The following is a 115,343-nucleotide window of genomic DNA, read 5'->3' as shown; positions in this document are numbered from 1 at the left end:
GCAACCACCTCGTTCACGTTCATATTTGATTGTGTGCCAGAACCCGTTTGCCAGATCACCAGCGGGAACTCGCCCTCCAGTTTACCTTCCAGTATCTCATCGCACACTTGTGCTATCAGGTCGCGTTTTTCGGCAGGCAGTACGCCCAGGTCGGTATTGGTATAGGCGGCCGCTTTTTTAAGATAAGCGAATGCCTCTATAATTTCCTTTGGCATTGATGCCTCGGGGCCAATTTTAAAGTTGTTGCGTGAGCGCTCTGTTTGCGCGCCCCAGTATTTATCGGCCGGTACTTGCACCGCGCCCATGGTATCATGTTCGGTTCTGAAACTCATATTGATAGTATGTTTTTGCAGGGGCAAATTTAGGGTTTTATGTGGGTTTAAGCCAGTAGCAATAAAATTAATACAAAGCAAAAATGCCATATACTAAGGCAACGCCGCCTGATACTGTTTGATGATTGTGTAGCATGTGTAAAGAGTGCAGTTTTATATCAGCAAACAAATATTAACTTAACACCAAAATCATGAAACGGCTATTCGCTAAACCCATATTGATCATTTTATGCCTTGTGGCATTTTGCAGCAATGCATTTGCGCAAAAGCTACCAACGTACGAGGAATATATGAGGGGCAAAGTGCTTGTAGGCAATACCTATATTGATACAAACAATGCTACTCCACAACAAATGGCTCGTTACAGGAAACAGGTACGCCTTAATAAATTATCTGCAGAGCATTATTATTTTAACTGGCTGGGCAAACAAAACATAGGTGTGCGTTTTGAACAAGGCGGCAAAAGCAAAATTTACGAGGGATTAGAGCAGCATAACAACGGGCAAGAGTTTACCAGTATTTTGATTGATGGTACAACATCCGTAGAGATCATTGCACAAAATATCGATTCGGAACAAAATGCAGGTAATTACCTGTACCGGGTTATCAAAAACAACAGCCAGGAAATTATTGGATGGAGGCCGCCCGCGTCTATTAAAACCTCTGCTGATGGGAGTATTAAATACGCATATTTAGGTAAATTCAATTATTCACCAGGTGAGTTTTTGAAGGTTGAAATGTACAATATTAAAAACTTTAGCGAGCAGGATGCAATACTTATCGACTGGAGACCTGTAGAGCCTGCAAAAGTGTATGGTTATATACAGTATCTCAGCAAAAGCTCTAGAATCCCTGATAATGGATTTTATTCGAAAGGCTTAACCGATTTACAACAAACTAACGAGAAATATTTTAAATATGTAAATGGTAAAGGCATAGTATCCGAAAGACCTTTACAAGTAAAAGACTTTATTGAGACGGTCTCAAAAGATGATATTAAGTTCCGTACAGATGATTCTGTCCAGAACATAAGGTTTGATATTACCAATGGCGAACGTTTATACAACTACAAGGTTAGCCTTAAAAGAGAAATAAAGGGGCATACTGATAGCCTGAATCTTGGCGAAAACAACTCGCGGTTTAACCTTTACAAAGAGTTTTGGAAAAGCCCGGGCAAATACCAAATTACGTTTACGCCTAAAATATACCGCCCTGGTGGCGAACCCATTACCTTATTGCGCAGTTTGGCCACAAATGTTAAATTTACGGTACTGCCCGCATTAAATAAACAACGTACCATTTCGGTAAAAACCTTGGGCTATATTGTTATTATTCTGTTAACTACCGGTGGTTTTATGTTTGCCATGTATCGCGACAGCCAAAAACGAAAGCTTAAACGCGAAGCGCAGAACAGGCAGATAGCTACGCTGCAACTGCAATCGGTAAGGGCGCAGCTAAACCCTCATTTTATATTTAATGCCCTGGCGGGGATCCAAAACCTGATGAACAAAAACGAGGTAGAGAATGCCAATAAATACCTCAGTAGATTTGCCCGCCTTACCCGCAATATATTAGATGACGGTAACAAAGAGCTTACTACCATTGAACAGGAGATAAGCCTGCTGAACGATTATTTGCAGATGGAGCAAATGCGCTTTGGCTTTGAGTTTGATATTGAAATAAACGAGCAGGAGATAGACCAGCAGATTGAAATACCGGCCATGTTGCTACAACCATTTGCCGAAAACGCGGTTAAGCATGGTGTATCGGCTTTAAAAGAAAAGGGCAACATCAGTATCATTATTACAAAAACAGGCAGTACATTAGTACTTGCCGTAAAAGACAACGGTAAAGGTTTTGCCGCTACCAACGGCACAGGCATGGGGCTTAAGCTTTGTGAAGACCGCATTGCCCTGCTAAACCAGGTTTACAAAAATACCAATATATTGCTGCATACGGCATCAAACAGCAACGGGACATTAATAACCATTGAGCTGCAAAACTGGCTATGATAAAAACGCTTATAATTGACGACGAAACATCAAACCGGGAAAACCTACAGCAGCTATTGCAGGTTTATGCGCCCGATGTACAAATTTGCGCCTTAAGCGAAAACGTTGATGATGCTCTGCGGGCGATAATATTGCACCGGCCTCAATTGGTGTTTCTGGATATACAACTGCATGGAAGATCGGGGTTCGACCTGTTGAAACAGCTTGGCGATATCGATTTCGAGATCATTTTTGTTACCGCGTACGACCAATACGGCATCCAGGCCATCAAATTTGCCGCGTTGGATTATCTGCTGAAACCCATAGATATTGATGAGCTGAAGCATGCGGTAGATAAAGCCCGCAAAGCAATCCAGCAAAAACAAAAAAATGAACGGTTAAACCATCTGCTTGATTATTTGAAGGATGATAAAAAAAACCCGTCACGTATAGCCCTTCCCATGTTCAGCGAAACACGTTATGTGAACATCCCCGATATTGTACGTTGTGAGGCTGACAATACATACACCAAATTTGTAATTATCGGCGGCGAACACATCCTGGTATCAAAAACATTGAAAGAGTATGCCGATATGCTAACCGGCCAAGGGTTTATCCGTGCGCATCAATCGCACCTGGTAAATATGAGTTATATAAAAAGCTGGCTGCGCGAAGATGGTGGCAGTTTATTATTAACAGATAATACAAAGATCCCGGTATCAAAGCTCAACCGCGAGAAGGTAAAAGCTGCCTTGTCTGGCGTGGTTTAACGAATAGTTGTGGTTTTTACCCATGCCTCATAAGCACTCATTTTATCCTTATTCTCTACAACCCATTTAGCATTTTCAGGCACATCACTTTGGCTGATTACTCTCACAAACGTTTCAAAATTGTCATTCTGCGAAAGTTTGTTAAAATAAGCGGCGTATTTGTACTTATCGCCAAAGGCAGCAAAAAGCTCCTTTAATTGCGCGGTAAGCAAGGCTGTTGGCGATTCATACTTGCGTGTCATGAAACCGGCCAGCACCTTGTTGATGATCTTATTTTGTGTAAACGCTTCAGCTTTGGTGGCAGATGTAGGCTGATAGCCCTCTTCGGTTTGCAGGCTGCCTCTTTGCAGAATATTTTGCAGGTTACCAAAGGCTTCGGCGCTGCGCTTGCTGTTGGGCTCTAATTGTAAAAAGCGGCAAAAACCCAGTATGGCTTCGGCGCGTTTATTTTCATGAAAGGTTGTTAGTGCAAACATCCGTACACTGCCCGCATCTGCCGAATCGCGCTTAACAGCATCTGCAAAGCTTTGTTCGGCATCGGTATATAGCTTGCTGCGGTATTGCACAATGCCTAAATTGTAATAAATGCGCTGGTTGGTGCTATCGGCTTTAATGCCATTCTTATATGCGTCAATTGCTTTAGACAGCTGTTTAGCATTGCCATAAATACTCCCCATTAAACTGTAGGATGCAGCGGTTAGCGGAGTGTTCTTATTGGCGCCTACAACCTTATCCAGATAGGGTAACCCCTCCGGGCCTTTGCCGCTTGCAAACAGCGCAAAAGCTAACTGGTAATTTGCCTGTGGGTTTTCGGGCTCAATTAGTAAAGCGCTTTTGTATTTTTCAATAGCTTGGGGGTATTGTTTTTGGCTGCTTAGTTGCCGGCCATCTTTTATCAGGGCAGCTACATCTTGTGCCGATGAATATTGAAGGCTTAAAAGGGTAAATACAATTATCAGCAGTAAATTTCGCATACCTAAAATTAGCCTGTTTTTAACATTGTTGAAACATTAATTGAATTTTAATCTTTTACCTCCTATATAATTTCTAATTTTCGCCTTCGTTTAAGTGAAAGAACTTTTATTTATGAGACAAGTGTGCACAACTGTCATTTCCCTTCTGTTTTCCCTTCTCGCGTTTACTTCCTGCTCGTCTCCCGGCCACAACAAAAAGGGTGAAGCTGATAACGGCAAACCATTTAATACCGCCGAAATACTTAAATATGACCCCAGTAAGGGCGATAAGAAAATTGAGGAGTTTATGCAGCACCTGCATAAGGTGAGCGGTTTTAACGGCAATGTACTGGTAGCTAAAAAGGGCAAAATAATTTATGAGGGGTCTTTCGGCTGGGCTAACCACCTAACCCGCGACAGCCTCACCCTGGCTTCGCAATTTGAGCTGGCATCGGTTACCAAAACCATGACGGGTACGGCCATTATGCAGTTGTGGGAGAAGGGCAAGATCAAGCTTGACCAGGATGTAAAAGATTTCTTTCCGGATTTTCCATACGATGGCGTAACCATTCGCCTGCTGCTTACACACCGCAGCGGGATGATGAACTATGTTTACTTTGTTGATAACATTTACCGCACCCAACACCTTAACCAAAAGAAAGGCCTTACCAATAAAGAGGCAATGGACCTGATTGCTAAATACAAGCCTGCCCGTTTTAACAAACCAAATGCAAGCTTTTTATATAACAACAGCAACTTTATGGTGCTTGGCGCCATCATAGAAAAAGTAACCGGCATGAGCTATGCCGATTACATGAAAGAGAATATTTTTAAACCCGCCGGCATGACACACACTGCCGTGTACTCGAAAGCGGTTTATGATAAAATACCTGTTGATGTTGTAGGGCACGACCGCAACAGCTGGAAGTATTCGGTAGCGCAAAACTTTTTAGATGGCCCCGTTGGCGATAAGGGCATTTACAGCACCGTTGCCGACTTGTACGTTTTTGACCAGGCCCTTAAAGCCGGTAAACTAATAAAACCCGCCACGCAAGACTCGGCTTATACCGCACGCAACCCCATGATACGCGGGCACTTTAGCTATGGCTATGGCTGGCGCATATTTGAAAGCCCCGGCCAAAAGGTTATTTACCATACAGGCTGGTGGCACGGCTTTCGCCATATATTTTTACGAGATATGAAAAACGATGTTACCATTGTTTTGTTAGGTAATATGGTTAACGGCAGCTTGCTGCACCTGGATGACCTGTTTAAAATGACAGGTATGCCGGTAGTGCGTAAAGGAGCCTATACCGGTAACGGCGATACAGCGGAGGATTAATTTGGGGTGAGTGGTTTATTAAGTTGATTGGTGAATGGTTCCCCCTTCAACCACTTAACTACTCACTTAATCAACCAATAACTTAAACATTATGTTCGATAAATTAATGGAAGCCCAGCAAAAGGCTGGCGAAGTAAAAAAACGTTTGGATGCTATAACCGTTACCGGCACTGCTGAAGGCGGCAAAATAAGCGTAAAGGCTAATGGTAATAAAGTGGTACAATCGGTTAATATTGATGCCGACTTTTTTAAGGATGCCGATAAAGAGGAGCTGGAAGAACTATTGGTTGTTGCCATAAACAAAGCCATAGAACAAGCCGAAAACCTTAGCCAGAGCGAGATGGCTGCCATGACCAGCGCTATGCTTGGCGGAATGGGCGGCTTAGGCAACCTGTTTAACAAATAATCGGTAATACATCTAAAAACACAACTATGAAATTGACATATTATGGCCAATCTACCGTTGAACTGGTAGCCGATGGCAAAACTTTGTTATTTGACCCTTTTATTACGCCAAACGAGCTGGCTAAACATATTGATGTAAACAGCCTTAAGCCCGATTATATTTTGGTATCGCACGGGCACGGCGACCACGTTGCCGATTTGGTGAGTATAGCTAAAAACAGCGGCGCAAAAGTTATTTGTATAGCTGAAATTGCCGGCTGGCTGGGTAAGCAGGGGGTTGATAATGTGCACGGGATGAACATTGGCGGCGGCTTTAATTTTGATTTTGGCCGGGTTAAAATGGTAACCGCCATACACTCCAGCACATTGCCTGATGGAAGTAACGGCGGTAACCCTGCAGGTTTCCTCATTTATTCGGAAGGGAAGGTGATTTACTTTGCCGGCGACACCGCGCTAACTTATGATATGAAGTTGCTGGCAGATGAGAACCTCGCGTGGGCAATTTTCCCAATAGGCGATAACTACACCATGGGTGCCGACGATGCCATAAAAGCCGCGGCTTTTGTAAACTGTAAAAATATTATCGGTGTGCATTACGATTCGTTTCCGGTAATAAAGATAGACAAAGAAGAAGTGGCCGCTAAGTTTGTAAAAGCAGGGCTAAACCTACAGTTACCTGCCATAGGCGAAAGTGTAGAACTGTAAAATTGGATAACCACAAAAAAGCCTCCTGACTTATCGGGAGGCTTTTTGTTTTTTGGAAGAATTACATCTTCATTGCGGTGTCTTTTTTCATTGCGGTGTCCTTCATCATCTTCTTGTGCTTCATCTTCTTTTTCATCTGTTTCTTTTTCGTTTTAGATGTGTCCTGTTGTGTTTGCACCGGCATTGCAGCAAATGCATTTACACTACCGAAAGAGATGGCGGCAACCGCGATCATACAGATAGTCTTTTTCATAACACGTTAATTTAAGTTTTATAATTTATATATAAAACAAATTAACTATTGATTGTTCTGCTATCTTTAAAATTAAATTATGGTGCCGCTTGGTATTACCGCACGTTTCTTTACTATCACAATTCCGTCGGTAACGGTATGCGTCGGGAAATCGCCGTCAGGCAGAGGATCACCACAGTTTATCTTTACATCATCGCCTATATAAGTGTTTTTATCGATGATGGCATTTTTGATAGTACACCTGTCGCCAATGCCCATAATAGGCAGGTTGTTTTCTTTAGCAAAAGCAATTTCTTCCAGCGTTTGATAATTATCGCTCCCCATTACATAGCAACTTTCAATCTCGCTTGAAACACCAATCCGTGTGCGGATGCCTATAATGGAGTGGATAATATGCGCCGCGTTAATAATGCAACCATCAGCAATGATAGACCTATCTATCAGTGTGCCTGATATTTTGGTAGGCGGCAACATGCGTGCACGCGTATAAATCTGGTTTTTATTGAAAAGGTTAAATTTAGGAATGTCATCCGTAAGGCCAAGGTTGGCTTCAAAGAAAGATGGGATAGTTCCGATATCTGTCCAATACCCTTCGTATTGGTAGCTCATTACTTTATGCCCTTCAATTGATTGAGGGATAATTTCTTTGCCAAAATCAGGGTGATCATTACCTTCCAGCAATTCGTATAATAAGTCGCGGTTAAACAGGTAAATACCCATCGATGCCAGGTAAATGCGGCCCTGTTCTTTCATCTCATCGCTAACTTCAGAAGCCCAGCTCTCAAAATTGGCTTTGGGTTTTTCTATAAACGATGTAATCATGCTGTTCTCATCCGTTTTTAAGATGCCAAAGCCAGGTACGTCCTGGGCATTTACAGGGATGGTAGCGATTGATATTTCGGCACCTTTGTCAATATGTTGCTGTATCATTTCAGCAAAATCCATCTGGTAAAGCTGGTCGCCCGATAGTATAAGCACATAATCAAAATCGTGCGTGGCTAAATGGTGCAGGCTTTGCCTTACTGCATCGGCTGTACCCTGGAACCAGCCGCCGCTGGTAGGGGTTTGCTCGGCAGCCAAAATATCAACAAAAGCCGTGCTGAACGTACTAAAGTGATAAGTATTTTTGATGTGCTTGTTTAATGATGCCGAGTTAAACTGCGTTAATACAAATATGCGGCTGATATTTGAGTGCAGGCAGTTTGAGATGGGGATATCCACCAAACGGTATTTACCCGCAATAGGCACTGCCGGTTTTGAACGGGTTTGTGTTAATGGTGCCAAACGGCTGCCCTGGCCGCCTCCAAGTACAATACTGATTACTTTCGATGTCATATCTTAGGAATTAAACTTTCATACAGGTTCATATATTCTTTTGCCGAGCGGTCCCACGAAAAATCGAGGGCCATCATGCGTTTACGCAAGGTTTGCATTTTGCGGGTGTCTTTATATAATATAACCGCGCGGGTCACCGATACGCAAATATCATCTGCGGCAACATGCTCAAACCGTATACCGTAACCGCCTTCATCGCCAAAATCAATCACGGTATCTTTTAAACCGCCGGTGCTGCGCACTATTGGCATAGTGCCGTAGCGCATAGCGTACATCTGGTTAAGGCCGCAAGGCTCCACCCGCGATGGCATCAGCAGGAAATCGGCACCGGCGTATATCAGGTGTGCCAATGATTCATCATACCCTATAAATACATTGCAGTTTTGCGGGTACAATTGCTTGAGCAGGTTAAGCGACATTTCTGTAGCATTATCGCCTGCGCCCAGTACCAGGAAGTTTACCTTGTCGCCATGTTCTTTAATGCTCCGCTCTATAGCGGCAGGCAACTGGTCCGATCCTTTTTCGGTAACCAAACGGCCTATAAAGGCTATGAGTGGTTTATCCGGCGAAAGGTTGAAGCGTTCGCACAGTATCTCTTTATTTTTTTGCTTGCCTTTGGCTACCGTAGCGGCGGTGAAATGCGCGGGCAGCATAGGGTCGGTTTCGGGGTTCCATACATCGGTATCAATACCGTTAATGATGCCTATGCCCTTATCACGCTCTACATAAAACAGGTATTCCAGCCCGTTAGAGCTAATGCTCAATTCGTGCAAATAACTTGGCGAAACTGTAGTGAACCGCCAGCAGCATTTTACTGCCGATGCCAGCGGGTTAATACCGCCGTTCCAATCAAGCAGGCCGGTTTTATAAAAGTCAATCTCGGGCAGGTAATGCAAGTTATCCCAGCCAAATGCGCCGTGATATTGCCCATTGTGTATTGTAAATATAGTTGGGATATGAGCCAGCCTTCGGTACAAATTTGAGTGGTACATCAGGAATGGCACCAGGCCCGAGTGGTGGTCGTGGCAATGTACCAGGTCGGGTGTTTGGCCGCTCCAGTTTATCCAGTCAAGAAAGCAGATCTGGAAAGCCAGAAACTGTTCTCTCTCGTCGGGATAACTGTAAACATTTTCCCTATCCAGCAGCCCCGGTATTTTTATCAGATAAAGCTCGAAACCCAGTTTATTGGTTTGTTCTTTTAGTATCTCAAAATATATCCTGCGTGTACCCAGTAGTGTAGTGCCCTGAAAAACAACATCAAATATATTTTCATGAACAAACTTGCGGTTGTAAAAAGGCATCACAACAGCGGCCTGCAACCCTGCCAGATTCTGATATTTGGGCAGCGCGCCAACCACATCAGCAAGGCCCCCAACTTTGGCAATGGGGTAGCATTCGGCACTCAGGTGAAAAATTCTCATTCGGGATTATATATTGGTTTAAGGTACTAAACATTTCCCCAAATGAACAAACACATAATTTGAAAAATGTGTTTAAAAAAGTGATATTATTTAATCAGAAATGGCGGTTAATTGCAATTTCGGCATAAATGAGAATTGGGGGGCGGGGTTATTTATAAATTTGTTAATAAGGTTTTGTAAGATGGCGAGAGACGCGAAGTATCGCGTCTCTACCGGATACGATCATGGAGAGATGCGGTACTCCGCGTCTTATAATAGATATACCGCCGACTTTTCACTTATAGATTGCTTGGTACTTTACATAATGGCATTGTATTAATGCGCTTCCAGCCAGTTCATGCCCGGGCTTTTACTCATACTGGCAGATTTAGTACAAGCTGTTATGTTTATCGCTCCAGGCGCTTTTGAATAAACCCGATCTTGTCTTTTTCAGTAGCGTTAATCTTTACATTTGGGGTTATCCCAATATTATCTATAGGGTATTGAGGCAGCCGTTTAGACCTTGCAATAGGAATAACAAGATTAAGGTCGGCACATGGAATATCAAAATACTGATAGCTGCCATAATCTAACATGCCTGCCGAATTTTCTCCGTAAACTTTTACTTTTTTGCTTTGCATCGCCATCAGTAAAAATGATTCGGTAGAGCTTGCGCTGTTTCTGTCTATTATTATAGCTACTTTTTTGGGGAATGTATAAACAGAGTCGAGTTTGATCTCGAACGATTCTTTACCGGATGGGTTTACAAATTGGTTAGGATGTAATTTCATCAGGCTAACCAGCTTCTTTAAAAAATCTTTAGCGGCCTCAGACATGTCGGGGTCTTTTAAGTTGCTTTCTAAAACGGTAATATTGTTTTTTGATGATCGGTATTCATCCGGTTTAATGTGCACCGGGTTAGCGTAGATATACGGCAGCAAAGAGTTGAATGCATAGTCGGTACCTCCGCCATTACCACGGATATCTATGATCCAGTTAGGCGCCGTTTTAAAGTTTTCATAATTGGCTTTAAAAAGGCTGTCAATTGTTTTTTTCTCACTCCATTCAAAAGAAGGTAGCCTGATCAGTATGGTGTTTGCATTAAGCTGCCTGATGCTTGTTTGGTTGTCCAACTTTTCGCTGGGCACGGGCGAAGCATCTTTAGCGGCGAAAAGCTTATTAAGCTGTTTCACCTGTTCCGGATATTTTTTGCGGTAACGCCAATCTAATTGTACCCGCAAATGATGGTCTTTAAAATAATTTACCCATGTTTTTAATATAACGTAACAAGAATCTGTGCCGGTTGCATTCGCTGCCCTTTGCCGCAGGCGTTCTGTGAAGGTATTAAACTCTTTAAGGTTTTTACTTTTTACTTTGTCGCTGTATCCCGAATAACTATCTGCTATATGGCTGGTTGTGTAATCAAAATTTACAAGGCAATCACAATTCTGGGCAAACGTACTTATAGGAAAGAAAGCAATAAAACAAAAAAGCAATTTTTTCATAAACCAGTTAAACTATTTGGAAGACGATAATCGGGGCCAAATAGTTACAAGGAATTAATATTCTTAATGCGCTTCCAGCCAGTTCAATCCTGTACCAATTTCAACCATAATCGGCACTTCGGTTTTGATGGCGGTTTTCATCTTGTCCAGTATAATGGGCTTTACAATTTCTATCTCGTGGTTAGGCACATCAAACACCAACTCATCATGTACCTGCATGGTCATGCGGGCATCCAGTTTCAGGGCTTTAAACTCCTTATGAATATTGATCATGGCTATCTTGATCATGTCCGCAGCCGAACCTTGTATCGGCGCGTTGATGGCATTTCGCTCGGCAAAGCCACGTACCGTTTGATTGGCGCTGTTGATATCGCGCAGGTAACGGCGGCGGCCCATCAGGGTGGTTACGTAACCGTTCTCGCGGGCAAAGTTCATGGTATCGGCCATGTATTGTTTGATGCCGGGGTACTGGGCAAAATAGTTTTCGATGATCTCGGCAGCCTCCTTACGCGGGATACCCAGGTTTTGTGATAGGCCAAATGCCGATTGCCCGTAGATGATACCAAAGTTTACCGCTTTGGCATTACGGCGCTGGGTGCTGTCTACATCTTCAATATTTACGCCGTACACTTTAGCGGCAGTAGCAGTATGGATATCAATATTATCAATAAAAGCCTGGCGCATATTTGGGTCTTTACTGATCTCGGCAATGATGCGCAGTTCTATCTGCGAATAATCGGCAGATACGATGCTGTGGTTCTCATCGCGCGGGATAAAGGCTTTCCTCACCTCGCGGCCACGCTCGGTACGGATAGGGATATTTTGCAGGTTAGGGTTGTTTGAGCTTAAACGCCCGGTTGCCGCCACCGCCTGGTTATAGCTGGTATGTACCCGGCCTGTTTTTGGGTTCACCATGGTTGGCAAGGCATCTACGTAGGTAGATTTCAGCTTTTGCAACTGCCGGAAATCCAATATGTCCCTTACAATATCGCTTTTGGCGGCAAGTGCTAAAAGCACATCCTCGCCGGTTTGGTATTGGCCGGTTTTGGTTTTTTTGGCCTTCGGGTCAAGCATTAGTTTCTCAAACAGCACCTCGCCCAGTTGCTTTGGCGATGCTACATTGAACCTTACACCGGCTTTTTCAAATACGGTTTTTTCCAGCGCGGCAATATCGGTTTCCAATAGTTTGGAAAAATCCTTTAATGTTTCGTGGTCAATCTTTACGCCTTCGTGCTCAATATCGGCCAGTACGTATATCAGCGGGTTCTCAATTTTATGCAGCAGGTCTTCGGCCTCTACTTCTTTTATCTTAGGCTCAAAAACGGTGCGTAGCTGCAGGGTAACATCGGCGTCTTCGGCGGCGTAGTCTTTTATTTTTTCAATTTCCACATCGCGCATGTTGCCCTGGTTTTTACCTTTGGGGCCAATCAGCTCGGTAATAGAAACGGGTTTGTATTGCAGATAGTTTTCTGCCAGGATATCCATGTTGTGGCGGGTATCCGGGTCTATCACGTAATGCGCCATCATGGTATCAAAAAGGTCGCCCTTCATTTCCACACCGTACCATTTCAGCATCAGTATATCAAACTTCAGGTTCTGCCCGGTTTTGCCAATGTTGCCATCCTCAAAAACAGGTTTAAATTCGGCGACTATCTTAATGATCTCAGCCTCCTCAACAGGTACGGGCACATACCATGCCTGGTTATGCTTCACCGCGAATGATAAACCCACCAGCTCGCATTGGTTGGCATCGGTGCCGGTGGTTTCGGTATCAAAGCAAAAATGCTTTTGCTGCTTTAGTATGTTAATAAGGTCGGCGCGTTTCTCAAAGGTATCGGCCAAAATATATTCGTGCTCAATGGTGTTGATGTTCTTGATTTCAACAGGGGTTGGCGCTTCGTAGATATCCTGCACATCAACCGATAGGGTGGTGCGGCCATCAGCAACAGGGTTGCCAAACAGGTCGGTTTGTACTGATACGGCACGGGTTTCGGTAATGCTGAAATCATCGCCAAACACACGGCGGCCAAGGGTTCGGAATTCCAGCTCGGCAAAAAGTGGCTCCAGTAAGTCTTTACTTGGCGCGCACATTTCCAGCCCCGCCTCATCCAGTTCAACTGGTGAGTTCAGGTTAATGGTAGCCAGTTTTTTCGACATCAGGCCCTGTTCGGCAAACTTCTCTACGTTCTCACGCAGCTTACCTTTCAATTCATGGCTGTGGGCTATAATTTCTTCAACCGATCCATATTGTTTGATGAGGGTTTTAGCCGTTTTTTCGCCAACGCCGGGGATGCCGGGGATACCATCTACCGCATCGCCCCAAAGGCCCAGGATATCTATCACCTGCTCCGGGCGTTCTATCTCCCATTTTTCCAGTACTTCCTTAACACCCAGTATCTCCATATCGTTACCCATGCGGGCCGGTTTGTAAATGCGGATATTCTCTGACACCAGCTGCGCAAAATCCTTATCAGGTGTCATGCAGTAAACCTGATAGCCTTTTTGCTCGGCTTTTTTGGCAAGGGTGCCTATAATATCATCGGCCTCATAACCATCGCTGGTTATGAGCGGGATGTTGAAACCTAAAACTACTTTAAATATATAGGGAAGAGCTTTACTTAAATCCTCGGGCATGGCCTCGCGGTGCGCTTTGTATTTTTCATATTCGGTATGGCGCTCGGTAGGGGCATCGGTATCAAAAACCACGGCCATGTGGGTGGGTTTCTCTTTACGCAGAACCTCCAGCAGGGTGTTGGTAAAACCCATAACCGCCGAAGTATTTAGTCCCCCCGAGGTAAAGCGCGGGTTTTTACTCAAAGCAAAATGCGCCCGGTATATCAGGGCCATACCATCCAATAGAAAAAGCTTCTTCATTTTTATTATTGATAGCACCGATGTTAGGATTACACCGATTATTCAAAAGTACAATTCACGATGTTAATATCGAACACAGAATTTCGAATATTGAATGATGAAATACTTTGGCGTTCCAAATTCAGCATTCGGGATTCGTTATGATATTACCTAAAGCTGCATTCCGGGATATGATCATTCACCATCCCGGTGGCTTGCATGTGGGCGTAGCAAATGGTGGTACCAAAGAATTTAAAACCGCGCTTTTTCATGTCCTTGCTTATCGCGTCAGATTCGGGTGTGCTAACGTGCGGGCCTGTGTAGGTAGTGATAGGTTTACCATCGGGCATAAAGCTATACAGGTAGTTATTGAACGAGCCAAACTCCTTTTGCACCTCTATAAACAGCTTTGCATTATTAATGGCTGCATCTATCTTTAAACGGTTGCGGATGATGCCCGCATCATTCATTAATCGTTCCTTATCCTTGTCATCAAACTTTGCCACCTTTTGCACATCAAACCCGGCAAAGGCTTTGCGGTAATTATCGCGCCTGCGTAAAATGGTTATCCAGCTTAAGCCAGCCTGGGCAGCTTCCAGGGTCAGGAACTCGAAAAGTACCTTATCATCATGCGTGGTTTTGCCCCATTCTTTATCGTGGTATTCCATGTAAAGCGGGTCTGTTCCGCACCAGCGGCATCTCTTTAAGTCTGGAGTCGAAAGTCTTGAGCCTGAAGTCATCGCTTATTTAAATTTATCGGGATTGTTAATCATGTATATCAAAAGATAACCCACTTCTTCACTTTGCTTATTAAGTTCATTATATTTCTCTTGAGATATATAATTGCACGCCAAAGAAGCGTCGAGCCATGCTTGAGTCTCGGCGTTTTCCATTTCAGAATCAGTAAGCTTACTGATAAAATGATTGGGATATTTCCGTTTTTTGTAAGCTTCAGCAATAGAAGCAAACACAGATCTCGAAGATCTTCGTATTTGGTCAATTAAACTATATGTTTCTTCTTTAGGAAAGTTTTTCGTCAACCAGAAAATTTCCATCGCAAGTGCAAACGACTTTTTATAAGCCATTAGATCTCTAAACGAACTCATTATAAATAGATTTAAGTTGGTTTAAAGATATAATTAATGCGGACTTTTTACTAAAGACTTCAGACTTTAGACTCAAGACTTAATTCATCCCAATACTCAACCGCCCGGCGGTAATGCGGGATAACGATAGAGCCGCCTACCAGGTTGGCTATCATAAATACCTCGTTCATTTCGTCGTGCTTTACGCCTGCTTCGTGGCATTTACCCAGGTGGTATTTAATGCAATCGTCGCAACGTAAAACCATAGATGCTACCAGGCCCAGCATTTCTTTTGTTTTCACGTCTAACGCGCCATCGGCATAGGTGGTGGTATCAAGCGCGAAGAAGCGCTTGATGTTGGTGTTGGCGGTTTCCATAATCCTCTCGTTCATTTTGGTACGATAGGCTTCAAAGTCGTTTATTAATTGTCCCATAGGGTGCTTATTTAGTAATTTGTTGAGTTAGTGAATTAGTGATTTGAAATCACCATCATATTATTTTTAAAGGTATAAATGTTTATTTTCATACAGCCCGATTTATCCTAAATTTACCGTATAATTAAAACCAATATGGAAAGTTTATCCCCCAACATTTTTGTAACCGACATAAAAGCTACCGTATCTTTTTACAGGCTACTGGGCTTTGAAATAACCATGAGCGTACCCGAAACCGGCGATGATTTGGTTTGGGTGATGATGGCCAACGGCAAGGTTACCGTTATGTTCCAGACGTTTGAGAGCCTGGCTAACGACCTGCCGCAGATAAACCGTACCTATGGCGGCTCGCTTCTGCTATATATCAACCTAACAAACATCCAAAGTTTTTTTGAGGGAATAAAAGATAAGGTTACCGTACTTAAAGGCCTTGAGAAAACGTTTTACGGCGCTACAGAATTTTCTATACTGGATAATAACAACTACGTTTTAACTTTTGCTGAGCACGAATAAGATTAGGTAGTTAGCAAACAGGCGGGGTAAATTCAATATTTCTGTTATTTTCGCGCTCCTAAACTTTATACATGAAATATATTTTTACCGCACTTGTCCTAATTGTAGTGTGCCCGTGCATCAGCAAAGCACAAAATAATTTTAAATCCGGCTACATTGTTAATTTTCAGGGTGACACCGTAAGGGGTGTGATTGACCATCACGAATGGTGGAATACCCCCCAAACCTTTTTATTTAAAAAAACGAATAACGATAAGCCCGAAACGTTAACAACCGGCGAAGCACGCGAAGTAGCCTTCAGTGAGTTTGAACATTATATAGCTTTTACGGCATCAATAAGCAAAGGCAAAATAGACCCACCAAACCTGCCATCGTCAATTGACAGCACATCAATTACTGCTGATGTTTTTTTGAAGCTAATTTACCGTGGCAAACAATCCTCGCTTCTGTCATATAAGGATGGGGTAAAAACACGGTTTTATACTTATGAGGAGGCCGATCATTCTATTACAGAATTGAATTATTATGTTTTTAGCGAAAACGGGCATGTAGTAAAAACTGTAAGATCATACCAACTGCAATTACTGGCGCTGGTAAATAAGTATAACGTTACAAATGATAAGCTTACCCGTAAAATAATGGCTGCCAGTTATAATGAGGGCGATTTGTTTAAAGTTTTGCAGTTGTTAAACAACGATGATACAAAAGTGAGCAACCGTAAAAGCCTTGTTGGACTGCGGTTATTTGCCGGTGGTGGCGGCCGGAATGCTACCCTTACTTTTAGATCATATGATGCTGTAGATGCAGGCGCCAGTGTTAAAAATTCCGGGGCGTTTTTTTCGGCCGGTGCCGACCTGCTATTTAATAAAAATACCAGAAGAGCATTTTTCAGGGGCGAATTCACCTACTTCAATAATACCTTTGTAAGGGATAATATCCCGTCGCAATTTAATAGCGGGCATTATAATAACAGCCTTAATGTAAAGCAAACTACTTTCGGGTTTTTACCACAGTTTATTTATAATTTTTACGAAACGGATGATGTTAAGTTTTTTGCAGGGTTAGGTTTAGGCATCAACTGGTCTACCTATAAACTTAATGTTTCAAAATCTGACGCGTTAGATATTGAATTTGACAAGAACTGGTTTTCACTTCCTATAAAAATGGGCGTATTGTTTAATAACCATTTCGAGGCGCATATAGGCTATACTACTTTGGGTACAGTACAAGGTATTGGCGCTATTAATCATTCGTCGTTTGAAGGTGGCATCAACTACCTGTTTTAATACGTAACTTGGTATATGATCTCTTTTAAACGAGCCGACCATTTTCATGTTTGCGTACCGCCCGAAAGGTTGGAGGAAGCAAAAGCGTTTTATACAAAAGTACTCGGACTGGAACTGATTGACCGGCCCAACCATCTTTTCTCATCTGCCGGGTACTGGCTAAACATTGGCGATGTGCAGTTGCATATTGGTGTTGAGCCGGCGTTGCCCCGAAGCATCCGCCATACCGCCATGGAGGTTGCCGATGTGGATGCCGCACGCAACCATTTGGAAGCTAACGGTGTGGAGATAGTGGAAGAACCGGTTATCCCCGGCCGCCGCCGCTTTGCCTTTATAGACCCTTTTGGTAACCGAATGGAGTTGCTGCAACTTGTATAAGGCGCTGCAAAATTGTTGGCTTGTTTCTGCGTTACCAATTATAGTTTTGGGATGTTTAGGATGTGCCTTTAAAGCTGCACCGGTTTATAGCGTTAGCCATTGTTTTAGGGATGATGGTTGCCGCGTCCACTCTTTTTAAGTATGATGGGCGTACCAAACCCTATTTTGCCGGCCCGGGGATATTTTGGCTAATAGTGCGTTAAAGCGCCAATTCTATAGCCGGGTCCCAAAAAATAGCTTTAAAGTTTTGCACCTGGTTGTCTATAACCTCAATGCCTTCGCTTTGCAGCATCTGCTCCATAGTATCACCCCCAAAATGGAATTTACCCGTTAGTAAGCCCTGTTTGTTTAATACACGGTGCGCAGGTACGGGTGGGTTTGCAGTGCCGCAAGCCATCATGGCGTAACCTACTATGCGCGATGATTGCTTAGAGCCCAGGTAAGCCGCTATAGCACCATAGGATGTTACCCTGCCCTTAGGGATCTGCCTGACCACATCATAAACATTGTCGAAAAAGGTATAGTCGGGCATGGCAGTGGTTAAAATGAGAACTTAAGGTAGTTGATGTTTTTATTATGCTGAAGGTATTTTTTCTCGTAATAGGTTTTGATGGATAATACCTCATTGGCATGTTCAGAATGATAAAGGTCTTCGGTCTTCACAAAAAGCTGCAGGTTAAGTTCGGCTATTTTTTCGGCGGTATAAGCGTGCAGGCCATCATTATCGGTTTTCAAGTTCATGTAGCCGCCAGGCTTCAATACAATGCGGTACATATCTAAAAAGCGTGGCGAGGTAAGGCGTTTCTTTTCGCGGCTTAGCTGCGGCTGCGGGTCGGGGAAGGTGATCCAGATCTCGTCTACTTCGCCGGGGGCAAAATAATCAACCAGGTTCTCTATCTGCATCCGCAAAAAGGCAACGTTGTTTACGCCTTCTTCCAGCGCGGTTTTTGCCCCGCGCCAAATGCGGTTACCCTTGTAATCAATCCCAATGAAATTTTTATCCGGGAACATCTGCGCAAGGTTAACGGTGTATTCGCCTTTACCGCAGGCCAGTTCCAGTACAACCGGGTTGTTGTTTTTGAAAAACCCGGAGGCCCAGTTGCCTTTAAATGGTTTACCGGCATCTAACTGTAAAACATTGCTGAATGTTTCTATCTCGGCGAAGCGCCTTATCTTATCTTTTCCCATAAAAATGCAAAAATAAGTATTTGTGGTGTTAACATGGATTTTTTTTAACCACGGAGGTCACGGAGGGAAAAGCACAGTGTGCACAGAGGTTTAGAATTTGATTATGATATGGGGTGGTATGTGCGATCCGATACCTATCGGATCCCTCCCCAACGAGAGGTTGCAGGGAGGGAATGGAAAATAAGTTTAATAAACACATCATAGCAAAATCTCTGCGCTTCTCCGTGAAAACCTCTGCTAACGCTGTGGTTAAACCCAAAACCTGCCTAAATTAAAAAAGGGATAAACCCTGTAGGTCTATCCCTTCTCCACTAAAACTGTGTTTCGCAACAGGGTTTTAAGATTTTTAATATGGCTGATATGCCGGTACGTCGTCTTTTTCAAGCACTATCCCGGTTTCTTTATCTTTTTTATCTTTCTTTTTAAAAAGGTTGTTAAATAAACCTTTTGCCTTGCCCCAAACACCACTAACATTGTCTTCGCTGATGTAATGCGATGCCTTTTGCGACAATATGCCCACCAGTGTTTTAACAATGAAGTTAGAATGCCTGAACAATGTTTTGTTTAAGGCCAGCGGCAACGCAAACCTTGATATAAGGCCTAACAGGTCCTGGTTAAAAAAGCCTGCACCTTTTATGCCATCAACCGTTGGCGATTTTGGGAACAGCGAAAGCACTGTTGTAAAAATAGCCGATGGCCCGCTAAACCTGGCTTTTAAGGCTATAGCCTGCTGGGCTTCTAAATTTTTCAGGCGGCCAATTTCGCCCTGCAGCTCCAATATATTTCTGATAGGTGTTCCCATACGTTATTTAAAAAATTTTCTGACCATTGCGTTTATAATTGGCCTTTCAAAACTGCGTTTGGCAAATGCTATTATCGTTGCAATAAGTGCATACAAAACGGTAACGCATGCAAACCCCTGCCAGTATGAGTGCAAAACATCGGCCATGAATAACGCCAGCGTGAAACTTGCGAATAAAAAGGTTAACACCAATACCACTATAATGGCCAAATCGGTTATAACATCGGCTATGATAGACGTACTGCGCTCAATAACTTCGTATTTCAAGAGTTTAAAGCGTGTTTCAGCATACTCTTTTAGCTGGTCAATAATCGGGCGTGTTGGTTCTTCTTTTTCGGGTTCCATATATTATAGTTTGTTGCGGGTTAATTGATATATACCTGCAACGGTAAATTATGCGTGTTCCAGGTCGTCCTGATATTCTTCTTCGGCGCCTCTAACTTTGGTTTTTATATTATCAACCACTTTGTCTTTTAAGCCAACAAGTTTATCAATTTCTGCAGCGGCTGTTTCTTTTATAGAATCGCCAAGGTTTATTAATGATTCTGAAAGCTTGTCGCGTGTTTCGGTGCCTTTGTCAGGTGCAAATAAGATTCCTAATGCCGCTCCTGCCGCTAATCCTGCCAGCAGCGCGACAACCACTTTTGTGTTATCGTTCATATTATATTAATTTATTAGTTGAATATTTGTTTTTATAATTATTAAATAAGTTTATTTCTTGAATGTTTATTGCATTTCGGGCCCGGTCCGTATGCGCTCCAGCCTGTCGGCGGCCATGCGGTTGGTTTCATATATTTCCAATAATAGCAAAAAATATGACAGCAACACAGGCCCAAAAACCAAGCCAAGAATACCAAACAGCGGTAAACCAATAAATACCCCTATAACGGTTATAATGGGGTGTGTATTGCCAATACGCCGGTTTATGATCATGCGCAACACATTATCAACATTGCCAATAAATAATATACCATATAATAATAATATTACCCCTTGTACCTTTTCGCCATTGGCATAAAGCATAATACTGGCGGGGATGCAGAGTGTTGGCGCGCCCACTACCGGCAAAAACGATATAAAAGCGCCTATAACCCCCCAAAAGATAGGGTCGGGGATGTGGAAGATCCAGAAACCGTTGGCCAGTAAGGCGCCTTGTACCAATGCTATTATACCCTGCCCCAATACGTTTGAGTAGGTAGAATTACGCAGCTCGGTAGCGAATTTTAAAGCATGTTGCTCGCGGAAGGGCGCATATTTAAGCAAACCTATTTCAAACTCGCGCATCTGCACAAACATAAAGTACAGCAAAAAATACATTACCAGCAGGGTAAGTATAATGTTGGCGGCGCTGCCTAAAATTGATGGAAAAAGATCGGCAGCGTAAGCCCCTAATTTTTGCAGGGTGCTTTCGGCAAAGTGTGGCTGATTAAGGTTGGCGCCGGTAAATGCGTCAATTTTTTGTGTCCATTTATCAATATTAAGTTCCTCGCGGTTAATGCCTGATATTTTGCCTATCACCATAATACTTAACGACAGGAACGGGATAACGATAACGACGAGCGAAATGAGAATTATGATCATCGCCGAAAGCGCCTTGTTAAACCTGCGCCGCTCTACCATATACAAATAAAACGGGCGGAAGATAGTGAATAGCACTATGGCGCCCAGTATAGAGCTGAAAAGCTCGCTTAAGGCATACAGTAAGAAACAGCCAAGCACAACTATGCTTACCAGTATAATATTATTGCGTTGCTTATAATTAAAAATGGACATTGGTTACCCCTTGAAGAGCTAAATTGTGATACTAATATATAACAAAAAAGCACCAATAAGTTTTGGCGCTTTTGTATAAAATTTATTTAAACCCATCCAGCAGCTCATCTATTTTTTTGGCCGATTGTGACAGGCTGTCAAAGTATAAATTCAAATCGCCTTTGGGGTCGTCAACCTCATACTTAAGGCCTTCTAAAGCCAGTTGTATGTTTGATAGCTGGTTGCGTATATCGTGCTTCAGTAAATCAAAAACCTTGCTATTTGCCGGGTTGGTTGCATCATGGTGCGCCATAATTATTTCAGGTTAATGGCTTTCATTTTATTGTAAAGCGTTTTACGGTCGATGTTGAGGATCTCGGCTGCCTTGGTTTTATTAAAGTTAACCTCGCGCAGCACCTTTAAAATAGTTTCGTGCTCGGCGCCAAGAGCGGCGTTCTTCAGATCGTGTTTTGGCTCTTTAGCATCATTTGCAACAGAAGTATTTGCCGGCTCAAATGGCGATGACACCTTAAAGTTAGAGATCTCAAGCGGAAGCGTTTTCATGCTTATTTCGTTACCCTCGCTAAGCAAAGTAGCGCGGCGTACCACGTTCTTAAGCTCGCGGATATTGCCCTGCCAGCGGTAGTTCATAAAGCACTCTACTACTTCGGGGGCAAAGCTGGTTACGTTACGGTCAAGCTCCTGATTGGCTATTTTCAGGAAATGTTCTGCCAGCATCATAATATCGTTACCGCGCTCGCGCAGGGGCGGCATGTAAATACTGAACTCGTTAAACCTGTGGTAAAGGTCCTCACGGAAACGGCCTTTTGAGATGCCGTCCTGTAAGTTCTCATTGGTGGCTATAATGATGCGCACATCCAGGTCAATCTCTTTGGTGCTGCCTATGCGTTTTACCTTGCGTTCCTGCACGGTGCGCAGCAGGGCGGCCTGTATCTCGTACGATAGGTTACCCACTTCATCCAAAAACAAAGTGCCGCCGTTAGCCATTTCAAAGTGGCCTATCTTGGTGTATAATGCCCCGGTGAATGATCCTTTTTCGTGGCCAAAAAATTCGCTCGCGGCAAGCTCTTTGGTAAGCGACCCGCAATCCATAGCCACAAATGGCTGGTTATGGCGCGGGCTGTTTAAGTGGATGCTTTTAGCTACCGACTCTTTGCCCGTACCGCTTTCGCCCAGTATAATAACACTGTAGTTGGTTGGTGCAACCAGCTCTATCTGTTTCAGTAATTCTTTTGATGCACGGCTGGTGCCTACCACAAACTCGCCCGATAGTATTTGCTTTTTACCTTCTTTGGGTGGTTTATCAAGCGTGGTATAATCGTTTGCGGCCATTTCCTGCAGGGCGTACTGGGTTTCAATAGCCTTGTTAATGGTGTTCAGGATCTCATCGGGATATAGGGGTTTGGTGATATAATCATAAGCCCCCATTTTAATAAGTTCAACAGCCATCTTAATATCCGAGTAGCCGGTTATAATAATAACGCCTGTTTTTGGATAAAGCGCTTTGATGTTTTTAAGCATCTCACGGCCATCGGTATCTTCCAGCCTAAAATCGCACAGTACCAGGTCGAAGTCGGTTTTTTTCAAAAAATCCATCCCTGTGCCACCATTTGCAGCCGTGCTTACCTCAAAACCATTGCGTACCAAAAATTTTGATAGCAACAATCCAACATTAACTTCATCATCTATGATGAGTATTTTTTTCATAGCAGCAATTACTGTTTACAGGTAAATATATTAAGCAGGTTAAGGTACAAATATTTGCTAATTTACCAGAATTATTATTAACTATGGGTAAAAATATGGCTTATAAACAAAAAAGGAGGCCATAAGCCTCCTCTTTTTAATGCTGTTTTTAATAGGCAAATGCCCTGGTTTTTAGAAACCGTAAGCAACGCGTAAACCTAAAAAGCTTACTTTGCTGTTATCAACACCAGTTGTGTATTTGGTAGTAGCTTCGTAACGTACACCGGCATCAATAAAGTTACCGCTTGCGCTAACCGGGAACTGAACACCAACTTGCGGAGCATAAACAAACGCGGTTGATTTATCATAACCGGTTTTGTCTTTGTTTAGCAAGAAAGCAGCACCTGCTTCGCCCTGTACATAAAAGTTTGGTATAACAAAGTATTTTAAACCTGCTTTTACCGGTAATAACTGTACGTTAGGTACATCAAGGCCGGCTACACCGCCTAAATCTTTTTTACCGAATACGTTGTTAAAACCTGCGTTAACAGTTACAAATAATTGTGATGCCACAGGGATATCTGCCTGTACCGAACCACCAAGGTTCCATTTGTATGCGTCTTTAAAGTTGCCTACAGGGATGCCTGCCTCAACGCCAATGCTGTAGCGTATACCGTCTTTAGTTGTAGTAGAAGTAGATGTTGTTGTTTGTGCTTTAGCTGCTACAGATAAGCCTGCAAATGCTAAAACCAATGTTGCGATTTTTAGTGAACTTTTCATGATATAATAATATTTAGATAACGTGCTTTTTTGTATTGCACGGCACAAAGTAAAGCACGAAAACCTATATCATTTTTCATCCAATTGTCACGATTATTCAATCGATTGATTGATAGCGAATTAAATTTGACCCATCGGTGCAAATAGTCAGGATAGTGTAAATTATATGTTAAAAAGTGCCCTGTAGTATGAAATTTGGATGAAAATTGAATTTGATGGTTTTTAACCACAGAGGCCACGGAGAGGAAAAATGCACAGAGGGAGCGAAGGTTTTTTGTTTTTTGGAGGCTTTGTGATGGGGAATATAGTTAAGCATTTTATTCGCCGCCTTGCTATCGTTTAGGCACAGTTAATTATAGATCCTTCGCTATCGCTCAGGGATGATAAAAAAGGGAATAAAAAAGGCGCAAAGTTTTACCTCTGCGCCCTCTGTGAAAATCTCTGCTAACGCCGTGGTTAAATACCTGATTATTTTACTCCCCCTTAAACTCCGCTTTCCTTTTCTCTAAAAAGGCCGATACCCCTTCCTTAAAATCTTTTGTGCCAAAGCAGCGGGCAAACTCCTCAATCTCGGTATCAAAGCCGTTAACCCCGTCGGCATGGGCATCATTTACCGCACGGATGGCCGCGGCAAGGGCCAGCGGGGCGCGGGTTAATATCTTGTTCATTATCTCTTCGGCTTTGGGCAGCAAATCATCCTGAAAAACCACATGGTTAACCAGCCCCAGTTGCAGCGCCTCGGCAGCGGTAACCATATCGGCCGTCATGATCATCTCAAGCGCCTTGCCCCGGCCAACCAGCTGTGTTAACCTTTGCGTGCCGCCGTAGCCCGGTATTAAACCCAAAGTAACCTCGGGCAGGCCCATTTTGGCGTTATCAGATGCTATGCGGATGTGGCAGGCCATGGCCAGCTCCAAACCGCCGCCCAGGGCAAAGCCGTTTACTGCCGCTATTACCGGCTTGTTGCCGCCGGCTATCACATCAAACACGCGCGATTGCCCGTCGTAGGCTATCCTGCGGCCGCTGTCAACATCCTTGCCTGCAAACTCGCTGATATCAGCCCCGGCCACAAAGGCCTTGGTGCCCGCGCCGGTAATAATAATACCCCCAACGTTGTTGTTGCTAAAAGCCTGTGTTAAGGCGGTGTGCAGCTCGGCCAGGGTAGCCTGGTTAAGGGCGTTAAGCTTGCTTTCGCGGTTTATAGTAATATAGTGTATGCGGCCCTTGGTTTGGGCCAGTATGTTCTCAAACTCCATAGTGCAGTAACGTTAAAAATTACGGTTTGCGTGTACCCAGTTGGTAATATAGGTAACAATATCGGCGGTGCTGGTACCGGGCGGGAAAAGCTCGCCAACGCCTATCTTCTTCAGCTCGGCCATATCATCGGCGGGGATAATACCGCCGCCGGTAAGCAGCACATCGTCCATCTTTTTCTCTTTTATCAGCGCCATTACCTTGGGGAAAACCGTCATGTGCGCGCCCGACAGGATGCTGATGCCAATAGCGTCCACATCCTCCTGCAGGGCGGTGTTCACCACCATTTCGGGCGTTTGGCGCAGGCCGGTGTAAATTACCTCCATACCCGCATCACGCAGGGTGGTGGCAATAATGCGTGCACCGCGGTCGTGCCCGTCAAGGCCTACTTTGGCAACTAAAACACGTATAGGGCGGTTAAATTGGTTCTCGCTCATATTTAGCAGATGGCATTAAAAGCTCATCAAAGTTAGTAGAAATTAGTTAATTGGAGAATGGTTGATTGAGTGATTAGTTGGGCTGGCGGCGAATACCAAATTCCCTCCCCCGGGAGGGGTGCGGTGGCCTGTGTAGTGGCAGGGAGGGGTTGTTAGTGAGGCATAGTTGCATAAACCCCTCCCTGCACCCTCCCGTGGGGAGGGAATAGCACCGGCCCGCGCCTTTAGTTCCCCTCTTGAGAGGGGTTAGGGGTGTGTTAGCCGATATCCGGTAAAGCAAAGGCAGTGGTGCTTATGCCCCGATAGCCCCGTTATCCGCTCATACGCCCGCAGGCCTTAAGCGCGAAGCCGGTATCCGCTGCTACCGGGTTTAGGGGTGTCCGTCCGTCCGCAGGTACGGACATGGTGGACGGGGGGCGGACGGTTTACAACCCGATTTACCCTAAAAAGGCGTTTTGGGGCGTTTTTTGGTCAATTTTGGTGGTTTTTGGCGTTTGCAAGCCGTTATAGGGCGTCCCACGGGCGGTTTAGGACGTTTTAGGGCCATTTGTTGATTTCGGCATCCTGTTTTTGGAATGAGGTATGAGGGGGGAATTTTGTTCGCCTTGCTTGTTTACCACAAGCGAGGGCGCTTGCTGTAGCGGGGGTAGAATAAGCTTTGGCAGCGTTGGCTAATTATGTACTATTGTCAATGTGCCAAACCAATAGATTAATCCTAAAACAGCAAAAACTCCTGTAATGAGCCCCCAAAGCTGCACGATGGGAAGACGCTTTAATAAAAGCCAAAGCTTTTCTAAAGTTATACCTGTTAGTTGGACTGTATTTTCTTCCAAATGCTTAATTTTATTTTTTGCAACATTTAATTCGATTTCAATTGTTTGATTTAAATTCTGCAAACTTTGAGTTTTGATTTGAAGTTGAGTATTTTCACTCTGAAATCGAGAAATGTCGACATTTAGCTGAAAAATCTCTTGTTGAAATTTGTTACCTTCATCAACTTCTGCGTCATCAACATGAGTTTTAATTATATCAATATACGATTGAATTAACTTCTGAGCAGTTATTTTGCGATAATTTATATATTCAGGGGAATTCGTTTTTGAAAAAGGCGACCTAAAAACGAAATTATCTATTTTATGGCCTTTATCTTCTGTATTGAAGATTTCATTTAAATGCTCGATCGTTTCAGCTTTCCAAGCGATTTGATTAAATTCATCACTAAACACTTTGTCTCGACATTCCTCTAAAATTTCTATCGCTTTTTTCTTCTGAACTTTAATTTCCATTTATAAAACTAATAATATTAACTTTATTAAAAAATCATGGCGAAGATAATACTGCTCACAAGCATTAAGAATAAAGTTGGATAACCCCGTTTATATCAATTTTGTACGATATTTTAGAGAAATTCACGAGCGACATGATGGATTAGAAAACGGTTATAGTATTTGACGATAAGTATCTTATAACTATAAAAGAAACGCCCCAAGAGGTAGCTAAAAAGCTTGGAACATCTATCCCCCCCGTCCGTCCGTCCACCCCTCCCCAACCTTTCGGACACTCCCGGACACTTTTTTAAAATATTCTTTATTATATACAGATATTTCTTTATATTTGTATCGGACATAATCCTCCCGGGCAGTTAGCCCGTCCGCAACTGTCCGCAGCCATTGGCTCTCACGGACGGACGGACACCCAACCAAACATCGTACTATAGCGCAGCTGCCTTTAACGGGGCACTGTTGAAAGCCTCTTGTTAAAATGGGTTATTGGAGGGGCTATTTCTAATAAATGCTACGCATTTATAATTAGTGAATGACTGATTTAGTGAATTAGTGATTGAGGAAGCCCTTTCACTAACTCGCTGAATTTAAAATTCGCTAAATCACTATTTCACTAAATCACCAATTATATGACCCTCAACCTAAACGCTGCCGACCTGCAAACCCGCAGCCTAAACCTGTTAAACCAACCCGATGCCGTTAACGATAGCGTACTGATGGTGCGCGATGCCAACTACTGGATGCAGGAGGCCAGCCAAACCGCTATCCCGCTGATGCTTTTTGGTAAGTTTTGGCACCAGGGCGAGGTGTGCATCCTGTTTGCCGATAGCAACCTGGGCAAAAGCATCCTTGCTGTACAAATTGCCGATGCCATTACCAAAGGCACTGGTATTGCCCCCTTTGAGGTGGAAGCACCCGCCCAACCCGTTGTGTATTGCGATTTTGAGCTTACCGACAAACAGTTTGAAGCCCGCTACTCTGACGAGTACACCAACCATTACCAGTTTAACCAAAACTTTTTACGCGGCAAGATCAACTCGGATATTGAACTGCCAAACGGCTTTAACGATTTTGATGAGTACCTGATACACGACCTTGAACGCTGCGTTATTGCCACCAACGCCAAGGTGCTTATTATTGATAACCTTACCTACCTGCGTAACGAAACCGAGCAGGCAGCAGGCGCCCTGCCGTTAATGAAACAGCTTAAAAACCTCAAAAATAAGTACGACCTAAGCATATTGGTACTGGCCCACACCCCCAAGCGCGACCTAACCCAGCCCATTACCCGTAACGATTTGCAGGGCAGTAAAATGCTGATGAACTTTTGCGACAGTGCCTTCACCATTGGCGAAAGCAACGCCGATAACAGCATGCGCTACCTTAAACAGATAAAACAGCGCAATACCGAGCAGGTGTACGGCGACAGCAACATTTGCCTTTGCCGCATTAGCAAGCCCAATAACTTTTTACAGTATGAGTTTGTAGCCTTTGGCGAGGAATGGCAGCAGCTGATGCGCAAAAAGGGCAATACCAACGAGGAGCTTACGGCCAAAGCGGTTGAACTGAGTGCCCAGGGCTACAGCCTGCGCGATATTGGCAACGAGCTGAACATATCGCACCAAAAAGCCGACAGGCTGCTCAAAGCCGCCATCAATTGCTAACCCGTAAAAGCGTCCGTCCGTCCGCAGGTGCCGTACTCCCCGGACGGACGGACGGGATTAAGATATGCAGATGACGCGAAGAACAATGACCCAATGACTCAATGACGCGAAGCATAATGACTCACAAATACCACTTACAACCCTACAGTGGTGCGCCATCGCGCTACCGCTGCCCCGGGTGCAACCATCGCACCAAAACCTTTACCCGCTATATTGATGCCGGTACCGGCGAACACCTTGCCCCGCACGTTGGCCTTTGCAACCGGCAGGATAACTGCGGCTACCATTTTACCCCAAAGCAGTATTTTGCGGCAATAGGGAATTATCCTGTAGCCACCGTAAGCAGGCAAATAGCCCCTAACCATAGGCAGCGCACAGCACAGCAGCCCGACTATTACATAAGCCCCGATTATGTGAACAGCAGCTTTGCAGATTACCACAGGAATAACTTTTATCAGTACCTTATTGGCAGGTTTGGGCTGGATGTAGCCGCACGCCTTGCACAGCAATACCGCATAGGCACCAGCGGCCACTGGCACGGCGCTACCGTGTTTTGGCAGCTTGATGCCGATGGTTATGTGCGTACCGGCAAAATAATGCTGTATGATAAACAAAGCGGCAGGCGCGTTAAGCAACCCTATAACCACATTACCTGGGCGCATACCCATATCTTGAAACAGATGGACGGGGGCAACGGGCAGCAGCCTGCCAACTTTGTGCTGAACCAATGTTTATTCGGCGAGCATTTGCTGATTGCGGGGCCATACAAGCCCGTGGCTATTGTAGAGAGCGAAAAGACCGCCATAATAGCTGCCGCCTTAATGCCTGCCTTTATATGGCTGGCCAGCGGCAGTTTAGAGGGGCTGAACCCCGCTAAATGCAAAGTGTTACATGGCCGTAAAGTGATGCTGTTCCCCGATGTGAATGCTTACAGTAAATGGAAGTTAAAGGCTATGGAGTTGCAAAGGGCGCTACCAGGTACCACGTTCAGGGTATCGAACGAGTTGGAGTGTTTAGCCACAGCCGCCGACAGGAAGAAGGGGGTGGATTTGGGTGACGTTGCATTTGTGTAGATGGAAAGCGTCCGGCGGTTGTCCGCAACAGCGGCAGCAGCGGACGGACGGACAAGTTTAGTGAGCAGTGAATAGTTGATTGGTGATTGGTTGGAACTTCTATCAAGAGGAGAACCAAACCCCCTTGTCATCCTGAGCTCGTCGAAGGATTTGCGAGGCGGGTGGTTCGACAGGCTCACCATGACAGGGTGGTTATTTACACATCGGCAAACACACCCCTAACCCCTCTCAAGAGGGGAACCAAACCTCCTTGTCATCCTGAGCTTGTCGAAGGATTTGCGGCGGGTGGTTCGACAAGCTCACCATGACAGGGTGGTTATTTACATATCGGCAAACACACCCCTCTCAAGAGGGGAACCAACCTCCTTGTCATCCTGAGCTTGTCGAAGGATTTGCGAGGCGGGTGGTTCGACAAGCTCACCATGACAGGGTGCTTTACATATCGGCAAGAGGGGAACCAAAGCTCCTTGTCATCCTGAGCTTGTCGAAGGATTTGCGAGGCGGGTGGTTCGACAAGCTCACCATGACAGGGTGGTTATTTACATATCGGCAAACACACCCCTAACCCCTCTCAAGAGGGGAACCAAACCCCTTGTCATCCTGAGCTTGTCGAAGGATTTTGCGAGGCGGCTGGTTCGACAGGCTCACCATGACAGGGTGCTTTACATATCGGTAAACACACCCCTAACCCCTCTCAAGAGGGGAACCAAAGCGGCGCTTCACTCGTCAAAACAACCACACTCACCTAATCAACCAGTTTGCCGGTTATATCAACCCGGCGGGCAAAGGGGTTAAAGAAACGGTTGGCCAGTACGGCAAACTCGCGGCGGGTGGCGGGGCGTTTGGGATTGAACGGGGTGCTGAAGCGGTAATACGTTTTCCAGGTACGGCGGATGGCTTCCTGTAGCTCGGCAGGGTCGCGCAGGGTAATTTCGCTGATGTAGCTGAGCAGGTTGTTCAGGGTAAAGGTTTCGCCAGGTTTTTCTTTACCAAACCATATAAAGGCCCGCGAGTATAGCTCGGTAAGCAGCGGCTGCACCTCGGCAGTGCGCACGGCGCTATCGGGCATAAACAATACCTGCGCGGTTTGGCCGTGGGGTTGTTGTACGCCCTGCAGCATGCCCGTTGCGGCCACCTGCTGTATGGCGCGGAAGTCGCGGTCGGTTTGGGCAATGTCGGCAAAGGGCAGCAGGGTACCTTTATGGTCAAGTATCTCGCCCTGTATGGTGCGCACGTCAAGCTGTTTGGTAGTGCGCTTAAAAAATATGCAGAAAGCGGCAGCAGCCCCGGCGCCCTGCCCAATGGTTATTTGTACGGCGGGGCTGGTAACAGCGCCATTCACCAGATGCGTTACCGAGAGGGCTTTTTCTAACACCAGCAGGTTCTCCTGATCTTTAGTCACCACGGCCCCCAGCGGCACGCTAAACGCCGGGAAGGGCGGGTAGGCAATATGCGGCACACCGGCTACGCTGTAGTGCTGCCCGGGCAGGGCATCGGCCACGCCAATGCTGGTGCGGTAAAGCTTGCTTTGGCGGTTGTAGGGGGTGTAAATATCATCCAATACCATGCGTACCATGCCTGCGGCGCGGCGGTTCTCGCGTATGTAGGGGAGGTACGGCAGGTGGTCGGCGGTTTTAAAATCGTCGGCAAGGCCAAGGTTTTTTTGGCCCAGGGCGGTTTGCAGGTAATAGATGAGCCCCAGCGTACGCAGCCTTGCCTTGGCAAAGGTGGCCTCGCGGTTCTCGGGTTTCAGGTCGTCGGCAGTAACGGAGTATTGGTTGCCGCAGTTTTCCCAGTTAATAAGGTATTTATCGTTAGGCAATACGGCAGCGGCAAGCAGTTTTTTTACATCGGCAGCCTTCAGGCAGGCGTATTGCGTTGCGTTGTAGCCTTCGGGTTTGGGGATGGTGCGGTCGGCATCGCGGCCAAAATCTTTCAGGATAGCCAGGTAGCTGATGTCCTGTATCTGGTTGGTGGCGTTCCCGGGCGCAAGGGCTTCTTTGGTATCGTCGCGGCTATCAAACCCTGCGGTAAGCAGTACGCCTGCGGCAGCGGCTACATCGCCAGGCTCGGTGGCATCAACCACTATTTTTGCTTTAATGATGAGGGGCTTGCCGTTATCCATTACGGTAACTACCCAGTCGGTACCATCTTTTTTGATGGAGGTAAATGGGGTGTTAAGCTTTACGGTAAGGTTTTTAACGGTATCGGTTATTTTTTTGAGGATAGCTGCACCGGTGGACGGCTCAAACACCAAAGGGGCGTTGCGGGTGGTATCGTACCCTAAACGGGGCTTATAAAACTCGCGGATGTGGCCTCTGAACTCGGCGTAAATGCCCGATGCCAGGTTACGGTTTTCGGGAACGATGGACATGCCGCCGCTGGTTGCGCTGCCGCCCAGCCAGGGGCCCTGCTCTACCAGCAGAGTTTTGATGCCACTGCGGGCGCTTTGTATGGCCGCGGCAACACCGCCTGCCCCGCCGCCTACCACCAATACATCGGTGCGGATGGTTTCGGCAAAGCCGGTGGTACATTTAAGCAAAAGGCATATCAGCAGTAACTTTTTAATCATCAGTAAACCAAAATAACTGTAAAACGCTAAATTAGCCCAATTCCTTACGGAACAACAAAATTTAACATTTTAAGCACCATGACAGACGAACAAATGCGCTACCCGATAGGGAAATTCGTACCCCCGGTATCGTACACGGAAGATGATATGCGCCGCTGGATCCACGAAATTGCCACCCTGCCGGGCCGCATCCGCGAAGCTATTATAGGTTTAACCTACGAGCAGCTGGACACCCAGTACCGCACCGGCGGCTGGACACTGCGCCAGGTTGTACACCACCTTGCCGACAGCCACATGAACTCGCTTTGCCGCTTTAAACTGGCCATTACCGAAAATAACCCCACCATAAAACCATATGACGAGGCCGGCTGGGCCATACAGCCCGATTACCGCCTGCCCGTTGAGCCATCCCTTAAAATGCTCGATGGTATCCACCAGCACATGGTAGCCCTTTTTGAAACCTTTAGCGAAGACCAGTGGAACCGCACCTTCATCCATCCGGAGAGTGGCAGCGTAACGCCCTTAAAAAAGAACCTGGCCCTGTACGCCTGGCACGGTAACCACCATTTGGCGCATTTAACAGAAACGGTTAAGAAGATAAGGCAGTAAACCTCACACCGCCATGTCATTTCGAACGAGGTACGAGGAGAAATCTTCTACGAGCAGTAAGTAGGTTATAGATCGGCACGCTAATAATATCGCCGCTCATTCGCCGCGGAGGGCTGTTACTTTGTCTTCCCCGCACAGAGCCTTTACCTTTTGGCCCGGTTTTTTGTCAGGCCTTTACGCTCGTTCGATACCTGGCATGCTTCATTAACACACACTCAATACCTTCGTCCGCCCATGTCCGCACAAAAAAACGGACGGACACAAACATAATTAAAAGCAACACCCTACCTTTGCCCGTATGGAAACCATTACTTGGAACGATTTTGAAAAGGTTGAACTGTGTGCCGGTACTATACTGGAGGTGGCCGACTTCCCCGAAGCGCGTAAACCTGCTTATAAACTGAAAGTTGATTTTGGGCCGCTGGGCATTAAACAAAGCAGCGCGCAGATCACCAAACACTATACAAAAGAAGAGTTGCCCGGTAAACAGATACTGGGCGTGGTAAACTTCCCTAAAAAGCAGATAGCCACGTTTATGTCGGAGTTTTTGGTAACCGGCCTTGCCGATGAGAACGGCGATATTGTACTCAGCGCTATTGATAAACCTGTGCCCAATGGCAGTAAACTGATATGATATTTGCAAACTGGATAGTTGGCCCGCACCTGATAGGTGTACTATTCCTCCTGGCGGGGCTTATACAAAAGCGCTACCCGCCAAAACAGATCAACAGCCTTTACGGCTACCGCACCACGCTATCCATGAAAAACCAGCAAAACTGGGACGAAGGCAACCGCTACTCTACCGCGCTTATCATTAAATGCGGGTGGGTGTTGGTAATAACGGGCATAATTATTACAGCATTATTTATGCTGTTACCCCTAAGCCCCGAAGCGCGTACCCTTACTAAAATTATTTTAATGCTTGTGGGCGCTTTTGCCACAGTGATGGTGCTTTTCAGATCAACCGAAAAACATTTAAAAAACACATTTGACCAAACTACCTGATGCGATATATAACATTTGGCGATGAACAGCCCGCCATCTCTCCGGATGAGTTTTTCATGAACGAGGCCCTGAAGGAAGCCCGCCAGGCGCTGAAAGAGGACGAGATACCCATTGGTGCAGTAGTGGTTTGCAAAGGGCAGATCATAGGCCGTGGCCATAACCTTACCGAGCGGTTAAACGATGTAACCGCACACGCCGAAATGCAGGCGCTTACCGCGGCCGTAAACTCAATGGGCGGCAAGTACCTGCCCGAGTGCACCTTGTATGTAACTATGGAGCCTTGCGTAATGTGCGCAGGTGCAAGCTACTGGTTCCAGATAGGGAGGATAGTTTTTGGGGCTTATGATGCGCAGCGCGGTTTCGGCAGGCTTAACCAAACCATTACCCACCCCAAAACGCTGGTAACAGGCGGCATCCACGAGAATGAATGCTCGCAACTGGTAAAGGACTTTTTTAAATCGAAGCGGTAACAGGAGGCCAATGTGCGATAGTGGATGGGCGATAGCAAATACGGGGGACTACTTAACAAAAACTTGACATTCATATAGAACAATTACCTGCTTCAACCCTTATATTTGCTACATCACACGAAACAGTTTAACCTTAAATTTTAAATATTATGGCATTTACACTACCGGCGTTATCTTACGCTACCGATGCTCTGGAACCACACATTGATAAACTTACGATGGAAATTCACCATGGTAAGCACCACCAGGCTTATGTTACCAATCTTAACAAAGCTTTAGAGGGTAAACCGGAGGCTGATGGTAAAATTGAAGACATCATCAAAAATATCTCTAAATTCCCGGCTGCTGTACGTAACAACGGCGGTGGGCACTATAACCACTCATTATTCTGGACGCTGTTATCACCAAACGGTGGCGGCGAGCCTACAGGCGCGCTGGCCGATGCTATCAAAAGCACTTTCGGTTCGTTCGCCGATTTTAAAACCAAAGTATCTGAAGCCGGTGCAACCCGCTTTGGATCGGGCTGGGCATGGCTTATTGTTACTGCCGATAAAAAACTGGCTGTTACATCAACCCCAAACCAGGATAACCCTTTAATGGATATTGCCGAAGTAAAAGGCACCCCGGTTTTAGGTATTGATGTGTGGGAGCACGCTTATTACTTAAAATACCAGAACCGCCGCCCTGATTACCTGGCTGCTATCTGGAATGTTATCAACTGGAACCACGTTTCAGAATTGTATACAAAAGCTATCGCTTAATTTAAGCAGGCATTATATATTTAAAAAGCGGCAGGTGATTATCTGCCGCTTTTTTTATTTTTACAGTTACCAATTACTACCACGTCATTACGAGGTGCGAAGCAATCTTCGATAGAAAAGCAGGCTACATGCCATGTCGAAGATTGCCACGCTATCGCTCTTAATGACGCGGTGATTAAAAGTATCGCCACATGAAAGCCATCGTCCTTGAATCCGCAGAAAACCCTTTGGTTGTAAAAGAAGTTGCCAAACCTGCACCCGGCCCGGGAGAGGTACTGGTGCAAATAAAGGCCGCAGCCCTAAACCGCCGCGACTGGTGGATAACACAGGGTAAGTATGCCGGCATTAAATACCCAACCATACTTGGTGCCGATGGCGCAGGTATAGTTACCGAAGCGGGCGAAGGCGCGGGCGACTGGCTCAACAAAGAGGTGATCATTAACCCATCGCATAACTGGGGCGAACACCCGGAGTTTCAATCAAAAGAGTTTAAAATATTGGGCCTGCCCGAGGATGGCACTATGGCCGAATACGTACTGGTAAAAGCCGAATATCTTTACCCTAAACCAGCCCATTTAAATTGGGAGCAGGCAGCGGCTTTGCCTTTGGCAGGGCTTACCGCATACCGGGCATTGTTCACCAAAGCACATATCAAAAAAGGCGATAAGGTTTTGGTGGTAGGCGTTGGCGCGGGTACAGGATCGTTCACCTTACAGTTTGCAGTAGCAGCCGGGGCACAGGTTTTTGTAACCTCGGGCACGGGCGAAAAGATAGACCGGGCCAAACAGCTTGGCGCGTGCGCAGGTGTAAACTACAAAGCACAGGATTGGGCGCAGGAACTGAAGCACTTTAGCGGCGGTGGGTTTGATATTGTGGTAGATAGTGCCCTTGGGCCTGATTTTGCGAAGATCCCGGATATTTGTAACCCGGGTGGCTGTATTGTATTTTTTGGCGGCACAGCAGGTAATATCCCCGAGCTAAACGCAAGGCCTATCTTTTGGAAACAACTGCAAATATTAGGTACCACCATGGGCACGCAGGACGATTTTAAAGCGATGCTTGCCTTTGTGAACCAACATAAAATAGTACCGGTGGTGGATGAAGTTTTCCCGCTGGCGGATGCTAAAAAAGCCTTTGATAAAATGGGGGCTGCAAAGCAGTTTGGGAAGATTGTGATAGCGATGTAGATTAAATCTTTTGTAATCGCTCGGCTCCTGCCGAGTGATGATTATGATAAGGCCTCCGGCCGCCAAATTAATTTATGACTGCGGCGAGGACGCCGTGTAATAACGGTCACCCGGCGGGAGCCGAGCGACGGCAATGGTAGATAGTCATAAAACCCTCACGTTTATCCCTTGCAATCAGTATTCATTAGGCTTTCAAAAATAATCCACTAATTTTGTAGGCTTAATTGTAGTATGATCAAAAAACCTATCGAGCTATTGCTCCGGGAATCGAAAGAGGAGGGGGAACACTCGTTAAAACGTTCGCTTGGCCCGGTTAACCTTATCCTCATCGGGATAGGCATTATTATAGGCGCGGGCTTATTCTCGTTAACCGGCATCGCCGCAGGCCAGCATTCGGGCCCGGCAGTAACCATATCATTTTTAATAGCCGCTTTGGGCTGTACATTCGCAGCCTTGTGTTATGCCGAGTATTCGGCCATGATACCGGTAGCGGGTAGCGCCTACACCTATTCGTACGCTACCATGGGCGAGCTTTTTGCCTGGATAATAGGGTGGGACCTGATGCTGGAATATGCCGTTGGGGCAGCCACGGTAGCCATTAGCTGGTCGCAATATTTGACCAAGTTCCTTTCCTGGTTTGATCTGTACCTGCCTCCGCAGCTTATCCTGTCACCGTTTGAAACCTCAAAAGCAGCCAATGGCGATGTGGTGCGCGGCATCATTAACCTGCCTGCGGCTTTAATTGTGGTGCTGGTTACCAGCGTTATCATCAGGGGTACAAAAGGCTCGGCGCTCATTAATGCTATTATCGTAAGTTTAAAGGTTGGCGTGGTACTGGTGTTCATTGCGGTGGGCTGGTCGTTCATCAACCCGGCAAACTATCATCCCTACATTCCGCAAAATACAGGTGTTTGGGGCGATTATGGCTGGTCGGGCATACTGCGAGGTGCCGGGTTGGTTTTCTTCGTTTTCATCGGATTTGATGCCGTATCAACCGCTGCGCAGGAGGCTAAGAATCCGCAGCGCAATATGCCTATCGGTATTATTGGCTCGCTGGTGGTATGTACCATCCTGTTTGTGATATTCGCGCATGTAATGACCGGGATGGCTAATTATAAAGAGTTTATCGGTTCGGGCGCACCGGTTGCCATCGCTATAGAAAAAACACATTACCAGTGGTTAAGCAAAGCCATTGTACTGGCCATATTGATAGGGTATACCTCGGTTATACTGGTTGATCTGCTGGGGCAATCGCGGGTATTTTTCTCCATGTCTAAAGACGGGCTGCTGCCAAAAGTATTTTCTGAAGTGCACAGCAAGTTCCGCACACCGTGGAAATCAAACATCCTGCTTTGCGCGTTCATCGCTATATTCGCGGCATTTGTACCCATAAAGGTAGTAGGCGAAATGACCAGCATTGGCACCCTGCTTGCCTTTGTAATGGTATGCGCAGGCGTACTTATTTTACGCAAACAGCAGCCTGATGTACACCGGCCGTTTAAAACGCCGTTTGTGCCTTTGGTGCCTGTTTTAGGGATCTTAACCTGCTTTGCCATGATGACATTTTTGCCCGGTGATACCTGGCTAAGGTTGTTAATTTGGTTGGCGATAGGCTTGGCTATCTATTTCACCTATGGTAAAAAGAACAGTGTATTAAGAAAAAGCATGGCTAAAGAGTAAATTTGCACATGCTTCAATTACGTGTTGACGGAATAAAATGGGAAACGCCCGATACGGCTACTTTTTACCTGGTAGAAGTTTTGCTGCGGCCTGTTCCGTATAAGGCCGGGCAGTTCATCACACTGGTGTTTAACCATCATAACCAGGAGATAAGGCGTTCCTATTCGTTAAGCTCGTCGCCGGATGATGAGCGCATGGCTATTACTATTAAGCGGATCAGCAATGGCGAGATCTCGCGTTTCCTGCTTACTAAAGTGAACGTAGGCGATGTGCTGAATGCTGTTGAACCGGCAGGTGTGTTTATACATAACGATGATTTTGCAGCCGAAAAAGACCTGTTGTTTTTTGCAGCGGGGAGTGGCATTACACCTATATTCTCGCAACTCAAATATATTTTAAATCGGCCGGGAGCAAGCAAATTGCATTTGATATACAGCAGCCAGAACCCCGATTCGATATTGTTTAATAATGAACTGAATGAGCTACTCGAAAGCTATCCCGACAGGTTTACTATTACGCACCTGCTAAGTAGTGAGGCCAACAGGCTAACCAATATCAAAGTAGAACAATTGGTGAACGGGCAACTATCATTCGCCAAAGATAAAGCCGGGTTTTACCTGTGCGGCCCTTTTGTGTATATGCGGATGATCAGGCTTACGCTGCTTTATATGGGGATTGATGCGCAACAGATCCACAAGGAAAATTTTGTGCTGGAAACCGTGCCTGTAACCGGCAACCAAACCAATTATCCGCCAAAAAATATCCGCATCAATTTCAACAGCGAGTTGCATGATATTGCGGCGGGCGAGAACCAATCTATCCTGCAGGCAGCTTTGCAAAATAATATACCATTACCTTACAGCTGCCGCAGTGGTATTTGCTCTGCCTGTGTGGCCTTTTGTAAAACCGGCAAGGTAGAGATGGCGAAGAATGAAGTACTGACTGATGATGACATTGCCAAAGGCTGGATCCTCACCTGTACCGGCCATGCTTTGACGGATGATGTGGAAGTGGAGTACAGATAGCAGTTTGTAGTTGGCGGTTTGCAGTTACACACTATGTCCTTTCGAACGAGGTACGAGGAGAAATCTTTTACACATGCAATGTGTACACCTTGCTTAACCGGATGCAAAGTGTAAAAGATTTCTCTTCGCGGCCAACGCTTTAAGCTCCCCCCAACTCATCGAAATGACAGTTTGGTAAAGCAAAACCACAAAGGCCACAAAGAATAAATCTCTGTGGCCTTTGTGGTTCTTTATTTGTGTTCTATGTGGTTAAAATGAGGAAGCCTGCACTGTTCGCCTGTGCGTTTTGTGATGTACTGCATCGCGCACTTTCTTACCTTTCGATTTTGATTTTTTGCGTTTGCCCAGCCAGATGATAAACCCGGTTATGGGTAAGCTGGCGCAAATTAAGCTGGCTAAAAACGCGATGATCTTGGTGGTTAAGCCACCTATCTGGCCCACATGGATATCATAGTTCATCTCATTCAGTTTCAGGCCGGGGCTCTTTTTATCGTAAGCGTATGTTTTAAGCAGTTTACCGTTGTACTTGTCAAATTCGTAACCACTGGCACCCGCATAACGCATAGATGTTGGATAAGCCCCAACACCAATAGCACCTGATAAAGCCGGATCGTTATGGATCAAAAACATTTCGGCCCCTGGGGATTGTTGCCTGGCGTAAGCAAATGCAATATCAACAACCGGCTTATTGGCAAGCCCGGCCCTTTTAAGTGAGTCGGACTTAGGCTCGGTTACTTCATCCTCATATTTAATATTCCTGCCAACATTTGCAGTATTGTAGATGGCTTTACTTACCGGCTCAAAAGCAATTGCCAGGCCGGTTATCGACAATATGATGGCAATGGATGTGGCATAAAAGCCAAGCACATTATGCAGGTCATAATTTATCCTGCGCCAGCGGCCCCCCCATTTGATGGTGAAACTGCGTTTGCGGTCGCTTTTGCGTTTAGGCCACCAAAGGATAAGTCCCGTTATCATGATCACCATAAAAATAATGACCGATACACCTACTACCCATTTACCAATGGCCGGTGGAAGCAACAGGTACAAGTGAATGTATTCTACAATGACGAAAAAGTTGGTTTGTAGCTTTTCATGATACGTGATTTTGCCTGTGTATGGGTTTAAATATACAAGCTCATATATATCCTTACCCAGGTTGGCATACACGGCGGCAGGTCTTTCCGCACCGTAGTAATAGATAAAATCGGACGATGCCCCGGGATAAGCTTTTTTAACCTCGTTTATTAGTTGCGATGGCTGTACGTATGGCTTACCCGTGTTTTGTACGGTGCGGTGATGGTGTATTGCATCCTGTATCTCATCCTGAAAACAAAAGATACAACCGGTTATACTTACAATAAACACCACAAGCCCGGAGATAAATCCGAGCCAGCGGTGGCAAAAAAGCAGTACTTTTTTAAATGGGGTCATACTTAAAATTTATAGCCTACGCTTACACGTACGGTGGTTGGTGCTTCGGCCTGCCAGGTGTAAACCGTTTTGCCGGTAGGGCTCAGGTAATCTTCATGACCGCCGGAGTACAGGTAGGTATTTAAAACGTTGTTTACATTTACCGCGAAGCTCATTTTCCTGAGCTGGTAAGATGCACCGGCATCTAAACGGAAATAGTTTGGCAGATCTGAAGTGCCGGTGCCAAGGCTCCACGGCAAACGGTCTATCTGCCATTGGTATCCGCTCGAAAAACCTAAGCCTTTTAATACGCCGCGTTGTATGCGGTAGGTTAACCATGCGTTGGTTACCTGCTTGGCAAAGCCCGGTACCGGGTTGCCTACGTTTGCAGGGTCGGTATCTTTAGATATTTTAGAATCTGTGTAAGCGTAATTGATCATTAAACTTAAACCGGTAATGATCTCGCCACGGGCGTCAAACTCAATACCCTGTGTTTTAGTTTGGCCTAATTGTACAACTTCGTTTGTGTTGCCCGGCACTCCAACTAACTGGTTATTTTTAAGTATCCTGTAAGCAGATAATGAAGTGCTCCATTTACCATCAAACCAATCGCGTTTAACGCCTAATTCGAAATTGTTACCTGTAATTGGTTTAACCTTACCACCGCCGGCAATATTTCCGTTTTGCGGTAAAAATGCCTGGTCATAAACACCATAAACGCTGGTTGCCGAATCAACAGAATAGCTTATACCGATACGTGGTGTTATTTTTTTATCGTTAGTGTTTTTAAAACCCTCAGCGGCGCTGGCGTCAAATGTGGTGGCATGTGTAAACCGGCCGCCAAGCGTTAAGCGCAGTTTGTCATTAAAAAAACCTAATTCGTCCTGTACATAAACAGACTGGTATTTTTCTGTGGTATACCAATCTTTGCCACGTTCGCTAAGCGGGGTATCTCTGTCAAATACAGGTAAGGTAACCGGGCCGTTATTAGGGTTATGAATATTAAACAGGTTAGCCGGGTCGGGGTCAAGTGAGCCTGATTGGATATAATCAGGGATATAGTATTTATCGCCAATATCTACACCACCCAAAATGCGGTGATTAACAGCACCGGTTTTTACCTCGCCGTTTACAAATGCCTGGGCAAATTTATTTTTGTTTACAGCATCCCATAAACCAAGGTTACGGTCAATATCCCCATTATCGGCAATGCTGTTTATCCAATAACTGTAACCCTTTTGTGCATAGTTAAAGTAAGCGCCCTGTGCGGTTACCTTCCATTTATTATTAAATTTATGTTCGTAAGTTAAAAATGCGCTGTGGTCTTTGATGTTGGTTGCCGGGGAATTTGATGGGGCATTGGTAAAGTTACGGGGCAAGCTTGCGTAACCATCGGTAGAGAATAAATACGCCGAACCAAAAGCATTCATGCGCTGAAATTGGTAGGTGTATTCGGCAGTTAAAGTGTTTTTATCATCAAATTTATAACGCAATACGGGGGCTATGGCAAGGCGGTTCGTAAAATCATAAGGGCGCCATGATTCCGACATCTGGCCCATAAGGTTTAAGCGGTATTGCAGTTTGCCGTTGCTGGTCAGTTTGCCGTCAAAATCGGCAGTGGCGCGGTAGTTGTTAAAGCTGCCGGCTGTAAAGCTAAATGCCTGGCTGGTTATACCTGTAGGCTTTTTAGTAACCATGTTATAAAAACCCGACGGGTTGCCGTTGGCCAGCATAAAACCTGCCGGGCCTTTTACAAATTCAATACGGTCAACAAACGACATGTCTTCTGTTAATGGCCCCCAGGTTGCCTCAATGTTCATCCCGTTACGGAAAGCCGCAAGCCTGTCGCCACGGCCATTAACACGGGCGTAGTTACCCCAGTGCTCCTGCATGGTTAAACCACTTACGTTGCGCGATACACCTTCAAGCATGTTAAATATCTGCTGCTCCTGTATCTGATCGTTACTTACTACCTGGATGTTTTGCGGAATTTGTAACAGCGGTTCATTTAAGCGCAGGGTAGGTGATGGGTTATCAATTTTAAACTTGCGCTTATTATCTGAGATGGTAACTTCTTTTAACTGGCTGGCATTTTCCCTTAAGCTAAAATCAACAACAGTAGTGCTGCCTGCAACAATGGTTATTGATTTTTCTTCACTTGCCAAACCTAATGCTGATACGTGGATAACGTAGGAACCCGGTTTTAATTTAAACTGAAAATCGCCATTAATATTGGTTATAGTGCCTATCGATGTGTTTTTAACTCCTACAGATACTGCTTGGGCGGGTTGCCCGTCTGATGTTTTTATGGTTCCCTTAACAATGGCATTTTGCTGAGCCAGTGTAATACTTGAAATTGTAAAGAATAGGAAAAACAGTAAAGCTGATTTTGATAAGAGGCAGGTATTCGTTATTTTCATTCTTATTAAGACTAATTATAAATAATGGCCAAAAGTACATTCTAATGACTTGCTATCCAAATTATTTAGAATAATTATAAATAAGTTACTGATTTAAAGACTTTATATTTGTGTATTGATGACACACTATGAAGAGAATAGCTATTGATATGGATGAAGTGATAGCCGACGCTAACCATCGTTTTGCAGAATGGTACAAGCGCGATCACAACATCGAATTTACCCCCGAAGAACTCAACGCTAAAAAATTTTCAGAACTACTGCCAGACGAACACAAGTACCTGATACAGGAATATGTATATCATGATGACTTTTTTAAAGACCTGCAGGTTATTCCTGGTTGCCAGGAAGTAATTAAAGACCTGTATGAAAAGTATGAGATATTTATCACCACTGCTGCTATGGAATTCCCTAATTCCCTGTTGCCTAAACTGGATTGGCTGGGTAAGCATTTTCCGTACATTTCGTGGAATAACATCGTTTTTTGCGGCGATAAAAGCATTATCAATGCCGATTACCTGATTGATGATAACGTAAAGCATTTTAAACGTTTTATTGGGCAGGGCATATTATTTACCGCCAGCCATAACCACGATGTGCAATGGGATGTACGCGTTAATAACTGGGCGGATGTGCGTAAAATGCTACTATAGCAATACTATTTTTTAGGAATGATACTTACCCTGGCGGCATTATCTTTTACAAATGCCTCCCAGCCCGAGTGGCTTTTTTTACTGGTGACCTTGCCCCCGCGTGCTACCTGTATTTTTTGAAATGAGTGGCACACGGCTACAGCCAGCCCGTCGGTAGCATCAAAAAAGTCGGGCGTTTCGGTGAATTTTAAAAGGGTTTGCAGCATGGCCGATACCTGCTCTTTGGTGGCGCTGCCATTACCGGTGATGGACTGTTTTATTTTACGGGGCGCATACTCGGTAATAGTTACATTGCGCGATAGGGCCGCGGCCATACAAACGCCCTGTGCGCGGCCAAGCTTTAGCATTACCTGTATGTTTTTGCCATAAAATGGTGCTTCAATAGCAAGGCAATCGGGTTTGTAGTTATCAATAAGGGCAACGGTTTTTTCAAAAATGCGCTGCAGTTTCAGCATGTGGTCGTCAATCTTATCCATCTTAACCACACCCAGGCTTATCAGTTCAATTTTAGGGCCTTTTTCCAATACAAGGCCGTAACCCATTACTGCTGTACCCGGGTCAATCCCTAAAATTATACGTTCTTTATGATTTGCCTGCTCCATCTGGTTACAAAACTAATGTTTAGGCAACGGTTTTATGCAGAACCGCGATATAATCTTCGCGGGGTATCATACGTGCACCCATGCTCTCCAGGTGTTCGGTATAAACCTGGCAATCTATCAGTTTATACTTACCGGTATTGCAAAGCCATATCAGCGCTGTTTTTGAGGCGTTACTTACCCGGCTAAACATGCTTTCGCCGCAAAATACATCGCCGGCATGTACGCCATAAAGCCCGCCAACCAGTTTGCCAGCAAGCCAAACCTCAACCGAATGGGCGTAGCCTTCGCGGTGTAATTTCGCATAAGCAGCCATCATATCAGCAGTTATCCAGGTGCCGTCCTGCCCTTCGCGTTTTGCAGATGAACAGGCAGCAACAACATCGCTAAAACAGGTATCGGTAGTAACAGTGAATTTGTTTGAACGTAAAACCTGCCTCATTGATTTTGATACTTTCAGCTCCGGCGGGTAAAGCACAAATCTTTCGTGCGGCGAATACCACAGGATAGGGTCATCATCACTGTACCATGGAAAAATGCCATTTTGATAGGCCAGCAGTAAGCGCTCAGTAGAAAGGTCGCCGCCTACTGCCAACAACCCGTCCTCTTCGGCAAGCGAAGGGTTGGGGAACAGTAAACGGTCATCAAGCCTGAAGATCATGCAGGCAAAATTAAGCCTTCTTGCGTATCACCAGCTTTTTATTTTGTGCTTTGGCAATGTTATCCATGTATTGCTGCATTTCGTTGTATTTGGCAGCGGGAATAACGTGGGTTGTTAGGTTAAATTTAGTGGTGCTTATCACCTGGTTTTTTACAGCGTCGTAAATGTATTTTACATCATAGCTGCCATAAGTAAAATTTAAATTTTGATTAACTGGCAGGGTTTCTACCTCAAAGCCGGCCGGCAGGTCAATAGTAGTTACACATGATTTTTGCATAGGGTGCGAAAAGTAAAAATCGTTTCTTCTTTTCTCCAAAACAGGCACGGTTGTTCCCCACAGATCGAACGCCCGGGGGCGGTAAAACATTTTGTTGCCTGCGGCTATGTCGCAAAACTTATCGTATTCAAGGTCGATGCCTATCTCTTTGGTGCCGTCTTTATCGGTAGCGGGTTTAATATCTATTATGGATGGTTGCTTCATGTTCAAAGCCCTTATGAGATACTCTTTCTGCTCATCTGTTTTTAAAGATGCCAGGCCAATATAATCATCGCGATAGCCGCCAGTGCTTAAAATCTTCACTTCGGCTTTAGCGCCACCTTCCGGGTTAAGAGCAAGGTGTACCTCGCTGTTAAACTGGTTGTCCTGCATAACGCTTTTTGGGGTATTTATCAGCACCCCGCCGTTTTCGGTAATAAGCAGGGCGTTGCGGTTTTCGGTAAACGATCCAAGCTTCCCAAATGGTTTGGTGTTGCTGGTACATTCCAGCCAGGTAGTATCGCCTTTAAAGGGGATACACAGTATAACATGGTTAAACGGATCTGACGGGAACGAGGCGTTAGCGGGTTCCTGGTTTTCGCCGGCGCGGATCATGGCATAGTATGACGGGATGTTCACTGCCTTTAATAAGGCCGACATATAATTAGATAAAGCCTTACAGTCACCATATTTTTTTTGATCAACAAAAGTAGCGGGGAAGGGTTTAAGGCCGCCAATACCCAGCTGTATGCTTACATAACGCATGTTTTGCTGCATGTAATTGTACAGGAACCGGGCCTTTTCCTTATCGGTTTTTAAATCGGCGGTCATAGCCTTTATCTCTTCAACACGCTGCGGAGTAAGTGTACAAACGTCGGCATTTAAGGCTTGCTGCCACTTGCCGTAACTTTGCCAGTTGCTTATATCGCCGGGCAGGCCATCAAACTGAAAATATTTGGTAGCAAAAGCAATATGGGGAAATACCTGCCAGTTAACCGCATCCTTTTCGGGTTTTATAGCTTTTAGGCTGCTAACTTTCCAAATGTATTTATCAAAACCGTCTTCGTATGTTTTTTGCGGTTTTATAGTGGTGTTTTTATTGAGATATCTAAAGCCGCTTTCGGGAGTTGTGCGTACAATGTATTCGGCATATTGCACTGCTTTTTCGGGTTCCAGGTATTGCCACTCGCCCAAATCAAGGTAGCTGTTCCTGCTGGTTTCGTAAGTAACCTCAATGGTGGCCGGGTATGACGCTACAGTGTGCGATAATGCAAGCAAGCGATAATCGGTTATGATAGACATGCCATCAATGGCGGCCCTGTCGTACATATCGCTTTTGTGGTATTTTTTTAATTGCATACCCGCAGCGTTATACGCCACTACCTCAACACTATTTACGGTATTGAATTTTTTGTCGTAATACAAGATCAACCGCGATTCATCATCCCCTTTTTCATTTAAAATGGTAATAATGCTGTGGTGTCTTGTAATAATTTTATCCTTGTCTTTGATGTATAATTCATCAGATGAATAGCGCACCACAGCGTTGGCCTTATCCTTTAAAGAATCGGGGATAGTAGCTGCAATATAAAGGTCTTTTGATAGTTTATCCTGTGCAATAACATAGCCGCTATTAAAAAACATGATAGTAGCCGCGCAAGCCAGTAGCTTAAGAATGTTGCGTTTCATTTTAGGTTAAGATTTTTTTAACACAACCTGTTCGTTAAGCATTTCATACATCTTTTTATAAAACTCACGGAAATCAGGGTAGCTATCTTTAGAATAAAGGGTGCTTTTATGGTCAATAACATAGCGTACCATTAAAGTACCGTTCTCTGCGGCCACATAGCGTTTAAAGGTAATGCTGCCATCGGGCATGGTCATGGTAGCGCTTTTTGGCAGCGCATCAATTTTATAATTTGCGGGTAATGTATAGGTGCCTATAATAGAATAGCTATTACGGTAACCAAATTCAATGTCTGTGCGCCTGTTTTCGCTTAAAAAGGGATTGGTGCGTAACGAACTAAATATATTGGGTACAAAATAGATGTAATTATCGTCAGAGCTGGTCAGGTCGAGGTTGAAATTAATGTTTTGCGTTAACGGTAAGGTATCAATTTCCATGTTATCAAACTTAAGCGATGTTACCTTCAGGTTATTGTTATTCTCCCTTAAATAGTCGGTATATTTTTGCTCGCCATCTGTTTTGTAGCGCGATAGGGTATGGATACGGTTATAGCCAAAGCTGCTTATTTGTGCCGTTCCGTCCATTTTTCCATCCGGTTTAACTTCGCCCCTTACAATTACTATCTGCCTAACGGGGTCCTTCCTTTCCAGGTAAACCATATCATACTGTTTCTTTTCCTTGTCAATATACAAAGCGTCAGAGTTCAGCAGGTTGTCGGGCAGTTCATTATAAATATTATACTTGTTTGTTGCATCAAGCACATAGTTGCGGGCACTATCTATTGGTATATAAACTACCGCCCTGTTAAACTGGTATAAAAAAGTATAGTAAGGTACTACCTTGCCATGTTCGCGCGTGCTTACTACCATTGGGTAGGCTTTAACGCCCGCCTGTTTTAATAAATGGTATAATATCAGGTTAACTTCGGCCGAGTTGCCGGTTTTCTTTTCCCAGGCTTTTGAAGTACCGTCATTGGTGTACCAGCGGTCAACGCCATCCCATTTCATGGTGTTTTTTACTTCGGCAAAAATGTATTGTATCTTTTGGTCATCGGTTTTAAGTGCTTTGGCTTTTGCAATGATGGCTTCCTCGCCGGTTAGTTTTCTTTTTAGCTGCAGCCCAAAATCCTCATCATCGGCCAGGATGCCCCCAACCTTTGCCCAGGTATCAGAAAAACTTTTGATGATACCTATGGTTGGCCTGATAGAGGTTAACTGATATATAATAGACTGCAAATTATCAGTAGTAGCAGTCATGTAGGGCTCATCCGTTAGTGATGGTACATTTGCCATCCCCCTTGTGTTTCTTTCAAGGGTGTAAGGTGTCATGTTGGTGCCTGCGCCCATACTACGGCCTTCGTCTTTGCGTGTGTTTACAATTAATGGCTGTACTATATTTGCTTTTTGCTTAAAGTACAAAAAGTCGGGAATAGAGGTGGTAAGCTCGCTGTAACGGGTTGGCAGTTTGTCCTGAAAGTACCAATCGGGGAAATTGCTCAGCGAGTTGGTGTTCCAAATATATTTGTATTCAATTATAGACCCCTCTTTTACATTGGGCATACTAAAAACAAGGGCCGAGCGCATTTTATCAATACGTTCTGTAAACACCAGTTTTTTATCAAGCTTGGTTATTTCGGGCTTGCCGTTAACCAGGTTAATGGTTTGTGCCTGTAACCCGGTAATATATTCCACGTGGTTGCCGCTGTAATATTCAATGCGGATATTCGCGTTATCTTTCCCATTGGTATTATATATTTTTATTCTTTTATGCCTTTCCATCCCAAGGTCAAGGTTGGCATCATAATATATCTCAGCTTTATCAAAAAGTATCTCAGCGTTAGCATCTTTCTCAAAATCGCAGCTTTTTGATTCAAGGTCGGCAGCATCAACTTTACCGAAGGGTTGGGTAAGGGGTTTTGTTTGCGCATTAGCTAATGAAATGCTAAGGCACAATACAAGGGCAGTAAAAATCTTATTCATTTAAATTAAGGTTAGGCGATACGAATATAACACTTGTTTGAATGATTTTAATAGTGAATTAAAAAAATTGCCGTTAGGGATTAAACCACTCCCGGGCATGGTTGTCATATACTACAATGGATGGCATGAAAAAAATAGCGCATTTGTTTGCAAGGGCGGGTTTTGGGCTACGCTTTGCAGACCTGCAACAAATGCAGCACCTCAGTGTAAAACAAACTACCGACCAGCTTTTTAAAGCTTCCGAAGAGATAAAACAGCTTAATGTGGTGGCCACTAACAGTAGCTATAAAGATGCTGATGATGCATTAACCAAAAAGATGTTTTTGCAGCAACAACGCCAACTGGAGAAAGATCTGAACATTGCCTGGTTAACTCAAATGAGCAGCGGCGATAGCCAGTTAAGGGAGAAGATGACCCTTTTTTGGCATAATCATTTTGCCTGCCGTACACAAAACCCCTGGTATGCCCAGCAGTTGAATAATATACACAGGGAGCATGCTCTTGGTAATTTCCGCACAATGTTATTGCAGGTTTCGCAAACCCCGGCCATGCTGCAATTTTTAAATAATCAACAAAATAAAAAGGGCCACCCTAATGAGAACTTCGCCCGCGAGTTGATGGAGCTCTTTACCATTGGTCGTGGCAATTATACCGAGCAGGATATTAAAGAATCGGCGAGGGCTTTTACCGGCTGGGGGTTTAACAATAATGGCGAATTTGCTGAACGTAAGTTTTTGCATGATGCCGGGCCAAAAACTTTTATGGGTAAATCCGGGAACTTTACCGGCGCTGATATTATTGATACCCTGCTGCAAAAAAAAGAAACGGCAAATTTTATTTGTATCAAGCTGTATAAATACCTGGTTAATGATATCCCCGACGCTAAGCATATTAACACCATGGCCGATGTGTTTTACAATAGCAACTATGAGATAACCCCGGTATTGAAATTGATTTTTACTGCCGACTGGTTTTATGCGGATAAGAATATAGGAAACCTAATTAAATCGCCTGTTGATTTTATTGTGGGGCTTAGCAGGCAGTTTTATGTTGATTATAAAAACCCGGATGTATTGCTGCAGTTTCAGCGCACTTTGGGGCAGGTGCTGTTTAATCCTCCAAATGTTGCCGGTTGGCCCGGTGGTAAAAGCTGGATAGACAGTTCATCGCTTATGTACAGGATAAAGATACCATCAACGGTTTTAAATGATGGTATAATTGATTTTAAAGGCAAAACCGACCCGGAAGACGAAGCGGTACTGGCTGCTATGCCAACCACTAATGTACGTAAGGATGTAAATACGCCGGTGCAAAGCCAGCCCAATTGGGATAGGTTTTTAGCGGCTATACCACCAGGTACTTCTAAAACAGCAATAGCACGTTTATTATTGGCTACACCGTTAAGTAATAACTTAATACAAATGGTTAACAGGGCCATCAGTATAAAGGCGCTGGCTATTGAACTGGTTTCGACACCCGAGTATCAACTATGTTAATTGGATAAGTGATGAAGAGAAGAGATTTTTTAAAAAGCACAACACTGGCATCGGGCGCGTTTTTAATACCATCGTTTTTAAAACCGCTGGAAGCTATGGCATCTGCCGATATGACGGGCTATAAAAACCTGGTGATCATACAGCTATCAGGCGGTAACGATGGGCTGAATACCATTGTGCCTTATGGCAACGATATCTATTACCAGAAACGTAACACCATCGCCATAAAAAAACCGGAGGTAGTTACGCTAAACGATATGCAGGGACTAAACCCCAACCTATCTGCATTAAAAGAGATTTACGACCAGGGCTGGATGAGTGTGATCAATTCTGTAGGATATCCTAATCCCGACAGGTCGCATTTCCGGTCGATGGATATATGGCAAACCGGCAGCGAAGCCAATCAGTTTTTAACTACCGGCTGGATAGGCAGGTACCTGGATGCCAATTGCGCTGTTAATAAAAACCCATACACCGCTGTTGAGGTTGATGATACCTTATCCCTTGCCATGAAGGGGGCTAAAATGAAAGGAATTGCCGTACAAAACCCGGCCAAACTATACCAAAGCACCCGCGAGCCTTTTTTTAAAGAGCTTGTTGATGAACACGACAGCGCACATCTGAATGAGGATAATTTAGGTTACTTATATAAAACCATGATAGAAACCTATTCATCGGCCAATTATATACAGCAAACGTCAAAAACATATAATACTACTGCGCAATACCCGCAAACGGCGTTTGCCAAACAGCTAAAAAGCGTAGCAAAGTTTATAAATTCGGGGTTAAAAACAAGGGTTTACTATGTGTCGTTAAGCGGGTTTGATACCCATACCCAGCAACAAAACCAGCAAGGCCGCCAGCTTAAAATTTATGGTGATGCGGTAGCCGCCTTTGTAAAAGATCTTAAACAAGCGGGGAAACTTGATGATACCCTGGTAATGACCTTCTCTGAATTTGGCCGCCGTGTAGAGCAAAATGCCAGCGATGGCACTGACCATGGTACTGCAAACAACGTTATGATATTTGGTGGTAAGCTAAAAAAGGCGGGCATCTACAACAACGCACCAAACCTTGACCAATTGGATAATGACGACCTGAAGTATGAGATAGATTTCAGGGAGGTTTATGCCACACTGCTTGATAAATGGCTCAATGTAAATAACAGCCGGATATTAAACAGGGACTTTGCTGGGCTTAATTTTGTATAAGTATTAATAATAAGGCAGATGGGTAAAATTAGAAATGCCTATTAATCAAACTTATATCTTCTTAAATTGTCGTATATTGGGTTACCATTTAGCATTATCCAATATCCCTGATTGATGGAGAATATTTATAAGGTCATTCTTGAAGAAACCCTTGCGGGGTATTGGGATTGTTATTTGCGGGAAGATAGGGTGATATATAGCAGCGCCTTTAAAAATATATTTGGCTACGAAGAAGATGAACTGCCAAATACTACCGAAACATGGGCAAATCTGATAGTACCCGAAGACAGGCCCCGCATGGACGAATGTCTGAAACAGCATTATGAAAGCCATGGTGAAAAGCCTTTTAATATTGATGTAAGGTACACACATAAAAACGGCTCGATAATTTGGATAAACAGCACAGGCCGTGTAATTGAATGGGATAATGAGGAGCCGGTGCGTATGGTAGGCTGCCATATTGATATCAGCGATAAAAAACTCACCGAACAAACCCTTGAAATAAGCGAGGAAACATTCAGGAACGCTTTTGAGTACTCGCCTATCGGGATGGTGCTTGTATCGGTAGAAGGAAAGTTTTTAAAAGTAAACAAAAGCGTGTGCGATATGCTGGGTTATACAGCCGATGAACTGATAACAAAAACTTTTCAGCAAATAACGCACCCTGAAGACCTCGAGGCCGATCTTACCCTACTGCAAAAAACGCTGAACAAAGAGATAAACGGGTACCAGCTGGAAAAAAGGTATTTAAAAAAGGATGGAGGGGTTATTTGGTCATTGTTAAACGTAGGTATTGTACGCGACAAGGCTGAAGTTCCCCTGTATTTTGTTTCGCAGCTAAAAGATATTACCGGGCGTAAACAGGCCGAAGCAAAATTAAAAGAAAGCGAGCGAAGGTGGATCTTTGCTTCTGAAGGGTCGGGTGGTGGCATTTGGGACCTTGACCTGGTTAATAATACTGTTTTCCACTCTAAACAATGCCTGAGTATGATAGGCCTTGAGGAAAATGAGTTTAGCAACATCCCTGGGCAATGGACAAATAGGGTGCACCCTGATGACCGGGATAAATATGTGGCGGATGTTAGGGCCTATATAAACGGCGAGTCGGATTTTTACTCGAACCAGCACCGGGTTATGTGTAAAGACGGCACCTACAAATGGGTGCTTGACAGGGGCAAGGTTATTGAATATGATGCAAATAACCGGCCTGCGCGTATCATTGGCACCCACACAGATATTACGGAGCAAAAAGAGCAGGAACAGCGCCTGCGCGAAACATTAGAGGTAATAAGCGGGCAAAATAACCGCTTGCTTAATTTTGCCTACATCGTATCGCACAACCTGCGCACCCACGCCAGCAATTTTAAAATGCTGATGGATGTACTAACTGACCCGGTTACAAACGAAACGGAAAAGCAGGAACTATCTACTCATCTGGCAAAAGTTTCTGAACAGTTGAACGAAACTATCACCAATCTTAACGAAGTTGTATCTATACAAACCAATCTTAATATCCAAACGGCCAGGGTTAACCTGCTTAACTATTTTAACCGCGCTATAGCGTTATTGGCAAATGATATTAAAGCGTGGGATGTAGATATTGAAAACCTCATCCCTGCCGAATGTTCCCTCATTCACAGCCCCGCCTATTTAGAAAGTATCATCTTTAATTTAATAAGCAACGCTATAAAATATCGCACTGCAATTGCCCGCCCTAAAATAACCCTGAGCTATTTTAAAGATGCTGATGAGAGGGAGGGGTTTATAGTTGCTGATAACGGCATCGGCATCGATCTGCAAAAGCATGGCACCGACCTTTTTGGCATGTATAAAACTTTTAACGGTAACCGCGATGCCAAAGGCATAGGCCTTTTTATCACCAAAAACCAGATAGAGGCTCTTGGGGGTAAAATTGAGGTTGAAAGCCAGTTAGGCAAAGGCACAACTTTTAAAGTGTATTTAACGTAAGTGTTATATGGTTGTTAACCCATACTATAAGGGAAAATAGATCTTTAAGTGTTTAATAAACTACTGATATCAAATGGCTAAAACCGATAAAAAGAGTGAAGTAAAATTAAAAAAGGTTTTAGGTATCGTATTCGGGGTATCAATAGTTGTGGGTAGTACTATTGGCACCGGTATTTTGCGCGCCCCGGCCAGCATTGCCGTGCTTTTGCCCAATAAAATACTTATACTTAGCTGCTGGCTTTTAGCAGGGCTTTATATCATATTATGCGCAAGCTCATATGCCGAACTAACCGCTATGATGCCAAAGGCGGGCGGGGCATTTAATTATATTAAAAAAGCTTTTGGTACATATATTGGATTTGCCGCCGGCTGGTTTGATTTTATATTGAATGTAAGCGCACCCGCATTTTTCTGCATTGTTTTAGGCGAATATACCACCTTGCTTTTCCCGCAATTACAGGGGTATGACAAGGCCGTTGGTATAGGGTACTTAACCGTATTTACATTGCTTAACCTGCCCGGCATAAAAACAAGCAGTGCCACGCAAAAAATCACAAGTATTTTAAAGGTTATTTTACTTTTAGTTTTGGTTGCGGGTTGTTTTTTGGCAAACCCCCAGCAATCATCGGGCTTATTGGTTCCGCAAACTATTGTATTTAACGGAGCGCTGATAATTTCCTTTTTTAAAGCCATGCAACTAATTTTAGGTACTTACGATGGCTGGATGGCCGTTTCCTTTTTTGCAGAAGAAGATGAGAACCCCGGCAAAAATATAGCCCGGTCTTATTTTATTGGTGCTATTACTATCATTACCCTTTACCTGTTAATTAACGGGGCCATTTTATATGTACTTCCGCTTAGTTCAATCGCTAAATCGCCTTTGGCTGCTTCTGCGGCCGCCGCGGTTGCCTTTGGCAGCTGGAGTTCTGTCATCATCAATATAATAGCAATTTTTTCTGTCATCAGCATATTAAATGCGTACATGCTGATACCCTCACGGATACTTTTTGGCTTAAGCCGCGAAGGCTTTTTTATAAAGCAGGGTGCCTTATTAAACAAGGGGGGGACCCCATACGTTTCTTTGCTGGTTTGTTATGTATTAACGCTTGTTTTTATACAGTACAATACTTTTGAGCAAATCTTCTCCCTTGCAGCGGTAATGTTAACCGTTGTTACCGCTTTTTCTTTTGCATCATTATTAATACTGAGGAAAAAGGAACCTGATCTTCATCGCCCGTATAAAGCATGGGGCTATCCTTACTTAACTATTCTGGCGCTTACGGTTAGCCTGGTGTTGTTTGTTGGCTTTGCCATAAGCGATACCAGGAGCTTTATATTTGTTGTGGCCCTTTTCCTGATATCGTATCCCCTTTATAGGTTGGTAACCAGGATAAATGGCAGCGTAATTAAATATCGATAAATTACTGTATGCTATCCGGGGTAAAGTCATTGCCTGTTTAAATGGTTACCACCAGGCCGTAGTCCGCCAGGTACGCCAATGTTCCATTGTTCGGCAATGTCCTGATAAGCTGCAGTCTTCTCTATGAAGATGTAGTTTTATGACACCTTGCCTTCTTCCAGCAAAATTGTTTTTGCCGGGAGTTCCAACCGTTTTTGGAACGGCAGGTACTTGTCCCAAAAGGAGTTGAGCTGCGGGAACTTGTTTCTGAAATGGAAGATCATAATCTCATCAGTTGTATGTTCCTGCAGTTAATGCTATTTGCTAAGCTTGCTCAGAATGTCATCTGCCGATAGTTTCTCCTGTTCGCCGCTTTCCATGTTTTTGAAGGTAAGCAGGCCGCTTTGCATCTCGTCGCTGCCAATTAAAACGGTGTAGGGGATCTGCTTGTTATTGGCATACTCCATTTGCTTTTTAATTTTAGCGCCTGCGGGGTAAAGCTCGGCATTAATGTTTTGGCCGCGCAGGTTTTGCAACAGGGGCAGGCCATATTTTTCGCCCTGCTCATCAAAGCAGCAAATAAGCACCTGCGTACTTTGCTCTGCCGATTGCGGGAACAGGTTCAGCTCTTCCAGTACATCGTAGATACGGTCGGCTCCAAAAGAGATACCCGCACCGGTAAGTCCTTTAAGGCCGAACATGCCGGTCAGGTCGTCATAACGGCCACCACCGCCAATGCTGCCCATGGCAACTTCGTTGGTTTTTACTTCGAAGATAGCGCCGGTGTAGTAGTTTAAGCCGCGTGCCAGGGTGATGTCAAGCTCCAGCTTGGCGGTTAACGGTTTACAGGCGGACACGTAATTAAATACGGTTTCTATTTCTTCGCAACCTTTTAAGCCGATCTCTGAATTTTTTAAAGCTGCGCGAAGGCTGGCCAGCTTTTCATCATTAGTGCCTTCCAGCAAAATGATGGGTTTGATATGATCGATATCCGCCTGGGTAAAGCCACGCTCAAGCAGTTCTTTTACTACGCCGTCAAAGCCTATCTTATCCAGTTTGTCGATAGCCACAGTCATGTCAATAATGCTATCGTTTTTATCTATCACTTGCGCAATTCCCGATAGTATTTTTCTATTGTTTATTTTAATGCTGAAATCCTTTAATCCAAGCAGGCTTAAAGCTTCATCATAGATCATGATAAACTCCGCCTCGTTCAGTAACGATGCCGAGCCAACTACGTCAGCATCACACTGATAAAACTCGCGGTAACGGCCTTTTTGCGGCCTGTCGGCTCGCCATACCGGTTGCACCTGGAAGCGTTTAAAAGGGAAAGTGATCTCGTTTTGGTGTTGTACAACATAGCGTGCGAAAGGCACGGTAAGGTCATAACGGAGGGCTTTTTCGGAGATAGATGCAGTTGCCTGGTTTGAGTTGCGCGCGGCTAATGCCTGCTCATCTGCCTTGGCTAAAAAATCGCCACTGTTTAAAATCTTAAATATCAGCTTATCACCTTCATCGCCATATTTGCCGGTAAGAGTGCTCAGGTTTTCCATCGATGGGGTTTCTATCTGCTGGTAACCGTATTTCCTGAATACGCCTTTAATAGTATCAAAAATAAAGTTACGCTTTGCCATTTCGGCGGGAGAGAAATCGCGGGTGCCCTTTGGTACAGATGGTTTGATGGATGCCATGCGGCAAAGGTACAAAAAAGCACAGAAGCTTAAAGGGGCGCTTTGCAAGTCAACTCAACCCAGTCATTGACTTATATAAGTGTCAGTCTGAGCTTGTCGAAGACCTAGACGCCTTGTTAATGGTTCGACAAGCTCACCATGACAGCGCTGGATGGGCTCATCGCAGGATCCATTATGCGTGGCAGGAAAAAGACGTTTTTACCCCCGGCTAATAAGACGTTTTGAGGGTATTCCTGTTAGTTGTGTTTTTTATATTTACGTGCTGGTTATCAGTAATTTATAGCATTGTTGAAATTGCAGGCTATAAACTTTGAAAGCCAGCCGTAAAACCTTTAACCAAATCACACTCAACATGAAAAAACAAGTATTGATAACAGCATTGCTTTGCCTGCTGGTTGTTGTATTATGGCGCTGCAGCGCACCAAAAACAGAAGCTGCAAAATCATCCGTAACCAAAAACCTGCTGCCCGATGATGTAAACCCCGTTTGCACCATTTCCGATTCGGAATTTGCCGGCTGGTTTGCCGATGGCAAAGTATCTGTTAACGGATTGGTTACGCCGGCAAACAGCGTAGATTTTTCTGTAAAAAATGGCAACTGCGATTTTTATGATTGGTCTGAACATATGTTGCTTTGGCTTACCTCGCCTGTAAAACAGGGCGGGTCTGTACTGGAGTCGTCATTGTTTTATGATGTTTCGGCCAGTATTGATGGGAAGCGTAAACTTGAGCCGCACGATGTAAAAAGGGTTTTAAATATGACTAACAACATCAATAAAACCGGCCCTAACGGTTTACCTGTAATGGAGGACAGCACCGGCAGATTGCTGGAGATAGAAAATGCCGGCCCTGAAGAAAATACACCCGCCTTAGTAAAGAGTGATAAAAATAGCTCGCAGGAAGTGGCCAGTGTTCAACAGGATGCCAAAGGGACACTTCATTTTAAAGACAGTAAAAATAATGAGATAGCCCATCCAAAAGCGCTTATCCGCCATGCAGTTAAAGAGAACTTTGTGGAACGTTTTAAAGTGGGCAATCATTTTGTGTTCCTTGACTCGAAAGGCAAGCTTACACAATCAGAAGTGGGCCAGGCTACCGGCCACGTGCTGATGTCTAAACAAGGTTCGCTGGTTTACTACCTGTCATCGGTAAATGACGTGTATGCTTATTATATGACCGGCGTTAAAAATGGCGTGCTTAATGGCAACCACTTCCCTGTAAACGCCGCCGAACGGGACAGTATTACGGCCTACGCACGTAAAACAGGGCACACGCTGCCCGATTCTAATGCGCTGGCGCTGGAAATTAAAACATCATGGGTGGAAGCCGGTTCTTTGCCTGATGCTGCTCAATACTTCCAGGTAAAAGCTACCATCCCGGTTTACGATACCACCAGCAATACCAAATGGACGCCAAAGGGGCAAAAAACTGTTATGATGGCGATGGTGGGTATGCACATCGTAGGTAGTGTTGCCGGCCACGCGGAGATGATCTGGGCCACTTATGAGCATAACGGCATCACACCAAACGCCGCTTATGAGTATATTACTAAAGATGGTAAAACAGCCACGCAACCTGCCGATACCGGCACCGGATGGGTGTTTTCAAGTAATGCGTCTGCTACAACTGTAAACGTTCCGCACATGGGTAACCGCGATGCGCAACGTAAAACGGTGCCTTACATCACTGCCGAAACCGGCCAAACTATCAGCGCAAGTAACACGCAGCGCGTTTTTGCATGGGGTGCTTTCGGGATAGCTAATCCGAGGTCTAAATTTGCGGCGGCCTCTAACAGCGAATTGATATCAATCAACAAAACAATCGCAACCCTACTTTCGCCGGGTGATGTGCGGGCAAATTACCTGCTGATAGGCGCTACCTGGACAGAAAAAGGTGCGGCACCCAACGGAAAAAGCTACAGCGCCGAATTTTCTGCACCAGGATCAGCAGTGGGCACCAACGTTTTGGCCAATAGCACCATGGAAACCTATTTCCAAACATCCAGCAAATCGTGCTTTACCTGCCACAGCAATAGTACAACGCCGGGGGTATTACCTACAGATCTGAGCCACTTCTTTAAGTCGCTGCAACCGATGATAGCTGCAAAAGCAATAAGTAAATGATAGTAAAGGCTTCTTTGCCCTTATGTTGTGCCTCTTTCAATAGGGTAAAAAATGTCTTTGTGCGATTGACTCACCCAGTCGTTGCTACGCTCGACCACCCTCTCTCCGCAAGTGGAAAGAGGGTTAAAACTGTATGTGTTTTCTCACCTTCTTTGCGCAGCAGAGAGGGTCGACCAGCGAAGCATAGTCGGGGTGAGTGATAACGAAATATTATTAAAATAGCAAAGCCCTTGCTATGCACAGCAAGGGCTTTCTTGATTAACTATTAACTGATCTTAAAATTAGTTGGTTGCTTGTTTAGCCTGGTTTTTCATGGCCTCATTTGCCACTATCACAATTTCAACCCTGCGGTTTTGGCTGCGGCCTTCAACGGTATTGTTATCTGCAATTGGCTCGCTTTCGCCTTTACCACTTGTGCTTAAGCGGGAGTTGGCCACATTATTTGCAGAGATATATGCTTTTACAGATTCGGCCCTGCGTACAGAAAGGTTTTGGTTATACTCATCAGTACCGGTGTTGTCTGTATGGCCCACAATTAGGATGTTTGTTTGTGGGTTGTTTTGTAATGATGTGGCCAGGTTAGCCAGGTTTGTACGTGCAGCTGGTTTTAAATCTGATGAGTTGGTATCGAACAAGATACCTGAATCAAATTTAACCAATATGCCCTCACCTTCGCGGGTTACGGTTGCGCCCGGTACGGTTTGTTTAATTTCGGCAGCCTGCCTGTCCATGTTACGGCCAATAAATGCACCGGCTGTACCACCAACGGCGCCACCAATAATTGCTCCTAATGCAGTGTTCCCTGCTGCCTTACCAATAAATGCACCTATGGTACCACCGGCACCTGCGCCTATGGCCGCGCCTTTTTGGGTTTTGGTTAATGAATCGCAGCCAGAGCCTAATATACCTAATGAGGCTAATGCAATGCTATACGTAGCAATTTTTATTTTTAGTGTTTTCATTTTTAAATTGGTGTGTGTAATTAATTGATTATTTGCAAAGCGAATGCCAAAGACCAAAACTATATATTATTGAAATATTACGGATATTTTGAAAATAAATCCATACTATAACAACATATTTTTAAGATTTGAGAAAATAACGGTGTGTTAACAATAATACGCTAAATAATAAGCTATGCAATGCTGCCTTTTATTTAGTACAATAATTATAGTATGGGCGCATTGCCGGTAAGTTTTATGGGGAAAGTTAAGGTAAATGTACTGCCCACCCCTTTCTCAGAAACGACATCTATACCTATTTGGTGAAAACCCGCTATAGATTTTACAATAGGCAGGCCCAGACCGAAGCTATCCTGTGAAAGTGATTGCTTCATTTTTTTAAAACGGTTAAATATATACGGCAATTCATCGGCTGCAATACCAATGCCGGTATCTGTTATTTTAATGGTGTAATTGTTTCTTACCCATTGCCCCGTAACGGTTATTTCGCCATCGGGGCGGTTGTATTTAATAGCGTTGTTTATTAAATTGAACAGCAGGTTAAACAACAGGAACTTGTTTACGCCAAGCAATTCTACATTATCTATAACCAGCATGGCCAGGCTAATGTTCCTATCCTGCAGGCGGATGGAGATCTCTTCGTAAACATCCTGCAGCAAATCGTTCACAGATATGATATCTTCCTTCAAAAACTGGTCGTTCTCTATCTGCGATATCAGCAGCAAGGTTTTGGTAATACTTTTTAAGCGGTTCAATATTTTTTGCATCTCCAGCAGGCGCACTTTTAGGTCGTCGGCAATATCATCCTGCTCAAACATGTTCTCAATTTTTGATTGCAGGATAGAGATGGGGGTCATTAGCTCATGCGATGCATTGGATATAAACTCCCTTTCTTTCTGGAAGGTAGTTTCAATAGTTTCCACCATTTTGTGGATGCTCATGTCAAGATGTTGAAAATCAGAGGTGCTGGTTTTAACCTCTTTATAAACAGTAACCTTGGGGAACTTGTTGCCAATAAGCTTTGTGCGGATAATGATGCTTAACGGGCGCAGGATGTAGTTAGAGTAGATCTGATCAGCCAGGATGGTGAGCAGTATCATCCCCAGTAATATCTGGAAAGCTATGTTTTGCAGCGGGCCGGTGGTTTCGCCTATGGTTTCGGTACTCTTGCCTATCTCAAGCAAATAATTTTTTTTACCGGCTTTAAAAGTGTGGCTTAATATGCGGTAAGCAATGGTATCGCGCTCCACAATGCGCCGCTCGTCCCTAATCGTATCTAAATCATAGTTTACTATCTCAAGGCTGATGAACTCTTCTTTCAACGGCAGGTAACTGCCATAGGTATCTCCGTCTTCTATGTAGTATTTAATGCCGTTATCCCTTACCTTTTGCAAAAACTTATCCTTTTGCTTTACCAGGCGGTTGTCGGTATAGTTTTTATTTATTTTTTCGATAATATTGGGCAGCAGCAGGATAAAAAGGGTTACAATAACCAGTTTTGATATGGCATTAAACAGTGTAAGTTTGGTTTGGAGTTTCAAATACTTAAACGTTTGTTTTAATCCTGTAGCCCAGGCCGCGTACGGTTTCCAGCCAATCGGCGGGGGCAAATACACTTAGTTTTTTACGTATATTTTTGATGTGTGCATCAATAAAGTTCGAGTCGTAATCATCATTAATAACGCTGCCCCAAATATGCTCGCTTAACTGGGCGCGGGTTAGGGTGCGGTTTTTATGCAGCAGTAAATAAGCTATCAGGTCAAATTCTTTTTTGGTGATGGTGTTTACCGGGTTAACATGATAAAGGATGGTACGGTCGGTAATATTCACCAAAAAGCCATCCAGATCTATAACCGTTTGGGTGATACCAAATTTTCTGCGAGTGATGGCCTGCATGCGGCTCTGCAGCTCTAAAAGCGAAAATGGTTTTGCCAGGTAATCATCTGCGCCAAGGTCAAGGCCCTTTACGCGGTCGGTAACTTCGGCGCGGGCGGTAAGGATAATACAAGCGGCCTCGGGGTTTGCCTTTTTTGCCTCTCTTAACAGGTCAAGCCCTTCGTAATCTGGCAGGCCAAGGTCAAGCAGGATAAAATCATACAGGTTAACGGCAATTTTTTCTGATGCTGATGCGCCATCATAGCAAATTTCGCATATGTAGTTATTCTTCACCAGGAAAAATTCCAGTTCGTGGGCAAGTGCCTTTTCGTCCTCAATGATCAATACATTCATCTAATAAAACACGTAATAAAAGGTGAAATTAAAAAACGATTCGCGGCGATTTTTTAAAGCCCCTTCTACGTTTACCGGGATAGAATATTTATAGGAAGCCTCCAGCGTATAGTGCGGCATATTATAAGCCAGGGGTATTTTAAAGCTATAATTCAGCATGTTAAATTTAGCATTGGCCCGGGCACGGCGGCCATTTTCATTTATAACAGCAATATTGTCAACTTCTAAGCGGGTGTCATGGTCAACCGCATAACGCTGCACAAAGTTTTGTGTGCCAAAAATGAGGTTTACGCTTGGGTTAACAGAAATAAAATCCTGATCGTTAAAAATATTAAAGCTGCTTTCGAAATATTTGGAGTTGCTGATGGTCGTAAAAACATCGTACGATTTGCCGAAAAGGTAATCAACTGTAGCGCTTGTTTTAAGGTATTTCCAATCAAAACTATTCTTCCAGTTAATATCGTTAGATGCAGATGATTTGATAATATTGGCTTCTTTGTTAAATATAAAGCGTGTATAACTTACCGTACCGTTGAATTTTTTAGAGAGGCGATAATAATACCCTCCGCCAAGGTCTATCTCATCAACCAGGGGTTTGTAGCCCAATACTTTTACGGCCGAACCATATACAAAAAAACCGGGCTTTGTATTAATAATAAGATCGGTAGACATGAACGGGTATTTGATGGGCCCCGTACGGCCGAAAAAAAGCGCATCGCTGCCGTAGCTTATCCCTGCAGATACCGAGGTTTTACGTACAATGGTATCCGTATCTGCAACTGTATACCCGTTGGGGTATTTTACCATAAACGGCTTTACTGCAGCGGCATGTAATGCAGTGCAAATAATAATAAATAACAGGGCGCCAAAATATCTCATTAATGTAGCTGTAATATTAGTCGTTTCTCCTTGGTATTTCGGGTGGCCTTTCCAACCCTTCGGGCCTGCGCTGCCGTTTAGGTTTTGGTTTTGCCGGGTCAACAGTTTCTATCTTTTCGGGCTTCGGCTGTTTTTTGGCCTTGGCAACCTCCTTGATTTTCTTTTTGTCTTCTTCTGATTGCTTTTGTTTGCCTTTTGTTAAAGTTGTATCATGTTGTAACGAATTAATTGTGATAAATGATACAGTACTGTGAGCATGAAAAAGATTACTGTGAAAGCGTGCACTGCTTTTAGCGTATGACAAGCGTGGTGCGAATATCAGTAAAAGTACAATATACAAAAACCACTTTATCATTTGAAGGGGAGAAACACTTTAATATTGCAAAGATACGCAGGCAACCGCGTATAGGTGTATTAAATTATTGTATGTAAAAATGCGCTAAATACACGGGGCTTTATCCCTGTTTATTTAGCGCGTTAAAATATTTTATAATAGGTTTATGGTAAAGGTAAGCATTGGGCTTACATCATCACACTTATATTTTTTGATGTGTATACACGTGCATGGTCATCAACAATAATGCACGCTATTTGGTTAAGCTTATTTATTAAATATAAACCGGCGTTTACGCCCATGGCAATAATAGGGGTGGCCATGGCATCGGCAAGTTCGGCACCGGGTGTAATAACGCTTACGCTTTCAATTTTACTAACCGGAAAACCGTTCTCGGGGTTAATATCGGTTTTAGCTTTAATGTTATTGATGCTGGTATATTTTTCTGTATTGTAAGAGGTAGCAACCGCCATGTTGCTGATATTTACCGCAGCATAAGGCTGGTTAGCCTGTGAGGGATCGGCAGTGGCAATGGTCCATGGGGTATTGTCGGGCTGCAGCCCCCAGGTAAGCAGGTCGCCACCGGCGTTAATAACACCGCTGCTAACACCTTCCATTTGTAGTATATATTTTGCCCTGTCGGCGGCATAACCGCGGCTTATGGCGCCAAAACCTATACGCATACCTTTGTTTTTAAGAAAAACGGTTTGTGCGTCAAAGTTTAGTACAACATTGGTATAGTTGGTAAGGATTATTTTCTTTTTTAACTTTTTAGCAGGGGCAATAGCAACTGGGGGGTACATATCGTCGGCATCAGTATTCACCGCGTTGTAGGTAATATCAAATGAGCCATCGGTAAGAGATGATATTTGTATAGCCCTGTCAATTATCCTGAAGGTTTCTGCATCTACGCGTACGGGCTGCACACCCGCATTGCGGTTAATGGCATTTATAGAGCTGTCTTCATTAAACGTGCTTAACAATTTTTCAACCCGGTTTATTTCGCTAATAGCGCTATCAATACGTGCCAGCGCCCAAATATGGTCGTTAGCTACTAAACTGATCTCGAACCTGTTGCCCATTAAACGAACCTCGCGGTTAAAAATGGTTGAAGCGCCTGTTAAATTTTTTACTGCCAGCATAAGTAATAGCGTTATAAACAGTTAAGTTGTTGTATTTACAATTACGTAACATAATATGTAAACGCAACTCCACAAACGCTAAAATAGTGGGGCATTATGAAATTGGCATGAAATGCGGGTTTCTATAAATGAAAAAAGCACCATATAGGTGCTTTAAATTTTATAATTATAATAATTTTTTAGGCTGCGGTACCTTCTTTTAACCTTTCAGCGTTCTCTGCAAATTGCAGGGCTTCCATAATTTCCTGCAAATCGCCGTTCATAACACCGGTTAAATTATAGATGGTTAACCCTATGCGGTGCTCGGTTAAGCGGCCTTGCGGATAGTTATAGGTACGTACCTTAGCGCTCCTGTCGCCGGTGGCAACCATTGTTTTACGCTTTTTAGATGTTTCTTCAAGGTGCTTTTGCAGCTCCATTTCGTAAACACGCGAACGTAGCACGCCTAAAGCTTTATCATAGTTTTTTAACTGCGATTTTTGATCCTGGCACTGTGCTACTATACCTGTAGGGATGTGCGTTAAACGTACGGCAGAATAGGTGGTATTCACCGACTGGCCACCCGGACCAGATGCACAGAACAGATCCTTGCGGATATCACTTACCTGCAGGTCAATATCAAACTCATCAACCTCGGGCAGTACCACTACCGATGCGGCTGATGTGTGCACACGGCCCTGGGTTTCGGTATCGGGCACGCGCTGTACACGGTGCACGCCGCTTTCATACTTAAAGTTACCGTAAGCATCCTCGGCGTTTACGTTAAACACAATCTCTTTATAACCGCCGGCGGTACCTTCGGTATAATCAACCAGTTCGGTTTTCCAGCCACGGCGCTCGCAATAACGCATGTACATACGGTAAAGGTCGCCTGCAAAAAGCGCAGCCTCATCACCTCCCGTACCGCCACGTATCTCAATAATAGCATTTTTAGAATCCTCAGGGTCTTTTGGTATTAGCATCAAACGGATAGCTTCTTCCATTTCATCCTGTTTTACCAATAACTCATCTAATTCGGCTTTAGCCATCTCGCGAAACTCTTCGTCCTTCTCGGTAGCTAAAATTTCTTTATTGCTTTCAATGTTGCTCATAATGTTCTTGTAAACATTATACTCGTCAACAATCTTGGCAAGGTCTTTATATTCCTTGTTCAACTGCGCAAAACGCTTCATATCAGCCATGGCTTCAGGGCTGCTTAATTCGCCTTCTACGGTTTTCCAGCGTTGAAATATTAATTCTAATTTCTCTAACATCTTCTTATTTGAAAATCAATTGCAGTGTTTATGGGTACTGCAGCCCCGCTTTTCACGGCAAGCTTTGCCTGCCCGCTAATCCATCACACAAAGCTTTATGTTACAATCGGGTTTAGCGTTTGTTATTGCACTGCAAAAAACATGCAAAAATACGCATTTATCGGCACATAATAAATTCAGCCTATTGTAAAGAGATTTTGTTTGTACGAATGATTACAAATAATGCCCTGCTTCATTGTTTCGCAAGCTTAAAGCTTGCCTTGTTTTTGGGCTAAGTTGGAAACTTAGCCCAGTATTCAATTAAATAATACTGTAATAACAAAATAAACGTTCTTTAGTACATGGTGTATAAAACCATTGTTGTATATTAACCGTAATTACAGTATCTATCATTTAAAAAAATTATTATGGGAGCACCAGAAATTATATTGATCATCATTGCCATTTTAGTATTGTTTGGCGGTAAAAAAATACCCGAAATGATGAAGGGGCTTGGCAGAGGCATTAAAGAATTTAAAACCGCGCAAGAGCCGGAGCCTATCCCGGTAGAGGTTAAAGAAACCAAAATTCAATAACAAAAATGGCTGCCTTTAAGGCGGCCATTTTTGTTATTATTATTGCGCAGCCTGGTCGAAGCTGAAAGCTTCGACCAAAAATGAGTTAAGCTTTCAGCTTAACAGTGTCATGCTTATCGTTGCTTTTTTTGGTGTAAGTTGAAAACTTAGGCCAGTGTTTTCAAAATTCAACGTTCGTTATTCTTTCTCCTTTTCAAACCACTTCAGCTCTAAATTTACTCCGTCAAAAACGGCATAGGTATTGTAATTTACCCATTCGCCAAGGTTTACATAACGGCTGTTATCGGGTAGCGAGATGTCTAAAGGCAGGTGCCTGTGGCCAAAAACAAAATAATCAAAGTGCCGGCTTTTTAATACTTCTAAAGAGTAGGCTTCCAGCCACTCCTGCTGGTGCTTGATCTTTTCTGTATCCTTGATACCCGCAATCCGGCTTTGCCGCGACCATGCATTGGCAATACCCACGCCTAAATTGGGGTGTAGCCTGGCAAATAACCATTGGCAGGCTTTACTGCGGAAAAACTTTTTCAGGAATTTATAAAACTGATCGCCGGGGCCAAGGCCATCGCCATGGTGCAGGTAAAATTTTTTACCGCCACGCTCCATCTCCAGTTCGTTGGTGACGATGGTAGCGTTCAACTCCCGTACAAAGTAGTCAAACATCCACATATCGTGGTTGCCCTTAAACAGGTATAGCTTTACGCCTGCATCGGTTAGCTGGGCCAGCTTGCCTAAAAAGCGGATGTATCCTTTAGGTACCACCGTTTTGTATTCAAACCAAAAATCAAATACATCGCCCATCAAAAATAGTTCGGCAACATCATCTTTGATCATATCCAACCAGCGGATAATGCGGTCTTCCCGCTCGCGGGATGAAGCGTACCCAACGGCACCCAAATGAAAATCAGAAGCGAAATATAAATTTTTACCGGTTGGCATATTGTTTCAAAAGTACGGGAATAATTGGCAGCTGGCAAATGGTTCGACAGGCTAGCTATGGCATACTTTAAATTAGCGGATGGTGCTTCAGCCACTAATTCACTAAAGGCTCGCATTCTCCTGCGGTATAAATTGCAGGCGTTTAGCAAAATAAATGTCCCAGCTGTGTTGTTGCTGCCGGTTGGTCATATGTTCGGTATCCTCGTCGTAATCCTGGTTTAGCTGTTTGTATTTGGCATCAATACGGTTAAATATAGCCATTGCTTCGGCATTGTAGTTGTAGGTAAAACGGGTGCGCTCAATAGCCCTTAAAACTTCCTGCTGCTCTAAATAGGCAATAGTATAGTGCCCCTGCTCGTGTTTTAAAACTTCGGCTAACTGATCGGCGCCGGTAATGCGAGATCTATCCATCCATGATTTATAGTTGTTCATATACAGGCGCACATTGGCATGCAAAATATAATTACCATCGTTACGGCTGGCCTGATATGTAAAATTGATAGTGCAATTGGTGTATGCAATAACCCCGCGCCCATTTACCCGCGGCGTGCCCTGGAAATCGTTAACCGTTAGCAGCCTGTGCGGTTGTGCCGAAACCGGGCTTAACACGGAGCATAGCAATGCAATAGCGCAAATAACGCGCAAGTATTTTAATATCATGTAGCCAGTTTGTAAAGTGAAACTTTACTTTTTGACTGCCTCGCTATGCAAATGGTTTAAAGCCATCATTTCTTTCATGGTGTGCTGCATGCCCTCGGTAGAGCCATCCAGGAAAATAACATTGCCTTTCGAGTTTTCGGCGAAATGTTTGATAGATTCTGTCCACATGGTGAAAAGGATAACAGAGGTGTCCATATCCGCATTTTGCATCTCTTTGGCGGCAACCGTCATACCCTTGGCCACCTCCTCGCGGAACAACGCGATGCCCTGGCCACGCAGCTGTGCAGCCTGGCGCTCGGCCTCGGCCGAGATCTTGATAGCATTACCCTCGGCTTCGGCAGCTTTGGTTTTGGTGATCAATAAGGCCTGGCCTTCGTTCTCAGCAGCAGCCTTAAGGTTGTTTGATGCCACCACCTGGCTCATCGATTTCATGATGATATCATCAAAGGTAATGTCGTTCAGTTGCAGGTCCTGCAGGTGGTAGCCCCAGCCTTCCAGTATGGCGTCCAGTTGCTCTTTTACGTGTTCCACAATGTCGCGGCGAAGTATCAATACTTCGCTTTGGCGTTTGGTGGCCACAAATGCGCGGATAGAACCCTCTACTGTGCGTATGAGCGCCTGCATCAGGTTACGTTCATCTACAAACTTGAAGGCTACATTTTTGATGCTTTCTTCAGATTGGTCTAACACCGAATACAGCAGCATGGCCTTGAAGTATACGTTGGCCTGATCGTACGTTACAGCCTGGAACTCCAGCTCCACAGAGCGGTTCTGGATAGATATTTTAGAGTAGATCTGCTCTACAAGCGGAATTTTAAAGTTTAGCCCCGGCGTTAATATGCGGCGGTATTTACCAAATACGGTTACTACGGCAATGGTACCCTGTTTAACGGTTACAAATGATGATAGTACTACAATGATGATGAAGAATACCAGCAGGTAGGCTACAATTGATGATGCTGTCATTAGGTTTTATATTTTTAATAAATATAGGTTTAATTACAGTAGGTGCAAAAGTAAAATCAAACTACCGCTTTTGCCGGATTTCTATCGGATAAAAGCGACTTTAAAAAGGTTTTTTTCGCCCTTTAAACGACCGTAAACGCCTCAATTCACTCCGCAGTCCAAATGGCGTCAACAAACCATTTTTTGCTGTCAAAAAACTCAGACATCGGCTTAAAACCGGCCTGTGCTGCCAGCTCATGGGTTTGCTCTAAAGCGTATTTTTGAGAGATCTCCATATCAATGTATTCGTCCTTCAAAAAGCTGATAGTTACATCGCCAATTTTTACTTTCTGGTCGGCAAGGCTTATCAGGTAGCTTTTACAGGCACCGGTTTCGGGGTTGTAAGAGGCGTAGTGGTCAAACTGGCGGGTATTAAAATCGCCGCCAAGCTCGCGGTTTATACGTTCCAGCAGGTTAATGTTAAAACGCTTGGTAATGCCTTCGCTATCATTATAGGCGGCTAAAACGGTCTTTGGGTTTTTCTTCAGGTCGATACCGATCAGTACCATATCACCTTCGGACAGATTGTTACGCAATTCGTGGCAAAAGCTCCGGGCCACATCAACAGGCATATTACCCACGTTGGATCCCAGGAACATCACCACTTTGCGTTTATTGGAGATTGATGCCGCTTTCTTCAGCATATCAAAATATTCGCCGTTAAGGCCGGTAATGTTGATGCCGGGCAGGGTAACGGGCAGGGTAATATTTAAGTACGATATCACATTCTCCGAGATATCTATCGGCAGGTAGGTAAAATCGGCTTTATTATCTATAAGGTACTTTAATAATTGGGTCGATTTTGTGGCATCGCCGGCACCCAGCTCAATCAGGTCGAATGCATCGCCACCGGCAATAATAGCCTTACAAATTTCGGCGGTTTGACTGGTGAAGATCTCCATCTCGCAATTGGTGGGATAGTACTCTTCGCAGCCCATCAGCTCCTGGAAGATCCTGTCGCCCTGGGCATCATAAAAGTATTTCGAATCCAGGTGTTTGGGCGTGGATGTTAAACCGGTTACAACGTCCTTATAAAACTGCTCATCGGTAAGTACGCTGTTTGTTTGTTGTGTTGCTGTGGTGGTAGAAGCCATAGGTATATATTTTTTATAGGATCAGGAAATCAAGAAATAAGATTCAGGACTCTTTATTTTTATTGATATGCAATTTCTGTCTTGATTCCTGACTCTAAATATCTTGATTCTAATGATTTTATTATTTAGCAAGACGTATGCCAGTAAATTGCCAGCGTAGTTCCGGCTGAAAAAAGTTGCGGTAAGTTATGCGGCTATGGTTTGGTGATGTTACTTCTGATGCCCCGCGCAAAACCTTCTGGCCTACCATAAATTTGCCGTTGTATTCACCAATGGCGCCGGGCGCTTTGGCAAAACCGGGGTAGGGCAGGTAGGCGCTTTCTGTCCATTCCCAGCGCAGGCCCCAGTTAAATTGTTTTGCTGCGGCCTCCCATTCAAACTCGGTTGGCAGGCGCATGCCTTTCCATGAGGCGTAAGCATAAGCTTCGTAATAGCTGATATGGGTAACCGCATCATGCATATGTACAGGCTGTAAGCCGTGGTAGGTATAGTTATGCCATTCACCGTCTATATTATGCCAGTACATTGGGGCTTCTGCCTTGTTGTTGTTTACCCAATCCCAGCCGGCGGCATGCCAGTGGCGGAAATCGTGGTAGCCACCTGCGTTTATAAACTCTAAATATTCTGCGTTGGTCACCAGGTCGGGGCTTATCTCAAAGGCATTCAGGTAAACCTTATGACGGTTTAACTCATTGTCGAAAGAGAAACCCTCGCCTTCAAAACCAATCTCGTAAATGCCCTCATTCAGTTTAATAAAAGGCGCACCTGTTTTGTGCGATTTTGGAGCCGCATAATCTTTTGAATACGCCGGGAACAATGGGTTATTACCCAGTATGTATTTAATATCGGTTAGTAAAAGTTCCTGGTGCTGCTCCTCGTGGTTAAAGCCAAGGATCAATAGTTCTTTTACGTCGTCGCTGATATCGCCGCAGGTAATAAAGTTTAGCATGGCATCATCTACATACTTGCGGTAACGTTTTATATCGATAACGGTTGGCCGGCTCAGGTTACCCCTGTCGGTACGGATAACGCGGTTGCCAACGGTTTCGTAATAGCTGTTAAAAACGTAGTTATAGTTTGGGTCGAATTCCTGGTATTCGGCGAAGTAAGGTTTCAGGATAAAAGTTTCGAAAAACCAGGTGGTGTGCCCTATATGCCACTTAGGCGGACTAACATCAACCACAGGTTGTACTACATAATCCTCAATTTGCAGGGGTTCGCAAATTGCTTCGGTGCGGTGGCGTACTTTTATATAACAGTCGGCTATGTCCATTGGTATTACTTGCTATCTAAATAGCGTTTAAGGTTCGAAATTGTTTTTATGTTGAGTTCTTTTGCCTGCTGCTCGCGCATCATTAATGCATACGCATTATTAAAGCCAATTGGTTTTAACCATTTAATATTATACCGTTTTTTAAACTCGGCCTGCACGTAATTGTAGGTACTATCCTTGCTCACCTGCAGCCGGGTTACCGTTTGCGGCGGGGCCTGTAATATGGCCAGCAGGCCGGTGCCGGTGTATTCCGGGTAAACGTCTATCTGGTCGTTAGTCATGGCATCAAAAACTATTTTGGTGCCGCCTAAGCCGGTTTTGGTCGCTACATCATAGTTGGTGTAGCCTTTTATCAACATGGTGTACATGCTGGCTAAAATATACTGCTCACCAAATATTTTTGAGCCGATGCGCACCACAGCATCATGGCCCCCACGCTCGGGTTTGTATAGCTTTTTGGATAGCAGGAAATCTTTTGCTACCCGCTCCGGCGTTTGGTGAAGGTAATCGGTTTTATAGTTTAGTTCGGTCATTACCGAGTCAGTAATTGTGCCGGCTAACAGGTTCAATGTTTTTTCCAGTTCGGGGAATTTCCGCAGGGCATCCCCGCGTACAATGGGCGCTGCATAATAAGGCGGGAAGATCTTTTTATCATCATCCAGCACTATCAGATTGTAAGCTTTCAAACGTCCATCTGTAGAATATCCGCTGATCACGTCAAGTTCTTTCTCCTGCGCGGCCTTATACATCACCGCGTCATTTATCACAATGGTGTGGATCTTTAAACCGTATTTGCTGATGAGGCCGAGGTTGCCATCCTGCCGCCCCATAAATTCGGGCGTAAAACCGGCGGTAAGCTTGCTGCCATAGGCCGATGGAATGAAGTACAGACCTGATAGTAATATTAGCAATGCAGGTGCAAACCTAACCGCGCCTTTTATCTTTTTAAAGTTGAGCTTTTGCAGTCGCGATAGCAGGAAATCGAACAGGATAGCCAGTATTGCCGCCGGGATAGCACCCGCCAGTATCATATTGGTATTATTGAGGGAGATACCTCCGAAGATAAACTCGCCCAGGCCGCCCGCTGCTATATATGATGCCAGGGTTGCTACCCCCACGTTGATAACCGTTGCCGTACGGATACCGGCCAAAATTACCGGCATAGCCAGGGGCAATTCAACTTTAAATAATACCTGCCACTTGTTCATGCCCATGGCCACAGCGGCTTCTTTAACAGCCCCATCAACCCCGGTGATACCCGTGTAAGTATTGCGGATGATGGGTAGCAGAGCATAAAGCAGCAAAGCTACAATAGCAGGCTTTGCGCCGATGCCCAAAACAGGTATCATAAAACCAAGGAGAGCAATACTTGGGATGGTTTGCAGAATGCCCGCGATGCCCAGCACAATACCCGAAAGTTGTTTTTTACGGGTGATGTAGATACCCAAAGGCAAGCCCACCAAAACGGCAATAAACAACGATATAAATGTAAGCCCGATGTGCTGCATGGTTTGTACGCCAAGCTTATCGGCTTGTTGCTGCATAAATTCCCACAGGGTTTGCTGATGCTCATTCATGTGCCTGGTGGTTTTTATACTTTGAAAATGCAGCCATTAACTCATCAAACGTGATGGATTTAACCTCTTTGTTTTGTTTATTAATTATATCCAAGTGTTCTTTCGGGGAGAATTTAAATTTCTCTAACACATCCCATACACCCGCTTCAGCAGGTAGGTGATGGGTGTTTTTATCCCCGGCAGCGGGTGGCAGATGTTGCCAGATATCATTTAAGGTAATAGTTTTAAACTCCAGTTGCAGGTGCTGCTCTTTCAGGAAATCGCGCACAAAAGCGCTTTTAGGGTTAAATAACAGATCGGATGGCGACCCTATCTGCACAATTTTTCCTTTATCCATTAGCGCTATACGGTCGGCCAGTTCAAAGGCCTCCTGCACATCGTGGGTAACCATAATGATGGTTTTACGTTTCAATTCGTCCAACGCTAAAAACTCCCGGTGAATTTTTGAACGTGTAACATTATCCAGCGCGCCGAATGGTTCGTCCATCAGCAACACCGGCGGGTCGGCCACTAAAGCTCTTGCCAGCCCAATACGTTGCTGCTGACCGCCGCTTAGCTCGTTAGGATAAACGTTTAGGTATTTTTTATCGAGATGCAGCTTGCCTAATAGTTCCTCGATACGTTTTTGGGTTTTGGCCTTATCCCATTTTAACAAGTTTGGTACAATGGCAATGTTTTCGGCAACGGTATAGTGAGGGAATAAGCCGTTATTTTGCAACACGTAGCCAATACCACGGCGCAATAACTCCGGCGGCTGTTCCATAATGTTTTCCCCGTTGATAGAAATTGTACCGCTATCGGGTTCTATCAAACGGTTAAGCATTTTCAGGGTGGTTGTTTTACCACAGCCGCTGGTGCCTAAAAGCACCATGTTTTCGCCCTCGTTCACCTCAAAGGAGATCCCGTCAACCGCTTTTGTGGCGCCGAAGGTTTTTACAAGGCGATCAATTTTTATCATAGCGGGCTTAATCCTCTAAACCCATAAACAGGTTGTTTAACGATTCGGAGTAGGTTGGGTGCGCGAACACGCAATAACGGATCCTGTCGTAAGTGATACCGCCCTCCATAGCCATTTGTAAAACCGACATGATCTCGCCGCCTTCGGTCCCTACAATGGCCGCGCCTAAGATCTTTTTGGTTTTGGGGTCAACCACGGCTTTCATCATGCCGCGTGTATCGCCGGTTTCAATGGCGCGGGCAACATGTTCCATGGGCAGTGTTGCTACCTTGTAATTTAGTCCCTGCTCTTTAGCCTGCGCCTCGGTGATACCCACACGGCCAAGTTCGGGATCGGTAAACATACAGTAGGGGATGGGCCTGTTATTGATATTCAGGTTTTGTTTTTCTATCAGGTTGCGGTAAACAATGGTATAATCGTTATAAGAGATATGCGTAAATGCCGGGCCGCCTTTTACATCGCCAAGGGCATAAATACCCTTTACGTTGGTTTCCAGCTTGCCGTTTACTTTGATATTACCTTTCTCGTCCATCTTTACGCCGGTTTTATCTAACCCCAGCGTGTCTGTTTGCGGCGCGCGACCAATAGCTATGAGCACATGGCTGCATTTTATTTTTTGCTCTTTACCGTTAACACTAACTGTAGCAGTTATTTTACCTTTTGCTTTCTGTTTGAATTTGGTTGTTTTGGCATTGCTATGAATGATGATATCCTCCTGTTCTAAGATCTTTGTGATCTCGGCAGAGATATCTTCGTCCTCGCGGGATAGCAGTCGCGCTGATTTTTCGAGTATCGTTACCTTGCTGCCAAACCTGCGGAACATTTGCCCAAACTCGAGCCCGATATAATTACCACCGATAATAAGCAAGTGCTCCGGCACTTTTTCAAGGTCGAGGATGGTGGTAGAGGTTAGGTAATCTATTTCGTCCAGTCCCTCAATATCATCAGGGATAATAGTCTTAGCGCCGGTGTTGATAAAAATTAGTTCGGCCTTAAATTCTTTAGTCTTGCCTTTTTCGGGCTGTACACTGATGGTTTTTTTATCGATGAAAGTAGCATCTCCAAAAAGCAGATCGAGATTTTTGGTTTTCTCAACAGCCGCCTGCCCGCCATTACGAGATTTAAGCACGATATCGTCCTTATGCTTTTTTATCTGGCGCATATCAACCTTGTAACCTTTTATGGTTACGCCCATTTCGTTACAACGGCTTGCCAGGTAAGCCACGCGCGCGCTGGCCACCATGGTTTTGGTAGGTGTGCAACCATCGTTTACACAGGTGCCACCTATAAAGCGCTTCTCTACCAGTAAGGTTTTTTTACCGGCCCCGGCAAGTTTTTTGGCTAAGGGCGTGCCTGCCTGGCCGGATCCTATTACTATACAATCGTATTCTTTCATCATTCGGTAATTTGCACACCTTTCCAAAAGGCTATGTAATTTGTAATATGGGCGGCTTCGGGTTTGGGCGCCGGATAATACCACGCTGCATCCGGGTTTTGCTTCCCATCAACCTCAAGTGTGTAATATGATGCTAAGCCTTTCCACGGGCAGGTAGTGTGGGTAGGGCTATCCTGTAAAAAAATAGGGTTAACACTATCTTTCGGGAAATAATGGTTTCGCTCTACTACAACAGTATCATTGCTTTCGGCAATAACCTGGTTGTTCCAAATAGCTTTCATAAGGTTAAGTGTTTTATATAAAGGTACTTTATAAGTATCGGAATTATAAATAGCCGAACAAGTTTTTTGTTTGCCATATTCTTAATTGATGTGGCATAATGGTTAGTAAGCAGGGGATAAAAAACCTTACAGAAAAAAAATCTTAAAATTTATTTTTAATTTATCTGGAAACGTATATCTTTGCAATCCCAAAATAAGGGGAACGAAATCTAAAATAACTGATTTTGTTACCAAGAAATGGCCCGTTCGTCTAGGGGTTAGGACGTTAGATTTTCATTCTAGAAACAGGGGTTCGATTCCCCTACGGGCTACATAAAACGCTGATTTCCTACAAGAAATCGGCGTTTTTGCTTTATGGGTCGCGCAATAGATAATTTTTATTTGAAATCTGAAGGTGACCAAATCAAAGTCATCAGCATAGCTTTACGCTACATCTTCCGTTAACAATTATGGTTTTACAGCCCAGCTTTCGTTCTTCGTAAACTAATCCTGACGATATTTTAATAGTACTTACTTCGTGGATTTTCATAAATAATGTCTCTCGGATGTGATATATTTAGAATGTTTATCTTTACAAAATCTTTTGATGGATGAAGTTTTATGTAAGCTTAAAGATTCACTCTTAAAATAATGATATGAATAAACTAAGTATCATCATATTAATCACAGCAAGCACATTGCTAAGCTGCCAATCAAAAACTTCCAAAGCTCCCCCCAAAAAAATACAATCAAATAGCGCAATTAAATCGCCTGCCGAAAGAAAAAAGCCCTTTAAAGATCGCGAATATGTTGACCAAATGACGTTTGTTGAATATTTGGATGATGGTGATTATTTTCAAATATACGCTAGAAAAGGCAGTACTATCTTTTATTTTATCAACGACACAGATACGGCCAGAAATGTAAATAAGGGGGATCTGATACAGATTAGGTGGAAAGATAGCACAGTTACCGTTCCCGGCGATAATGATTCAAAAATGCCGGCGCAGATACTGTTAGACATTAAAAAGACGGGGGATGGACCGGTATCTATATTTAGAAAAACATACGGTAAAAAATTAAAGTACACCTGGCCTACTGACGAAGAGTTAGCAAAATCCTATCTTAATAAAGTTTACTTAATAGTTGAATATTTTTTGACACAAACTAAGAATCCTCTGTTAAGAAACGCCATTAAAAACCGGGATGAACTGACCTATTCAATTGAAAAGAAAAATAGGGGTGGTCAAGATTATAGGGTTATAGGTATAGCGCCGGTAGGTGAAAATGGCAGCAATATTGTCCAGTGGCTTTATATTGATGACGAATATGACAAAGTCTATGAGTATGACCTGCCTGAAGATAAACTAATCCAATTTAACTGAATAGCAAATCCATAAGCGCTTTATTTTGGCTGATTATACAACAAATATCAGAGAAATCATATCTAAATATTGGAAAATAAATTTATTGCTAATAATAGTAGTGTACGTAGCTTACCGCATTCTTATTGCCGAGACTACCAAAAGGGGAGATGGCCTATCAGCGACAGTTTTAGATATTCTTGATATTGCTATAAATCTGGGATTTTCATTCATTTATCTCGTCGTAATGGTGGTTTGTTCTTTTACGATTTTTTTGAACAATGTAAAGACAATACGTGACAATCGCCTTTTGTCATGGTTGACATTTTCCGGATGCCCATTGTTATTTCTATTATTTATAGTCGTTAATATTTTAAAAGATGGCTTTCATGGTGATGTCATGGCAAAACCTTTGGTCGTTATTACATTATACCCGCTTTTCACCATCTTATTGTTCTTGAAGTTTCGAAAGTCTTTTTTGCTGAGTCAGACGCATGCATACTGTTCCGCTGCCTAACGAGACAATACATCCAGGCAATATATCTCTTTCTTGTGATATTTTGTAACTTGTTATAACTTTACCCATTAAAACTAATGACAATCACTATTTAAAAACTACAATTTAAAATTCCCTTGAAAAAACTTATACTTTTTATTCTTTTCGCAACATGCATGCTAGGATCGACTGCACAGGAGAAGGTCAATTTTACCCCAAGTTTCCAAAAAGCTAATAATGGTAAACTTCACGTTGAAATCCCCCAATTGAAGGAACTTTTGCACATTATGCTTGCGATAACGCCATATGGCCGTGGAAACGATGATATGTTCGATCAAAACACGCAGTATTACAAAGATGTACTGAAGCATTTTAAGCCTTATGAAAATGAACCTATCATCAAAACTTTTGACTCTTTGTTAAATGTTTCAGCGTATAATTACATTTTTATAACGGGTAATGCCATGTGCTATGATCTATCGGGTAACATTTTGAAAAAAAATGATAATTATATTTTTACGGCTATGGGAGTGGCCAATGCAAAAATCAGCACGAACCCGGTAACTACCTACAAAAAAGAGATCGAGGCATTTGCAAAGAAAGCACAATTCCAAAAATTTTATAGGGAACAGAGGAATTATTACGCCAGCCTCATATCAGATTATGAAAACGGTGCTAATGTGAATAGACAATGGGAATGGCTCGAAAAAAATTTTAAAACCAAGATCAACAGTTATCTTATTCTTTGTTCTCCTCTCATCAACGGACTCAATTATACCACCAGTTTTCGTGACAAAGGATTTGTACAAATACTGATGGTTCTTCCACCGCTGGATCACAATGAAAAGATGTCAAAACAGGAAAATGAGCTTTTCAATACCAGGGTGATGTTTACTGAAATCGACCACAATTACGTAGGTCTGCCAACTGAGGAAAATAAAATAAAAATTGATAGTTTATTTAAAAATAGGGCAGACTGGGTCAATGAAAAAACAGACGGGATCTACGCCTATCCGACTCCGGTAAACGTATTTAATGAATACATGACATTTGGGGTTTTCTTATTGTATTGTCAGGAGAATTATGATAAAAAAATATACGAGGAAATAAAACGCAGTGTGATTCAAATCATGGGAGCACGCGGCTTTCCAAAAATGGAAGTCTTTACATCAAGTCTTGAAGAAGCGAAAATTGCAAATTCGAATCAAAAGATTGATGATCTATACCCTAATTTTCTTGAAGTATTAAATGCAAAAATGAGCAAGTAAAGCATAATTTATATATCTGCTGTAAATTGCAAAAGTATTTGTTTACTAGTTTTTTGGATAAGAAATGATCGCATTAATGCTGAATTTGAGGCCAATTTTAATTTAGAAATCCGCAGGAAAATTCAAAATAAGCAGTTCTTACCGGACTTTAGCCGGGAGACCGGCACTATTTTTTATATTTTTTTAAGCATATATCTTCACCTACGAATACACTCTCTAAAGGGATTGCACCGCAATTAAATTTTATATTGACGATGGAAAAATGTTGTATACATAATTACCCTGAAAATTTGAACACGCTAGTTGAAGAATTCTATCCGGGGTTTCCTATCTATTGATTGTAGTATCTGCATAAACCCGTTCAATACCCACGTTGTATTTTTTCTACCGGTCATTAAGTATTTTTAAAATTGGTTCCTTCAGATCTTTTTTTGAGACGATAGATATTGAACCATCAATAAGCCGATTATCCCGGCTTACCTTGAATTCGTATTTAAAGTTGCTTAGGTCAAGATCTCCAAAAAACACTTTAATGGCCTTGTTCTCTTTTTTTACTGATAATATAATTATACGCGATAACTTTATTATTAAATAAAGGGGTGCAACATTTTACATAGAAAAACGACTTGTAAGTAACATACAACCACATCATATGAAGTTAAGCTTATCTTTATTTATTATCCTCTTACTCAACAATGCGGCGTTTAGCCAAGACAGCAGACAACAAAAAAAACTGGACAGCGTTTTTTCTATGATGAACCGGCAGAACCAATTCAACGGAACTGTGCTGATCTCAGAAAAAGGAAAAATCATCTACCATAAAGGCTTCGGTTATCGTGACACTGCCTCAAGACAAGTAAATAATAAAACAACCTCTTATGAACTGGCATCCTGTTCCAAACAATTTACGGCCGCGGCGATCGTGTTACTACATCGCGATGGCTTACTAAATTATGAAGACAAATTGTCGAAGTATATTCCTGAGTTAAGCTTCTGGCAAGAGGTCACCATTTACGATCTGCTCCGTCATACCAGCGGACTGCCCGAGTATTTGGTAGACATGCCCAAAAGCTGGGATCATCATAAGATTGCTACTAACGACGATCTGATCCGGTTCTACGCACAACGTGGTGATACGTTGGAATTCAAACCAGGTAGCAGGCATCGCTACAACAATACTAATTATGCTTTGTTAGCCAGTATTATAGAGCGGGTTGCACAGAAAACATATGCAGAGTATCTCAAGGAAAGGCTATTTAAACCGCTGCATATGCAGCAGACATTTGTGTACAACCGGAGGCTACGACCCCGCAAGTTGAGGAATCATGCCATCGGATACGTCTGGGCAAAAAATTCTTTTGACCGGGTCACCTCTGAAAATGCCAGGTATGGCGACAGCATGGTCTATTACCTAGATGGGATCGTCGGTAACGCAAAAGTAAATTCTACGGCAATTGACATTAACAAATGGCTGGTCGCGCTTGATCGGAACACACTTTTCACCAAAGAAGAATTTGAGCTGATGACCGCTGTCAGTAAAACAACAACGGGTAAAAATATTCCTTATGGTTTTGGACTGGATGTTTCAAAAGGTAACGGAAAGTTCTCTTATGGTCATACAGGAAGCTGGGATGGTTACGCGACGTTCATTTACCATAATGCTGTAAAGGATCGCTCAATCATCACCTTACAAAACTTCAAATTGGGGGCTTACCCTTTCGAAACTATCAACCAGATACTGGACGGTAAACCATTGGCGGTAGAATACCGGCCCATGATCCAGCTTTCGGGCAACAATATCAAAAAATTTGCAGGTGAGTACGTGGACGAAAAGGACAAGAACGAGGTGCAACAGCTCGCCGTTCTGGATGGGTATCTGGTACACAATTCCAGCAAAGTGAAATGGGATATGCGTTTTTTTCCAGTTTCCGCCAATGAGTTTCAGGGGGTCAGGCAGGGCGGCGCAGATGGGGTACTGAAGTTTACGGAATTACCCAATGGAGATATGAAACTCGAGATGCTACAATATGGCCAGGTGATCGGAAGTGGCATCAGAAGATAGAACGGGCATATTTAGTCTAATGATTAGAAAAAAGATCTTTCTTCTAACGGTATTGTATGCTTGCTTTACCAGATCGTTTTATCTCTGAGCTTTATAAGGTCAAAGGTGTGCTGATTCCGGCCCCAACATCTAAAGGCAATGGATTTCCTTGACCTTATTATTTGATAGCTGCGCAGCAATAATGTTTCCATGTGTTGGTGTAGCTATGCGCTATCATATCAGTCCGACATGTAACAGATCGTATCAGGCGCAAGCGGTATCAAAGTCTGCTGTTATGCGATGGGGAAAACGATCTAACTTACCTATCATCTGCAATACCCGGCATAAAGTTGTATAGCATAATTTTTCCAAACTGAATGTCACCGTAAGCAGCGATTTGATGGGATCATTGGAAACAACCGTATCTATTGCCTTCGAAGCCTTTATTGTACCCTTCCGTATTATTTTTAAATGATATTAAAGATAATAGCTTTTTAACCTCCTCAATTTTTTATAGCACTTATTAACTTTTTATTTTACCTCAACAAGAGGTGCCTTATCGTTGTGAAGATCTGTTTTGAATGTTTTCTTTCCAACAAGATTTTTCTGATAAAAATAATGGTCATGAAGTTTTGATCCTCCTTTCACGCCCATTCCGATTTCGTCGTCTTTTTTTAGCTTATTTTTGATATCGTTGAAAATTTTAGTTGTGTTCTTAGTTGGTTTTTTGGCAAGGATTCTCAATGAAATACGCTCAATATTTTCAGCTGTTTCTCTTCCTCCTTCACCGTCAATAACGATTGGCTCTTTTTCATCACCAAAAATATCATCCCGAGAAACATCATCAAATTGTTCGGATAAAATGTAAAATCTCAGATTTTTTTCTCTGTTGCCTTTTATTTTTTTAGCCTCTCCTTTTACAATTTTTTCCAGTGAAATTTTGCTTTTATTTTTAACTTCAATATAAAAAGTACCGTTATCTTTCTCCAAAATGTCTTCAACATATTGATAAAAATCTTTTAAAGACATTACTAAATTTATATATGACATATATTATTTTCTATTTATAACCCCAAGATTTCTTATTGTTTGAATAAAATCTCATACCCCTTACTTTTAACGTTATCAAAGAGTTCAAAAGTTCCCCAATGAAGCTTGTTTTTACATCCCGTAATGCTCAACTTCTATTACAGGTTATTACTCCATTATATCTGCTATCTGGAAGTTTTTATTAGTCTGACAGTAAATCTCCATACCCGGGTACCTTTTTTGCTTCGAAAACCAGCGAAATTAATTCATGCGCAAAAAACACATTTGCGAAAGCGCTAATCAGATCTTTAAAATGCTGATTTCTAATGATAAAATACAGAAATTAAACATATCACAATATAGAGACTTATATTATATTTGATTTGAAGAAACCAGAGTAAAGCCATCTCTATGTTACGTATTATCACTTGCATATTTCTTTCCGTACTGCTAACAAACAAAGTGAGCAATAGTAAGGAATTTGATGGGTCAGATTCAACGTTAGTAAACAGCATTGATAAAAGCGCTATTCAAAAAAAAATTACGGCACAAGCCAGCATCGGCCTTTTAAAAACAAGATTAAATAGCGCATTGGAAAGGGATGTAGAAAGACCTTTTATGTGGGATCTGTTTGTTTCATCTAACGATACCCTGATGCAATTTTATACTTATAAAGATTTAGTTATTGGCGGCACAAATTTTAAAGCCTTTTATGTAAAAGTGGATTATGAGGATGGAGATTACCAGGCTATTCTGCTCGTAAATGAGTCATCTGCTTCAGAATACAATAGTTTATTATGTTATGAAGCCTTGGATTCAGAAGAGAAATACCAACGTTACAGCCGGATTAAGCAAAGCCGCATTACTATCCATCTAAAGAAGGCCACATCTACAAAAACTTTAAACTATGAAGTTAAAAAAGGTTTGTTCCTTGATTACCTAAGCACATCGTCGGTTGATAAAAAATGGGGTGATTACCAGCTAAAAGGCTTAACCAAAAATCACCTGAAAAATGGCTACTGGATTGAGAAACGTTATGATATTTCTCTCAATAAAAACATGGTCGAGGATGGCCATTATGTCAACGGTCAGAGAAACGGAGAATGGAATTATTCCGAAAATGGGCCTGTTCAAATAATTAAGACGTATCGGGATGGTAAATGCATGTCTATAAAATATCCATAAAATCTAAGGTTTTTGTATGCCGATGCAAAAAATCGCTTGCCTTAGCGAGACCGGATGCTCACATTGCTTGAGATATACGTCAACATATCCGCATTGATATTGATCATACTTTCCAGATATTGAGGATGGTTATTGAGTTTAAAAAGATTATAAAATGGGATGCCTTCTTCTGGATTTTTCTTTTCATTTTCGTTAATAAGCTTCCAATATCTATTATTAGTGGTCTTGTCGACTACAGATTTTGAAAGGAAAGCGTTTACGGAGAAAGATGCGGAGGTACAGCCTTGCTCGTGATAATTTTAAATTTTTAAAGGGATATAATTCATATAAACCTGCTTTTATGGAATTAAGAATCTTTATGAAATTCAAAGCTCAATATCAATGTTGAGATTTCAGTCACTATAAAAAAGTTTGTAATGTTTTTTATTTATAAAGCATGTCAATGATCTGTTTAACTGCTTTCTTAAGTTCTTCCTGTCCGGAGCGCTGTTGAAAATCTATTCCACAAAAAGTATTTTCCTGCATCTTCGCATGAAGAGTCAGGTAATAAATCCCGCCCATCAATAATCCATAAACAGCACGAAAATGAGTTGCACGCTCCTTGAAATGCTCGTCAAATACTGCCTTAAGAATTTGTTCTCCTGTATTTTCACGTCTAAGGTCAAGCTCTTTAAGTAAGGTTGATTTTTCACTTAATCCCCATGTAATTATTCTCCGCACCTCTTCATTCGATAGCAAGCTATCGAATTGATGCTCTAAGACTTGGTAAGCGAGTGATTTTCCAGAATCTTTTTGGGTGCTTTGTATGATACCTTCGATATCATCCGGGTTAATTTTCCAATAATCCCTGGATTCTAAATACCCTTTTATCAATCCTTCAAGGTTTCCGAAATAGTTGTAGATAAGCTTTCGGTCCATTTTAGCTTTGTCTGCAACTTTTGAAATTGTGATACCTGAGAAGCCGTCATCTTGAAGAAGTTGCCCAACGGCTTTGATTAAATTTTCTTTTGTTCGCTGTTTATTCCGGTGGGGCCCGTCTGTTATTTTCCTCATTAGACTGCTGTTTTTGTAAACAAATTAATAAAAAATTAGATATTATCAAGCGTTGAATATCGATGTGCAAACTTTGTTGACATTGACTACGCCCTCATGGAATAGTTGGTTTAGGAATTCGTTTAATTTCACTTCCCTTAAATTAAAGCAAAATAATTCTCAGGCAACTCTTTTGATTTTTGGTGAAATGGAATAGCAGATTTAATTCGGGTAGCTAACAATCTTTATCCGATAAATTTATATTTTTGATTAGAAGAACCCTATTAATGCCTTATCAACCCGGTTTACATATTTTAGCAGAGTTTTCTGCAGCCGATATAGCTTTCTTTTCTGCATCGGCACCCTGTAAATTATTTTTCGATAATCTTATCTCCCGGTATTCGCTTGAAAAAGTTGGGGAGGTTTATCACGATTTTGATGGCGCCGGATTTACGGGCGTTGTTTGTTTAACAGAATCTCATTTATCCATACATACCTGGCCGGAGTTTAACCTGGCCACTTTTGATATCTTTTTATCAAATTACCAGAAAGATAACTCTGAAAAGGTAAGGGCTATTTATCATGAGATACTTAGTTTTTTTGAAGCCACAGAAATAAAAAAAACTGAACTGGTAAGGTAATATGGCAACAATAAATCTAAAGGCCTTCCCTTATTCGGAGGATGTAACCTGCCCAAAGTGCAAGAACATCATTACACTTTATGACCCCGAGGGTAGCGAGTATTGTGTGTGCTCATCCTGTAATTCTTTTATTCGCTTTATAGCAAATGATACCCCGGTAATCCAAAAAAACGCGCCGCCGATAAAACAGCAACCGGTATTAAAGCTTGGTAGCGTTGGCTTATTTAATGGTTACAATTTTAAAGTTATTGGCTATATAGAAAAAAAAGAAAAGGATGCCGGTTACGCCTGGCGGGAGTATATCCTTTACAACTATGAAAAAGGTTATGCCAACTTTGCCGAGTATGATGGGCACTGGACATTTGTTGCCGGGAAAGAGTTTTATCCAAATCTGGAAAAGCTGAGCGCCCGCAGCTGGGAATTTATTGATTTCGAAGATAACGAATACAACCTGTTTAATAAATACACGGCTATAACCACCGCTATTTTAGGTGAGTTTGACTGGGATATATTATATGAGTGGGCCAAAACATCTGAGTTTGTCGCCCCGCCAAACATTATATACAAAGAGCAGGATAAGCCCGGCACAAGCACCGCCGATTTTTACTTGGGCCGTTATGCAGAACCCAGGGAAATAGCAGATGCTTTTAAAACGGATATAAAGCTATTCCCCGAAAAGATAGGCATTGGTGCTAACCAGCCATCGGTACATGCCAAAAGGTGGTTCTCCGTTTACAAGCTAACCCCTTTATTAGTGGTTTTGGTTGCTGTTATAGGGTTTATATCATTATACCTTAACCCGCAACATATGGTTATGGATAACGATTTTTTTATCCTAAGCGATTCCACTAAGGTTAACGAGTTTAAACCTTTTGTTACACCATCATTTACTTTAGATAAATCATCGTCGGCCCTGGAATTTTCGATCAAATCGGATATTGATAATAATTGGTTAGAGACTACGGTAGTGCTGGTAAATGAAAAGGATAACCAAAGCTGGGAGGTGACTGAAAGCATAGAGTACTACCACGGATACGAAGATGGCGAAAGCTGGTCGGAAGGTTCGCAGGAAGCCAATGTGTTGTTATCCGGCATTCCCGGCGGCAAATACCATTTAAATATTTACCCGGCATCTGGAGATACCCGCAATAAAAGTATCCACATTAATATAAACGCCAACCCGGTGGTATGGCGCAATGTTTGGGTTACCATTCTACTACTGTGTCTTTACCCACTGTATGCCTGGTTGAGGATGCGTAATTACGAAAAAAGACGTTGGATGAACAGCGATTATTCACCCTATGAAACAGACAAATAATGAATACAATTAAAGCTGCACGTATTTATCTGGTGTTTGCCCTGCTTATTATAGGGTATTACACCTACGCGGCCCTTAACGGCATCGCGTTTTGGGAAAGCAGCAGCGTAACCCGTAACACCGAATATAACAACAATAGCCGCGTAAGGGGCGTTCACGCATTTTACCATAAATAAACACATCATTATGAGCTTACATGATCTAATTAATTTAAAATACATTACCGCTTCGGTGCTGTATTCTGTAATAGGTATCCTTATCCTGCTGGTATCTTACTGGATAATCGAAAAGATTACACCTGAGAATTTATGGAAAGAGATCGTAGAGAAACATAATATTGCTCTTGCCATCGTTTGCGCCTCGTTTATGATAGCGGTGGCTATAATCATCAGTTCAGCTATACACGGGTAGGAATGAATAAAAAACTGCATGCCCTGCTGCTGATATCTGTTTTTGTGGTAGCAACCTGCGGACTGATCTATGAATTGATAGCGGGTACATTGGCCAGCTACCTGCTGGGCGATTCGGTAACCCAGTTTAGCACTATCATAGGTGTTTACCTGTTCTCGATGGGCATAGGTTCGTGGGTATCCAAATACTTCGAGAAAAATATTATCTCGTGGTTTATCCAGTTGGAGATATTGGTTGGCCTTGTGGGGGGCACGAGCTCTACCATCCTTTTTTTGGTGTTTGAAAGCGTCGCCTCGTTCCGTATCATCCTGTATAGCCTTGTTGGTATCACGGGTATTTTGGTAGGCTTGGAGATACCCCTTCTTATGCGGATATTAAAAGATCGTTATGAGTTTAAAGACCTGGTATCGAAAGTATTTACGTTTGATTATATAGGCGCATTGCTGGCATCGCTTGTATTCCCTTTGTTGCTGATACCTTACCTTGGGCTGGTAAAAACCTCATACCTGGTGGGTATCCTTAACGTTGGGGTTGCCCTTATTGTATGCGTAAGTTTTAAGAAGGAGATAAAGGCGGCAGTTTATCTGCAAACCAGTGCCGTTATCAGCGTCCTTGCCCTTACGGTGGGTTTTGTTTACGCCGGCGTTATTACCAATTTCTCTGAAAGCCTTACCTATGCCGATACCATTATTTATTCAAAAAGCACACCTTACCAGCGCATCATTCTAACCAAAAAAGGGAAAGTGCTACGTTTATTTTTAAATGGTAACCTTCAATTCAGTTCTGACGATGAATACCGCTACCACGAGGCATTGGTTCACCCCGGTTTGCAGGCACTGCCGAATGCACATAACGTGTTAGTGATGGGCGGAGGCGATGGGCTGGCCGTACGCGAGATATTAAAGTATCCCAATATCCAAAGCGTAACACTGGTAGATCTGGATAAAGGCATGACGGGGTTATTCAAATCAAACCGAATGTTGCTGAACCTTAACAAAAGTTCATTACTATCCCCAAAGGTAAAAGTGATCAATGCCGACGCTTTCACCTGGCTGCGACAGGACAAAAAGAAATTTGATTTTATGGTGATTGACTTTCCCGATCCATCAAACTACTCGGTGGGGAAACTATACACCAATTCGTTTTATAAACTGGCTAAAGGCGTACTTGCGCCCGGCGGCATTATGGTTATACAGGCAACGTCGCCTTATGTGGCGCCAAAATCTTTCTGGACGGTCGATACCACACTACGTTCGGTCGGTTTGCACACCATTCCGTATCATAACTACGTACCGTCATTTGGCGAGTGGGGGTATATTATGGCTACCGAAAACCCTGTTTATAAAAAACCGGCAGTGTTTTTACCAGTTATGCGTTTCGTGACCAAAGAAAGCCTTAACCTGATGTTTTACTTCCCCAAGGATATGGCTAAAGTAAAAACAGAGGTAAATAAGTTGAACAACCAGGTGCTGGTAAAATACTTTGAAGATGAATGGTCGTCCGTTTTATAAAAGCCCGGGCTTTGTAAAAGGGTTAAGCCGCCGCTCGTTCCTGCTTAAAGCGGGCTTGGTTACCACGGGTATTTTTTTAGGCGGTTGCATCCGCAAACTCAACCCGAAAACCGCTTACAAAAATATTAAAGGCAGTATCAAAGGGCCAAACGCAAAAGCGGGGCATATACTGCGTGATAAATTACCATTGCCCGCACCAAATGCTACGCGCACCATAAAAACCCTGATCATTGGAAGTGGTATTTCTGGCCTATCAGCCGCACGCTGGTTAAAAAAACAAGGCCACCACGATTTTGAACTGTTAGAGTTGGAAGATCATGTTGGCGGTAACTCATATTCGGGTAAAAATAGTGTTTCGGCGTACCCTTTGGGTGCGCATTATATCACCATCGCCAATAATGAAGATACCCTGCTTACCGGGTTTTTACAGGAATGTGGTGTAATTACCGGGTATGAAAATAGCCTGCCCGTTTACAATGAATACTACCTTTGCTTCGACCCTGAAGAGCGTTTGCTCATTAATGGGCAATGGCAGGAAGGTATAGTACCCGATTTTGGATTGAGCGCGGATGATAAAGCGCAGGTTAAAAAGTTCTTTGCGTTGATAGACGAGCTCAAGAAGGTAAAGGGCGTCGACAATAAATTTGCCTTCGATATCCCGATAGATAATAGCAGTACTGATGACAAATATCGCGCATTAGACCTGATCACTTTTAAAGAATACCTGCATCAGCAAAAGCTTACATCGGTTTATTTGCTTTGGTATTTAAATTATTGTTGCAAGGATGATTACGGGCAAAAGATAGATAAAGTATCCGCTTGGGCAGGCATCCATTATTTTGCATCGCGAAGAGGCAAAGCAGCCAATGCCGAAAGCAATGCCGTATTAACCTGGCCGGAGGGGAATGGTTGGTTAACCCAAAAGTTAGCTGCCGAACTGGGCGAACACGTACGTAAAGGCAATATGTGTTATAGCATCAACTATAATCAAAAAGGGCAGGTAGTAGCGGCAATTTATGATATAGCTAAAGGCATAACAAGCAACATCATTGCTGATAATGTGATTGTGGCGACGCCGCAATTTGTAAATCAACGGTTATTCAAAGATATACAGCGCGGTGTTGATTATTCTAAATTAAATTATTCGCCGTGGTTTATCGCCAATATTACGGTTAACCGTTTGCCACAGGCAAAAGGTGCAGGCTTATGTTGGGATAACGTGGCTTACGATACACCATCGGTGGGATATGTAAATGCCGGGCAGCAAACGGTTAAAATAACCGACGAAAAAAGGGTTTTAACATGGTACCTCCCGCTGTGCGATCATGAACCGCGTGTAGCACGCCTCGCCGCTTACACGCGCACATACGAACAGTGGATGGGCATCATGATGCCCGAACTGGAATATATGCACCCGGGCATTACAGATGCTATTGAGGACGTAGAATGTTGGGTTTGGGGCCATGGAATGATATACCCGGCTGTAAACTATATTTGGGGGGCAAACAGAAAGGCCGCACAAAAGCCTGTAAATAATAACATGTTTTTTGCCCATACCGATCTGAGCGGCATATCTATTTTTGAGGAAGCTTTTCATCAGGGCATACGTGCGGCTAACCAGGTTTTAACTATATATGGAAAACAGCCCCAAACATAAGCAACCATGGCTGCACTCGCCGATTATTGACGGGGTGTTTATTTTGTCGCCGCCGTTTATTGCTTTGCTGCTGGTTATTTGTTTCCCGGCGCAATTCCAGGCATCATCTGCCATACCCGTTTATTACTGGTTGTTTCTGGTCGTTTTTATTGATGTTGCGCATGTTTACAGTACGCTATACCGTACCTATTTCAATTCAAAATCGTATAAAAAAGAGGCTTTTTTGATCATTGTGCCTATTGCTTGTTATATCGTTGGTGTATTGCTGCACAATTATAACGGAATGCTTTTTTGGCGAGTATTAGCTTACCTGGCAGTTTTTCATTTTGTAAGGCAGCAGTATGGATTTATGCGGCTATACTCCCGGCAAGAGGGCAGCAATTGCTGGTTCAGACTGATAGATAAACTGGCTATTTATACCGCTACGATTTACCCGCTGTTTTACTGGCATTTCGAAGGTGACAGAAATTTTAGCTGGTTTGTAGAGAACGATATCATATCTTTTCACTCGCCGGTACTATTGGGTATTGGGCTTGGGTTATACCTGCTTGTAATTGCAACTTATGTTGTTAAAGAAGTTACGTATCTGGCAAATACAGGAGCGTTTAACTGGCCCCGTAATTTACTTATCGGGGGTACGTTTCTGTCATGGTATTTTGGTATAGTATATTTTAATGGAGATATGGCTTTTACTACCCTCAACGTGATATCGCATGGCATACCTTATATGGCTTTGATCTGGATCTTCGAGAAAAAGAAGCATGGTAAAAGCGGCAATAAAAACAATCTTATTTTAAAATATACTTTTAGCAAATTTGGTGGCGTGGTGTTTTTCGTTTTGCTGCTGGCTTTTCTGGCCTATGTAGAAGAAGGCTTATGGGATGGAATGGTCTGGAAGGAGCACGGAAGCGTCTTTACTTTTTTCGCCTGTTTGCCAAAAATAAGTAACGAACAAGTTTTATCACTATTGGTTCCGTTATTAGCCTTGCCCCAGTCCACCCACTATGTGTTGGATGGTTTTATTTGGAAGGTTAACAAGGAAAAATAACGGCCACAAAGCTTAGGTGTTTGGCTCCCCTTAGGCTTTTTTTGCTTAACACGGCGGGTAATAATTTTTAACCGCTTTTCCTTTACCCTTAAATTTAACAATTACTTTACGTTGGTTAACTAATTTTGGAGCATGCTGAAATTTGACAATCCACCTACCGACGATGAGTTGTTGGAATTGCTTAAACAAGGCGATACCAATGCTTTTGATGAGTTATATAAGCGTTATTGGAAATCGCTTTTTAACGCTGCTTTCTCCAGGTTGGGCGATGGGGACGCCGCGAAAGATATAGTTCAAAATCTCCTGATCGAGATTTGGCAGAAACGAATAGGCCTGCAAATTAGTACTACGCTTAGCCAGTATTTATTTGGTGCTGTTAAACTTAAAGTGCTTCAGCATTTTAGGTCAGAAGATGTTAAACAGAGTGCGATAGAAAAAGCGTTGGAACGCATGACCGACCGTTTTTATACAACAGATGCCCTATATGGATATCTTGATCTTGAAGAAATTGTCAGCGCAGAGGTGGAAGTTATGCCTGTTAATATGAAGCGGTCATTTTTACTAAGAAGCGACAGCTATTCGGTTAAAGAAATTGCCGAAAACCTGAATCTTGCCGAGCAAACCGTATCTAACAATATTACCGAAGCTTTAAAACGATTAAAGCGTCGCCTTAAGGTTGAATACCCCGACCGTTACATAAACTGTTTTATTGTGATTATGGCGCTATTTACAAAAAGTTAACATAAAGTTGATTTAAAATAGAAGTAGTAAAGGGCGTTTTGTGCAACATATCAGTAAAACAGCACAAAACTGAATGACCCCATCTGAACTAAAAGATTTAATTGACCGCTACCTTAAAAATAATGTAACCGAGCAAGAACGCAAACTGGTTGACAACTGGTACCAATCTTACGAGAGCAGTAACCATTCATTATCTGCTGAGAAAGAAACACAGCTAAGTGAAGAGATATATGGCTATGTGCAAAAGCATTTACACCCTGCACCAGCCAAAATACGCCGTATAAGCATTAATAGAAGATATGCTGCCGCGGCTGCTGCCATATTATTGGTTAGCGCTGCTTTGTTTAGTCGCAAAAAAGCCCCTGAGCGCCAGGCTAACGAAACATTTACAACTATTAGCACAGGTACCGGACAGCTTAAAAAGCTGGATCTGCCGGATGGGTCAAAAATTTGGCTGAATGCCCAAACAAGTATCCGCGTAAGCAAAACTTTTGAGAGCCATACCAACCGTAATATTTATTTAGATGAAGGCGAGGCCTTTTTTGAAGTAAGGAAGAACCCCGCCCGCCCTTTCTTGGTAATTACCAAAAGTATTACTACCCGCGTTTTGGGTACATCATTTAATGTTAAAGCATATAGGCAATTAAATAGTGCCACAGTAACTGTTAGAACCGGCCGTGTGCAGGTAAACGATAAGCAAAAAAAGCTGGCTGTACTGTTACCTAACCAAAAAATGACCTATTCTACCAGAGAGCACACCGGCTATGTAAGCACCTACAATGCCGAGAACAGCAGAAAATGGGCGGAGGGCAAAACCGTGCTAAACCATGCATCATTTAACGAATTGGCCCTGGCCATTCATAACGTTTACGGCATAAAGCTTATTAGCAAAAACAAATTAACATACACCTATCAATACAATATAATTATCAGCCCGCTGCGCACTGTTGACGAAACGCTGAAAATTGTATGTTCTATTCATCAAAACAGTTTCAGGAGGAAAAATAATGAAGTAATTATTTATTGATAAAAAAAAGCCGGTCTGTAGCAGATCCGGCCATAGTTTGCAAAGCTAATAAATTGAGCCTTATTAGCTTACACCCTTAGTTTCTCTGTTAAAATTCACTAAGAATTCAAAAGTATGAAAAAAAATTTACGTTGCTTAACTAAAGCCATGCGTATCACGTTTCTTATTTACACCATAGTTATTGCGGGCGCAGGTGTACTCATAGCCGCCCCAACCACAGGCCAGATCTTTGAAAAACGCGTAAGCGTTTCTTTCAGGAACGAAACCCTTTCCAGTTCTGTCAAAAAAATTGAGCAGGCAGGCCATATCGATTTTGCCTACGACCCTGAACTGGTAAACCTTACCGAGGTTAAGATTAAAGGGGGCACGTTTAATGACGAGCGTTTAGCCACTGTACTTAAAAAACTTTTTGCCAATACCCAAATCGGGTTTAAAGAAGAAGTAGAAGGTACTGTTACCCTTTATAAAAAAGAGCAGCCTCCAAAGGCAGCCCCCGGTAAAATATCAGGAAAAATTGTTGACGAAAAAGGCGAACCGCTTACCGGCGCTACCATTATGCTGGTTGAGGCCGGTAAAGGTGCACAAGCCGATATCAATGGTGCGTTCAGCATCACTGCAGACGAAGGTACCTATACCATGTTGGTAAGCTTTATCTCCTTTGAATCTAAACGCATACCGGGGGTTAAAATAAAGTCTGGCGAAGAAACTAAGGTTAATAATATAACGCTGGTTGCCCAGTCGGGCACGTTAAACGAGGTGTTGGTGGTTGGTTATGGCACACAAAAGAAACAAAATCTTACAGGTGCGGTAGACCAGGTTACGTCTAAAGTTTTAGAGAACCGCTCGTTGCCCAACCTTACACAAGGCTTGCAGGGTGTAATACCTAACTTAAACCTTACTCCTTTAGATGGTAAACCGTTGCAATCACCATCGTTTAACATCAGGGGTACTACTTCTATTGGCCAGGGTGGTAACGCACTGGTACTGGTGGATGGTGTAGAGGGCGATCCAAGCCGCGTTAACCCTAATGACGTGGCCAGTGTTTCGGTACTTAAAGATGCTGCTTCTGCTTCTATTTATGGTGCAAGGGGTGCATTTGGTGTTATATTGATCACTACCAAAAATCCATCGAAAGAGAAAACAAGTATTACATACTCGTTTAACCAGTCGATAAAAAGCCCTACCACTGTACCAAACTTTGTGACCAATGGCTACACCTTTGCCAAAATGTTTAACGAAGGATGGAGCGCGTGGAACGATTATTCGCAAACTCCGCAAAATATCAACAAAACAGTAAAATTCTCGCAAGCTTATTTACAAGAGTTAGAAAGGCATGCTAACGACCCATCTTTGCCACAAACTATTGTAAACTCGGCCGGCGAATATGAGTACTATGGCAATACAGATTGGTACGGCCAGTTATACAAAGATCATAACAGCGCCCGCGAACATAACCTTGCAGTGTCCGGCAACAGCGGTAAAGCCGATTTCCTGATCACCGGCCGTTACTACTCGCAAGATGGTTTGTTCCGTTATAACTCCGATGATTATAATATCTATAATTTACGGGCAAAAGGTTCGCTACAGGTTTACCCTTGGTTAAGCTTATATAACAATGCCGATTACTCTAACATGAAATACCATAACCCCTTAAATGTGGGCGAAGGCGGCAGCATCTGGCGTAACATTGCAGATGAGGGCCATACTATGGTGCCTATGTTTAACCCCGATGGTACCCTAACCTACTCTGCCGCTTATTCTGTCGGCGATTATTATTACGGCAAAAATGGTATTGATTTTAATAACCGCGTGTTTAGAAATACCACCGGCTTTGTAGCCCAGTTTTTTGACAATGTATTTCGTGTAAAAGGTGATTTCACTTTCCAGAATACCGATAACAATCAAAAACAAAAACGTGTGCCTGTACCATACAGCCGCAAACCGGGCGTAATTGAGTACGTAGGTACAAATTATAACGATTATCAGAATGTAAACCAGAGCACACAGTATATGGCTACCAATATTTATGGCGAATACGAGCCTAAGTTAAAAGGCGGCCATTATTTTAAGGCATTGGGTGGCTTTAATTTTGAGCAATCAACATTAAACAGTGTAAGCGTTTTACGTAACGGCTTAATTTCTGAAGATGCTACTGATATTAATCTTGCTTTGGGCCAGGGTATCACCACAAAAGGCGGATGGGACAGATGGGATATATTGGGCGGCTTTTATCGCTTAAACTATTCTTATAAAGACCGGTACCTGGTAGAGGCAAACGGCCGTTACGATGGTTCATCAAAATTTCCTTCAAATCAGCGGTATGCCTTTTTCCCATCAGTATCTGCCGGTTGGAAGATTACAAACGAGCCTTTCTGGAAAGTTTCAAAAGATCTTATCTCCGACCTGAAGATCAGAGGGTCTTATGGTTCATTGGGTAACGGTAGTATTGCTTCTTACGCCTTCCAGGAAAAATTCAATATTTCTAAATCGGGCAGGATCTTAAATGGTGTTTTACCACAGAAAACAAGCCAGCCCGGCGTTTTGCCCGACGGTTTAACCTGGGAAACATCAAATACCCAAAACTTAGGTTTAGACCTTGGCATGTTATCAAACCGTTTAACCATTACGGGTGATGCGTACGTCCGCAGAACAAAAGACATGTTTACTGTGGGTATGACCCTACCCGCTGTATTTGGTACAGATGTACCTAAAGGTAACTATGCCGACTTAAAAACTACAGGGTGGGAGGTATCGGTAGCCTGGAGAGACCGATTTAATGTTGGTGGTAAACCATTAAATTACGGTATTAGGGCAACCGTTGCCGACTATACCGCCAAGATCACTAAATACAACAATCCGGATAAAAGGTTAAGTGACTACTACGCAGGCCAAACCGTAGGCGAAATTTGGGGATACCAAACTGCAGGTTATTTTACATCTGCGCAGGATATTGCCAACTCACCTAAACAAACACTTATCAAAGCATCTAACACCGGCCAGCTTTTACCGGGCGATATTAAATTTGCTGACCTGAACGGTGATGGTGTTATAAATGATGGCGATAAAACCGTGGATAAACCGGGCGACAGGAAGATCATCGGTAACTCCTCCCCAAGATACACTTATGGTATAGGTGTAGATGCCGACTGGAATAACTTCTCATTTTCAGCATTCTTCCAGGGGGTGGCCAAACGAGATTGGTACCCGGGTTCGGAAGCAAGTGTTTTCTGGGGACAATATAACAGGCCCTACAATAAAATACCGGTATCACAGCTGGACAAGATCTGGTCAGAAAGCAACCCCGATGCTTATTTCCCAAGATATCGTGGTTATGTTGCACAAAATGGCCAGGGCGAGTTAACACAGGCGCAAACCAAGTACTTGCAGAACGCTGCTTACCTGCGTATGAAAAACGTACAGGTAGCCTATAACCTGCCTTTGCACCTGATACAGAAAATCAAGTTGACCAACCTGCGTGTATTTGTATCCGGCGAAAACCTGTTAACCTGGTCGCCACTTTACAAGATCACCAAAGATATTGACCCTGAAAGTATCAACGGATCTGACAGGATCTTAACCGATGGAAGCAGCGGTAACGGAAACAATTACCCTATCCTTAAGAGCGTAACAATTGGTTTAACAGCCACATTTTAATCATTATTAGCACAAACAATTTAAATAGCTTAAATATGTTTTCCCTAAAATCAACCTTCATAAGGCAATCTGTAATACTGCTGCTTTTAAGCTTAGTTATAGTTAGCTGTAAAAAATTAGACCAGGTGCCGCAAGACACGGCACTAAATCCCGCTGTATTTGGTAGTGTGGATGGTTTGCAGTTATATGCCAATTCTTTTTATGATAACCTGCCAGATGCCGGTGCGGTAGTACGTGCCGATGCCATGTCTGATTATGCGGCCAGAACATCTGTGCCAGATTTTTTAAGGCCCGGTGCATACAGCTCCAGGCAAAGTACCGGCTGGGACTGGACAGCCCTGCGTAATATCAATTACTTTATAGAAAACAACGTTAGCCCCAAAGTGCAGTTGGCAAAACGCCAGCATTTTATGGGCCTGGCGCGCTTTTTTAGGGCGTGGTTTTACTTTGATAAACTGAAACGTTTTGGTGATGTACCATGGATAAACAAAACCATGAAGATTGATGATCCTGATCTTTACAAAGGGAGGGATAGCAGGACATTGGTGGTAGATTCTATACTTGCCGACTTGGATTTTGCCAGCAAAAATATCACCACTACAGATAACACCCGTAGCCTTATTACTAAGTACACCGCCTATGCATTTAAATCAAGGGTTTGTTTATTCGAAGGCACTTTTAGAAGGTACCATACCGAGTATAGTCTGCAATCAACTGCAGAGGCTTTACTTACCCAGGCAGCCGAAGCAGCACAGCAAGTAATGAATAATGGTGGATTCAGCTTAAATACTGCCGGCGGTACAGATAAGGCCTACAGGCAACTTTTTACAAGCCAAACCCCGGTTGCAACAGAGGTAATTTTGGCCGCTGTTGTTGACCCTACATTAGGTATCTTTAATGATGCCAACTGGTATTGGACAAGTGCGACTTATGGCGATAGGCTTAGCTTTATACGCACCTTTGTAAACACTTACCTTAATATTGATGGTACGCCATTTACAGACAATGCCGGCTACAGGACTTTGCCATTTGCACAAGAGGTAAAGGGCCGCGACAAGCGTTTGCAACAAACTATCCGTATGGGTAATTATACACGTTTAAATGGCGCTACTCAGCAGGCTGCACCACCGGTGTTCTCTTACACCTATACAGGTTATCAACCAATTAAACTAACACAGGATGATGCATCAATGGATGGCGGTAGCCGCAATACCAACTCTATCCCTATCATGCGCTACGCCGAGGTATTGTTAAACTATGCGGAAGCAAAAGCAGAATTAAACACGTTAACAGATGCAGACTGGAACATAACCATTGGTGCACTGCGCAGAAGAGCCGGCATTACCGGTAATACTGCCACCAAACCGGTCGTTGCAGATCAATACCTTAAAACTAACTATTTCCCGGCTATATCTGATGCTTCTTTATTAGAAATAAGGCGCGAGCGCGGTATAGAGCTGGCTTTTGAAGGCTTTAGGTTTAGTGATATCATCAGATGGAAACGCGGCGAACTAATGGACCAGACCTGGAATGGTTTTTACGTACCGGCATTGAACGTACCAATTGATTTAAATGAAGACGGCGTATTGGATGTATGCTTTTACACTACCCCGCCTGCTACCCAGGTTGCCGGTGTTACCTACGTAAGTGTTGCAGATAATTTATCAAACGGTACCGTTAACCCGCAAAGGTTAAACAATGCAAACGAACTTACCTGGTTAACCACCGTACAGCGCAAATGGGACGACAAATATTACCTATACCCTATTCCTGAAACTGACAGGTTGCAAAACCCAAAACTTGGCCAAAACCCAGGTTGGTAATAATTATCACTTATAATAATGAGCATCATGAAAATAAAACAACTGCTTTTTACAGCATTATTTATAGTAACCGGGTTGTGTAGCCAGGCACAACATTTAATAGTAGGAACTTTTAATTTAAGGTTTGATAACCCTAAAGATACCGGGAACCTTTGGGTTAACCGCGCACCTGTAGCCGCCGCCTTGATCCGCTTTCACCAGTTTGATATTATTGGAACGCAGGAAGGCTTGAGCAACCAGTTGGAGGACATTAGTAAAGCCTTACCGGAGTATCAGCGTTATGGAGTTGGCCGCGATGATGGTAAAGACGGTGGCGAACACTCAGCCATTTTCTTTAAAAAAGACAGGTTTGAAGTGTTAAAAAAAGGCGATTTCTGGTTATCAGAAATGCCTGATAAACCAGGCTTGGGTTGGGATGCAACTTGCTGTAATCGTATTTGTTCGTGGGTTTACCTGATGGATAAACAAAGCAAAAAGAAATTTTACTTCTTTAACGCCCATTTCGACCACCAGGGAAAAATTGCCCGTGAGGAAAGCGCCAAACTAATCCTTAAAAAAATAAAAGAAATAGCAGGCAACGAAAAAGCATTATTTACCGGCGACCTTAACGGAGACCATAACAGCACCTGGTATAAGCGCCTGGCTGCCTCAGATTATTTGGTTGATACTTACACATTAGCGGAAAAACCGTATATATTTAACGCTTCTTTTAACTCGTTTGGTAAAGCACTTAATAAAGATGGCATTATTGACCACGTCTTTACTACTGGTAAGGTTAATGTAAAACGTTGGGGTATTTTAACCGATACTTATCGTGGTAAGTTTCCTTCAGACCACTTCCCGGTTCTAACGGAGATTGTTTTTTAGTTATCTGATAAAATACTATAATAAATGAGGCTCCTGACTTAGGGGCCTCGTTTATTACTGCTAACCGAGTAATTATAAAAACAGTCTATACTTAATTTCATTTATCTCATAGATTAATCTGCATCAAAGGTGTTTGTAATTCGGTGCGTAGTATATCGATGCCTCAACTGAAAGTTCGGTGATCTCCTTTTTTGTGTAACAAGATTCCAACAAACTTTCACATAGGTGTTATACTTTGGTATATTGTATTATGTTAAAACCATTTTTATACATATCGCTGTTTATAGCGTTTGTTAATTCCGCATCCGCGCAGGAAAAATATGCTGCGTCAGATATTCATTCACATAACGATTACTCAAGGCCCGAAGCTTTTTATCATGCTTTTAATGCAGGTGCAGGCGCTATAGAGGCCGATGTGTACCTGCGTAGTGGCAGGTTGGTTGTAGCTCATGATACCACCGGCGCGAAGCAGCAGCTCTCACTCGACAAGATGTACGTGCAGCCCATCCTGAAGGAATTTAAAACCCGGCCAAGGCCGCTTAACCTGGTCATAGACCTGAAAGAAGCATATGCCCCTATATTAGCCGAATTGTTAAAAGAATTAAAGCCGCTTAAAGGCCTGATAAAATCGGGCAATAACAATAAGGCGCTTAGTATTATCATAACAGGGAACCGGCCGCCACCTTCTTTGTACAATAAATATCCAACCTATATTACTTTTGATGACGACCTGCAACTTCCGCATACCGCAGAGCAATGGAAACGAGTTGCGCAGGTAAGCCTTAATTTTGAAAACTACTCAAAATGGCGCGGAGAAGGTACATTGCCGCTTGTGGATGAGCGGGTGCTTAAATCGGTTATAAACGCAGTACATGCATCCGGTAAAAAAATCCGATTTTGGGCTGCACCAGATAATACAGGTGGATGGCAAAAACTGATGGAATTGAATGCCGACATCCTATCTACCGACAAAATAGATGAGCTAAAAGAGCTGTTGAAAAAAATGGGTAGCTAATTCTTTTTGGCAGATAGTTTTGCCCTTTAGGCCCTTACCTCGGCTTCGGTTATTAAGCTGCTGGTGTTACCAAAATTGTTACGCACGTAAGTAAGCACGCTGGCTATCTCCTTATTCCATTTTGGCCAGTTGGGTAGTGGCAAATTTGGTTCTATCGGCTGTAAACGCAATTTTCCAGATCTGTAGTGTGAGCATAGCGTTTTAACGGTATGTTGCCTGGCTAATATCCCAAGTTTTTATGTGACTTTGAAAACTGCCGTTTATTTACTTGCAGCGGCTTCCTTTATAATAAAGCAAAAAGCCGTTTATTGTTTGTAAACGGCTTTTTGTTTTATTCAATTATTCCTTATTTATTATACGCGGTATCTAGCTCGGCAATGTTCAGTTTTTTCATTTGCCACAATGCCTGCATCATTTGGGCAACCTTTGCGGGTTCGCCGTTGGCAAGCCTGTCTTCCAACATATCAGGGACTATCTGCCACGAAAAGCCAAACTTATCTTTCAGCCAGCCGCACTGGCTTTCGTTGCCACCCTCGCTTAGTTTCTCCCAATAGGTATCAATTTCCTGCTGTGTTTTGCAGAGAACAAAAAAAGAAAAAGCTTCGCTGAATTTAAACTGTGGCCCTGCATCAAATAAATTTACCTGTAACCCATTGATGATGATCTGCCCCGCCATAACCTTATCTGCCCCGAAAGGCGATCCTTCTCCCCAGTGTTTCAGTAACGTTATTTCTGAGTTTGGGAAAATGCCGGTGTAAAAGTTCATGGCTTCTTCCGCCCTGTTATCAAACCATAGGAATGGTATGATATTCTGATTTGATTTTACGCTGCTCATAGTTTTATGTTTTATTTAATTAGATTTTTTTGCCTGTTAAATTGCTGCAGGTGACGGTTGATATGTTTATTAAATATTTTTCATGCTTCAGAGGTAATTTATAAAAACAAAATTAACAGGTAGGGGATAAACAAGTAAGGCCTTATCCCGACAACCTTAGGGGGCAAACGCGACAAATAGTAAAAAAGAAAATAAGGCAGCATGTTAATAAACAAAAGGCTTGCGATAATAATACCGCAAGCCTTTTGTTTGTATTGTAGATATTAATATGCCAGTTTCTTACGCAGGAATAGTAGTAACCCTGTGATAAGCAAGCCAAACACCAGGTATCCTAACGCGAGGGATGAGGGATCTTTAATAACCATGAAAACAAATAATACCGAAGTAACAAGCGATGTTACCAGGTACGAGCCTCCGCTGGTTAAACCACTGGCAACACCTGCATTTAGCGGGAACCGGGTTAAGCAATAGGTAAAGAACAGGTTGTAAATAAACCCGCAAATAATATTGATCAGTACTACAAACATCATCAGGAATGGCAGGCTGGTATAAACGGGGGTAAGAACATACATCAGCCCAATTAAAACCAGTTGTGTAATATTTGCCAGGATAAGTTTTTTTGCCAGCGATCCGAATTTTAAGGTTTTACCTAAAATGCCCCCAATAAAAATGGATGTACCGGATAGCAATGCGCAATAGCCTGTTGCAACAGCTGACAGATGGAACAGGTGTTCAACAATAAACGGTGCAGACATAGAGAAGATCATCAGGGTACCGAAACATACACCCAAAACGACTATCCCAAAAGTAAAATCGGCCGATGAGATCAACGTTCTGTATACTTTAAATATAGCTTTAGGATGAAACGGATGTTTTATATTGATAGATTCGCCGCTGTAGACAAGCTCTAACAAAAACATAACTACGCCATATATCCCCAATACAACAAAGTTAGATTGCCAGCCGAAGCTTTTTTGAAGATAGCCGCCAAAAAATGGTGCCAGGATTGGCGCTGTTGCCCAAACAATAGATAACATGCTGGTGTAATGCCTGCGTTTTTCGCCGGTATAAACATCAACAAAAAAGGCCCGCTTGCCAACAATAATAAAGGCCGTAGTTATACCCTGTACCACCCGCATCAGGTAAACAATGTGGATATTGGTAGTAAAAACAATTACAAAGCTGCTTAAGGCAAATACCAGCAGCGATGCCAGGTTGATTCGGTAACGCCCAAAGCTATCGATGATAGAGCCTACAAACAGTTGGGCAATACCGTAGCTCAGTAAAAAACAAATAATGGTGTACTGTATACTTGATGCCCCTACTTTAAAAGACAAGGCCATATTGGGGAACGATGGCAGATAGATATCTGTAGCCAGGCCCGAAAGCGGAACAAGCGCGAATGCCAGGATAGTTGCCCTTTTACGGTTACTTTCTGTAATGGTATTGGATGTATATTTTTTAGGGGCTTCCTCAATAAGTTCTTCGGTATGCTCGTTCATTATGTTATATATAGTAATTGTTGAGTTTTATTTTTTGATAAGCTGTGCCTGTATCAGGCTTTTAAGCTGGTTTATGATGGCTGCCATTTTTGCACTGCTCCCGGCAATGCGGCAAACCATAATACCGCCTTGTACAAGTGCAAACATTACTGTCGCAAACTCCCGGTAGTTCCAGTCGGATTTAAAAATGCCCTTGTATATCCCGTCTTTAATGATTTCTTGCAGGAATTTTTGCCGCATTTCTATAGCCCTGTTTACCCGCTCTTTCACTAATGGGAAGTTATCATCGGCTTCCATACCAAAATTCATCATAGGACAGCCGCCGGGTACAGTAGGGTTCATGGGGTCGCGGTAAATATCCAGGTAGGCCAATAGCTTTTGGTAAGGATCGTTAATATGATCCATTGAGGAACTAAGCTTTTTGTTTTGCAGGTCTAGGCTATATTCAAGCACAGCAAATGCCAGCGAGTCTTTGTCCTCGAAGTGTACATACAGGCTACCTTTAGATAGCTTCGCAGCTTCCATAATATCGCTCATTGATGTGCCGAAGATTCCCTTCTTATTAAAGATGGGAGTGGCCCGTTCAATGATCATTTGTTTAGTGCTTTCTCCTTTTGACATAATAGAAATAATGCGCAAATATAAATGACCGAACGGTCATTTATTGAATAAGTATTTATCTTTACATAACAGCAACAATCCTAAGTAAGCAATTAACGGCAAGTTTATTTGAAAAAAATAAAAAGGTATAGTGAGGCATAGTTGGCTAAAACAATTTAGCTAAATTAGCACCAACCAATTAACTTTAGGTATAATCAATACAATGATAGCCTTTAGGGCATTTGCCATAAACCGACAATACCTTTAAATGAAATACATTTTTACTTTAATAATATTTGTTCTTAGTGTTTTTTTATTCAAAACAGGCGTTGCCCAATCAGGCAGTGGAGCAGATACAAGCAGTAACCGGCCATGGAACTCTTATTGGATAGGAGCACCGTACGATTTTGGTAAAGATTACGGGGTTTATTATTACCGTAAAAGTATTGATCTTGCTACTAAACCATCCACATTCAAAGTGCATGTATCGGCCGATAACCGCTATAAATTATATGTAAACGGCACTTTGGTTTCGCTTGGGCCTGCGCGCGGAGATACGTACTACTGGAATTATGAAACGGTTGATCTTGCACCATATTTAATGGCAGGAAAAAATGTAATTGCCGCACTTGTTTGGAACGAAGCTCAATATAGCCCGGCAGCTCAGATCACTGTGCGTACCGGTTTTATTTTGCAGGGTAGTTCTAAAAAAGAAGAGATCTTAAATACTAATACTACCTGGAAATGCTTCCGTGATGCGGGGCATCAGCCTATCCCCGGTTATTTTTTTGCTGCCAGTAAAGGCGAATTGGTGGATATGAACCACGCGGTTAAAAGCAATTGGACTACGGCGGCCTTTAATGACAGCGCCTGGTCGGGCACAGTTAACCTGTCGGAGGGTAAACTTAAGGGTACGGCCTGGGGTATAGAATGGGCTTTGGTGCCCTCATCACTGCCTGCAAGAGAAATGATCTATCAGCGTATCCCTAAGCTACGTAGCGCTGTAGGTATAAGCATGCCGCCAACGTTCCCTAAGGAAAAGACTTCGGTAACCATCCCGGCAAATGCCACAGTTTCTTTATTGCTCGATCAAACCGTTGAAACAAACGCCTACGTAACATTAAATTTTAGCGGCGGTAAAGATGCGGGGATCTCGCTTGGCTACGCCGAGTCGCTTTATCAAAAGGGCAGTAAAGGGGTTATTAAAGGCAACCGTAATGATGTAGAGGGTAAAGAGTTTGTAGGGAGGATAGATAGCTTGATCTGCGATGGCAGTAAGGGGCAATCGTTCACAACATTAAATTTTCGTACTTATCGTTACATCAGGTTGTTTGTAAAAACAAAAGCGGACCCGTTGGTGATTGATGACATTTATGGCACTTTTACAGGGTATCCTTTTAAACAGGCAGCGGCATTTAATACGGATAATGCCGAAATAAAGCAAATGCTGGATATTGGCTGGCGCACAGCAAGGCTTAACGCATGGGAAACTTATATGGATTGCCCATACTATGAGCAGCTGCAATATATTGGCGATACCCGCATACAGGCCATGGTATCTTATTACAATACAACGGATGACCGGCTTGCGCGCAATGCGCTTACACAAATGGACCACTCGCGCCTACCCGAAGGCATAACCGCAAGTTGTTACCCATCACGTGGTACGCAGGTTATATCACCATTCTCGTTATGGTACATAGGGATGTTACACGATTACTGGATGTATCGTGGTGGTGATGAGTTTATAAAAAATAAGCTGCTGGGCGAAAGGGGCGTGCTGGATTTTTTTAGCAAATACCAGCAGGCCGACGGATCATTAAAAGATACCCCGTACTGGGCGTTTGTTGATTGGGCCGGCAATTTATGGGGCGAGGTGAAAGATAAAGACGGTAGTGCCGCTATTTACGACCTGCAATTGCTGTTGGCGTACCAATGGGCTGCAGAAATGGAAGCCAAAATTGGTTTACAGGATTATGCCAGTATCTATACACATAAAGCGGCACAGTTAAAGGCCACTATACAGCGTAAGTACTGGAACCCTACTAAAAATTTATACGCAGATACCAAAGAGAAAAATGGGTACTCGCAGCACGTTAACGCCCTTGCAATACTTGCCGGTATGGTAAGTAAAACAGATATGACGGCTGTAGCCAATGGGATACTTACCGATAAAAACTTAACGCAATGCTCGGTTTACTTTAAATATTACCTGAACCAGGCATTGGTAAAAGCAGGCCTCGGTAACGATTATATAAACTGGCTGGGTATTTACCGGGAAAATATGGCCATGGGCCTGACTACCTGGGCAGAGTATTCGGACGTTAACACATCCCGGTCTGATTGCCACGCCTGGGGAAGCAGCCCTAATATTGAATTTTACAGAACAGTGCTGGGTATTGATAGCTATGCGCCGGGTTTCAGCAAAATAAAGATTGAGCCTCATTTAGGCACGCTGACCAATGTAAGCGGCGAGATCCCGCATCCGTCAGGTAAGGTTACTGTATCTTATCTGCTTGTTAAAAATAAATGGCAAATCAAGATCAACCTGCCACAAACTACGTCGGGCATATTTGTTTGGAAGGCAAAAACCTATGTACTTAAAAATGGCGATAATTCGTTTGTAATGTAACGGCAAATAATAGCTGTAACAACCTATTAATTAATAAAAGCCTATGGTTTATACTGTAGGTTTTTGTGCATACTATAATAGTTACAAGGCCATTCAGCTTATATCAACAACTGTATATAAATTATTGATAATCAGTTGTAATAATCGGGTAAATGCCTGCGTTTATATGTTACAAAAGGCATCAAAAAATGAAAGCTATTAAATGTAAAAAGCTGAACCATGCTATTACGTCGCGCGTTATCGACCTGCATGACAAGGGCTACACCGACGATTTTTTACCCACTAAAGATCAAACCTTTCTGCATATCCAAAACAGCGAAAACTTTACCATGGCCGATCTGAACATAAAAGTTATTGACCAGGGGTTTGATCAGCTTACAAAAAGTTATAAGTATATCCACACTATTGAAACAGTAAATGGCGATAAGGGCCTGCTGATAGCCGATTTTATTTGCACTACAACCTTTTTTGCCAATTAAGCTAAGGAGAAAGCACTATCAGGCAGGGATTAAGTATATTAGCGCTTATATACCTTAACTAAAAATGACCTGTCGCAATTTCTACGCCTGCTTAATGGCACTTGTATGCCTGTTTGCTACAAGCAACGCGTCGGCACAAACAAAAAATAATACGCTTTATACTGCAGGCCATGCCAGTGCGTTTATTGGTGGGTTGTATGATGCCGTTTATCCCTATAGTAAAGTTTTAAAACACGGCGATTTTGGTTTGGGTGCCCCCGATAAACTGGACGGCGAGGTACTGGTATTGGATGGCAGGATCTACCAAACACAATCAACCGGGAAGACCTTTGAGGTGAATCCAACCGAGTTAACGCCATTTACGGTAGTCAACTTTTTTAAGGCCCAAAAAACGGCCTTAGTTCGCCAAAAACTGTCCAAAAAAGACCTTTTTTCGTCCCTGGATAGCTTATTAGCGAACAAAAATGGCATCTATGCGATCAAAATAACCGGCAGCTTTAATTTCATCAAAACCCGGGCATTCCCACCGGTTAAAAAACCATATGTACCCCTGGCCGACATGCTGCCCCTGCAACATTTCTTCACTTTCGAAAATATAAAAGGCACCCTGGTAGGTTACCGTATCCCGGCCTTTATGGACGGGCCGAACATCACCGGTTACCATTTCCATTTTTTGAGTGACGACAAAAAAAGCGGTGGCCACATCATCGAATTAACCACCGGCGACGTTACTATCGAAATTGATGAACTGGATAGCTTTTTGGTAGACATCCCCCAAACCAAAGATTTTGAGGACTTCGACTTTAAGAAAGACCGCCGCGAGGAAGTGAAGCGGGTAGAGAACGGGAAGAAAGATTAATATCTTAAATGAGCTTTTTCACCGCCCTTGTTAGTATTTCGGTTGCCTGTTCCATCTCTTTTAAATTCATGGAAGCAAAGCCTATCCGGATGTGATGGTGTTCGTGGCTGCGGTCGTAATAATAATCCTTACCCGAGCTTATAGCCAAACCCATTGCTGCCGCCTTCTCGGCTACATCTTTAGGTTTTAAACCATTCAGGTATTTCATCCATATAGCAAAACCACCATCGGGCATCTTAAAGGAGACATGCTCGCCCAGTTGTTGGGTTAACAGGCTGCAGAGCAGGTCGCGGCGCTCGTGGTAAAGCTTGTTGGCTTTTTTAAGGTGGCGGGTTATATCGCCATTTTTTAACAGGTTGGCCATGGCTTCCTCCAGCAGGTGTTCGCCCTGGCGGTCAATAATACGCCGCATGCGGGTTGCTTGTTGTATCAGGTTTGATGGTGCCACCATAAAGCCGATGCGGATACCCGGCGCAATGGTTTTACAAAACGAGCCGATATAGATAACGCTGCCGTAATAATCGGCGCTGGCCAGGGGCAGGATGGGGCTGCTGGTGTAATGAAAATCATAATCGTAATCATCCTCGATAATAGCGAAACCGTACCTGGCAGCCAGTTCAAGCAAACGCATGCGCCTTTCAGAACACAAGGTAACCGTTGTGGGCTGGTGGTGATGTGGTATCACATATACAATTTTCACCTTTTTCTTTTTACAAACGGCCTCTACGGCATCAAGACAAATACCAAACTCATCAACCGGTACCAGTTCAAGGTTAGCGCCGGTTTGGGTAAAAACTTCGTTGGCTCCGCAGTAACCCGGGTCGGCAGCTATTACGGTATCAGCTTTGGTAAGCAGCAACTGCGCGGCCAGGTAAATGGCCATCTGTGCGCCTTTGGTAATTAAAACATGCCCGGGCTTTACATTCAGGCCGCGTGTTTCGCCCAGGAAACGCGCCAGTTCTATCCGCAGGTTTTCAGAACCCTGCTCGGGGCCGTATAATAAGTATTGCGATGTAAACTGGTAGCTGGCAAAACGGCGGTACTCGCGCAGCATCAGCTCAACAGGGGCAAGGCGCGTATCAGGGAAACCCTCGTTAAAAGCAATGGTATACCCGGTGCCAGGGGTGAACAGGTTAATGCTGCCCAACCTTTTATCGCGTACATCAAAATGTGTTTTTTCGGGATAGGTTAAAACCTGCTGGTTTTTGGCCAGCGGCCTTGGTGCAACTTCGGGCAGGTTGGCAGCTACAAAAATGCCCTTTTGCGGATAAACATCTACCCAGCTTTGCGCATACAATTCATCGTAAGCGGCAACCACGGTATTGCGGTGAACTTTTAAACCTGCAGCCAAAGTACGGCTGCTGGGCAATGCAGATGCAGGCTTTAATGTTCCCTGCCGTATATGGCAAATGATGCCGTTGGCTATTTGCTGGTAAACAGGTACCTGCAGGGTTTTATCAATGTTGAGTAAAGCTGCTACAAATTGCATACTGGCCTATCAGGGTTGTTTTTTCTGGACTATAAAGATAGGCCACTATCGTTGTATTTTTATATCAACAAACAAAAAAAACATGCAGTTAACCAATTACCATCTGCCGGCAATTTACTTACGTGCAGCACTTGGCTTAAGCTATTTATGGTTAGTGGCCGACAGGCTGGGCTGGTTAGGCGCCCCGGGGCAACCGCATATCAGTTGGGGCGACTGGGCACACTTTATGGTGCTTTCTCGCGATACCATGTCGTTTTTGCCCGATGCACTGGTAACCCCGCTGGCCATATTGGCCAGCCTTGGCGAAGGTATTTTTGGCTTGTTGCTGATCATCGGGTTATTTACCCGCCCGGCGGCTATTGGCAGCGGGTTGCTTACGCTGGCATTTGCCATATCCATGACCATATCAAGGGGGATAGATGCCCCCATAGGATACTCTGTTTTTACGGTAAGTGCCGCAAGCTTTTTGCTGGCTACACTACCTGCATATAAATGGAGTATAGATGCGTTAATTTCTAAAAAATAATTGCCATGATAAGTACTACACAACAAAAGGCATCGCCGCTATTGGTTATTATAGCCTTTGCCATCGTTTACATTGTATGGGGTTCAACTTACTTTTTTATACAAATGGCTATCCAGGGTATCCCGGCTATGTTGATGGGGGCTATACGTTATACAATTGCCGGCCTGCTAATGCTGGGCTGGTGCGCACTTAAAGGCGATAAAATATGGGTGAAGCGCGATGTGCTAAACTCGGCAGTGAGCGGCTTGCTGTTATTGGCTATAGGTAACGGCATAGTGATATGGGTAGAGCAGGCTTTGCCCAGCGCTATGGTAGCCATAATGATATCGGCCAACCCAATTTGGTTTGTAGTGCTCGACAAGCGGCATTGGAAAGAGAACCTGACCAGTACGGCTACGGTTGTTGGTTTAATAATAGGTTTTGCAGGTGTGATATTGCTATTTGGCGAACAGGTGGTAAAAGCCCTTGGTGGTACGCACGATGATGCCAGGATATGGGGTGTAGGTTTGTTAGTACTTGGGCCGATAGCGTGGTCGGCGGGTTCCTTATATTCTAAATACAAAGGCAGCAGCAGCCCGGCAAGGGTAACAACCGCATGGCAAATGCTGATAGCAGGCATTGCTTTTTTACCGGCAAGTGCCTTGCATAACGAGTTTGCAAATTTTGATATTGCCCAGGTGCCTGCCAAAGCATGGATGGCAGTTTTATACTTGATATTCTTTGGTTCGATAGCAGCATTTACGGCTTATGTATGGCTGCTGCAGGTAAGGCCCGCTACACAGGTAAGCACGCACTCGTACGTAAACCCGGTTATAGCGGTATTATTAGGGGGGATGTTTGCACAGGAGCATATCTCGTTATTGCAGATAGGCGGGCTGGTAATTATATTGGTGAGTGTGCTGCTGATAAACCTTGCCAAATACCGGAAGGATGCAAACGAAAAAAAGCGTGTGGAAGCAATGAGTGAAAGTACTGAAGGGTTAATGTGCAAGGCGGTTTAACAGGATATGCTGAACATTAACTGGCGCAAGCTTTCAGCTTGTGACTAACAATGAGGTCAGCTTACAGCTGACGCAAGCTGAAAGCTTGTTATGTTTCTTTCGCCGTTCTTTCGCCGTTGTTGGTGTTGTCACCAACAACATTTAGGACGGTTATACTACAAGGTTTGGATGCATGGCGGCTTGTTGGTGACAACACCAACAAGGGCGAAACAATGCGGTCAGCTTACACAAGCTGAAAGCTTGTTATGTTTTTTCACACAAGATACGCTGCGCTAATCTTGCGCGAGCGAAGTTTCGCAAAGAGGGTGAGGAAATCAAAGCCCTCTTTCCGCGCAGCGAAGAGAGGGAGGTAGAGCGGAGCAAGGCCGGGTGAGTTAATAAACGGCTTACTATTTAACGCTCTTCTTTCGTACAATAAAATACCCGGCAATAAATACTACAACGGCAATAGCAAGGCTCACATAAACATCCTTGGTAAACATATCTATCTGTAGTTCGCGTACAGGGCCACGTGCCTTATCGCCCTGCTTTATCATGGTGGTTATAGCAACCATAGGGTGCGCGTAGGGGAAAAGGTAACTATATTCCCAATTTTTTGATGCTGCGGTAACACCTACAATGGTGGCCACAAAGCCAAGCCCCATTGGCTTCAAAAAATCGGCCCAAAGAAGGCTCAGCAGGAATTGTATTGAAAGGATTCCTAATGAAGACAGGAATAGCTTAAAGTAGATCTGCATAAGCTGTACTTCCATGTGGTATTCATTAAACTTTAGTTCGGGCTTTAACGTAGATAATAAGTTACCAAAGCCTATTGTAAATAATGCAAATAGCGCAAGGCATAAAAACACCAGGAACACCGCATAAACAAACTTGGCCCCGTAAACCGACCAGCGTGATATAGGCAGGCTAAAAATGGTTTTCCAGGTATCGGCCTTATGCTCTACATTATTTACCGAGTATGCTATAAATATAGTGTACATAGGTAATAATAAAGTACCCATCATGCCCAGGCCTATCATGGAGAATTGCACCCACAACCCCATAGGCTGCATAGCCGTAAATTTTTCGCTTTTGGTGAAGAATATGGCAAAGGCTAATAAGCTGATAAGCAGGGGTAACAAAATAGCGCCCCAAAAGCCCATAGTTTTACGGCTCTTATAAAATTCAGACCGGAATGATAGTACAAATCCCTTCATAGTGGTTTAGTTGCTTTTGGTGATATCTAAGAATAATTTCTCCAGGTCCTTATGCTGTTTGCTGATGCTATATACCGTAACATTGTTCTGCACCAGCAGGGTGTTTATTTCGCCTACCTGTTGTTTAGAGGTAAAAGGCACATACAAGTGGTCGTTGTTTATATCGGTTACCGTAAAATTGTGGCGCTTTAAAAGGTTGGCAGCATCAACGGTATTATCGGTCTCTATATTAATAAGCGGCTGGCTGATGTTCTGCAGATCGTGAATGGTGCCCTGGAACATCAGTTCACCATTATTAATAATGCCTACGTGGGTAGCCATTTTCTCAATCTCGGCCAAAAGGTGGCTGGATATAAATACGGTTTTGCCGGTGCCCACAAGTTTCATCAACAACTCGCGAATCTCGATGATGCCGTTCGGGTCGAGCCCGTTGGTGGGTTCATCCAGTATTAAAAGTTTGGGGTCGTTCAATAAAGCAAGGGCAATACCCAGGCGCTGTTTCATCCCTAACGAATATTGGCCCGCCTTTTTGTTGGCCGCGCCGGTTAGCTGTACCAGATTCAGCATTTCATCAACCCGTTTCTCGCCAACCTGCAAAAGCAGGGCGCGGTTCATCAGGTTTTCTTTACCGGTAAGGTGGTGGTATATGGCGGGTTGCTCTATCAGCGAGCCAATTTGCGATAATATGCTGATGCGGTTTGTTTGCAGCTCCTGCCCAAAAATATGAATGCTGCCTTCGCCTGTTTGTAACAGGTTAAGCAGCATTTTTATGGTGGTGGTTTTACCGGCGCCGTTTGGCCCTAAAAAACCGTATATGCTCCCCGCCGGTACTTGCAGGGATAGTGATTTAACAACTTGTTGGTTGCCAAAGCTAAATGATAGGCCCTGTGTTTGGATTACCATAAGTTCTCGGTAGCAATTGTGCAAACTGATTTTACAACAGTTACACCTTTAATAAATAGTGATGTAGCCTGCACTGCCGAGTTATTTGCAAATTGTTTCTTTTGTTCAAACTGGTAGCTTACGCCCATAACTATGGCAAATAATACAGGAGCCAATAATAAAATAAATGGATTTGAGTTTGAAACTAACTTTTTCATTGTGTGTGATTGTTTTGATAGAACAAAGAAATACTAAATAAACAGCCCGCTAAAACTAATTAGACCAACGGGCAGCATTTGTAGATGAACGGTTAATAACAAGGATTAACCGGTTCGTCTGGTTTTTAAGCCCGTTCATCGTAAAAAAGGATAACTACATATAATTACACAGCTACATTCGGCGCAAAATATTACTTTAGATGCTGTTATTATACTTTAAAATATAGATGAAAAGAAGCTGGCAAATATTCTGGCATATTACTTTCTGGGTCTGCATGATCTCCTTTTTTATGTTTTTGGGGTATAGTGGCGCCAAAATGCCAATGAAAACCCTGGTGGTGGTATTTGTATATTTTGGTATAATTAATATCGGCTTATTTTACCTCAACTATTTACTGCTTATACCTAAGTATTTAGATGCAAAAAAGTATAAGCGGTATACTATATATATAATAGCTGCATTAATAGGGTTTGCACTTATTAAATACGGATTGGCTTTTGTGTTTAAGCCCATTGCTTTAGAGCGCGCCGGTAAAACCATAGGCTTTTGGCAATTTACGTTTAGCACCTTATTCACCAGTATCATATTCGTTTTCCTGAGCACGGTGTTAAAGTTTACGATAGACTGGTTCCTGAACGAACGCATCCAGCGCGATTTGGAGAACCAGCGGCTAACCGCCGAGCTGTCGTTCCTTAAATCGCAGATCAACCCGCACTTTTTGTTCAACTCTTTAAACAGCATCTATTCGCTGGCCTATCAAAAATCAGATACCACGCCCGAGGCTATCCTGAAGCTATCCGAGATTATGCGGTATATGCTTTACGAGTGTAATGATAATAAGGTAGAATTAACCAAAGAACTGCAATACCTGCAAAACTATATAGACCTGCAAAAGATCCGTTTTGGCAATAAGGCTTTTATTGATTTTGAAGTAAAAGGCGAAGTGACCAATCAGCATATTGTGCCGCTGCTGCTGATCTCGTTTATTGAAAACTCCTTTAAACACGGTATTGCCAATGATGCGGCATCACCCATAAAGCTAAAAATAAACCTTGAAGACGGGCACCTGTACTTCTTTATCCAGAATAAAAAGCACGCCCATAACCGCGATTCGTCTGGCGGGATAGGGTTAAGTAATGTACGCCGCCGGTTGGATCTGTTGTACCCCGGTAAATATAATTTAGAAATTCGCGACGAAGCGGATACTTACACTGTTCAATTATCCTTAGTTTTATAGCCATGATCCGTTGCCTTGTTGTTGATGATGAGCCTTTGGCCCTGAATATACTGGAAGACTATATCTCAAAGATACCATTCCTGCAATTGGTAAAAGCTACCACAAACCCCATTGAAGCGCTTACTATGGTGCAGGATGGCGGTATAGACCTGGTGTTTCTGGATGTACAAATGCCCGAGCTTACCGGGATCCAGTTTTTACGCATAGCCAATGGCAAAGCAAAGGTGATATTAACTACCGCCTACCCGCAATACGCATTAGAGGGTTACGAACTTGATGTGGTAGATTACCTGCTTAAACCCATCGCGTTCGACAGGTTTTTTAAATCGGTACAAAAGGCACAGGGTGTTATACAACCGGCTGCCAAACCCGCTGCCCCGGCCGAGCCTGTGGCGCAGGACGATTTTATGAGCGATTTTATATTTGTAAAAACCGAGCATAAAATTCAGAAAGTTTACCTGCACGATATCCTTTTTATTGAAGGCCTTAAAGATTACGTATCCATATTTACCCCGGCCGAGCGCATTATTACCCTGCAAGGCATGAAGAAGATGGAAGACGCCCTGCCGCCAAAGCACTTTATCCGTGTGCATAAATCATACATCGTATCTATTAATAAAATAGACAGTATTGAGCGCAGCCGCATTTTCATCGGCGATAAAATTATCCCGGTAGGGGATACCTACCGCGATGAGTTCTTTAAGATAGTGGACGGGAAGAATATATAGCATATCCTATAGTATATGTCATTGCGAGGAACGTAGTGACGCGGCAATCTTAGCATATCCGCTTGTCCTATGAGATTGCCACGCTATCGCTCGCAATGACAAATAGTACTACAACACCTGCTGCGTCATAATCCTTATCTCCTTCGGATAATAATTATTGATCCTGTTCGGTAGCAACTTCGCCCAGCCCAGGGCCAATCCCTGGTAGGTCATCAAACTCCAGCCTTTACCGGTTACAGTGATAGCTATATTGTCACGGCGCAGATATTGTATGGCCTGCTCTTTGTTTAGCTCGGTTGAAAGTACAGCCTCCTTATTAATAGCAAGGCTTAAGGCCAGTTCATGGTCTGGTATCAGGTCATTACCCGCCAGTTTCCCAATCCGCACGCCCGACTTCTTTATATATAGGTGCCGGTGCAAAATGTTCAGGCTTTCTTTATGCTCGCGGTTTATGGCCAGCCAGTCGTCGTTCACCTTAAAAAAGTAAAAATCGTCGGGCTTGTTAATATATGCCTTTACCAGGTCCATTTCCTTAGCTGGTAATTTTTGCTGCCCGTTGTTCTTATAGTTTGATAAACCGCCGCTGCTTACCTTTTTGCGCAGGCATGCTGCAAACAAACCTTCGCCTTTAACCTTGCCCGGGTAAAAGCGGTAGCCCCACGCTTTTTTTAGGGGCGATTCGGTTTCTACAATTCCCCACTCCTTATATATAGGTATACGTACGCTTTCTAAATCAAACTCGGTGCAAAGCCAGTCCAGTATATCCTCGTTCTCCTGGTGCGAATAACTGCAGGTACTATATATAAGGTATCCATCCTCTTTTAAGGCGGGGTATATATCGGCCAGGATGCGCTCCTGCCGCTGGTGGCAAAGGTTCACGTTGCCTTCGCTCCATTCATTCATGGCGGCAGGGTCTTTACGGAACATGCCCGAGCCCGAGCAGGGAGCATCAACCAGTATCACATCAAAAAAACTGTGTATGGCGTTAAAATCCTTCGGGTCGTTATTGGTGACGATGGTATTTGAGGTGCCCCAGCGGTTAAGGTTGTCACTTAATATAGGTACACGGGTTTTGATGATCTCGTTCGCCACCAGCAGGTCGCTGCTTTGTAATGCCGAATTGAGCAGGGTGGTTTTACCGCCGGGCGCCGCGCAAAGGTCTAATACCTTAATAGCATCTTCCTTATTTGGGCGGATAGTATTTAATATATGGCCGATGAACATAGACGAGGCCTCCTGTACATAGTACGCCCCTGCGTGAAACAATGGGTCGAACGTAAAAGATGGGCGCTCATTTAAATAAAAACCCTCGGTACACCACGGTACTTGCGAGTCGGTTTTTACTGCCGATTGCTTAAAAGGGTTGATCCGGATAGATGTTGGGGCGGGTTCGGATGTATGTGCATCAATAAAATTTTGCCTGTCGAAGCCCGGTTCGGCATTTAAATCCTCTAAAAAGTGCGGCGGAAAGTTGAAATTATCCATATCTGATTCAAACTTACACAAAATTTCACGGGCTTAAATCGGGCAAATATTGGCTCTTTTAGTGCTGGTGGGGTATAAATTGATGTTTACACATATATAGGCAAGGTTAATTTGATGTTAATTTACAGGTAGTTACAAAATTGTTTTAATTATTTTCAAATAATGCTTGTAAGGGTAGGTGTTTTCTCCTTACATTTGTGGCCGCTCAAATAAAAAGGGCGTCGTTTTTTGAAGGTTTAGCAAATAAAAAAAGATTAAAAAAAAGTGAATTTTTCACTTGCCAAATCAAAACATTATTTGCACCTTTGCAGCCCGCAACAACGAAAGGAATTGCGGTTGTTAATTGAAAAACAGCGAAGAAAAAATAGTTCAAAAAAAGTGAAAATAACACTTGACACGAATTAAAAATAATCGCATCTTTGCAGCCGCTTCTACAACGAAGCAAAGCATTGAAAAACAAAGAGATCGCAATGATTTCTTAACTAAAAAGATTGAAAGTTGACCGTCGCAATGACGAGAAAACATAAACCGAACCGTGAGGCGAGGAAAAAAGTTCTTAAAAGAGATAGAGAATAAATTATGCAGCGTAACAGCAGCGATCCTTCGGGAGAGCTGAATGTTAACAGCGAAGCTCAAACAGCATCAGGATAATGTAAGAGAATATTTTT

Annotated in this window: 107 protein-coding genes and 1 tRNA gene (1 of these 108 running past the window's edge); 50 read left to right on the top strand and 58 right to left on the bottom strand. The window is 43.4% G+C overall.

The features are described from left to right. Positions 1-332 carry the beginning of a class II fumarate hydratase gene (gene fumC / locus IDJ75_RS07505; protein WP_191175019.1) on the bottom strand. Its footprint begins 1,066 nt before the window's first position, so 332 of the gene's 1,398 nt are visible here — the first part of the coding sequence; the start codon lies at positions 330-332; its stop codon lies beyond the left edge, outside the window. Between the two features lie 191 nt (positions 333-523). On the opposite strand from fumC, the gene IDJ75_RS07500 reads away from it, so the two are divergent. Together IDJ75_RS07500 and IDJ75_RS07495 are read left to right on the top strand one after the other, a co-directional pair. Beyond that, positions 524-2,344, top strand: coding sequence for a sensor histidine kinase (locus IDJ75_RS07500; RefSeq protein ID WP_191175018.1), 1,821 nt, complete (start codon positions 524-526; stop codon positions 2,342-2,344). Continuing rightward, positions 2,341-3,093: a LytR/AlgR family response regulator transcription factor gene (locus tag IDJ75_RS07495; protein WP_224746532.1), complete on the top strand. Its 753-nt coding sequence runs from the start codon at positions 2,341-2,343 to the stop codon at positions 3,091-3,093. Before IDJ75_RS07500 ends, IDJ75_RS07495 begins: the two co-directional genes overlap by 4 nt. On the opposite strand, the gene IDJ75_RS07490 is transcribed toward IDJ75_RS07495, so the two are convergent. Next, positions 3,090-4,067, bottom strand: a complete 978-nt coding sequence (locus IDJ75_RS07490; protein ID WP_191175017.1) for a tetratricopeptide repeat protein — start codon at positions 4,065-4,067, stop codon at positions 3,090-3,092. The genes IDJ75_RS07495 and IDJ75_RS07490 overlap by 4 nt on opposite strands. Before the next feature lie 112 nt (positions 4,068-4,179). Between IDJ75_RS07490 and IDJ75_RS07485 the strand changes: the two genes are divergently transcribed. The 3 genes from IDJ75_RS07485 (at position 4,180) to IDJ75_RS07475 (ending at position 6,498) form a co-directional block, all read left to right on the top strand. Beyond that, a complete protein-coding gene (locus tag IDJ75_RS07485) occupies positions 4,180-5,388 on the top strand; it encodes a serine hydrolase domain-containing protein (RefSeq protein WP_191175016.1) in 1,209 nt (402 codons plus the stop codon). A 91-nt stretch (positions 5,389-5,479) separates the two neighbouring features. Next, positions 5,480-5,794: a YbaB/EbfC family nucleoid-associated protein gene (locus IDJ75_RS07480; protein ID WP_191175015.1), complete on the top strand. Its 315-nt coding sequence runs from the start codon at positions 5,480-5,482 to the stop codon at positions 5,792-5,794. A gap of 26 nt (positions 5,795-5,820) precedes the next feature. Further along, entirely contained in the window at positions 5,821-6,498 is a 678-nt protein-coding gene (locus tag IDJ75_RS07475; protein WP_191175014.1) for a metal-dependent hydrolase, read from the top strand. A 61-nt stretch (positions 6,499-6,559) separates the two neighbouring features. On the opposite strand, the gene IDJ75_RS07470 is transcribed toward IDJ75_RS07475, so the two are convergent. The 8 genes from IDJ75_RS07470 to IDJ75_RS07435 all read right to left on the bottom strand — a co-directional run bounded on the left by IDJ75_RS07470 (position 6,560) and on the right by IDJ75_RS07435 (position 15,363). Further along, positions 6,560-6,751, bottom strand: a complete 192-nt coding sequence (locus IDJ75_RS07470) for a hypothetical protein (protein ID WP_191175013.1) — start codon at positions 6,749-6,751, stop codon at positions 6,560-6,562. Between the two features lie 72 nt (positions 6,752-6,823). Continuing rightward, a complete protein-coding gene (locus IDJ75_RS07465) occupies positions 6,824-8,086 on the bottom strand; it encodes a glucose-1-phosphate adenylyltransferase (RefSeq protein ID WP_191175012.1) in 1,263 nt (420 codons plus the stop codon). Further along, positions 8,083-9,507 carry a glycogen synthase gene (locus IDJ75_RS07460; RefSeq protein WP_191175011.1) on the bottom strand — a complete coding sequence of 475 codons (1,425 nt, stop codon included), beginning with the start codon at positions 9,505-9,507 and terminating at the stop codon, positions 8,083-8,085. The genes IDJ75_RS07465 and IDJ75_RS07460 overlap by 4 nt, the downstream gene beginning before the upstream one ends. Before the next feature lie 386 nt (positions 9,508-9,893). Beyond that, positions 9,894-10,991: a S41 family peptidase gene (locus IDJ75_RS07455; protein ID WP_191175010.1), complete on the bottom strand. Its 1,098-nt coding sequence runs from the start codon at positions 10,989-10,991 to the stop codon at positions 9,894-9,896. 63 nt (positions 10,992-11,054) lie between these two features. Further along, on the bottom strand, positions 11,055-13,865 hold the full coding sequence (polA, locus tag IDJ75_RS07450; RefSeq protein ID WP_191175009.1) for a DNA polymerase I: 2,811 nt from the start codon (positions 13,863-13,865) through the stop codon (positions 11,055-11,057). A 146-nt stretch (positions 13,866-14,011) separates the two neighbouring features. Beyond that, positions 14,012-14,512: a DNA-3-methyladenine glycosylase I gene (locus IDJ75_RS07445; RefSeq protein ID WP_394368091.1), complete on the bottom strand. Its 501-nt coding sequence runs from the start codon at positions 14,510-14,512 to the stop codon at positions 14,012-14,014. Between the two features lie 75 nt (positions 14,513-14,587). Beyond that, entirely contained in the window at positions 14,588-14,929 is a 342-nt protein-coding gene (locus IDJ75_RS07440; protein WP_224746531.1) for a four helix bundle protein, read from the bottom strand. An 80-nt stretch (positions 14,930-15,009) separates the two neighbouring features. After that, positions 15,010-15,363 (bottom strand): carboxymuconolactone decarboxylase family protein, encoded by a 354-nt coding sequence (locus tag IDJ75_RS07435; protein WP_191175006.1) that lies wholly within the window; start codon positions 15,361-15,363, stop codon positions 15,010-15,012. Positions 15,364-15,498: 135 nt separating this feature from the next. Between IDJ75_RS07435 and IDJ75_RS07430 the strand changes: the two genes are divergently transcribed. From IDJ75_RS07430 to IDJ75_RS07420, 3 genes are all read left to right on the top strand, one after another. Further along, positions 15,499-15,876 carry a VOC family protein gene (locus IDJ75_RS07430; protein WP_191175005.1) on the top strand — a complete coding sequence of 126 codons (378 nt, stop codon included), beginning with the start codon at positions 15,499-15,501 and terminating at the stop codon, positions 15,874-15,876. 71 nt (positions 15,877-15,947) lie between these two features. Then, positions 15,948-17,162: a hypothetical protein gene (locus IDJ75_RS07425; protein ID WP_191175004.1), complete on the top strand. Its 1,215-nt coding sequence runs from the start codon at positions 15,948-15,950 to the stop codon at positions 17,160-17,162. Between the two features lie 15 nt (positions 17,163-17,177). Further along, on the top strand, positions 17,178-17,540 hold the full coding sequence (locus tag IDJ75_RS07420; RefSeq protein ID WP_191175003.1) for a VOC family protein: 363 nt from the start codon (positions 17,178-17,180) through the stop codon (positions 17,538-17,540). 199 nt (positions 17,541-17,739) lie between these two features. Here the strand turns inward: IDJ75_RS07420 and IDJ75_RS07415 are convergent, their stop codons facing one another. The 12 genes from IDJ75_RS07415 to IDJ75_RS07360 form a co-directional block, all read right to left on the bottom strand. Further along, a complete protein-coding gene (locus IDJ75_RS07415; RefSeq protein ID WP_191175002.1) occupies positions 17,740-18,072 on the bottom strand; it encodes an MGMT family protein in 333 nt (110 codons plus the stop codon). 8 nt (positions 18,073-18,080) lie between these two features. Continuing rightward, positions 18,081-18,728: a tRNA (guanosine(46)-N7)-methyltransferase TrmB gene (trmB, locus tag IDJ75_RS07410; RefSeq protein ID WP_191175001.1), complete on the bottom strand. Its 648-nt coding sequence runs from the start codon at positions 18,726-18,728 to the stop codon at positions 18,081-18,083. 346 nt (positions 18,729-19,074) lie between these two features. Further along, positions 19,075-19,530 (bottom strand): hypothetical protein, encoded by a 456-nt coding sequence (locus IDJ75_RS07405; RefSeq protein ID WP_191175000.1) that lies wholly within the window; start codon positions 19,528-19,530, stop codon positions 19,075-19,077. Between the two features lie 3 nt (positions 19,531-19,533). Further along, the gene (locus IDJ75_RS07400) at positions 19,534-19,875 is read right to left on the bottom strand and encodes a phage holin family protein (protein ID WP_191174999.1); all 342 of its coding nucleotides are present in this window, start codon (positions 19,873-19,875) and stop codon (positions 19,534-19,536) included. Between the two features lie 48 nt (positions 19,876-19,923). Next, positions 19,924-20,190 carry a YtxH domain-containing protein gene (locus IDJ75_RS07395; RefSeq protein ID WP_191174998.1) on the bottom strand — a complete coding sequence of 89 codons (267 nt, stop codon included), beginning with the start codon at positions 20,188-20,190 and terminating at the stop codon, positions 19,924-19,926. Between the two features lie 66 nt (positions 20,191-20,256). Beyond that, a complete protein-coding gene (locus IDJ75_RS07390; protein ID WP_191174997.1) occupies positions 20,257-21,303 on the bottom strand; it encodes an AI-2E family transporter in 1,047 nt (348 codons plus the stop codon). Between the two features lie 82 nt (positions 21,304-21,385). Continuing rightward, the gene (locus tag IDJ75_RS07385) at positions 21,386-21,595 is read right to left on the bottom strand and encodes a hypothetical protein (protein WP_191174996.1); all 210 of its coding nucleotides are present in this window, start codon (positions 21,593-21,595) and stop codon (positions 21,386-21,388) included. A gap of 2 nt (positions 21,596-21,597) precedes the next feature. Next, the gene (locus tag IDJ75_RS07380) at positions 21,598-23,010 is read right to left on the bottom strand and encodes a sigma-54-dependent transcriptional regulator (RefSeq protein ID WP_191174995.1); all 1,413 of its coding nucleotides are present in this window, start codon (positions 23,008-23,010) and stop codon (positions 21,598-21,600) included. A 171-nt stretch (positions 23,011-23,181) separates the two neighbouring features. Further along, on the bottom strand, positions 23,182-23,769 hold the full coding sequence (locus IDJ75_RS07375; protein WP_191174994.1) for a hypothetical protein: 588 nt from the start codon (positions 23,767-23,769) through the stop codon (positions 23,182-23,184). Between the two features lie 473 nt (positions 23,770-24,242). Next, positions 24,243-25,025: an enoyl-CoA hydratase/isomerase family protein gene (locus IDJ75_RS07370; RefSeq protein WP_191174993.1), complete on the bottom strand. Its 783-nt coding sequence runs from the start codon at positions 25,023-25,025 to the stop codon at positions 24,243-24,245. Between the two features lie 12 nt (positions 25,026-25,037). Beyond that, positions 25,038-25,460 (bottom strand): cobalamin B12-binding domain-containing protein, encoded by a 423-nt coding sequence (locus IDJ75_RS07365; RefSeq protein ID WP_191174992.1) that lies wholly within the window; start codon positions 25,458-25,460, stop codon positions 25,038-25,040. 671 nt (positions 25,461-26,131) lie between these two features. Next, on the bottom strand, positions 26,132-26,746 hold the full coding sequence (locus tag IDJ75_RS07360) for a hypothetical protein (RefSeq protein ID WP_191174991.1): 615 nt from the start codon (positions 26,744-26,746) through the stop codon (positions 26,132-26,134). A gap of 626 nt (positions 26,747-27,372) precedes the next feature. Between IDJ75_RS07360 and IDJ75_RS07355 the strand changes: the two genes are divergently transcribed. Both IDJ75_RS07355 and IDJ75_RS07350 read left to right on the top strand, forming a co-directional pair. Continuing rightward, on the top strand, positions 27,373-28,407 hold the full coding sequence (locus IDJ75_RS07355) for an AAA family ATPase (RefSeq protein ID WP_191174990.1): 1,035 nt from the start codon (positions 27,373-27,375) through the stop codon (positions 28,405-28,407). A gap of 116 nt (positions 28,408-28,523) precedes the next feature. After that, positions 28,524-29,480 carry a DUF6371 domain-containing protein gene (locus IDJ75_RS07350; protein ID WP_191174989.1) on the top strand — a complete coding sequence of 319 codons (957 nt, stop codon included), beginning with the start codon at positions 28,524-28,526 and terminating at the stop codon, positions 29,478-29,480. A gap of 745 nt (positions 29,481-30,225) precedes the next feature. On the opposite strand, the gene IDJ75_RS07345 is transcribed toward IDJ75_RS07350, so the two are convergent. Beyond that, on the bottom strand, positions 30,226-32,052 hold the full coding sequence (locus IDJ75_RS07345) for an FAD-dependent oxidoreductase (RefSeq protein WP_191174988.1): 1,827 nt from the start codon (positions 32,050-32,052) through the stop codon (positions 30,226-30,228). Positions 32,053-32,130: 78 nt separating this feature from the next. Between IDJ75_RS07345 and IDJ75_RS07340 the strand changes: the two genes are divergently transcribed. From IDJ75_RS07340 to IDJ75_RS07305, 8 genes are all read left to right on the top strand, one after another. Further along, the gene (locus IDJ75_RS07340; protein ID WP_191174987.1) at positions 32,131-32,661 is read left to right on the top strand and encodes a YfiT family bacillithiol transferase; all 531 of its coding nucleotides are present in this window, start codon (positions 32,131-32,133) and stop codon (positions 32,659-32,661) included. A 298-nt stretch (positions 32,662-32,959) separates the two neighbouring features. Then, positions 32,960-33,295 carry a tRNA-binding protein gene (locus IDJ75_RS07335; protein WP_191174986.1) on the top strand — a complete coding sequence of 112 codons (336 nt, stop codon included), beginning with the start codon at positions 32,960-32,962 and terminating at the stop codon, positions 33,293-33,295. Then, complete coding sequence (locus tag IDJ75_RS07330) at positions 33,292-33,666, top strand: SdpI family protein (RefSeq protein WP_191174985.1); 375 nt, start codon at positions 33,292-33,294, stop codon at positions 33,664-33,666. Before IDJ75_RS07335 ends, IDJ75_RS07330 begins: the two co-directional genes overlap by 4 nt. Further along, positions 33,666-34,136, top strand: coding sequence for a nucleoside deaminase (locus tag IDJ75_RS07325; protein WP_191174984.1), 471 nt, complete (start codon positions 33,666-33,668; stop codon positions 34,134-34,136). The genes IDJ75_RS07330 and IDJ75_RS07325 overlap by 1 nt, the downstream gene beginning before the upstream one ends. Before the next feature lie 149 nt (positions 34,137-34,285). Beyond that, on the top strand, positions 34,286-34,897 hold the full coding sequence (locus IDJ75_RS07320; protein WP_191174983.1) for a superoxide dismutase: 612 nt from the start codon (positions 34,286-34,288) through the stop codon (positions 34,895-34,897). 191 nt (positions 34,898-35,088) lie between these two features. After that, complete coding sequence (locus tag IDJ75_RS07315) at positions 35,089-36,084, top strand: zinc-binding dehydrogenase (protein ID WP_191174982.1); 996 nt, start codon at positions 35,089-35,091, stop codon at positions 36,082-36,084. A 231-nt stretch (positions 36,085-36,315) separates the two neighbouring features. Beyond that, positions 36,316-37,764 (top strand): amino acid permease, encoded by a 1,449-nt coding sequence (locus tag IDJ75_RS07310; RefSeq protein WP_191174981.1) that lies wholly within the window; start codon positions 36,316-36,318, stop codon positions 37,762-37,764. Between the two features lie 8 nt (positions 37,765-37,772). After that, positions 37,773-38,789: a ferredoxin--NADP reductase gene (locus IDJ75_RS07305; protein WP_191174980.1), complete on the top strand. Its 1,017-nt coding sequence runs from the start codon at positions 37,773-37,775 to the stop codon at positions 38,787-38,789. Between the two features lie 249 nt (positions 38,790-39,038). On the opposite strand, the gene IDJ75_RS07300 is transcribed toward IDJ75_RS07305, so the two are convergent. Together IDJ75_RS07300 and IDJ75_RS07295 are read right to left on the bottom strand one after the other, a co-directional pair. Further along, entirely contained in the window at positions 39,039-40,223 is a 1,185-nt protein-coding gene (locus IDJ75_RS07300) for a PepSY-associated TM helix domain-containing protein (protein WP_191174979.1), read from the bottom strand. A gap of 2 nt (positions 40,224-40,225) precedes the next feature. Then, entirely contained in the window at positions 40,226-42,622 is a 2,397-nt protein-coding gene (locus IDJ75_RS07295; protein ID WP_191174978.1) for a TonB-dependent receptor, read from the bottom strand. A gap of 128 nt (positions 42,623-42,750) precedes the next feature. Between IDJ75_RS07295 and IDJ75_RS07290 the strand changes: the two genes are divergently transcribed. After that, positions 42,751-43,275: a 5' nucleotidase, NT5C type gene (locus IDJ75_RS07290; protein WP_191174977.1), complete on the top strand. Its 525-nt coding sequence runs from the start codon at positions 42,751-42,753 to the stop codon at positions 43,273-43,275. A 5-nt stretch (positions 43,276-43,280) separates the two neighbouring features. Here IDJ75_RS07290 and ruvC read toward each other — a convergent pair whose 3' ends face one another. The 4 genes from ruvC to IDJ75_RS07270 are packed head-to-tail and all read right to left on the bottom strand — an operon-like array spanning position 43,281 to position 48,457. After that, entirely contained in the window at positions 43,281-43,877 is a 597-nt protein-coding gene (gene ruvC / locus IDJ75_RS07285; protein ID WP_191174976.1) for a crossover junction endodeoxyribonuclease RuvC, read from the bottom strand. A 19-nt stretch (positions 43,878-43,896) separates the two neighbouring features. Beyond that, positions 43,897-44,535: a leucyl/phenylalanyl-tRNA--protein transferase gene (gene aat / locus IDJ75_RS07280; protein WP_191174975.1), complete on the bottom strand. Its 639-nt coding sequence runs from the start codon at positions 44,533-44,535 to the stop codon at positions 43,897-43,899. Positions 44,536-44,545: 10 nt separating this feature from the next. Beyond that, positions 44,546-46,480: a DUF3857 domain-containing transglutaminase family protein gene (locus IDJ75_RS07275; protein ID WP_191174974.1), complete on the bottom strand. Its 1,935-nt coding sequence runs from the start codon at positions 46,478-46,480 to the stop codon at positions 44,546-44,548. A 6-nt stretch (positions 46,481-46,486) separates the two neighbouring features. Beyond that, positions 46,487-48,457 (bottom strand): DUF3857 domain-containing protein, encoded by a 1,971-nt coding sequence (locus IDJ75_RS07270; protein ID WP_191174973.1) that lies wholly within the window; start codon positions 48,455-48,457, stop codon positions 46,487-46,489. A gap of 101 nt (positions 48,458-48,558) precedes the next feature. Here IDJ75_RS07270 and IDJ75_RS07265 point away from each other — a divergent pair, with 101 nt between their 5' ends. From IDJ75_RS07265 to IDJ75_RS07250, 4 genes are all read left to right on the top strand, one after another. Further along, complete coding sequence (locus tag IDJ75_RS07265; RefSeq protein ID WP_224746530.1) at positions 48,559-49,953, top strand: DUF1800 domain-containing protein; 1,395 nt, start codon at positions 48,559-48,561, stop codon at positions 49,951-49,953. A gap of 11 nt (positions 49,954-49,964) precedes the next feature. After that, the gene (locus IDJ75_RS07260; RefSeq protein WP_191174972.1) at positions 49,965-51,164 is read left to right on the top strand and encodes a DUF1501 domain-containing protein; all 1,200 of its coding nucleotides are present in this window, start codon (positions 49,965-49,967) and stop codon (positions 51,162-51,164) included. 114 nt (positions 51,165-51,278) lie between these two features. After that, positions 51,279-53,132 carry a sensor histidine kinase gene (locus IDJ75_RS07255; protein ID WP_191174971.1) on the top strand — a complete coding sequence of 618 codons (1,854 nt, stop codon included), beginning with the start codon at positions 51,279-51,281 and terminating at the stop codon, positions 53,130-53,132. A gap of 73 nt (positions 53,133-53,205) precedes the next feature. After that, entirely contained in the window at positions 53,206-54,552 is a 1,347-nt protein-coding gene (locus IDJ75_RS07250) for an APC family permease (RefSeq protein ID WP_191174970.1), read from the top strand. Positions 54,553-54,689: 137 nt separating this feature from the next. Here IDJ75_RS07250 and IDJ75_RS21315 read toward each other — a convergent pair whose 3' ends face one another. After that, positions 54,690-54,815, bottom strand: coding sequence for a hypothetical protein (locus IDJ75_RS21315; protein WP_262892097.1), 126 nt, complete (start codon positions 54,813-54,815; stop codon positions 54,690-54,692). Between the two features lie 33 nt (positions 54,816-54,848). Beyond that, entirely contained in the window at positions 54,849-56,222 is a 1,374-nt protein-coding gene (hisS, locus tag IDJ75_RS07240; RefSeq protein ID WP_191174969.1) for a histidine--tRNA ligase, read from the bottom strand. 352 nt (positions 56,223-56,574) lie between these two features. Between hisS and IDJ75_RS07235 the strand changes: the two genes are divergently transcribed. Further along, positions 56,575-58,344: a hypothetical protein gene (locus IDJ75_RS07235; RefSeq protein ID WP_191174968.1), complete on the top strand. Its 1,770-nt coding sequence runs from the start codon at positions 56,575-56,577 to the stop codon at positions 58,342-58,344. 281 nt (positions 58,345-58,625) lie between these two features. Here IDJ75_RS07235 and IDJ75_RS07230 read toward each other — a convergent pair whose 3' ends face one another. From IDJ75_RS07230 to prfA, 7 genes are all read right to left on the bottom strand, one after another. After that, positions 58,626-59,306 (bottom strand): OmpA family protein, encoded by a 681-nt coding sequence (locus tag IDJ75_RS07230; RefSeq protein ID WP_191174967.1) that lies wholly within the window; start codon positions 59,304-59,306, stop codon positions 58,626-58,628. A gap of 206 nt (positions 59,307-59,512) precedes the next feature. Further along, complete coding sequence (locus IDJ75_RS07225; protein ID WP_191174966.1) at positions 59,513-60,847, bottom strand: sensor histidine kinase; 1,335 nt, start codon at positions 60,845-60,847, stop codon at positions 59,513-59,515. A 4-nt stretch (positions 60,848-60,851) separates the two neighbouring features. Next, positions 60,852-61,535, bottom strand: a complete 684-nt coding sequence (locus IDJ75_RS07220) for a response regulator transcription factor (RefSeq protein ID WP_191174965.1) — start codon at positions 61,533-61,535, stop codon at positions 60,852-60,854. Beyond that, entirely contained in the window at positions 61,536-62,414 is an 879-nt protein-coding gene (locus IDJ75_RS07215; protein ID WP_191174964.1) for a hypothetical protein, read from the bottom strand. Positions 62,415-62,430: 16 nt separating this feature from the next. Then, the gene (locus IDJ75_RS07210) at positions 62,431-62,769 is read right to left on the bottom strand and encodes a hypothetical protein (protein WP_191174963.1); all 339 of its coding nucleotides are present in this window, start codon (positions 62,767-62,769) and stop codon (positions 62,431-62,433) included. Positions 62,770-62,936: 167 nt separating this feature from the next. Further along, the gene (locus IDJ75_RS07205; RefSeq protein ID WP_191174962.1) at positions 62,937-63,890 is read right to left on the bottom strand and encodes an FAD:protein FMN transferase; all 954 of its coding nucleotides are present in this window, start codon (positions 63,888-63,890) and stop codon (positions 62,937-62,939) included. Positions 63,891-64,069: 179 nt separating this feature from the next. After that, the gene (prfA, locus tag IDJ75_RS07200) at positions 64,070-65,143 is read right to left on the bottom strand and encodes a peptide chain release factor 1 (RefSeq protein WP_191174961.1); all 1,074 of its coding nucleotides are present in this window, start codon (positions 65,141-65,143) and stop codon (positions 64,070-64,072) included. Between the two features lie 407 nt (positions 65,144-65,550). Between prfA and tatA the strand changes: the two genes are divergently transcribed. Continuing rightward, positions 65,551-65,718, top strand: coding sequence for a twin-arginine translocase TatA/TatE family subunit (gene tatA, locus IDJ75_RS07195; protein ID WP_191174960.1), 168 nt, complete (start codon positions 65,551-65,553; stop codon positions 65,716-65,718). 177 nt (positions 65,719-65,895) lie between these two features. Here tatA and IDJ75_RS07190 read toward each other — a convergent pair whose 3' ends face one another. The 9 genes from IDJ75_RS07190 to IDJ75_RS07150 all read right to left on the bottom strand — a co-directional run bounded on the left by IDJ75_RS07190 (position 65,896) and on the right by IDJ75_RS07150 (position 74,898). Beyond that, positions 65,896-66,654 (bottom strand): UDP-2,3-diacylglucosamine diphosphatase, encoded by a 759-nt coding sequence (locus tag IDJ75_RS07190; RefSeq protein WP_191174959.1) that lies wholly within the window; start codon positions 66,652-66,654, stop codon positions 65,896-65,898. A 102-nt stretch (positions 66,655-66,756) separates the two neighbouring features. Then, positions 66,757-67,314: a DUF922 domain-containing protein gene (locus IDJ75_RS07185; RefSeq protein ID WP_191174958.1), complete on the bottom strand. Its 558-nt coding sequence runs from the start codon at positions 67,312-67,314 to the stop codon at positions 66,757-66,759. Positions 67,315-67,338: 24 nt separating this feature from the next. Continuing rightward, a complete protein-coding gene (locus IDJ75_RS07180) occupies positions 67,339-68,280 on the bottom strand; it encodes an SPFH domain-containing protein (RefSeq protein WP_191174957.1) in 942 nt (313 codons plus the stop codon). A gap of 146 nt (positions 68,281-68,426) precedes the next feature. Beyond that, the gene (locus tag IDJ75_RS07175) at positions 68,427-69,413 is read right to left on the bottom strand and encodes an L-histidine N(alpha)-methyltransferase (protein WP_191174956.1); all 987 of its coding nucleotides are present in this window, start codon (positions 69,411-69,413) and stop codon (positions 68,427-68,429) included. A gap of 121 nt (positions 69,414-69,534) precedes the next feature. Then, a complete protein-coding gene (gene egtB / locus IDJ75_RS07170; RefSeq protein ID WP_191174955.1) occupies positions 69,535-70,686 on the bottom strand; it encodes an ergothioneine biosynthesis protein EgtB in 1,152 nt (383 codons plus the stop codon). A 5-nt stretch (positions 70,687-70,691) separates the two neighbouring features. After that, positions 70,692-72,263 carry an ABC transporter permease/substrate-binding protein gene (locus IDJ75_RS07165; protein ID WP_191174954.1) on the bottom strand — a complete coding sequence of 524 codons (1,572 nt, stop codon included), beginning with the start codon at positions 72,261-72,263 and terminating at the stop codon, positions 70,692-70,694. Beyond that, complete coding sequence (locus tag IDJ75_RS07160) at positions 72,256-73,221, bottom strand: ABC transporter ATP-binding protein (RefSeq protein ID WP_191174953.1); 966 nt, start codon at positions 73,219-73,221, stop codon at positions 72,256-72,258. The genes IDJ75_RS07165 and IDJ75_RS07160 overlap by 8 nt, the downstream gene beginning before the upstream one ends. A 7-nt stretch (positions 73,222-73,228) precedes the next feature. Beyond that, on the bottom strand, positions 73,229-74,620 hold the full coding sequence (gene lpdA / locus IDJ75_RS07155) for a dihydrolipoyl dehydrogenase (RefSeq protein WP_317173748.1): 1,392 nt from the start codon (positions 74,618-74,620) through the stop codon (positions 73,229-73,231). Continuing rightward, positions 74,617-74,898: a DUF427 domain-containing protein gene (locus IDJ75_RS07150; protein WP_191174952.1), complete on the bottom strand. Its 282-nt coding sequence runs from the start codon at positions 74,896-74,898 to the stop codon at positions 74,617-74,619. Before IDJ75_RS07150 ends, lpdA begins: the two co-directional genes overlap by 4 nt. 239 nt (positions 74,899-75,137) lie before the next feature. On the opposite strand from IDJ75_RS07150, the gene IDJ75_RS07145 reads away from it, so the two are divergent. The 4 genes from IDJ75_RS07145 to IDJ75_RS07130 all read left to right on the top strand — a co-directional run bounded on the left by IDJ75_RS07145 (position 75,138) and on the right by IDJ75_RS07130 (position 80,067). Beyond that, positions 75,138-75,209, top strand: a tRNA-Glu gene (locus IDJ75_RS07145). A gap of 324 nt (positions 75,210-75,533) precedes the next feature. Then, positions 75,534-76,262, top strand: coding sequence for a hypothetical protein (locus IDJ75_RS07140; RefSeq protein ID WP_191174951.1), 729 nt, complete (start codon positions 75,534-75,536; stop codon positions 76,260-76,262). 612 nt (positions 76,263-76,874) lie between these two features. Continuing rightward, positions 76,875-78,005: a DUF4932 domain-containing protein gene (locus IDJ75_RS07135; RefSeq protein ID WP_191174950.1), complete on the top strand. Its 1,131-nt coding sequence runs from the start codon at positions 76,875-76,877 to the stop codon at positions 78,003-78,005. 652 nt (positions 78,006-78,657) lie between these two features. After that, a complete protein-coding gene (locus IDJ75_RS07130) occupies positions 78,658-80,067 on the top strand; it encodes a serine hydrolase domain-containing protein (RefSeq protein WP_191174949.1) in 1,410 nt (469 codons plus the stop codon). Between the two features lie 510 nt (positions 80,068-80,577). On the opposite strand, the gene IDJ75_RS07125 is transcribed toward IDJ75_RS07130, so the two are convergent. Continuing rightward, complete coding sequence (locus tag IDJ75_RS07125; RefSeq protein ID WP_191174948.1) at positions 80,578-81,075, bottom strand: hypothetical protein; 498 nt, start codon at positions 81,073-81,075, stop codon at positions 80,578-80,580. Positions 81,076-81,486: 411 nt separating this feature from the next. Here IDJ75_RS07125 and IDJ75_RS07120 point away from each other — a divergent pair, with 411 nt between their 5' ends. Further along, positions 81,487-82,260, top strand: a complete 774-nt coding sequence (locus IDJ75_RS07120) for a toxin-antitoxin system YwqK family antitoxin (protein ID WP_191174947.1) — start codon at positions 81,487-81,489, stop codon at positions 82,258-82,260. Positions 82,261-82,683: 423 nt separating this feature from the next. Here IDJ75_RS07120 and IDJ75_RS07115 read toward each other — a convergent pair whose 3' ends face one another. Continuing rightward, entirely contained in the window at positions 82,684-83,313 is a 630-nt protein-coding gene (locus tag IDJ75_RS07115; RefSeq protein ID WP_191174946.1) for a TetR/AcrR family transcriptional regulator, read from the bottom strand. A 266-nt stretch (positions 83,314-83,579) separates the two neighbouring features. Between IDJ75_RS07115 and IDJ75_RS07110 the strand changes: the two genes are divergently transcribed. The 13 genes from IDJ75_RS07110 (at position 83,580) to IDJ75_RS07050 (ending at position 99,005) form a co-directional block, all read left to right on the top strand. Continuing rightward, positions 83,580-83,933: an S-adenosylmethionine decarboxylase family protein gene (locus tag IDJ75_RS07110; RefSeq protein ID WP_191174945.1), complete on the top strand. Its 354-nt coding sequence runs from the start codon at positions 83,580-83,582 to the stop codon at positions 83,931-83,933. Between the two features lies 1 nt (position 83,934). Next, entirely contained in the window at positions 83,935-85,251 is a 1,317-nt protein-coding gene (locus IDJ75_RS07105; RefSeq protein ID WP_191174944.1) for a DUF4178 domain-containing protein, read from the top strand. Then, positions 85,251-85,427, top strand: a complete 177-nt coding sequence (locus tag IDJ75_RS07100) for a hypothetical protein (protein WP_191174943.1) — start codon at positions 85,251-85,253, stop codon at positions 85,425-85,427. Before IDJ75_RS07105 ends, IDJ75_RS07100 begins: the two co-directional genes overlap by 1 nt. Positions 85,428-85,437: 10 nt before the next feature. Next, complete coding sequence (locus IDJ75_RS07095) at positions 85,438-85,662, top strand: DUF350 domain-containing protein (RefSeq protein ID WP_191174942.1); 225 nt, start codon at positions 85,438-85,440, stop codon at positions 85,660-85,662. Between the two features lie 2 nt (positions 85,663-85,664). Then, positions 85,665-87,173: a polyamine aminopropyltransferase gene (locus tag IDJ75_RS07090; RefSeq protein ID WP_191174941.1), complete on the top strand. Its 1,509-nt coding sequence runs from the start codon at positions 85,665-85,667 to the stop codon at positions 87,171-87,173. Beyond that, positions 87,151-88,830: an FAD-dependent oxidoreductase gene (locus IDJ75_RS07085; RefSeq protein WP_191174940.1), complete on the top strand. Its 1,680-nt coding sequence runs from the start codon at positions 87,151-87,153 to the stop codon at positions 88,828-88,830. Before IDJ75_RS07090 ends, IDJ75_RS07085 begins: the two co-directional genes overlap by 23 nt. After that, the gene (locus IDJ75_RS07080) at positions 88,808-89,878 is read left to right on the top strand and encodes a hypothetical protein (RefSeq protein ID WP_191174939.1); all 1,071 of its coding nucleotides are present in this window, start codon (positions 88,808-88,810) and stop codon (positions 89,876-89,878) included. The genes IDJ75_RS07085 and IDJ75_RS07080 overlap by 23 nt, the downstream gene beginning before the upstream one ends. Positions 89,879-90,010: 132 nt before the next feature. Beyond that, entirely contained in the window at positions 90,011-90,619 is a 609-nt protein-coding gene (locus IDJ75_RS07075) for an RNA polymerase sigma factor (RefSeq protein WP_191174938.1), read from the top strand. Positions 90,620-90,692: 73 nt separating this feature from the next. Then, on the top strand, positions 90,693-91,646 hold the full coding sequence (locus tag IDJ75_RS07070; RefSeq protein ID WP_191174937.1) for a FecR family protein: 954 nt from the start codon (positions 90,693-90,695) through the stop codon (positions 91,644-91,646). A gap of 114 nt (positions 91,647-91,760) precedes the next feature. Further along, on the top strand, positions 91,761-95,300 hold the full coding sequence (locus IDJ75_RS07065; protein ID WP_191174936.1) for a SusC/RagA family TonB-linked outer membrane protein: 3,540 nt from the start codon (positions 91,761-91,763) through the stop codon (positions 95,298-95,300). A gap of 35 nt (positions 95,301-95,335) precedes the next feature. Then, a complete protein-coding gene (locus IDJ75_RS07060; RefSeq protein ID WP_191174935.1) occupies positions 95,336-97,123 on the top strand; it encodes a RagB/SusD family nutrient uptake outer membrane protein in 1,788 nt (595 codons plus the stop codon). A gap of 27 nt (positions 97,124-97,150) precedes the next feature. Continuing rightward, positions 97,151-97,990, top strand: a complete 840-nt coding sequence (locus IDJ75_RS07055; protein WP_191174934.1) for an endonuclease/exonuclease/phosphatase family protein — start codon at positions 97,151-97,153, stop codon at positions 97,988-97,990. Between the two features lie 250 nt (positions 97,991-98,240). Further along, positions 98,241-99,005 carry a PI-PLC domain-containing protein gene (locus IDJ75_RS07050; protein WP_191174933.1) on the top strand — a complete coding sequence of 255 codons (765 nt, stop codon included), beginning with the start codon at positions 98,241-98,243 and terminating at the stop codon, positions 99,003-99,005. Positions 99,006-99,031: 26 nt separating this feature from the next. Here the strand turns inward: IDJ75_RS07050 and IDJ75_RS07045 are convergent, their stop codons facing one another. The 4 genes from IDJ75_RS07045 to IDJ75_RS07030 form a co-directional block, all read right to left on the bottom strand. Continuing rightward, positions 99,032-99,175, bottom strand: coding sequence for a hypothetical protein (locus IDJ75_RS07045; protein WP_191174932.1), 144 nt, complete (start codon positions 99,173-99,175; stop codon positions 99,032-99,034). Between the two features lie 176 nt (positions 99,176-99,351). Next, a complete protein-coding gene (locus IDJ75_RS07040; protein ID WP_191174931.1) occupies positions 99,352-99,840 on the bottom strand; it encodes a VOC family protein in 489 nt (162 codons plus the stop codon). Positions 99,841-100,103: 263 nt separating this feature from the next. After that, positions 100,104-101,342 carry an MFS transporter gene (locus tag IDJ75_RS07035; RefSeq protein ID WP_191174930.1) on the bottom strand — a complete coding sequence of 413 codons (1,239 nt, stop codon included), beginning with the start codon at positions 101,340-101,342 and terminating at the stop codon, positions 100,104-100,106. Positions 101,343-101,369: 27 nt separating this feature from the next. Further along, complete coding sequence (locus IDJ75_RS07030; protein ID WP_191174929.1) at positions 101,370-101,963, bottom strand: TetR/AcrR family transcriptional regulator; 594 nt, start codon at positions 101,961-101,963, stop codon at positions 101,370-101,372. A 247-nt stretch (positions 101,964-102,210) separates the two neighbouring features. Between IDJ75_RS07030 and IDJ75_RS07025 the strand changes: the two genes are divergently transcribed. The 3 genes from IDJ75_RS07025 to budA all read left to right on the top strand — a co-directional run bounded on the left by IDJ75_RS07025 (position 102,211) and on the right by budA (position 105,912). Beyond that, positions 102,211-104,574 carry an alpha-L-rhamnosidase-related protein gene (locus IDJ75_RS07025; RefSeq protein ID WP_191174928.1) on the top strand — a complete coding sequence of 788 codons (2,364 nt, stop codon included), beginning with the start codon at positions 102,211-102,213 and terminating at the stop codon, positions 104,572-104,574. Between the two features lie 188 nt (positions 104,575-104,762). Next, complete coding sequence (locus IDJ75_RS07020) at positions 104,763-105,053, top strand: hypothetical protein (protein WP_191174927.1); 291 nt, start codon at positions 104,763-104,765, stop codon at positions 105,051-105,053. Positions 105,054-105,147: 94 nt separating this feature from the next. Next, positions 105,148-105,912: an acetolactate decarboxylase gene (gene budA / locus IDJ75_RS07015; protein ID WP_191174926.1), complete on the top strand. Its 765-nt coding sequence runs from the start codon at positions 105,148-105,150 to the stop codon at positions 105,910-105,912. 4 nt (positions 105,913-105,916) lie between these two features. Here budA and pdxR read toward each other — a convergent pair whose 3' ends face one another. Continuing rightward, positions 105,917-107,401, bottom strand: coding sequence for a MocR-like pyridoxine biosynthesis transcription factor PdxR (gene pdxR, locus IDJ75_RS07010; protein WP_191174925.1), 1,485 nt, complete (start codon positions 107,399-107,401; stop codon positions 105,917-105,919). A gap of 82 nt (positions 107,402-107,483) precedes the next feature. Between pdxR and IDJ75_RS07005 the strand changes: the two genes are divergently transcribed. Next, on the top strand, positions 107,484-107,927 hold the full coding sequence (locus tag IDJ75_RS07005; RefSeq protein WP_191174924.1) for a DoxX family protein: 444 nt from the start codon (positions 107,484-107,486) through the stop codon (positions 107,925-107,927). Positions 107,928-107,932: 5 nt separating this feature from the next. After that, positions 107,933-108,928, top strand: coding sequence for an EamA family transporter (locus tag IDJ75_RS07000; protein WP_191174923.1), 996 nt, complete (start codon positions 107,933-107,935; stop codon positions 108,926-108,928). Between the two features lie 389 nt (positions 108,929-109,317). Here IDJ75_RS07000 and IDJ75_RS06995 read toward each other — a convergent pair whose 3' ends face one another. The 3 genes from IDJ75_RS06995 to IDJ75_RS06985 are packed head-to-tail and all read right to left on the bottom strand — an operon-like array spanning position 109,318 to position 111,224. After that, positions 109,318-110,124, bottom strand: coding sequence for an ABC transporter permease (locus IDJ75_RS06995; protein WP_191174922.1), 807 nt, complete (start codon positions 110,122-110,124; stop codon positions 109,318-109,320). Between the two features lie 6 nt (positions 110,125-110,130). After that, positions 110,131-111,027, bottom strand: coding sequence for an ABC transporter ATP-binding protein (locus tag IDJ75_RS06990; RefSeq protein ID WP_191174921.1), 897 nt, complete (start codon positions 111,025-111,027; stop codon positions 110,131-110,133). Next, positions 111,021-111,224, bottom strand: a complete 204-nt coding sequence (locus IDJ75_RS06985; RefSeq protein WP_191174920.1) for a hypothetical protein — start codon at positions 111,222-111,224, stop codon at positions 111,021-111,023. The genes IDJ75_RS06990 and IDJ75_RS06985 overlap by 7 nt, the downstream gene beginning before the upstream one ends. Positions 111,225-111,451: 227 nt before the next feature. On the opposite strand from IDJ75_RS06985, the gene IDJ75_RS06980 reads away from it, so the two are divergent. Together IDJ75_RS06980 and IDJ75_RS06975 are read left to right on the top strand one after the other, a co-directional pair. Continuing rightward, the gene (locus tag IDJ75_RS06980) at positions 111,452-112,462 is read left to right on the top strand and encodes a sensor histidine kinase (protein WP_191174919.1); all 1,011 of its coding nucleotides are present in this window, start codon (positions 111,452-111,454) and stop codon (positions 112,460-112,462) included. Between the two features lie 2 nt (positions 112,463-112,464). Then, positions 112,465-113,190 (top strand): LytR/AlgR family response regulator transcription factor, encoded by a 726-nt coding sequence (locus IDJ75_RS06975; RefSeq protein WP_191174918.1) that lies wholly within the window; start codon positions 112,465-112,467, stop codon positions 113,188-113,190. A 108-nt stretch (positions 113,191-113,298) separates the two neighbouring features. Here the strand turns inward: IDJ75_RS06975 and IDJ75_RS06970 are convergent, their stop codons facing one another. Further along, the gene (locus IDJ75_RS06970) at positions 113,299-114,675 is read right to left on the bottom strand and encodes a methyltransferase RsmF C-terminal domain-like protein (RefSeq protein WP_191174917.1); all 1,377 of its coding nucleotides are present in this window, start codon (positions 114,673-114,675) and stop codon (positions 113,299-113,301) included. Positions 114,676-115,343: the final 668 nt, after the last annotated feature.

The organism is Mucilaginibacter rigui, from assembly GCF_014773275.1.
Taxonomy (GTDB): domain Bacteria; phylum Bacteroidota; class Bacteroidia; order Sphingobacteriales; family Sphingobacteriaceae; genus Mucilaginibacter; species Mucilaginibacter rigui_A.
Note: the sequence above shows the minus strand (reverse complement) of the source record. Positions and strands in the feature narration are given on the sequence as shown.

Bases quoted from the DNA above. Each gene is read 5' to 3' on its own strand.
- IDJ75_RS07355 (WP_191174990.1), top strand. From the start codon at position 27,373: ATGACCCTCAACCTAAACGCTGCCGACCTGCAAACCCGCAGCCTAAAC.
- trmB (WP_191175001.1), bottom strand. From the start codon at position 18,728: ATGGGAAAAGATAAGATAAGGCGCTTCGCCGAGATAGAAACATTCAGC.
- IDJ75_RS07390 (WP_191174997.1), bottom strand. From the start codon at position 21,303: ATGTCCATTTTTAATTATAAGCAACGCAATAATATTATACTGGTAAGC.
- IDJ75_RS06995 (WP_191174922.1), bottom strand. From the start codon at position 110,124: ATGAAGGGATTTGTACTATCATTCCGGTCTGAATTTTATAAGAGCCGT.
- IDJ75_RS07455 (WP_191175010.1), bottom strand. From the start codon at position 10,991: ATGAAAAAATTGCTTTTTTGTTTTATTGCTTTCTTTCCTATAAGTACG.
- IDJ75_RS07385 (WP_191174996.1), bottom strand. From the start codon at position 21,595: ATGGCGCACCATGATGCAACCAACCCGGCAAATAGCAAGGTTTTTGAT.
- IDJ75_RS07080 (WP_191174939.1), top strand. From the start codon at position 88,808: ATGGAAAACAGCCCCAAACATAAGCAACCATGGCTGCACTCGCCGATT.
- IDJ75_RS07040 (WP_191174931.1), bottom strand. From the start codon at position 99,840: ATGAGCAGCGTAAAATCAAATCAGAATATCATACCATTCCTATGGTTT.
- IDJ75_RS07305 (WP_191174980.1), top strand. From the start codon at position 37,773: ATGCTTCAATTACGTGTTGACGGAATAAAATGGGAAACGCCCGATACG.
- IDJ75_RS07320 (WP_191174983.1), top strand. From the start codon at position 34,286: ATGGCATTTACACTACCGGCGTTATCTTACGCTACCGATGCTCTGGAA.
- IDJ75_RS07025 (WP_191174928.1), top strand. From the start codon at position 102,211: ATGAAATACATTTTTACTTTAATAATATTTGTTCTTAGTGTTTTTTTA.
- hisS (WP_191174969.1), bottom strand. From the start codon at position 56,222: ATGGCATCCATCAAACCATCTGTACCAAAGGGCACCCGCGATTTCTCT.
- budA (WP_191174926.1), top strand. From the start codon at position 105,148: ATGGCACTTGTATGCCTGTTTGCTACAAGCAACGCGTCGGCACAAACA.
- IDJ75_RS07370 (WP_191174993.1), bottom strand. From the start codon at position 25,025: ATGGAGTTTGAGAACATACTGGCCCAAACCAAGGGCCGCATACACTAT.
- IDJ75_RS07465 (WP_191175012.1), bottom strand. From the start codon at position 8,086: ATGACATCGAAAGTAATCAGTATTGTACTTGGAGGCGGCCAGGGCAGC.
- IDJ75_RS07255 (WP_191174971.1), top strand. From the start codon at position 51,279: ATGGAGAATATTTATAAGGTCATTCTTGAAGAAACCCTTGCGGGGTAT.
- IDJ75_RS07205 (WP_191174962.1), bottom strand. From the start codon at position 63,890: ATGCTGGCAGTAAAAAATTTAACAGGCGCTTCAACCATTTTTAACCGC.
- IDJ75_RS07020 (WP_191174927.1), top strand. From the start codon at position 104,763: ATGAAAGCTATTAAATGTAAAAAGCTGAACCATGCTATTACGTCGCGC.
- IDJ75_RS07035 (WP_191174930.1), bottom strand. From the start codon at position 101,342: ATGAACGAGCATACCGAAGAACTTATTGAGGAAGCCCCTAAAAAATAT.
- IDJ75_RS07490 (WP_191175017.1), bottom strand. From the start codon at position 4,067: ATGCGAAATTTACTGCTGATAATTGTATTTACCCTTTTAAGCCTTCAA.
- IDJ75_RS07425 (WP_191175004.1), top strand. From the start codon at position 15,948: ATGAAATATATTTTTACCGCACTTGTCCTAATTGTAGTGTGCCCGTGC.
- aat (WP_191174975.1), bottom strand. From the start codon at position 44,535: ATGATCTTCAGGCTTGATGACCGTTTACTGTTCCCCAACCCTTCGCTT.
- IDJ75_RS06980 (WP_191174919.1), top strand. From the start codon at position 111,452: ATGAAAAGAAGCTGGCAAATATTCTGGCATATTACTTTCTGGGTCTGC.
- IDJ75_RS07420 (WP_191175003.1), top strand. From the start codon at position 17,178: ATGATCTCTTTTAAACGAGCCGACCATTTTCATGTTTGCGTACCGCCC.
- IDJ75_RS07130 (WP_191174949.1), top strand. From the start codon at position 78,658: ATGAAGTTAAGCTTATCTTTATTTATTATCCTCTTACTCAACAATGCG.
- IDJ75_RS07360 (WP_191174991.1), bottom strand. From the start codon at position 26,746: ATGGAAATTAAAGTTCAGAAGAAAAAAGCGATAGAAATTTTAGAGGAA.
- IDJ75_RS07335 (WP_191174986.1), top strand. From the start codon at position 32,960: ATGGAAACCATTACTTGGAACGATTTTGAAAAGGTTGAACTGTGTGCC.
- IDJ75_RS07290 (WP_191174977.1), top strand. From the start codon at position 42,751: ATGAAGAGAATAGCTATTGATATGGATGAAGTGATAGCCGACGCTAAC.
- IDJ75_RS07445 (WP_394368091.1), bottom strand. From the start codon at position 14,512: ATGGAATACCACGATAAAGAATGGGGCAAAACCACGCATGATGATAAG.
- IDJ75_RS07090 (WP_191174941.1), top strand. From the start codon at position 85,665: ATGAATAAAAAACTGCATGCCCTGCTGCTGATATCTGTTTTTGTGGTA.
- IDJ75_RS07000 (WP_191174923.1), top strand. From the start codon at position 107,933: ATGATAAGTACTACACAACAAAAGGCATCGCCGCTATTGGTTATTATA.
- IDJ75_RS06985 (WP_191174920.1), bottom strand. From the start codon at position 111,224: ATGAAAAAGTTAGTTTCAAACTCAAATCCATTTATTTTATTATTGGCT.
- IDJ75_RS07165 (WP_191174954.1), bottom strand. From the start codon at position 72,263: ATGAATGAGCATCAGCAAACCCTGTGGGAATTTATGCAGCAACAAGCC.
- IDJ75_RS07235 (WP_191174968.1), top strand. From the start codon at position 56,575: ATGAAAAAACAAGTATTGATAACAGCATTGCTTTGCCTGCTGGTTGTT.
- IDJ75_RS07100 (WP_191174943.1), top strand. From the start codon at position 85,251: ATGAATACAATTAAAGCTGCACGTATTTATCTGGTGTTTGCCCTGCTT.
- IDJ75_RS07395 (WP_191174998.1), bottom strand. From the start codon at position 20,190: ATGAACGATAACACAAAAGTGGTTGTCGCGCTGCTGGCAGGATTAGCG.
- IDJ75_RS07115 (WP_191174946.1), bottom strand. From the start codon at position 83,313: ATGAGGAAAATAACAGACGGGCCCCACCGGAATAAACAGCGAACAAAA.
- IDJ75_RS07150 (WP_191174952.1), bottom strand. From the start codon at position 74,898: ATGAAAGCTATTTGGAACAACCAGGTTATTGCCGAAAGCAATGATACT.
- IDJ75_RS21315 (WP_262892097.1), bottom strand. From the start codon at position 54,815: ATGATCTTCCATTTCAGAAACAAGTTCCCGCAGCTCAACTCCTTTTGG.
- IDJ75_RS07065 (WP_191174936.1), top strand. From the start codon at position 91,761: ATGAAAAAAAATTTACGTTGCTTAACTAAAGCCATGCGTATCACGTTT.
- IDJ75_RS07210 (WP_191174963.1), bottom strand. From the start codon at position 62,769: ATGATAAAGTGGTTTTTGTATATTGTACTTTTACTGATATTCGCACCA.
- ruvC (WP_191174976.1), bottom strand. From the start codon at position 43,877: ATGGAGCAGGCAAATCATAAAGAACGTATAATTTTAGGGATTGACCCG.
- IDJ75_RS07440 (WP_224746531.1), bottom strand. From the start codon at position 14,929: ATGGCTTATAAAAAGTCGTTTGCACTTGCGATGGAAATTTTCTGGTTG.
- IDJ75_RS07175 (WP_191174956.1), bottom strand. From the start codon at position 69,413: ATGGCTTCTACCACCACAGCAACACAACAAACAAACAGCGTACTTACC.
- IDJ75_RS07380 (WP_191174995.1), bottom strand. From the start codon at position 23,010: ATGAAAAAAATACTCATCATAGATGATGAAGTTAATGTTGGATTGTTG.
- lpdA (WP_317173748.1), bottom strand. From the start codon at position 74,620: ATGATGAAAGAATACGATTGTATAGTAATAGGATCCGGCCAGGCAGGC.
- IDJ75_RS07160 (WP_191174953.1), bottom strand. From the start codon at position 73,221: ATGATAAAAATTGATCGCCTTGTAAAAACCTTCGGCGCCACAAAAGCG.
- IDJ75_RS07005 (WP_191174924.1), top strand. From the start codon at position 107,484: ATGCAGTTAACCAATTACCATCTGCCGGCAATTTACTTACGTGCAGCA.
- IDJ75_RS07345 (WP_191174988.1), bottom strand. From the start codon at position 32,052: ATGATTAAAAAGTTACTGCTGATATGCCTTTTGCTTAAATGTACCACC.
- IDJ75_RS07120 (WP_191174947.1), top strand. From the start codon at position 81,487: ATGTTACGTATTATCACTTGCATATTTCTTTCCGTACTGCTAACAAAC.
- IDJ75_RS07140 (WP_191174951.1), top strand. From the start codon at position 75,534: ATGAATAAACTAAGTATCATCATATTAATCACAGCAAGCACATTGCTA.
- IDJ75_RS07460 (WP_191175011.1), bottom strand. From the start codon at position 9,507: ATGAGAATTTTTCACCTGAGTGCCGAATGCTACCCCATTGCCAAAGTT.
- IDJ75_RS07275 (WP_191174974.1), bottom strand. From the start codon at position 46,480: ATGAAACGCAACATTCTTAAGCTACTGGCTTGCGCGGCTACTATCATG.
- IDJ75_RS07330 (WP_191174985.1), top strand. From the start codon at position 33,292: ATGATATTTGCAAACTGGATAGTTGGCCCGCACCTGATAGGTGTACTA.
- IDJ75_RS07270 (WP_191174973.1), bottom strand. From the start codon at position 48,457: ATGAATAAGATTTTTACTGCCCTTGTATTGTGCCTTAGCATTTCATTA.
- polA (WP_191175009.1), bottom strand. From the start codon at position 13,865: ATGAAGAAGCTTTTTCTATTGGATGGTATGGCCCTGATATACCGGGCG.
- IDJ75_RS07050 (WP_191174933.1), top strand. From the start codon at position 98,241: ATGTTAAAACCATTTTTATACATATCGCTGTTTATAGCGTTTGTTAAT.
- IDJ75_RS07095 (WP_191174942.1), top strand. From the start codon at position 85,438: ATGAGCTTACATGATCTAATTAATTTAAAATACATTACCGCTTCGGTG.
- IDJ75_RS07220 (WP_191174965.1), bottom strand. From the start codon at position 61,535: ATGAATGTATTGATCATTGAGGACGAAAAGGCACTTGCCCACGAACTG.
- IDJ75_RS07475 (WP_191175014.1), top strand. From the start codon at position 5,821: ATGAAATTGACATATTATGGCCAATCTACCGTTGAACTGGTAGCCGAT.
- IDJ75_RS07260 (WP_191174972.1), top strand. From the start codon at position 49,965: ATGAAGAGAAGAGATTTTTTAAAAAGCACAACACTGGCATCGGGCGCG.
- IDJ75_RS07435 (WP_191175006.1), bottom strand. From the start codon at position 15,363: ATGGGACAATTAATAAACGACTTTGAAGCCTATCGTACCAAAATGAAC.
- pdxR (WP_191174925.1), bottom strand. From the start codon at position 107,401: ATGCAATTTGTAGCAGCTTTACTCAACATTGATAAAACCCTGCAGGTA.
- IDJ75_RS07075 (WP_191174938.1), top strand. From the start codon at position 90,011: ATGCTGAAATTTGACAATCCACCTACCGACGATGAGTTGTTGGAATTG.
- IDJ75_RS07125 (WP_191174948.1), bottom strand. From the start codon at position 81,075: ATGTCTTTAAAAGATTTTTATCAATATGTTGAAGACATTTTGGAGAAA.
- IDJ75_RS06970 (WP_191174917.1), bottom strand. From the start codon at position 114,675: ATGGATAATTTCAACTTTCCGCCGCACTTTTTAGAGGATTTAAATGCC.
- IDJ75_RS07070 (WP_191174937.1), top strand. From the start codon at position 90,693: ATGACCCCATCTGAACTAAAAGATTTAATTGACCGCTACCTTAAAAAT.
- IDJ75_RS07350 (WP_191174989.1), top strand. From the start codon at position 28,524: ATGACTCACAAATACCACTTACAACCCTACAGTGGTGCGCCATCGCGC.
- IDJ75_RS07485 (WP_191175016.1), top strand. From the start codon at position 4,180: ATGAGACAAGTGTGCACAACTGTCATTTCCCTTCTGTTTTCCCTTCTC.
- IDJ75_RS07315 (WP_191174982.1), top strand. From the start codon at position 35,089: ATGAAAGCCATCGTCCTTGAATCCGCAGAAAACCCTTTGGTTGTAAAA.
- IDJ75_RS07400 (WP_191174999.1), bottom strand. From the start codon at position 19,875: ATGGAACCCGAAAAAGAAGAACCAACACGCCCGATTATTGACCAGCTA.
- IDJ75_RS07415 (WP_191175002.1), bottom strand. From the start codon at position 18,072: ATGCCCGACTATACCTTTTTCGACAATGTTTATGATGTGGTCAGGCAG.
- IDJ75_RS07340 (WP_191174987.1), top strand. From the start codon at position 32,131: ATGACAGACGAACAAATGCGCTACCCGATAGGGAAATTCGTACCCCCG.
- tatA (WP_191174960.1), top strand. From the start codon at position 65,551: ATGGGAGCACCAGAAATTATATTGATCATCATTGCCATTTTAGTATTG.
- IDJ75_RS07295 (WP_191174978.1), bottom strand. From the start codon at position 42,622: ATGAAAATAACGAATACCTGCCTCTTATCAAAATCAGCTTTACTGTTT.
- prfA (WP_191174961.1), bottom strand. From the start codon at position 65,143: ATGTTAGAGAAATTAGAATTAATATTTCAACGCTGGAAAACCGTAGAA.
- IDJ75_RS07185 (WP_191174958.1), bottom strand. From the start codon at position 67,314: ATGATATTAAAATACTTGCGCGTTATTTGCGCTATTGCATTGCTATGC.
- IDJ75_RS07085 (WP_191174940.1), top strand. From the start codon at position 87,151: ATGAATGGTCGTCCGTTTTATAAAAGCCCGGGCTTTGTAAAAGGGTTA.
- IDJ75_RS07230 (WP_191174967.1), bottom strand. From the start codon at position 59,306: ATGAAAACACTAAAAATAAAAATTGCTACGTATAGCATTGCATTAGCC.
- IDJ75_RS07430 (WP_191175005.1), top strand. From the start codon at position 15,499: ATGGAAAGTTTATCCCCCAACATTTTTGTAACCGACATAAAAGCTACC.
- IDJ75_RS07060 (WP_191174935.1), top strand. From the start codon at position 95,336: ATGTTTTCCCTAAAATCAACCTTCATAAGGCAATCTGTAATACTGCTG.
- IDJ75_RS07055 (WP_191174934.1), top strand. From the start codon at position 97,151: ATGAAAATAAAACAACTGCTTTTTACAGCATTATTTATAGTAACCGGG.
- IDJ75_RS07500 (WP_191175018.1), top strand. From the start codon at position 524: ATGAAACGGCTATTCGCTAAACCCATATTGATCATTTTATGCCTTGTG.
- IDJ75_RS06975 (WP_191174918.1), top strand. From the start codon at position 112,465: ATGATCCGTTGCCTTGTTGTTGATGATGAGCCTTTGGCCCTGAATATA.
- IDJ75_RS07300 (WP_191174979.1), bottom strand. From the start codon at position 40,223: ATGACCCCATTTAAAAAAGTACTGCTTTTTTGCCACCGCTGGCTCGGA.
- IDJ75_RS07110 (WP_191174945.1), top strand. From the start codon at position 83,580: ATGCCTTATCAACCCGGTTTACATATTTTAGCAGAGTTTTCTGCAGCC.
- IDJ75_RS07215 (WP_191174964.1), bottom strand. From the start codon at position 62,414: ATGAGATATTTTGGCGCCCTGTTATTTATTATTATTTGCACTGCATTA.
- egtB (WP_191174955.1), bottom strand. From the start codon at position 70,686: ATGGACATAGCCGACTGTTATATAAAAGTACGCCACCGCACCGAAGCA.
- IDJ75_RS07480 (WP_191175015.1), top strand. From the start codon at position 5,480: ATGTTCGATAAATTAATGGAAGCCCAGCAAAAGGCTGGCGAAGTAAAA.
- IDJ75_RS07325 (WP_191174984.1), top strand. From the start codon at position 33,666: ATGCGATATATAACATTTGGCGATGAACAGCCCGCCATCTCTCCGGAT.
- IDJ75_RS07405 (WP_191175000.1), bottom strand. From the start codon at position 19,530: ATGGGAACACCTATCAGAAATATATTGGAGCTGCAGGGCGAAATTGGC.
- IDJ75_RS07030 (WP_191174929.1), bottom strand. From the start codon at position 101,963: ATGTCAAAAGGAGAAAGCACTAAACAAATGATCATTGAACGGGCCACT.
- IDJ75_RS07190 (WP_191174959.1), bottom strand. From the start codon at position 66,654: ATGCCAACCGGTAAAAATTTATATTTCGCTTCTGATTTTCATTTGGGT.
- IDJ75_RS07375 (WP_191174994.1), bottom strand. From the start codon at position 23,769: ATGAAAAGTTCACTAAAAATCGCAACATTGGTTTTAGCATTTGCAGGC.
- IDJ75_RS07105 (WP_191174944.1), top strand. From the start codon at position 83,935: ATGGCAACAATAAATCTAAAGGCCTTCCCTTATTCGGAGGATGTAACC.
- IDJ75_RS07180 (WP_191174957.1), bottom strand. From the start codon at position 68,280: ATGACAGCATCATCAATTGTAGCCTACCTGCTGGTATTCTTCATCATC.
- IDJ75_RS07365 (WP_191174992.1), bottom strand. From the start codon at position 25,460: ATGAGCGAGAACCAATTTAACCGCCCTATACGTGTTTTAGTTGCCAAA.
- IDJ75_RS07310 (WP_191174981.1), top strand. From the start codon at position 36,316: ATGATCAAAAAACCTATCGAGCTATTGCTCCGGGAATCGAAAGAGGAG.
- IDJ75_RS07470 (WP_191175013.1), bottom strand. From the start codon at position 6,751: ATGAAAAAGACTATCTGTATGATCGCGGTTGCCGCCATCTCTTTCGGT.
- IDJ75_RS07250 (WP_191174970.1), top strand. From the start codon at position 53,206: ATGGCTAAAACCGATAAAAAGAGTGAAGTAAAATTAAAAAAGGTTTTA.
- IDJ75_RS07495 (WP_224746532.1), top strand. From the start codon at position 2,341: ATGATAAAAACGCTTATAATTGACGACGAAACATCAAACCGGGAAAAC.
- IDJ75_RS06990 (WP_191174921.1), bottom strand. From the start codon at position 111,027: ATGGTAATCCAAACACAGGGCCTATCATTTAGCTTTGGCAACCAACAA.